Here is a 115,343-nt window from a genome sequence, read left to right as displayed (position 1 = left end):
TTGGGATTGCGCTTAATTAGACAAGCGGGATTTCTATTCCTTAATTCCATCTACAAGGGAGAATCCGCGCCCTCGTGATCGCCTCAGTTTCTCGAGAAATAAAACCGGCCGTTTCGATCGTGAAATCAGCGTCTACCCTAAAGGAGTGGCAATTGCCATCTCCTTGGGCGAGTGTGCAGGGGCTTGCCTAATCGATGTGCTAATGCGTTTGCCAGAAAGCACTTTTAAGAAATCGCAGATTTTGAAGATGGCAAGCGATTGGAGGCTAAGCCGGCAATTGAATGAGATCTTTAGATATCTGGAGAAGGTCTGGTTTGTTGATCTCAGGCGTCTCGGCCAAGGGGAAGAGTTGAGCCCCTGGTCGAGAAATAAACGCGGCTCGCCAACCGGCCCAAAGGGCTCCCGCAACGTCCCAGCCGTGGGCGGCGACCAGCATGCACTGTGAAGGATCGACCTCCATCTTTCGCGCTGCCCATTTGTAGGCATGGGTATGTGGCTTGAACATCTGAATGTCTTCGATGCTCAAACGCTTCTCAAAGAAGTGCGTGAGTCCGGCGTTCTCCATCTGCGCAGTGACACCACTGTTGGAAGAGTTCGTCAGCGTGACCATTCGGAAACCGGCCTCTTTCAGCGCTTTCAACGCAGGCGCGACATCAGGATGGGGAGGTAGCGAACGAATGGGCGCGATCGCCGCTTTGGCGTCTGCTTCACTCAGTTCGATGCCGTTGTTCTTCGCGACCATTTGCAGAGCCGCGGCACCAATCACACCGAAATCTTGATACTGATCGGCGACCGTTGAAACCAGCGAGTAATGAAGCATCGTCGAGAACCAAAGTGGCAGGAGCTCGGTGCGACCCTGAAGCGCATCGCCAACCGACTTCTTCATCGCCGTAAGATCGAGCAGTGATTCGTTCACGTCAAAAAAGAGTATTTCAGGGCGTTTCATGGTTTCACCTGGGGTGGTGGGTTGAGCGGCAGTCGACGTGTGGGTAGCCATTAAAGTGGCTGCGGCACCACCAGCGGCAAGACCGAAGAATTGTCGACGAGCATGGGTTTCGGGCTTCGCGTTCTGACTGTTTGGTTCCAGATTGGACATCATTGATTACTTCAGGATTAAACATCGAAACTAAGGATCACTACAATCTTTCGATGCGCGGAGAGGTCTACGGTTTCGTTAATTTGACATTATTTGGCTGTCCAGAGTGCCGATGGCTATTCTGGCCAAAGGGTAGCATTGGCTTCCGGCAGACGATTAGAATAGGCAAGCCTCGCCGGACGGCGAGCTGCCGAGTGCCTTATCTGGTAAGGGTTTGCCACGAATGTATCTTCTCGAGAATCCGGTCCTTCAGCGCGAACTGTTAGTGAACTTGCGTACGGCAAGAGCATTCTTGTTGTTGCTTGCTTACCAGATGTTGTTGGCCGCGATTGTCTACTTTGCGTGGCCTCAGGTCGAACGACTCGATCTTTCGACCGATCAGGAAGCAGCACGGCGATTGTTCGATTTGTTTTTTCTCGGACAATTTGTATTGGCATCGCTGATGGCGCCGAGCTTCGCCTCCGGAACGCTCACCGGCGAGAAAGAACGAAAAACCTATGAAATGCTCTTGGCGAGTCCACTCAAGCCTGGGGCGATTGTCATCGGCAAACTTCTCGCATCGCTCGCTCACTTGGCATTGCTGATTTTCACATCGCTTCCGATCGTGATGTTGTGTTTGCCGCTGGGTGGTGTTTCGCTGTACGAATTGCTCGCAGCGTATGCTATTTTGATGGTGGCTGTGGCGACGTTCGGCATGATCAGCGTGGCGTGCAGCAGCTTTTTTGCGAGGACATCCTCTTCGCTCGTTGTTTCCTACTTGCTGATTCTTCCCATCGCCCTGGCTGGTGCGTTTGTCTGGCAGATGCTCGGCGAGAACGGCGGACTGCGTCTGATCGTTCTGTTGATGACTGTGCCTGCGGCAGCTGCGGCAACGATCTTATTGCTGTCTCTCTATACTGCTCGCACGCTCCTTTATCCGCACGACGTCGGTAGTGAAGGGAAGGATGTCGTCGACTTAGAGAAAGAGGCTCGAGAAGCGGTCGGCTTGGTGATTCAGCGCGATCAGTTTCCTGATCGTCTCTTCGCTCCGCCGAAACGCACCCAGCTGCTCGACGACAACAAGAACCCGGTTTATGACAAGGAAATCCACAGCGAGATTTTCGCTCAAGGAACGTTGATGCTGCGGCTGGTGATCCAGATCAGCATGTTCCTGGCAATTCCTTTGATGGCCGTTTGCCTGTATTTCAAGCCACAGTACGCGCCGCTTTACATGGCGTATGTGATTCTGTTCAACATCTTGGTTGGCCCCGTGTTCTCGGCCGGTAGTATCACATCGGAACGTGAACGCGAAACGCTCGACCTGCTTTTGACGACCGAGATTTCGCCTTGGCAGATTCTATCCGGGAAGCTGGTCGCAGGGTTTCGTGTCTCCAGCGTATTGACCGGTTTTCTGCTATGGCCGCTGCTGTTGGCTTGCGTGATGGTGCCGTATTACTGGACCAACTGGATATCGGTGTTAGCTTATCTCTCGGTGATCTTGATCACTTGCATCACTACGTCGATGTTGGCACTGTTTTGCTCGGTGTTGTTCCGAAAAACATCGCACAGCCTGATGTGTACCTACTTGGTGATTATCGCACTGTTTTGCGGCACATTGGCGTTCGATTACTTTGCTCAACTGGCATTTACGCCAGCGGCTGAGACTGCCGTGGTAGATTATACATCGGCTTCTACGGCCGATCCGGAGCCACCTCCGATTACCGTCGTGGCCGAGTTCTCGCGTCAGTTAACCCTGATCAGTCCCTTTTCTGCATTGTGGGACGTTCCGCTGAAAGTTGATTTGGACGGTGCGACTGACAACCCCGGCGATTGGTTCCGCTTCGGTATCTTTATGGGGTTAGCGGTCGGTCTTAACGCTATTATGTTCGGCGTGATGGTGTGGCTCTTCCGAACGCGTTGGCGCGTCTCGTACTAAATAAAAAAAGCGTGCTGCAATTCGTTGATTGCGGCACGCTCGATGTCTTCAGAGATTCTCTACTGTCTTAGAAGGGCGACTTGTTCAAAGGCTCTCGTCCGGCCGCCATTCGCAGCGGACCGACGATGCTGCCGAGCAGGTCATCCATCGTATCGGTTGGATCTTTTACGATAACGACACGGTCGCCTGGGCGTAATTGGTAGTCGTACTCGAAGGGTATCTGCTCGCTTCGGTGATCATATTGCGAGACCAACTTCTGCGGCTGAGCACCGGGATGTTGGGGAAGTCGTGAGATCGCAATATGAAAGCGATCATACTTCTCATTGGCTTGGGTCTGCTGAACAGCTGCTTGTAGCGTTGGAGCAGACGACAGCGGAATACGCTGCGTTGTCGACGCTTCGCCTGGGGCCTGGAATTCGACCAAGATCATCGGTTGATTCGGAGGACCTGCGGCTTGGTTTGGTGTCGCTACGGCGTCAGTTTTCGGCACCATGCTGCAGCCGCTGCCGAGCAAAATGATGGCCAGGACCGGAAGCGTAAACAGGGGAAGTTGTTGGTTCATCCTCACCATCCGTTGTGAAGTGAGTGAGCGGGGGAGTGATTGAGCGGCGATTTCTTGCGCACGGTCTCATTCAGCGATATCGGTTGAAGAGATCCCCGGGGTTGAGTTGATCTGCGCGAAAATTCCGATTAGTTAAGTTGGGCAGCTTATTTCAAGCTAGCAGCGAGACTTCTCCTCAATCGCCTGCCCCGTCTGGGGGCAAAACAGTTGCAATCCATGCAACAGATGCTGTCGTTACTATCGTCAAGATTAACGATTGAGTGACCCGTATGTCCGGCAAAGTTCATCTGCAACTTGACATGATTATTCCACCGATAACGTTTCTGGCGGTTATCTCCTTGGGAGGTGAACTATCTCAAAGTAAAAGGTTAGCTTGCGAATGGTTATTCGAAAATCACGATCGAAAAGCAAGATCCCAGTTATCATTGGCAAGCTGGTGATTGGCGCAGTAGCGACAGCCACAATCGGGCTCACAGGGTGCTTGGTCGGACCAGACCATATCGATCCAGGGGCTCCATTTCAGTGCGAATGGATTCCACCACTACCGCCCGGGGTAAGTCAGTCGCCTAACGACTCGATCGCCTGGTGGACGAAGTTCGACGATCCTGTGCTGACAAGCATGATTGTTCGTACTGCCCAACAGAACCTGACATTGGGACAAGCGGCCGAACGAATTGCCGAAGCCCGAGCGTTACGAGGGATCGTCCGTGGTGACTTGTTCCCCGATATCGATGGCATCGGTAGCTACACTCGGCGTAAGACCTCGGGAAGTGGTAATAGCTTCGGTCTCTCGAACTTCAATCCGCCTCCGTTCAATTTCTGGTCGGCTGGTTTCGATGCGACGTGGGAAGTCGACATCTTCGGTGGCGTACGTCGTCGATTGCAAGCTGCCGATGCCGATGTTGACGTGGCGATCGAAGACCACAACGACTTGCTCGTCAGTTTGCAAGGTGAAGTCGGGGCCAACTATATCCAAGTCCGAACTTTGCAGCGTCGAATCGAATTCGTCGAACGCAATATTCAGCTCCAACGGCAATCGCTCAAGATTACCGAAGATCGCTTTGCGGCAGGTACGGTAAGTCAGCTCGACGTCGAACAGGCCAAGTCCAACTTGTACAGCACGGAAGCGGGACTTCCCCTCTTGCGACAAGAGATGGAATTGGCGTATCACCGACTGTCGGTGCTGATGGGCGAACCACCATCCGATTTGTCGAAAGAGATCACCCCGCAACAGCGATTCCCTTCGCTGCCCCAAGATATTGCTGTGGGGCTGCCGATCGAATTGATTCGTCAGCGGCCTGATATCCGCTCGGCCGAACGACAACTCGCCGCCCAGGCCGCACGCATCGGCGTGGCAGTTTCCGAGCTTTATCCTCGGTTCACGATTACGGGTACGTTCACCGTTGACACCACCAAATTCAATCGCTGGTTTACAACGGAAAGTATCGCCTATGCTGCAGGTCCGGCGATGCGTTGGCGTTTGCTCGACTTCGGTCGCGTTAGAAGCGATATCGAAGTTCAGCGTGCTCGCTGGCGAGGGTTGGTCTACAACTATCAGAACGAAGTGGTGACTGCCGCTCAGGAAGTGGAAGACGCCCTTTCGCAGTATCGCTACAGCATTCGTCGTGCGGAAAGCCTGCGAGAAGCCGCTTTGGCGGCTCGAGCAGCGGCTGAGATCTCCGAAGAGCAATACAAGGGTGGGATCATCCCGTTCCAGACGCTCTTGGACGCTCAGCGATTCCAGGCCGAACTCGACGACCAGGCAGCCAACGCCGAAGGGGATATTTACCTGGCCGTGGTTTCGCTATACAAGGCCCTCGGCGGTGGTTGGATCGATCCGTTTGCGGTCGCTCCTGACCCCACAGCGGTTCCTCCTGGCGAAGTGATTGAGCAACCCAATCCGGCGAATCCCAATGGGAACGGAGAAGACATCCCACTGGATGACAACTTAATTCCGAATATTCCCATTCCGGAAAATGCCCTAAGACCTGCCGACGCATTACCACCACCAACGGTTGATTAGTGCCAAGGTAGATTCGAGAAAGCAGCGATAAATCGAGAACGGGCGGTTAGGTGATTTTCACCGAACCGTCCGTTTTTGCGTTTCCCCAGGTTGTGAGTTGATGCCGGAATCCGTAGAATTTGCCCAACGTAAAACCAGCCAAATTCGCTAACTTTTTCTGGGATTCCATGGAGACGCCTGGTTTTCTCGAGCCCTTCAAGGGCCGCTGGACAAAGCGGCATTTGCTCGATTTGGAAAGTTTATCGTCGGACGAAATTACACTTCTTCTCGACGTTGCTCAAGCGTTCAAAGAATCCACCCAAGACTGCCGCAAAAAGCTTTCGGTCCTCGCCGGAAGAACGAGCGTCAATCTATTCTTTGAAGACTCAACGCGGACGCGAACCAGTTTTTCCTTAGCGGCGCGTCGCCTCGGGGCCGATGTTATCGAGTTCTCTGCGTCTAGCAGTAGTCTGTCCAAGGGCGAAACACTGCTCGACACCGCGAAGACGATTCAGTCGATGTGTATCGACACGCTGGTCTGCCGGCATAAAGCGCCTGGCACACCGCAAATGTTGGCTGAAAACCTCGATGTTGCAGTGATCAATGCCGGGGACGGCCCTCACGAACACCCCACGCAGGGCTTGTTAGACATCTTGACGATCCGTCAGCATCGCGGCGATCTGAACGGCAAGACGGTCGCGATGGTAGGCGACATTGCCCACAGCCGTACGGCACGCTCGAACATCTGGGGCCTGCAGAAACTTGGCGCTCACGTGATTGTTTGCGGCCCTTCCACATTGGTTTCACGCCGATGGGAAGAGTACGGCGTCGAGGTCTCGCACGATTTAGATGCGATACTGCCTCGCTGCGACGTGTTGAATTTGCTGCGAATCCAATTCGAGCGGCAGTACACTCGACCATTTCCCTCCGTTCGTGAATATGCGCTGTTGTATGCGATGGATCGCAAGCGAATGGAACGAGCCAAGTCTGACATTTTGATCATGGCGCCAGGACCGATCAATCGTGGCGTTGAGATCACGCCAGAGGTTGCCGACGGTGAGCACTCGGTGATTCTGCATCAAGTGAACAACGGGCTGGCTGTTCGGATGGCGGCGATGTGGCTCCTCAATGAAGGTCGAGCCCAGTAAGTCGGACTCGTTGATTGAATCTTACCCCTCGTTTCCGTCGGAAATCGACACGGGACCGGACGAATTAAAATGCTACGAACGTTGATTCAAAACGGTCGGGTAATCGACCCAAGCCAAAACATCGATCGCGTTACGAATCTGTTGATTGAAGAGGGGCGGATCGCCGGCATCGATGTGGCCCCAACCGACGAGATGAAGGTAATCGATGCTTCCGGCAAACTGGTCGTGCCGGGGTTGATTGATTTGCACGTACAAATCCGTGAGCCTGGATTCGAAGAAGACGAAACCATTGAATCGGCGGCATACGCGGCGCTTGCCGGCGGCTTCACCTCGATTGCGGCAATCAGCGAAACGAATCCACCTGTCGACAGCGCAGCAGCGGTGACTTATCTCGGCCGGCAGGCTTCCGAAGCGGATCACTGCAATGTCTATCCTGTCGCATGCGTCAGTAGTGAGCGACAAGGGGAAGAGATGGCGGAGATCGGCATCTTGCACAACGCAGGTGCGATCGCCTTCAGCGACGGTCAACGTCCAGTTTCAAATCCAGAACTGCTTCGTCGGGCCTTGGAGTACACACTAATGTTTGGCCGCCCGGTGCTAAATCGCCCGGAAATGGTCGAGCTTTCTCGCGATGGCGTGATGCATGATGGTAAAGTGAGCACCGTACTAGGGCTTGCTCCGATGCCTGCCGAAGCCGAAGACGTGATGGCGGCTCGTGATATTCGTATTTGTGAAGCGACCGGGGGAAAGCTGCATCTCTTGGCGATCTCGTGTAGCGGAACTGTCGAGATCCTTCGTCGTGCCAAGGTACGAAACGTTAGTGTGACGGCAAGTATTTGCGCATATCAGTTCGCCATGACCGATGATGCGATGCGCGGGTTTCATACCAGTTTGAAATTGAATCCGCCCCTGCGTTCGCAAGATCATATGGACGCGTGCATTGCCGGACTTCGGGATGGAACGATTGACGTTATTGCCAGTGGACACGCCCCGCGTTCTTCTGAAAAGAAGATGTGTGCGATTACGGAAGCTCCCTTCGGAATGGTTGGGCTTGAGACGGCCCTTGGGCTAGTAAGTACGCATTTGGTTCACACCGGCAAAGTCGAATGGCCGACGATCATTCGGGCGATGTCGACCAATGCCGCGAAGGTTCTAGGCGTCGAAAAGGGAACTCTCAAGTCAGGCGCGGATGCGGACATCACCATCATTGATCCGGAGCATGCCTGGACAGTCGATACCTCTTCGTACCGCTCGAAGAGCTTCAATTGCCCGCTGAATGGTGTAGCACTGAAGGGGCGGGCCGTCGAAACGATCGTAGGCGGGATCACGAAGTTTCGTTACGATGAGGCGTAACGCACCGAGTCGTGCTCGCAACTACGTTCCTTCAGCAGCTGAGAATTTTCTGCTGCCATGCCGCTGATCATTGATGGATACAATCTGCTTTTCGCGGCCGGGCTCGTCGGTTCTGTCGATGGCGAGGGCTCCTTTGAAGGGGAACGCCGTGCATTACTGGATGCCTTACTCTCAGTAATCGATCCAAAAGAATTGACGCAGACCGTCGTGGTGTTCGATTCGGCCAAAGCACCGCCAGGATTGCCGCGAATCTATAACCACCAACAGATCACGGTTCGATTCGCAACCGGCTACGCCGACGCGGACGAGATGATCGAAGAGTTAGTCCGCGATCATCATGCCCCCAAGCGATTGACGGTCGTTTCCAGTGATCATCGCGTTCAACGCGCCGCGAAGCGAAGAAAAGCCAAGGCGATCGATAGCGACAGCTGGTATCGCCTGATGAGGCAAACACGTCAGCGGCGTCAGCAACTCGAGGCCAAAAAACCTCCGCCTCCTAAGCAGCCGAAGATGCCTTCTTTGCCTGACACGGAAGTGAATCAGTGGATGGAATTCTTCGGGGACATTGATTTCGATGAATTGACTCCGCCGGAGTTCATTGCTCCTAAATCATCGCCACCATCTGGTAACTCCGTTGAAGAACCTGAGTCGGCCCCTCCTAAGAAAAAGTCGTCGAAGCCTCAACCTACAGAGCCGACGCCTCGGGTTTTCACCGACGACTATTTGAAGAAGATCGCCGAAGAGTTTTTCGGGCCAGATCCGTAACGCGGGCCAAGTAATTCTCGCTCCGCTTCCTCGACGAGGCGATCTTGGTTGCTTGCTGCGGATACGCAGTTTTGGCGTTGCACAAATTGGGCAATCGCGTCGCGTTAATTCTATGCATTCTTCGCGATTCACCGGCGATTGGCATCCCGGCTTCTTAGGCGAATTGCCGGCGACCTGCGGAACTTCCGCATTGCTCCGGAAGACGTGACAGCATGGTGAAATCACGAGTAGGAAATTTAATCTTGGTGACGATTGAAATACCACGATGGTGCAATTAGGCTTTCCCCCGTAGGTGGATTGCTGCCGCAATGATGAGGCGGCCCCTTTTAGGCAGGATTTTGGAAACGATTTGTTGAGCAAGTCGGCGTCTTTTTCTGTGGATCGTGATTGGCGGGAAGCGTGATCAGGATCGTTCATTAGGTAGGACGCGTCACGCTCTCTCAAAGATACATTCCCATCTTCAACCGCATCATCGAGGTGCTATTCATGTTTGTTCGCACGTTCGGCGTGGCAGCGATTCTCGCAGCCGTACTTTGTTTGTTGGTGCCGGAAAATTCATTCGCTCAAGGGCGTCGGCTGATCACCGGTGTCGTTACTGCCGGAGACATGCCACTGGAAAATGTTCACGTCGAACTCTTTTCGGCCGGTTGGGGGCGAGCCCATCTGCTGGATGCAGGGACTACCGATGAGGACGGTATCTTTAGCGTCAACTATCGTCGAGCGAGTTACAAAGACTTGTTGTATGTCGTTGTTTCGGATGGTGCACCGGGGCAAAGCGAATTGGTTTTCGCGGCCACGCTAGGACAAGTGGGCAAAGATCTTTCTCAGGCAGTCGTCGTCAACGAGCTTACCACTGTGGCGACCGCGTTCGCCTGTGCCCAGTTTATTGATGGACATCAAATCTACGGATTCTCTCCTGGCTTAGACAATGCGTTTGCCACGACAACGAACCTGGTTGACGTGCAATCTGGGGAAGCAGGAGCAGTCGTTTCTAATCAGAACAACGGGAGTACGCTTCGGCAGTATCCACGAAGTACCCAAGCTCGTCAGCGAATGTATTCGCTGGCCAATATGCTTGTCGCATGTGCGACCGATGGTTCCGGTGCCGCTTGTGACGCCTTGTTCGCGCTGACCACTCCTGTCGGAGCCCCGGCGCCGACAAACACATTTGAGGCGATTCATAACATCGCCCGAAACCCGGCAACGTTCGATAACGATTCGCTGTTGCTGTTGGCTCAAACCGCTCCGCTTTATCGACCGATGCTGTTGCGGGCACCGGAAGCATGGATTCTGATGCTCCACTTCACCGAAGGTGGCTTCAACGCTCCGGGACGAACGGCGTTTGACTCTAAAGGGAACGTGTGGGTCAACAATAACTTCAACAACTCGCCACCCGATGTCGATCCAGGAGAGCAACTCACTGTCCTGAGCCCGACAGGCGAACCAATTCTCGGCAGCCCCATTATCAACCCGCTTCTTAGTGGATCGGGCTACGGCATTTCGATCGATCAATCGGACAATTGCTGGATCTCGAACTTTGGGAACGGCGATATCGTTTCGTTCAATTCGCGGGGGCGTTTCCGCAGCTACATTCCATCCACGGTCTACGACGAAGATCCTCCTGTAAAAGCAATGGGGACGGCAATCGATCAGGATGGCAATCTGTGGGTTACGAACATGGGCGACTCGAGTGATCCGCTTTCCAACGGTTCGATCACTGTCTTTATTAAAGGGAATCGCCGAAATTCGATTACCTTTCCCGAAGGCAAAAATGATGGGCTGATTGTTCGCAAGCCGTTTAGTGTGGCAATCGACGCTCGCGGTAGAGCGTGGGTTGCCAACTCGGGCTTTGCCCCGATCGGTGTCGGCAACGTGGCCGTCTTGAAGCTGAATAACCGAGGCAAGATCAAAGTCGTCGCCCAGATCGATTCGCCAGGTCTTGGACAAGCTCCTGATACCAATTTGCTTCGTAAGTATGGCGATTTCTCATCACCGAAGACGATTGCGATCGATCAGAAGGGAAATGGGTGGATCAGCAATTTCGAGTCGAATAAAGTCACCTTCATCGATCGTCGCACTTTTGAGGCAACCGACTTTGAAGCCGATCCGAGCACGCATGGTTGGGGACTTGCGGTTGATGGAAGCAATCAAATTTGGGTCGCCAGTTTCACCAACGACCCGAGCTCCAGTCCAAACGCCGCGATGGCTCCTCCTAGGATTTCGGTCATGCAGGGCAAGGGGCGAGATCGAGGTGAGTTGCTGTTTAGCTTCTCCAATCCTTCGTTCCAGCACATCACAGGTTTGCAGATCGACGCTTCGGGTAATGTTTGGATTTGTAACAACTGGACGCTCGACTCGACGAAACAGGACGTCATCGGTGGCGATGGTCTCGTGCAATTTATCGGAGTTGCGACGCCTGTTAAAACGCCACTTATCGGTCCCCCAGAAAACCCAGAGTTCTATCACCCACGCTTTGGCTTCGACGAGTTTGGCCCAAGCAAGTGGTTCCCGTTTGATCCATGGTGGTTCTTCTGGTAACTAATAAAAAAAGGGCAACGCCTTTTGGTGTTGCCCTTTTTTATTTCGAAGTGTCGCGGCGTACATTTACGAATGTCGTAGCGCTTTGTCGGAAATATCCTTGCGGCACCAGGCACCATCCCAGCGGATACATTTGACGGCCGTATAGGCCTTCAGCTTGGCGGCCGAAATGGTATCGCCGATTGCGGTCACGCCCAGCACGCGACCACCATTGGTAACCACCTGATCGCCTTCCATTTTGGTGCCTGCGTGGAATACTTTTACGTCTTCTAGCTTTGCTGCTTCCTCCAAGCCACGGATAGGCTTGCCTTTTTCGTAGCTGCCGGGGTAGCCCTCGGAGGCCATCACGACACAAACGGAGGGACGTGTATCCCATTCCGGAGGATCGATCGAATCGAGTCGCCCTTCGGCACAAGCTTCCAGGATGTCGACCAAGTCCGACTTCAGACGCATCAAGATCGGTTGGCATTCCGGGTCGCCAAAGCGAACGTTGTACTCCAGGACCTTCGGGCCCTGGTTGGTCATCATCAGTCCGGCGTAGAGGACACCTTGGAATGGGTTTCGGGCCCGCTTCATACCGTGGACGGTCGGAACGAGTACCTTCTCCTGGACCATCTGCATGACCTGAGGCGTGACTAGCGGGGTAGGGGAGTAGGCTCCCATGCCGCCGGTGTTTGGTCCTTGGTCGTCGTCGTAGGCAGGCTTATGATCTTGAGCCGGTGGAAGTGTCAGGATGGTTTTTCCATCGGTGATTGCCAGCACACTGGCCTCTTCGCCATCGAGACGTTCTTCGATGATGATTTGTGCGCCGGCGTCACCGAAGACGCGTTGACGACCAATTTGATCGATCGCTTCCAAAGCCTCTTCCGCGGTATCGCAAACGGTAACCCCTTTGCCGGCAGCAAGTCCATCTGCTTTAACGACCACGTTGACATCTTCCCCTTCGTGTGGGAAGCGGTCCTTGATGTACCGTGCCGCCGCATCTGCTTCACGGAAGACGCGATAGTCGGCTGTCGGAACGTCAGCGCTACGGAGGGTCTGCTTGCAGAAAGATTTACTGCCTTCCAGTTGGGCGGCGGCTTTGTTGGGGCCGAAGATCGTGAGTCCTTGTTCCTTGAAGTAGTCGACGGCACCAGCAACAAGAGGTGCTTCAGGGCCAACTACCGTTAAGCCAACGTCATTCCGTTTGGCGAAGGAAACGAGTTCCGCAAAGTCGGTTTCCGGAATGGGGACGTTTTCCGCATCGATTTGGGTGCCAGCGTTTCCTGGAGCGACAAAAACGTTTCGCACGCGGGAACTCTGTGACAACTTCCAAGCTAACGCGTGCTCGCGTCCACCAGAACCAAGGACCAATACGTTCATAACATCGCTGCCGGGATGAAGGCGCTAAAACAATCAAAAAGGACAATCACGCAGTGTAGCAAATTCGGAGTGTTTCGCTCACCACCTGGGTGAAATCAGACATCTTGGTTGAAATCGGACAATTGCCGAATAATTTGCGGCAAGTTTGGCCAAAAAGTGACGGTATATGGAAGATCTTTAGGCTTGTTCCAGGCGATGCGTCTGGTAAAACAGGCAAACTGCGAAGAAGTCCCACCTATCCGCCGTTTTGCGGTGCCTGCCACTGTTGGCTGTTAGCAGATCTCCCTGCTTTTGAGAACTTTTACACACGTTTGAAACCATCTCCAAGGGGGTGGAATTGATGTCGTAAGAGTCGTAAATTAAACAGATTGCGCTCCCCTCATTCGGGTGCGACAGAAAACTCAGGCACACGAGCAGTAGATGTTTATAATGTGGAGTGGAATAAGACGTCCCCCCGGGCGTTGGACTCCCTATGCTCTTCGTGGCCTTCCTAAACAAATCTCCCACCTGAGAGAAGAGTCCGACTAAGGAGTTACTAATGAAGAAGACACAACTTGGATTGATGATCTTGGCTGTACTGGGTGTATGCGTTCAAAACGCTGTCGCTCAGGAATGGGGCACCGTTACCGGTCGCTTTGTTGTCGATGGCGACGTCAAGGCTTTGCCTCCGATGAACGTGACCAAGGATGCAGAGTTCTGCGGCCCTAACTTGCCAGACCCTTCGATCGAAGTCGGTGCTGATAACGGCTTGAAGAATGTTGCGATCTGGCTTTATCTCGATCGCGGCGCTAAGGCCCCTGAGGTTCATCCTGAATACGAAGCTGCTGCGAAAAAGCCTGTGGTGATCGACAACAAGGCTTGTCTTTACGCACCTCACATTGCCACGGTAATGGTCGGACAGCCTGTTGAATTTAAGAATTCGGATCCGATCCCCCACAACTTCAAAGTTGAAGGTTTCGCCAACGCTGGCATGAATAATCTTGTTCCTGTTGGTGGTGTTTACGAGCACAAGTTTGACAGCGAAGAGCGTTACCCGATGAACGCCAGCTGCTCGATCCATCCTTGGATGTCAGCCAAGATTGTCGTTCGCGAATTGCCTTACATGGCAGTGACTGCAGAAGATGGTTCGTTCGAGATCAAGAACCTGCCGGTTGGCGAACACAAGCTGCAAATCTGGCACGAAGTTCCTGGCACCATCAAGGAAATGACCGTTGGTGGTAAGAAGGTCAAGGATCGTAAAGGCTTGCTCGAAATCACCGTGAAAGCAGGCGACAACGACCTGGGTGATATCGCTGTCGACGGTGGCGACTTGAAGTAACGCGACCCGTCTGGGGTGCCTTGCAATGAAGACGGTGTACGCCGCACTGCTAACGCTGATCGTCCTGGGCTTTGTTGCCCAGGACGCTTTTGCGCAGCAGTGGGGAACCATTACCGGTCGCTTTGTTGTGAAAGGGCAGCCAGCCGCATTGCCAGCGTTAGCCGTACCACGTCGTGTCGCCGCAATTTGCGCTGATCCGCTGGTCGATCCACGCTTACGTATTGGGAAAAATGACGGTTTAAAAGATGTCGCGGTTTGGCTCTACGTCGATCGTGGTCAGGCAACTCCTAAACCGCATTCGATGTATGACACGCTGAATAAAACGCCTGTCGAGATAGCGAGCGAAGGCTGTTTGTTCAAACCGCAAATCAGCATGGTGCAGACTGGCCAAGCGGTCGGATTTGTGAATGCTGACCCGGTTTTGCACAACTTCAACATCGCAGGATTTGCGAATGCGGCATTCAACTTTTTGTTGAAGCCTGGCGAAAAGCGAAGTCGGGTTTTTACCGTGGAAGAGCGTTATCCGATGGATGTCATGAATGGGATTTTTCCCTGGATGACGGCCAGCATCATTGTCCGTGAATCACCTTACATGGCAGTTTCCGGCGAAGAGGGTAATTTCACCATCGAAAACCTGCCGGTGGGGACGCACAAGTTCCAAGTCTGGCACAAACTCCCAGGAACTATTGACCGAATGGAGATTGGGGGAGAAGTTTCCAAAGATCGCAAGGGAATCGTAGAGGTTACCGTTCGCCCAGGGAAAAACGATTTGGGCGAGATCATCATCGATGCAGATCTTTTGAAGTAGAAGTCGTACATTTTTTTGAACGCGGCGTTTCGGTTGGTCCGCGTTTGTTTATTTCGAGACCGAGTGATCGGTTCTCCTAGTGGAAGAGCACGGGACAAGACCGTTCAATTTCCTGTTAATTTCAAATGGCAGCAGGCAGTCGCGAGACCGCGGCGGCAAACTGGAACACACAATGCGAATTAGCCAAGCCCCTGAGTTTGGCGGGCATCACTGGGCGGGAGGCCTGGTATTGGCCGCACTGGTTGGGGTGATCGTCGGATGCTCTTCGGAGCCAGCACAATTCGAGCTAAATCGGATCGCGATGCGCAAGACGGAAGTCTCGCTTGGAGCAACGCTCGATCAGAAATACCAAATTGATCCGATTGCCAAAATCTTAGACGAATCGTTCGGCACGCCTGACGAGCCTATCGTGCCTGAAGTGCCGGATGTGGAAGAGGTGATGGATCTCGACCATCTGAAGATGGCAGCTGGCCCATATGGCAGCGATGAAGATGGAACACCTCGCGGTCTCTACCGCCAACACTGTGTTCATTGCCACGGTATCTCTGGCGATGGTGCTGGTCCAACGGCCGCCTTTTTGAATCCTTATCCACGAAACTTCCGCAATGGAAAATACAAGTGGAAGTCGACGAAGACCGGCTCGCCTCCGACCCATGACGATTTGAAGCGAGTCTTGGTCAACGGTGTTCCTGGGACGGCGATGCCTAGTTTTGCCTTGCTGCCGGAAGAGGAAATCGAAGCCCTCGTTCAGTACGTGAAGTATCTCTCGATTCGAGGCGAACTCGAGCGAAATCTGCTGCTCGAATTTTCTGATCTCGATACGTCTGTCGTGAAGCCAACTGACAGACGGAGCCAGGAAGAGCAAGAGTATGTCGACAGTCTGACTCCGGAAGATATTCAGGAGGAAAAAGAAGATCTCGACGCGGCGATTGAAGAATTGACCGATCCTGTGGTCGTTCAAGAAGATTTCCTGGCTCCGATCGTCGAAAGCTGGGCTTTTGCTTACGAGAACGTGACCGAAGTGCCAGCGAAGCCAGAAACCGAGTTGCAGGAATCGTTGGCCGCAGGTCGCGATCTCTTTTTCAACAAAGGGGGCTGTGCGACATGCCATGGGCAATCGGCTGTCGGCGACGGACAAACGGCGGAAATGTTCTACGACGACTGGACGGAAGAATATTTCGATCCGAAAGCTCCTGAGAACTTGGATCAGTTTATGGCGTTAGGGGCACTACCGCCCCGGAAGCTCGATCCGCGTAACTTGCGACTCGGCAACTTCCGTGGTGGTCGACGTCCGGTAGACGTGTACTGGCGAATCCGAAACGGGATTGAAGGGGCGAAGATGCCGGCTGCTCAGCAGCTTTCCGAAGAGGAAATCTGGCACGTTGTCGACTACGTCCGCAAGGGATTGCCGTATGACAGCTTGAGCCAACCGCCGGAGCACGAACAAGAGAACGTCCGGGTACGAAACTAACAACGCGAACATCGATGGATGCCAGGTGATTTTTGATCGCCCCTGGCAAATGACAGCCACGGCTGGAAGTAGGAGAGTCCCTGGTGGGAAGATTCTGGAGTCTGATATTTCTCAGCATCCCAATCTTGGGCGTCGCACTTTTTGTGTGGTCCGCCATGGGTTGGTATCCGCTGCAAGGGCACTGGTTCCCAGAGTTGGTTGTTGCTGATCACAGCATCGATCATCTCTTCTATTTCATCCTGTGGCTTACCGGGATTGTGTTCGTTGGGACGGGGCTTTTGTTGTTTTGGTTTTTGTGGAAGTACGACGAAAAACAGAACGATGGTCCGGTGGTCTACTCGCACGGAAGTCACTTTTTGGAAGTGATTTGGTCGGTCATTCCAGCCGTCATCCTGCTTTTTCTGGCCATCTATCAAATGGATGCCTGGGCAGGGGCACGTATGCGACGTCCGACGTTGGAAAACGGTCAGCCGAAGCCACCGATCGCTCGTGTGACCGGGCGTCAATTTGAATGGAAGATTCAATATCCCGGCGACGATCAGAAGTTTGATACTCCGGACGACATTTACCTGACGAACGACTTGCATGTTCCACGCGACGAGGAAGTCGTTCTGGAGATCACAAGCGAAGATGTTCTGCACAGTTTCTTTCTACCGAACTTCCGAGAGAAACAGGATGTCGTGCCTGGCATGAAGCAGTTTGTTTGGTTCAAGCCAGTAAAAGATGGAAAGTACGATATCGTTTGTGCAGAACTTTGTGGCTGGGGGCACTACAAGATGAAGGGCCAAGTCACTGTCGAGTCGGCAAGCGATTTCAAGGCATGGCTGAAGAAAGCCTACGAAGAACAAGAGTTGTCCGAGTATTCGCTGGCTGAGGCAGAGTAAGAAACGATGAGCAGCATCACTGCGGATGGGCACGCAACTTCAGCCCAATCAAGAAGCGAATTTGGTGTCGGCGAGTTTCTGTCGACCTATGTATTCTCGCGCGATCATAAAGTGATCGGTTTGCAGTTTTTGTTTTCTACCCTGCTGTGGTTCCTCGTCGGCGGATTGCTGGCGATCGGCATCCGCTGGCAACTGGCGTGGCCGTGGAGCGATATGCCGGTGATCGGCAAGATGCTCTTTTCCGCCGAGGGAGGACAGATCTCGCCTGAGTTCTACACAATGCTTTTCACCATGCATGCCACGGTGATGATCTTCCTGGTGATCATTCCGATCCTGGCTGGCGCGTTCGGGAACTTTCTGATACCGCTGATGATCGGTGCGGATGACATGGCTTTTCCGACGCTCAATATGTTGAGCTACTGGATCATGTGGCCGGCGTTTTTCCTGTTCGGCGGAAGCTTCTTTGCCGCAGGGAATGGTGCATCTAGCGGTTGGACGAGTTATCCAACGCTTTCCGCGATTCCGGAGTCCGCACCAGGTAGTGGCGACGCGCAAACGTTATGGCTGCTTGGGGTGACTTGCGTTGGTATCAGTTCGATGATGGGCTCGGTCAATTACATGACCACGATCATTCAGATGCGTGCCCCAGGTATGACAATGTTCCGCTTGCCCATGACGATCTGGGGCATGTTCATCACGGCACTGCTGCAAGCTTTTGCATTGCCGGTGCTGACTGCCGCCGGGTTCATGCAATTGTTGGATCGAACCGCCGGAACTGGCTTCTTCATTCCGGAAGGCCTGGTGGTGAACAACTCGGAGATGGCCGCCGGGGGTGGGCAGCCGCTGTTATGGCAGCACTTGTTCTGGTTTTATTCGCATCCCGCTGTGTACATCATGATTTTACCGGCAATGGGGATGGTCTCCGATATTCTGGCCTGCTTCGCACGTAAGCCGCTGTTTGGTTACAAGCCGATGGTTTACTCCGTTTGCGGTATCGCCGGACTCGGCTTCATTGTTTGGGGCCATCATATGTTTGTCTCCGGAATGAACGCCGGGCTGGGCATGACATTTATGGTTGCCACCATGATGATTGCGTTGCCGAGTGCCGTGAAAACATTCAACTGGCTTGGGACGATCTACGGTGGAAAGATCCAGTTCACGACGCCAATGTTGTTTGCCCTTTCGTTTGTCTCGATGTTTGTCATCGGTGGCCTTTCCGGCATCTTCATGGCGGCAACACCGGTCGATATTTTCATCCACGATACCTACTTCATCGTGGCTCACTTCCACTATGTGTTGTTCGGTGGAACAGCGATGGCTGTGTTCGGGGCGATCTACTTCTGGTTCCCCAAAATGTTTGGCCGCATGATGAACGAACCACTCGGGAAGATCCACTTCCTGCTCACGTTCCTGTTTATGAACGGTACCTTCTTCACGATGCACATTCTCGGGGCAGTTGGTTTTCCCCGACGCCTGGCCGATCCTTACCATTACGAGACGTTCCGGCACTTGTTGCCGATGAATCAGTTCATGACGATTTGTGCCATCTTGATGGTCGCGTCTCAGATCTTCTTCGTTGTCAACTTCTTCTACAGTATTTTCTTCGGTCCCAAGGCTGGCCGAAATCCTTGGCACTGTAACGGTCTGGAGTGGCAAGCTCCCAGTCCACCGGGGCACGGCAATTTCGACTTCCAGCCGATCGTTTACCGCGGACCGTACGAATATGGTTCGCCGGAAGTTGATGAAGACTATTATCCTCAGACACAACCGCCCAACGAACGTGGCGATACGGACGAGCCACCCACCCTCGTCAATCATTAAGATTTATGCCTAGCCACCCACAGAACGAGTCTCTTTGGCCACATCGCCTGGCGATGCTGCTTGTGTGTGCCACCTTCCCGCTGATCTGGATCGGCGGCTTGGTGACCACGACGAAAAGCGGCATGGCGGTGCCGGATTGGCCGTCGACTTATGGATACAACATGTTTTTGTATCCATGGCAAACTTGGGTGTTTGGCCCTTACGATTTGTTTCTCGAACATGGACATCGCCTGCTGGCATCAACAGTCGGCTTGTTCTGTATTGTGTTCCTTGTGTTGGCCATTTGGCGAAAAGATAAAACGTTAATCACGCTCGGCGCAGTTGCGTTGGCGTTGGTCCTTTTTCAAGGCGTGTTGGGTGGCCTTCGCGTTGTCTGGGACAAGACGACGATTGCTCGTGTGCATGGCTGTGTCGGTCCATTGTTCTTCGGATATTTGATCTACTTGGAATGCTCTACTTCCAAGCGGTTTCGCTCTATGACGCGAATCGACTCGCCTCTCAGCGGTAGTTATCTGCGACTATCCATCGGTTTTGTTATTGTCGCGTTTCTGCAAATTGTGCTCGGTTCCCTGATACGCCACGTTCCTGTTGAAATGACACATGGGGCCTTTCGAGCATCGCTTTTGTTTCATGTCATCACGGCATTTCTGGTGATGCTCAGTTCTATCGCATTTTTTGTATTGGCGTTTCGAGACCGACAGGCGAACCGCAGTATTCGCTTCACTTCGGCCTTCGCTGTTTGGTTGATCGTGGCTCAGATCGCCTTGGGCATTGCTGCTTACACCGTGAAATATGGTTGGCCGACTTTCCTGCCAGGCGGGGTTTACTTCGCAGACTTTGTGGTGAAATGGGAAAGCGGATTGCAGTCAGTTATTGTGACTGGTCATGTGGCCGTTGGGTCCTTGATATTGGCCTGCAGCGTGATGCTTTTGGCCTATTGCATGCGATGCTATCCCATCGCGTTTGCTCGAACTAATTCTTCCTCCGCCGGGCTCAAGAATTCCCCGGGGCATGAGGTGATGGCATGAGTAGTGGCCCCGCCGCTTTAACCGAACGAAAGTCTCGTGTACGCCAGCAATTGAGCGACTACCTTGAGCTTACAAAACCCAAAATTGCGGTCTTGTTGCTGGTCTGTGTCGCGATTGCTGCCTATTGCGGAAGCAATGGCCAGCCGGACGTGGCGAAGCTTGTGCACGTAATCTTGGGAACAGCCCTTGTTGCGGCAAGCAGTTGCGTTTGGAATCAGTGTCTGGAAGCTCAAGTCGATCGCCGGATGAACCGGACTTCGCAGCGTCCGATTCCTAGCGGAAGAATGTCGCGGTACTCGAGTGCCATGTTCGGCACGTTGTTGGGATCGATCGGCGTTTCATATCTCCTGGCAACTGTCGGCGTGATGCCGGCGTTAATCGGCGCACTGACTTGGATCCTGTATGTGTTCATATACACTCCCATGAAACAGGTCACTCCCTGGAACACGACCGTCGGGGCGATTGCCGGAGCACTTCCCATGCTCATGGGTTGGCTCGCCGTCCGGCCGACGCTTGACCTTCAAGCGATCGCTCTGTTTTCGATTCTGTTCTTTTGGCAGTTTCCGCACTTTATGGCCATTGCTTGGCTTTATCGCGAAGACTACGCCCAAGGCGGAATGAAAATGTGGTCTGTCGTTGATCGAAGCGGCACCAAAGCTGGTATTCAGGCGGTCTCTGGAGCCATGGCGCTTTTGTTGGTAAGTATCGTTCCGGGGATTGGAGCGATCGCGTTGCCGAATGCTTGCTATATGTTGCTGTCGCTTTTAGGTGGCGTTTTTATGTTGGTTGCCTCGTGGCGATTCTTCATTAAGAGAGACGAAAAAACGGCTCGGCAGTTGTTGTTCGCTTCGTTGATTTACTTGCCGGTCCAGTTGGCACTGTTGGTTATTTTGCCGACCTCCGCTTAACGGAACTGTTTCCTCAAAGCCTAGACTGACATCGAATGTCCGATTCCCACAACGAACATCACGATCACATCCAGCTGGAATATCACCCGGCGTTGCCATTGTCGCTCGGTAAGCTGTGTCTGTGGTTGTTTCTTTCAACGGAAATCATGTTCTTCGCCGGTTTGATCGGCGCATACGTGGTGCTGAGGTTTGGTGCACCAACAGGTACATGGCCGACACCGCACGATGTTTATTTGAGTGAGCCGATCGGCGCATTTAACACCTTTGTGCTGATCTGTAGCAGCCTGTCGATTGTGCTCAGTCTTGAAGCGGCTCGACAAAATCAAAGTGCAACCGCCAAAAAGTGGTTGGTGCTGACGTTTGTGCTGGGAACTGTATTTCTAGGGGTGAAAGCTTACGAGTACAAAGAGAAGTTTTCCCACGGGATTTTCCCCACGAAGGAGAATCGTCGGCTGTATGATCAGCCTGACGTTTACTACGTCTCGGCGTTGAAGGTACGTCTGGAAGAACTCAAGACCGACTTGTCTGACGAACAGAAGCAGCAAGAGGTACTCGAAGGTGTGACTCAGGAAGAGTTCATCGACACCATGCTGACCGGTGGAGTCGCTCATGCCGCTCGCGCAGCTACGATGAGTGATAACCCGATCGAAGCCCAGGCAATTCTTGATTCGCTTGCCTATGCGGTGCAGCATCATGCTGTTTCGGATTATCAAGTCACTCGTCTTCGCACGGAACGAGAGTCCCTCCAAGGTCCCTTGGCTGATCTAGAGGAACAACTGTCTACCAAAGAGACTCGCAAAAATGAAATCCAAGAACAACTAAAGCCGCCTGCGGAAGGGGAAGAAGGCCCTTCCGATGAAGAGCTCCGCGAGCTTCGTGTCGAACTCGGGGCTTTGATGCAGGAAGTTGCCAAGATTGAAGTCGATGCGAAGCCAAAGCGAGAGCGAATCGCCTTTCTGAATTTGCTACTTGCCGATGACGCCCATCTCTTGAACCATGGAATTGGGCACGAAGTTCCCGAAATGAAGCTTCCATTTGTATTGCCCAGCGGAAACATGTGGGCAAGTACTTACTTCCTGCTGACTGGCTTCCATGCTTTGCACGTCATCGTTGGGCTCATCATTTTTGCGTGCGTGTTATTCAGTACGCTCGACGTCCGCAAAGCCCACTACTTGGAGAACGCGGGGCTGTATTGGCACTTTGTCGACCTGGTTTGGATTTTCCTCTTCCCGATGCTGTACCTGTTTTAAATGAAGTAAATCCGTGAGCGATCCTAATACCCATCCTCCGACGCACGACCAGCATCTGGAAAACGACGAAGAACTGCACGCTTCTACCGGAAACGGCAAATATTGGGCCGTATTCGTGGCGCTTTGTGCGTTGACTCTTTGTTCGTTTCTCACCTACTTCGACTGGTGGGATACAAGTATTCCGCCGAACGTAAGCATGGCATTCATGATGGCCGTGTCTTGCGGAAAAGCCTTGTTAGTCATGCTGTTTTTCATGCATCTGTTGTGGGAAGCCAATTGGAAATGGGTGCTGACGGTGCCTGCGGCGATGATGTCCGTATTTCTGGTTTGCATGCTGATTCCTGACATTGGTATGCGAACGGAGACTTACTCGGAAAGTCGATGGCTACATGCTCCTGTTCCTCATGCTGAAACGAGCGAAGCCGCTGCCGCGGATTCGACTCCTGCTGCTCATTAAGTTGACCCGCGAATGATTGCCCCGCGCGCTGTAACTATCGAGAACGTTTCCCATTTTTATGGAAAGCGGAAAGCGCTGGATGATGTCAGCTTGTCCATCGACCCAGGTGAGATCTTTGTCTTCCTGGGGCCCAATGGCGGTGGGAAGTCGACACTGTTTCGACTGCTCTCAACCCTCATGCCGCTTCGAGAAGGCGATATCAGCGTTCTTGGTCGCTCGGTTCGGACACATGAACACGAGGTCCGCCAGCAAATCGGCGTTGTGTTTCAGATGCCAAGTCTCGATAAGAAGCTCACCGTCGCAGAGAACATTCAGCAGCAGGCGGCTTTGTATGGTATTTCTGGACAGCCGCTAAGGGAGCGAATGTCGCTTCTGCTGGAAAAGCTGGAGCTACAAGATCGCCGAAATGATTACACGGAGGATCTGTCTGGTGGTCTCCGCAGGCGAGTAGAACTAGCCAAAGGGATGCTGCATTCGCCTAAGGTGCTTTTGTTGGACGAACCCAGTACAGGTCTCGATCCAGCGGCACGTCAGGCGATGTGGCGCTACCTCGAATTTCTGCGAGCGGACCAAGGGGTGACTGTCATTCTGACTTCGCACCTCCTGGAGGAAGCAGAGAAAGCCGACCGCATTGCGATTCTGGATCAGGGAAAGCTGGTTGCAATCGATTCGCCGGACGCCCTCAAGGATCGAATTGGAGGCGATACGATTACGATTCGTACGCGTCAGCCTGAAACGCTGATCGATACACTTCAGGCGGAGTTAGGTCTATCGGCAACCGAAGTAAGTGATACGGTTCGCCTGGAAACGGAAGATGGGCCTGCCACGATCCGTGCGATCATGCATGCCGCCAGCGAGCTTGTAGACGCCATCACGTTGGCGAAGCCGTCCTTGGAAGATGTATTTATCGCGATGACCGGTCGGCAGTTCGCCGAGGAGGTTGCACCGTGACACCGGAAGCAACCGCACAGCCCCGTCCACTCCGCGCAGCCTGGTCGCTATGCAAACGCGAGATCATTCGATTTCTTCGTCAACGCAACCGCATTGTCGGGGCGATCGGTCAGCCAATTATTTTCTGGTTGCTCTTTGGAACAGGGCTCACCGGCGTCTTCCGAACATCGGAGCAGGGGGGAAGTGGCGAAAGTTTTACGGTCTACTTCTTTCCAGGAACGCTACTGCTGATTGTCTTGTTCACAGCGATCTTCGCGACAATTTCGATTATTGAAGATCGAAACGAAGGCTTTCTCCAGTCGGTACTCGTGTCGCCGATTCCACGCTGGGCGATGGTACTTGGAAAAGTGCTCGGCGGAACGATTCTCGCAGTGGGTCAGGCGTTGATCTTTCTCTTACTGGGCTATTTTGTAGGAATCACACTGGACTTCGTACAGTTTCTGTCGGTGTTCGGTCTTTTGATTGTCGTTGGAATTGGCTTAACGTCGCTTGGGTTTTGGCTTGCTTGGCGAATGGAATCGACGCAAGGCTTTCACGCGATCATGAACTTGTTGCTGATGCCGATGTGGCTTCTCTCCGGAGCATTTTTTCCGATTCCCACAAGCGGCGAATCATCCTCTACCGGACAGTGGCTTCTCGGTTGGGTAATGACATTGAATCCTGTGACGTATGCTCTCGCAGCGATTCGAAGAATTTTGCACGCCGAAGCCGCTCCAAGTTTCTTAGCGAACGAATCGGCCGGGCAGTTTTGGTTGCCTAGCGTTCCCTTGGGCGTAACGATTACTTTGTTGTTCGCCGTCGTTATGTTCGCCTTGGCTTGTCGTTCGGCCATGAAAACCAGGCGAGGAGATTGGATATGAAACCTACCACAGGCATCTTTGTTTCAGCTGTGCTGCTGATTTTGTTGGGGATCACGATGGTGTGGTCGGCCATGAACCGAAAACCGAGTCACGGCTCGGCGCCTGCGGATGGACACGATGCCACCGACATGATCGTAAAACTAGACCGCGAAATTCCTCCTTTCGAGTTGACGTCGGCCGAAGAAGAGTCGTTCGACACCGCAACGCTGGAAGGAGATGTCTGGATCGCTAGTTTCTTCTTCACGTCGTGCCCGTCGATTTGCAAAATGCAGAACCAGCAGATCGCGATCTTGCAAGAAGAATTCGCTGACGAAGGCGTCAAGTTTGTCAGCATTACATGCGATCCCGACACCGATACGCCTGCTGTACTTCGCCAATATGCTGAGTCATTCCAGGCCAAGCCGGGCGTTTGGACCTTCTTGACTGGGGACATGGAAAAGCTCAAAGAGATCACTGAGAACTCCTTTCAGGTGATGTTCGAGACGCAAACCCATAGCGATCGCCTGATGGTGATCGATAAGCACGGAAAGCTGCGAGGCACGTTTCGAGCCACAGACGATACCGATTTTCGTCGTGCCAAGAAAATGCTGAAAGAACTATTGGCAGAGTCTTTCGAGCCCAGCAGCGATGCAGAGGTTGCTAAAAAATCGGAAGAGCCCAAGCAGACCATGGAGAGCTTTCAGCTGACAGACAGTCTTGATCAACCGTTTGATAGCAAGTCGCTAGAAGGCGATATCTGGTTAGGCAGCTTTTTCTATACGTCGTGCCCCGGTAGTTGCGTCATGCAGAATATGGAGAAAGCGAAACTTCGGAACGAGTTCAAAGATCGCGACTTGAAGCTTGTCAGCATCACGTGCGATCCAGAAAACGATACGCCTGCCGCATTAGCCGGGTATGCCGAGCGTTTTCAGGCAGATCCAGATCGATGGTACTTCTGTACCGGCAAATTTGATTACATCAAGCAGATCGGTGACGAGTTTTTCAACATCGAAGTTGCTGAGCAGTATCACAGCGATCGAGTATTCCTAGTTGGCAGAGATGGCAAAGTCATCGACTCCTTTCGCACGAGTCAAGCTGATCAGATGAAATCGCTGAATGAGAAGCTGGATGAACTGCTACCACCTGGCGAAGAACCGACTTCTAATGCGGTAACGGAAGAGAAGGAATAACGCGTGGACTTGGTAACGATCTTGCCGCACGTCAATGCTTCGCTCAATGGTTTGGCGACTTTGCTCTTGGTGATCGGTTTTGTCCTGATCAAGCAGGGCAAAGTCGAGGCGCACAAATGGACGATGCTGGGGTGCTTTGGCGTCTCGGTCATCTTTTTAGTTTGTTATCTCCTTTATCATGGATTGATGGAGGGGCATAGCAAAACCTTTCCGGCGTACCCGCCCGATGTGGTTCGTTACGCCTACTATTTGATGCTGCTGACGCACGTGGTTTTGGCTGCGGTTGTTCCGTTTCTCGCCGTCATTACGATTTACCTGGGCCTGAAAGACCGTCGTGAGGCGCACCGGAAGTTTGCGAAGTGGACGTTCCCAATTTGGCTTTACGTTTCCATTACCGGCGTCTTGGTGTATCTTTGCTTGTATCAGTTTTTTCCAGCCGAAGTTCCGGCCTAGCATCATGCGTAAGATTCAATCCATCACTGCGATATTTTTGCTCACGGGCTATTTGCTTCTCGCGGTCCCTTCGTGGGCTTGGGCATGCCCGACGTGCAAAGATGGCTTGAGTGAAAACTACGTCAGTGCGTACGCGTTCAGCATCATGTTCATGATGACGGTTCCTTATATCCTCTTAGCGGGCTTTTTTGCTTACATCGTTGTTTGCTATTTGCGTAAGCCTAAAAGCGAGCGAAAAGAACTGTCCGCCGATGAATTAACGGAAATTGCATTGAAAAAAGCGGAACAGGGCATTCCTACTCAACCGCCGGCCTGGGACTGATTTCGGCCCGATTCTCTACGCATTGCCTGATAGTTTTGGTCACGCTAATCGCTACGCCTCCCCCGTTAGATGGTGGATTCCGTGGCGTACTGCAATCGCTTTGCTTTTCTGGGGGGAAGAGGCCTTCTATACTGTAATTTGGAAGGCAGTCACACCGTCAGGAATAGCGAGTGCATGATTCTTAGGCCAATGCTTACATCGCGGTCCGCAGGACTTGTTTGGGTCCTTTCCCTCTTGCTCCTGGGCGCATCGCCAGTGAAGGGCCAAGTCGGGGATATCTTTGCCCGAGCTGAATTTTCGTTAACGGTCGACCTGCCGGAAACGAAGAACGATACCAAGAATCTTCTCGCTCAAGTCGATCAGCAGCTTCAGCAGAAAAAGTGGCAAGATGCAATCGACACGCTCGAACGCTTGATTGCCAGCCATGGGAGCGAACTGATCGCCCAAGGACGTGATCAAGTCGATCTAGGTAGCGAGTACGTCTATTATGTCGAACTGAAGACCTACCTGCAGCGACGCATCTCGGAGTATGCACGAAAGTCCCCCGAGTTTTTAGACGTTTATCGATCGCGGATCGACGCACTCGCTCAGGAAGAGTTCGAGAGAGCCACACAATCGAGGAATCCAGCTTTACTGGCTGCGGTCATCGATAACTATTTCTTAAGCCAATATGCTGACGACGCTTTGCTCAGCTTGGGAGATCTACTTCTAGAGCAAGGAAGATTGAACGAGGCTCGAACTGCATGGGAGAGAATCGCCCCTCGTTTTCGTACCCCCGAGGATCCCAATGGAATTCTCTTAGCGATGCCAGGGCAATCGCTTTGGGTTGCCGTGGATGGAATCGACTGGGAGGAACATCGCGATTACGTTCGTCAGCTTCTAAATGACAGCGATAGTTCAAGCTCGCTCGAAACAGCAGCCGATAGCGACGTCGACCCGGCCGCGGTCTGGGTACGTCTTTGCTTGGCATCGTGGTTAGAAGGAAGTTCAGAAAGAGCACGTGTCGAGCTCAAGTTGCTTCAGCAGTTGTATCCCCAAGAGCGAGGTTACTTGGGCGGCCGCGAAGTGAATTATTCCGACTATCTAGCGACTTTATTGAAGTCTTCTCCCGGTGAGCTAGAGGCGGCAACTAAAAAGAACTGGCCCACATTCGCCGGAGCGTATGCTCGGACCGCCGATGCGTCGCTACCGAAAGGTGCCGAGACTTATGAACCTAATTGGAGCATCTCGCTCGAGCCTCATTCTCTTTCCCGAGGTGTGCCTCGTAATGGCTTCGCCGATGAAGGGCGAAGTCGTACGGCGGCAGATTTAACGACGGAATCGTTTGACGCGCTGAACAGCACATTTCCTATTGTGATCGGTGAGAATGTCGTCGTTGCCGACGAGCAAAGGGTTCGCGCATTTGAGTTAGCGAGCGGTCTGCCGGCATTTCCTTCCGGAGGAAGTCAAGTATTCGAGCGAGCCGATCTCGACTATGGAATGTTCCATACAACCAACCGATCTGGCGACTTCAGCTTTAGCATGGGAAGTGGTCGCCGTCGAGGTTCGCCACTTTCTGCCATGCAGTTGAAATTGATTCATGCGCTCGGCCCGGCACGTTTCACGCTGGCGTCTAAAGACACAAAGTTGGTTGCTCGAGTTGGAACCACTGCGATTGGCGTTCCTTACGCTCAAGCTCAGTTCCAAGACCCAGCCGATATGGTCGTCTTCGATATGCGGAAAGAAGGGAAAATGGAGGCGAAAATTCCTCCTGTGACCGAGCTTTCTGGGCCATGGTCCTTCGAGGGCACGGCCATCCTGCAAGGCGAGCGTCTTTATTGCGGCATGACAAAGTCCGGTGTGCGCGATGAGTCAGCCGTTGCCTGCTTCGACTGGACCACGTCGCAGATGCTATGGCGAAGAACGGTCTGCCTCACTCAGCCGTACGGCAGTGGGTTGGTAACGGAAGGGGAATACGGATTCCGCTCCCACAACTTGCTGACGCTAAAAGATGGCGTGTTGTACTACAACTCGAATCACGGCGTTATCGCGGCATTGGAAGCCGATCGAGGGAGCCTGCTTTGGTTGACCCATTATCCTCGTCGAGACTTGATTCCCAGCTCATTAGAGCAATCGCATCAGCAAGTGCAGCGCAACGCTAATCCATGCCTGGTCACTCGTGGTTTAGTGATTTCCATGCCGCTCGATAGCGAGAGACTGTTCGCGCTGGATGCTGCCACGGGGCAGCTTGTGTGGCAAACGGTTCCTGGCGGGATCGATCCCGTTCATTTGATCGGCGCAACCGAAGAAGATGTGCTGGTCAGCGGTGAGCAACTGTTTTGGGTCCAGCTACATTCCGGCAAGATTCGTGCAGAGTTTCCGGCCGAAGAGAACTCGTATCGCGATAGAGGGTACGGCCGCGGAGCATTGGTCGGAGACCAGGTTTACTGGCCAACTCGGGAAACCATTTTTCGACTCAATATCAAATTATCCGGCGATGGCTCTGTCGTCGAGGCAGCGAAGCCAATTGATTTATCTCAATTCGGTGAAGAAGGTGGTAACGTCGTTGTCGCTGGCGGGCAAATGATCGTTGCCTCGCCAAGTCGAATGACGGTTTACACCCCAACTCAATTGATCGCTCCACCGGACAAAACACCTGAGTAATGGGCCTCACCCAATATTATCCAATGATCCACTCCTCACGGAGATCAAAAATATGAGTAGCGAGAATGATGCCGCCGCAGCAGCACGGTTGGCTGAAGCTTACGAACTTCTTCAGCGTGAGATTGGCCGCGTGATCGTGGGCCAGGAAGAGGTGGTCGAGCAGTTGTTGATTGCCTTGTTCGCCGGAGGGCACTGCTTGCTGGAAGGGGTCCCAGGACTCGCTAAAACGTTAATGGTGCGATCGTTGGCCAGTGCGTTGCATTTGGAGTTCAACCGAATCCAGTTCACGCCAGATCTGATGCCGTCAGATATTACAGGGACAGAAATCATTCAAGAGAATCGTTCGACTGGCGAACGAGCTTACCGATTCATCCCTGGGCCCATTTTCAGCAATGTGATCCTAGCGGACGAAATCAATCGTACTCCACCCAAGACCCAAGCGGCGCTGCTTGAGTCGATGCAGGAAAAGCAAGTCACTGCCGGTGGATCGAAGCATGCGTTGCCCTCTCCGTTTTTCGTTTTAGCAACACAGAACCCGATTGAACAAGAAGGTACCTATCCACTTCCTGAGGCTCAGTTGGACCGCTTTATGTTCAACGTGCGGATTGATTACCCTACGGAAATGGAAGAGCTGGAAATCGTCAAACGCACGACTGCCGATGTGCGTACAGAGATCTCGCCGTTGTTGTCCGGAGATGAGATCTTGCAGCTTTCGCAGGTAGTGCGACGTGTTCCGGTGGCCGATCCTGTGGCTCAGTACGCTATTCGCTTGGTGCGTATGACGCGTCGAGGCAATGATATTCCATCGCAGATGGAGCCATACATCCAGTGGGGAGCAGGCCCTCGGGCCAGTCAGTTCCTCATCTTAGGGGCCAAGGCTCGAGCCATTTTGCATGGCCGCGAGTTTGCGACTACCGACGACGTAAAAGCAGTGGCACTTCCTGTTTTGCGCCATCGAATTCGAACTAGCTTTAATGCCGATGCCGAGGGCATTACAACCGATCACGTTGTTCAGCAGCTTTTAGATAACGTTTCCACCACGGTAGAGGATACGCAATTTGTCGACGCTTTTAGATCCTCAGACGCTGGCTAACGTTCAGGGGTTACGCCTCCGAGCCAAGCACATCGTAGAAGGGCTGATCGCCGGTTCGCATCGTAGTCCGCATCGTGGTTTCTCGATCGAATTCGCCGAGCATCGCGATTATGCCCCAGGGGATGATCTGCGCTATCTCGACTGGAAAGTGCTCGGGCGAACTGACAAATACTACATCAAGCAGTTCGAAGACGAGACCAACCTGATCTGTAATTTGGTCGTCGATGTCAGCGAAAGTATGCAATACAAGGGACCTGAGTCGGCCCTTTCCAAGTTGGAATACGCTCAATGTATTTCAGCGACGCTGGCCTGGTTGGTGTTGCAGCAACAAGATGCCGTAGGCCTGGTGACTTTTGACGAGCAAGTACGCTCGCTGGTTCCTCCCAGCGGCAGCCCTGTTCAATTGCAACAGGTGATTGATGTATTGCAATCGGCCGAATCGAAGGAGAAAACCCAGATTGGACCTCTTTTGCACGAACTATCTGGCCGGCTCAGTCGTCGTGGCTTAGTGATCGTGCTTAGCGACTTCTTTGACGATGTCGACTCGATCATGGCCGGCTTGAAGCATCTGCGTTTTCGCAAGCACGATATCATTTTGATGCACGTGCTCGATCCTGCCGAACTCGACTTTCCGTTTGATCGGCCGACGATGTTCCATGGCTTGGAAGCTTTTCCAGAACTATTGGCGGATCCAACGTCAGTGAGGAAAGCATATCGAGAAGAGGTGGAATCGTTTGTCACCGATTTGCGAAGTCAGGCATTGGCCAATCAGATGGACTATGTACAAGTCCGCACAGATCAGCCGCTGGATGCTGTCCTGAGAAACTTTTTTAATCACCGAAATGCCCGCCTCGTTTAGCAAGGCCAACAAAGGAAGCTTAATACGCTCGTGAACCCTTTCGCGTTTTCTAGTGCGACGATGCTCTTGTGGGGATTGGCAGCCGCTGCGCCGATTCTCATTCATCTATGGAATCGTCGTCGCTACCGCGAAACCGATTGGGCTGCAATGAAGTTTCTTTTGGCGGCGATGAAGAAAAATCGACGACGCATCCAAGTCGAGCAGCTTCTGTTGTTGATCGTTCGATGTGCGATCCTGTTGTTCTTTGCGATTGCTTTAGCGGACATCTCCTGTGTCGGCGGTTCTGGACTGGCAAACTTTGGCGGCCCCGGTTCATCGACGCATACTGTTTTAGTTATTGATCACTCTTTTAGCATGGCCTATGGAGAAGAGGGGCAGACTCGCCTAGATAAAGCGAAGGAAATGGCGAGACGCATTATCAGTGAAGCAGCCGAAGGAGATGGGTTCACGCTGCTGACGATGGGAAGAATTACAAAGGGCGTGATTTCCGAACCTGCGTTCGATCCTGACGATGTGTTGCGAGAACTCGATCAGATAACCATTGATCCTGGCGTTGCCGTTTTAGATCTCGCGTTGGCAGAAATCGAGGGAACGCTACGAATTGCATCACGCGATTTTCCTCGTCTGCGACGTGCTCAAGTTTGTGTCCTGACAGACTACGGTGACGTTACCTGGAAAGATGCCGCTTCGCAAACCAGTGAACAACTTCTCTCCAAGATCGAAGAGCAGGCAGTCGTCCGTATGTTTGATTTTGGACAGACACAAACAACCAACAGTGCGATTATAGGTGCTAAACAACTGACGCCTTATGTGACGCCCGACGAAGGCGTGCGATTCCGAGTTGATGTGTCTTGCGACAACGCTTCGGAGTTGCCAAGTCAGGTTCTACAGATGATCGTCGACGGACGACTGGTGTCCCAAAAGGTAGTACCGTTTGTAGATGATCAAGTCGTGTCTGTAGAAATGACTTCGGTCTTCAATGAGCCAGGCACGCACCAAGTCGAGTTTCGCCTGGATGACGATCTGCTGGAGGTGGACAATCGCTGGTATGTCGTCGTGGAAGTAAAGCAGCAGATTCGCGTGCTTTGCCTTGCGGACGATGTGCCGTCGCTTAAGTTCTTGCAGTTCGCCCTTGATCCGTCCGATTCGATTCAATCGTCGATCAAAGTCGATACGATGAATGCTTCCGCGATGATGGATATCGATTTGCTCGCATACGATGCCGTCTACGTTTCCAATGTTGCTCAGATTTCCCCGGAGGAATCGAAGGTACTGCGGAGCTTCGCACAGCGCGGTGGAGGATTGGTCTTTTTTCTCGGCGATCGGGTCCAAGCAGCAAGCTACAACGCCAACGTGGCAGGTAGCAGCAATGATGCTGCAGAAACGTTGCTTCCCTGCAAGTTTGCTGGACCCTCGGCCCGAGGAGAATACTTCTTTGATCCGCGGCAATATGAAAGTGACTTGCTCGAACCATTTCGAGGTCAGCAAGCAGGTGGTCTTCTGACGACTCCCATTTGGAATTACTACCAAGTATCTGTTCCAGAGGATTCACCGATTCAAACCGACTTGTGGTTTGGCAGTGGTGATCCTGCGATCCTCTCGTGGCGTTATCAACCGCCAGCAGATGCCGAGGAGGAAACTTCAGCTCGACTAGGCGGGAACGTCATTCTATTTAGTTTGCCAGCAAGCACGGACTCTGTGGACCGATCACTCGATCCGCCAGAGGCATGGACCGTATTTCCAACTTGGCCTAGTTTTCCTCCATTGGTCCAAGAGTCGCTCGCGATGGCGATGTCCTCTCAGGTCGATCGACGTAATCGGAAGCTCGGCGAGGCATTCGAGGGCGTAATTGAGGGGAACGCTGGAGCAAGTCTGATCGAAATCATTCTTCCTGATGGGCAGACAAGTCGCGTCGAGCCTATCGCGAGAGATGATCGCTTGTTTTGGGCGTTTGATTCAACTGATCAGGTGGGCATCTATCAGTCGAAGTCTCTTACGGATGGATCGGAAGAAGTGGTCGAATTTGCGGTCAATGTTGATCCGCGTGAAAGTGATCTTACGCGAGTAGCGTTCGACGATTTACCAGCGGCATTACAGCCAGGGGATCGCGGATTAGGGCCTGACGGGCGAGGGCAGATCGCGTCGATGCCGTTTTCGATCGAGCTGTTTCGTTACGCGTTAGTCCTTGTCTTAGGTTTATTGTTTTTGGAGAGTTTCCTGGCCTTTCGATTTGGGGCCGGTGCACGATGAGCGAAACGTGGAAACAATTCGTTCGCTGGACGTTGGCCGATGAAAATCCTGCCACTGATTCGACCATGGAAGTCACGCTTCAATGGGCACCTCCGTGGGCTGCATGGGTGACGTTGGTCATCGTGATTGCTTCGGTTTGCTTCTTTGGTTGGATTTATCGTCGTGAAAATTTCCAACGGGCAATCCCCAAATGGGCATTTCTACTGGGTGCCCGGTTGGTCCTTGTGGGGATTGTGCTGTTCATGCTGTACGGCCTCCAGCAGCAACCGTTTCAGACAGATGCTCCCGACTTGGTCATCGCTGTTGACGATACTCAAAGTATGTCGCACGTCGATTCCTTTTCGCCTGGAGACGAATCGTTAACTCGTGCTCGCGTCGAAGCGGCAGGCTTGGGGGAAGTGAGTCGTTGGAATCAGGCTCGCACTTTGCTGCTGGAAAATAACGCGGAACTGCTCACTAAGCTTCGTGAACGTTACAACGTACGAGCCTATTGGATGGGGGAATCAGGCCGCTCGTTAACCGTGCCTGACGAACAGTTCGCTGATCTTCTTCGAGAAACAAATCCCGAAGGGAGTGTCAGCCGTTTAGGCACAAGCCTTTCACAGATTCTGGAACAACAACGTGGCCGACCTACGGCCGCAATCGTCATGTTGTCGGATGGCGTGACGATTGAAGGGCCGGGGCTATCCGAAAGTGCTCAACAAGCATCGCTGCGTGGGGTGCCGATTTTTCCTATTGGCATTGGAAGTCAGCAGCTGACACGCGATCTGCGAATCGAAGAAGTTACTGTCGATCCTATTGCATTCGTGGGGGATACCCTGACGTTTGTTGTGCGGCTCTCTGCCCAAGGGATGACCGGAGAGGCTGTTCGTCTATCCGTTGCTGATCAGGAAAATGAGAGCGTTGTACTCGATCAACAAGAGATCGTCTTGCCAACCGAGCGAGCAACAAGAGAGATTCGTTTGCAGTTTCGTCCGGACAAAGTCGGTGAATTCAACTACGTGGTCAAAGCGGAAACCGATGCGGAAGATCTGGCAGGCGATAATAACGCCGTCAGCCGGAAGGTCAAAGTGCTCGACGCGACCATTCGTGTTCTCTATGTGCAAGCCTATCCACGCTTTCAATTTCGTTTCCTGAAAATGCTTCTGGAACGTCAGCTGAAACGAAGCCCTACCAGTGGTCAGGACGAAAGAGCATTCGAGTTGACGACGATCCTACAGGATGCTGATCAGTCGTACGCCGACCAAGACGAGACTGCGGAGATTGCTTTTCCTGCAACTCGGGAAGAATTGTTCGATTACGATGTCGTGATCCTGGGCGATGTGAATTCTGCATTTCTAAGCCGCGAGCAACTTCAAAACCTGCAGGACTTCGTGCAGGTGAAAGGAGGCGGTTTGGTCTTCATCGGCGGACAGTTCTATTTGCCGTGGGACTACCGCTCCACGCCCTTGGATACTCTTTTGCCGTTCTCGCTGGACGACGCTCGTCGAGCCGATCCAGATCAATCGTACATCAACCCTGTTCCTGTCGAGCTAACTGATTTAGGACTCAATACCGTACCTTTGCAGGTAACGGAGATGCCGGCTGACGCGATTGCGGCCTGGCGAGGTCTGGATCAAGTCTATTGGCATGTTCCAATTGAACGGCTTCGCCCCGGAGCTCAGGTACTTGCCAATGCAACGCGGCCGGACGGTACGAAACAGCCCTTTCTGACGCAGCAGTTTATCGGTCGCGGTAAAGTCATGTTCCTCGGAAGCGACGATCTATGGCGATGGGACTATCACGATGAATTCTGGATGCAAATGATTCGCTACCTCGCGCGTTCGAGCTTGCTCGATTCAGACGGATCGGTCGAAATCACCGTTGATCGCGCCACCTATCGAACCGGCGAATCGGCGACTGCCAGGGTTCGTTTTTTTGACGAAGGGGAAGCTCCTCCGGAAGATGACGGTGTCCAACTGACGCTTGAAAAGCCTGATGGTCGAACGAGAACGATTACGATGTCGCGCGTCGCTGGGAATCGCGATTTATTTGAGGCGACGCTGCCAGGTTTGACCGCCGGAGAACATCGATTGTGGGTTGTTCAGCCCCTCCTGAGAGGCGACTCCGGAGAATCCGAGCCTCCCTCTACACAGTTCATGGTAGAGCCTGTCGCAGGTGAAATGACTCGTTTGGATATGGATATTGACGAACTTCGCCAAACGGCGACTACGACGCGGGGGCAGTATTTTTCGTTTTTGGAGGCGGATTCGCTCTTAGAAGCATTGCCACGCGGCAGACAGGTAAGGATTCAGACGTTACCTCCCGAACCGCTTTGGAATTCCTGGAAACTTGCCTTATTGTTCGTCACACTATTAATTGGTGAATGGGTACTTCGGAAACGAATGGGCCTGGTCTAATTTTCCTGAGTAAAGATCGAAACGGATGACCTCAGATCCTCAAAACTCGAATCCCGCACCTATCCATCACGTGGTCGTCAAGCGTGTGGAAGAAGCTCGCCATGGGGCGATGCGTCGGGTTCGTATGCGCGGAACCGCCTGGGGAATCGTAACGATCCTCTCGATTTTGCTTGGGATGGCCCTGTTCGATTTCTTGCTTCGCCAAAACGATATCGGTACGCGTTGGTTTCTTTCGCTGGTAACTATCGGTGGAATCATCTTTTCGATCCTTTGGTGGATCGTGCCGGCGTGGAAGTGGTCACCGTCGCTTCTGCAGATTGCTAAACGGATCGAGCAGTTCTTTCCAGAACTGAAAGACAAGATTTCGAGCGCCTTGTTTTTCTTGGAGCAAGACGAAGAAGATGCCAACGGAAGTTCGCCTTACTTCCGTCGAAAACATATCAACGAAATGGCCGACACGTTAACGTATACCGACTTGTCGGTGGCTCTCAATCGACAACTGGCAACGCGTGCGATCTATGCGTTGCTCGGCATTGCGTTCGTACTTGCCTCGGTACTGTTATTCTCTCCTCAGCAGTTTGGCACCGCGGTCAGTCGCTTGGCCATGCCTTGGAAGTCGGTCGAGTGGCCTCGGCAAAATAACTTAGCGTTGGTCGATCCTCCGGAGGTTGTCCCCCTGGGAGGTCGCGCGACGATCGAAGTGGAGGACCTCAATCAACGCCTGCCAGAGATGGTAGAACTCCAGGTGCGTTACGAATCTGGTGTTCGTCCGATGACGCATCCGATGCAGTTAGATCGAGAAGCGAATCGGATGGTGTATCAGCTGGACGGAATTCAGCAGCCGTTCGAGTTTCGCGTCCAAGGGGGGGATGACGACACGATGACCTGGCATGCGGTCAATGTAGTTCGTCCGCCGAAGTTCTCGGACGTACAAGTTACATTGGCTCCGCCTGCCTATACACGCTGGTTACCAAGTCAATCGCCTCGGTCAATTATCGCGATCGAAGGAACCAGCATTCAGCTATTCGGCAAAGTCGACCAGAAAATTACCCAGGCCAACTTGGTGCTGGAAGCAGGCGGCAAGTCGAATTCCTATCCATTAAACATCGCTGAAGACGGATACCAGTTTTCAACGCCTCAGCCAGATGAATTGGACGAGGGCACGCCACTCCCTACGCTTGCCAAAAGTGGCAACTATTGGATTGAAGTGACCGTCGAGTCAGGGCTAAAGAAGGCCGAGGGGCAGCGTTACCCGGTGCGAGTCATCCCAGACAAGGCTCCCGTTGTTTCTTGGATTCAACCAGATAGAAATCGTTCGTTGACCTCGTCGGCATTGCTCGAGCTTTCTGCTGGTGTACGGGACGATCTTCAAACACAAAACGTAAAGTTGTTGGTTAAGAAGTCGGCGGATGATTCCGTTCTCTTGGAGGAACTTCTCTACGAAGGCCCGGAAGATCGGCCGTTCGAGTCCGCCCCCAGCAACCTGGTGATGGGGGCCAGTCAGGATTTGGAGATCAGCTATGCCCTTGATCTGGCAAAGCTCGAAAATCTTGTGCCAGGCGACGTGTTGGAACTGACGATTTTGGCGGACGATTACCGGCCGCAGCAAGGAAAGAGCTTGCCACGAGTAATTACGATTATCTCCGAAGAACAGTTGGATCAACGTGTCAATCGTCAACAGCGAGAGATCATTACCAAGATCGCCGAAGCTCGTCGGCTTCAACAAGATGCCCGGCAGCAGACGCGTAGTGTTGAGATAAAGTTGGAAGAAGGATCGGAGCTTGGTCCAGCTGAACTCGCCAATCTTCAAAATGGCGAGCAAAACCAGAAGAGCGTCCGTGAAAAGCTTACCGGAGGTCGCGACAGCGCTGCTCAGCAAATTGACGAACTGCTCGAGGAACTAAAGCAGAATCGGCAAGCCGATCATGACGCCTCGGAAATTTTACAAGACCTCAAAGAGAAGATCGAAGCCGTTGCCAATTCCGAGTTGTCGCCGATCGAATCCGAAATAACGGAACTGCGACGCCAGGCACCAAAGTCAGGGGAAGCTTCGTCAGGCGAATCTGAGACAAGTGAGTCCTCCCAGGCAAACACGCCCAGTGGTGATTCACGCTCTGGGGAAGAACAGTCAAATGGCGATGAGCCTTCAGAAAGTAGCGACTCGCCTGATTCGGAAGCATCTGAGAATCCGATGAGTCCTTCGGAGGAGAAGGAAGAGCCAGGTAAACGTACGAAAGATCAGCTGGAAGAAATCGGCAAGCGGCAGGAAAAAGTCGCTGGCGAGTTGCAAGACTGGCAGAACGATCTCAACAAGTGGGATACGTTCCGCCGATTCGCCATGGATGTCCGAGAGCTGGCGAACCGACAACAAGATCTCAGCAAAAACGTCGAAGCGAAACAGGCCGAAACATTGGGGCAAGATGTCGAGCGGATGACGCCGGAGGAACGCGCCGATCTCAAGCAAATGGCCGAACAGCAAGCGAACCTGGCCGGTGAACTGGATCGTATTCAATCGCGGATGCGTGACATGCTGGAAAACAATCCGGAAAGCGAAGAGGTGGCCGACACGCTTAAGGATGCGGTAAGTGAAAATCGTGACTCAGCCGTATCTCAAAGAATGCGTCAGGCCAGCCAACGGATTGAAGAGAACCAGCTTTCGTCTGCCAAAGAGTCGCAAGAGCAAGTAGCCAAATCTTTGGAGGATGTGCTCGATACGTTGCAAAATCGTCGCGAGACCGACAAAAAAGAGTTACTTCGCAAGCTAGCAGAAACGTCGCAAGAGCTCGAGGAACTGCAGAATCAGCAAAAAGAACTAAAGCGGAAAGCGGAGGATGCTCAATCGCAATCGGCGAATGATTCCCAATCGCAGCAGTCTCAACAGCGGCAGTCTCAACAGCGGCAGATGGAGAAACTCTCGCAACAGGCCAAGCAGCTTCAGGAACAAGCCGAGCAACTTGCACGAAAGTTAGAGCGTCTGTCTGCCAACAAAGCCGCCGAAAAAGTTCGCGACGCTGCCCAGCGACTGGAGGATGCGGCGCAAAACGCCCAGAACATGGACGCTCAGCAGCTACAAGATGAAATCGATCAAGCTCAGCAGGACTTAGAAGATGCCCAACAGGAGCTTCAAAAGCAGCAAGAGCAAGTTCAACAAGATCTAGCCCAGGAACAAGCGGCGAAGTTGAAGCAATCGATCGAACAGCTCATTATTCGTCAAACACGCATTCGCGACGAACTGGTTCGCTTGGATGAATTCAACACTGCTAACGGGCAGCTCACTGCCGGGCAACAGCAGACGCTCGCCGGGACGGCGCTTGAGCAAGCAATGTTAACCGACGAAATCCGGTTGTTTGCCGATTCGATTGCGAAAGCAGAGGTCTATTACTTGTCGTTGCAGTTGACGGCGGAAGTCACGACCGATTTGTCGCGTTTGCTCGATACCGGAAAAGTCGACGCCCAAATGCTTTCCCTCGCAAACGAAGCGGTCGATCGGCTTGAGCAGTTGATTGCTGCGATGGAAGAAGAGCAGAAGCAATCGCCAACGCAAAATCAAGAGCAACAGGAAAACCAGGAACAACAAGAGCAAGGGCAACAACAAGCGTCCGGCAGCCAAGATGGAATCAGCCAAACAGCTCAGCTCCGTCTACTGAAGATGATGCAGCAGTCGCTCAAGGCTCGGACGGAATCGATCGGCAAGCGTCTTGAGGCTGCAGCCGAAGAAATCGACCAAGCGGAACTCGCTCGCCTCTCGGCAGAGCAGGGGCGGTTGTCCGAGATGACGTTGAACTTGATTAAGAATACCGAGGAAGAGATGTTCGATCCTGACAATCTTCCCGACATCGAACCAGCCGAGCCAGAACCGGCCGAGCCATCGCAGGAGGATGACAATGAAGTTTAACGGCTTCGTAGCCCCTGTTTTTCTGGGGATGATCTTTTCCCTGTTGGTGCTCGCAATGCCGGTGTCGGCACAAGAGCCTGCCGACGATGGCGCTGGCATGTCTTCGTTAGACGAAGAACTGTTTAACGATTTGGGAAGCGATCTATTCGACGATATCGATTTGCCGGAAGACGCGAAAACGGCTCCCGACGACTCGAAGCCACCCACCGAGCAAGGCCTACAGCCTGATCTTTCGGCTGACTCCGACGGAGGGCCGCGAGGGTTTGGGGCAGACCAAACGGAGCAGATGCAGAGCGAAGACCCGCTATCAAAAATTGGTGGACTGATGCGACAAGTTCAACAGCGTATCGCTGACGGGCAAGCCGAATCGAGAACGGTCGCTATGCAGCAAGAGATCATTGAAGAGATTGAGAAGCTGCTGGAACAGCAAAGCCAGCAAAACAACCAAAGTCAGTCCAATAGCAATTCGCAGCAACAGAACCAACAGCAAAACCAACAACAGCAGAATCAAAACCAGAGCCAACAGCAAGGTCAGCAAAAAGGTTCGCAGCAGCAGAAGCAGCCTGGCAGTCAGCAACAGCAGGAACAATCGCAAAGTCAACAGCAAGGGCAAAATCAGCCGATGCCTGAAGGCCAGCAAGGCAGCGATACACAGCCATCGGAAGCGGAGATGCAGCAAGGCGAATCAAGTCAAGACTCCCAAGAGAGTTCGGACGAGTTACGCGACGGTAAAGTGCTTGCCATCTCGCCGGAAGAACAAGACGCGTTGATCAAAAAAGCTTGGGGGAACTTGCCGCCTCACCTTCGCAAACAAATTTCCAACAGTTCTATGGAACGGTTTCTGCCAAAGTACGAACGTCTAACGCAGGAGTACTTCCGTAAGTTGGCCGAACTGGAAGACGAATAAACTGAATCGAAGCATGTACGAACTACCCCGTCGAACCATCTTGAAATCGGCCGTTGCTGCCGCCGCTACTGGCGGCCTCGGTTCGCTGCTGGCCGCGCAAGAGTGGCGTGGCACATCACGTCGTGGTTCCAAGGGATTGATCACTCGCGATGTCCAAGCCAGTATCGACCGTGGACTTCAGTACCTTGTTCAGCGGCAAACGATGGATGGCGCCCAACGAGGAGCGTTTGGCAACGATGGGTATCGAGCGAATACGGCAGTCGTTGGGCTCGCTGGACTCGCGTTCATGGCCGCCGGAAGTTCGCCGAATCGTGGACCGTACGGCAACAACATTTCTGCTTGTTTAGACTATCTGCTCGCGAATACGCAAAGCGGTGGCTTCGTGGCAGTCCCGAATGCCCGAACTCATGGGCCGATGTACGGTCATGGTTTTGCCACGCTCTTTCTCGCCGAAGTTTATGGCATGACCCAATCGGCAGAACTTCGCGATACCGTACGAGCTGCGGTAAAGCTGATCGTCGATACTCAGAATGCCGATGGGGGATGGCGTTATCAACCGGTTCGTAGCGAAGCCGATATCTCTGTTACAGTTTGCCAGATGATGGCCCTTCGCGCGGCACGCAACGCAGGTATCTTCGTGCCAAACGAAACCGTCGACCGCTGCATCAATTACGTCACACGAAGTCAAAATGCGGACGGTGGATTTAGTTACATGCTTAGCGGGGGCCCAAGTGCGTTTCCTCGTTCGGCTGCAGGCGTGGTGGCTCTTTACAGTGCCGGGATTTATGAAGGGGAAGTGGTTGATCGGGCCCTGCAATACCTCGACGACAACTTGCCGCAGGAAAGCACCTTCCGCGGAAACAATCACTTCTTCTACGGTCAGTACTATGCGGCCCAGGCATTCTGGCATGTTGGAACTCAGCGATGGGAACGGTATTACCGGATGATTCGCGAAGTCTTACAGGAACGTCAGACGGCCCAAGGTTTCTGGACCGATTTCGTCTGCCCCGAGTATGGCACCGCGATGGCATGCATCGTGCTTCAGTTACCTAACAACTATCTACCGATCTTCCAAAAATAATGCAGTTTGTTGCTCGCACGATTTCGTTTGCCTGGGTTGCTCTTGCGGTCTCGTTTGCTTGCGGTCAATCGACCGTTCGTGGTGTTGTGACGTCCATCGGTCAGCCTGATAAAAACGTCGCTCTCTTGCAGATTGAATCGCTCGATCAATGGACGACCGTGGAAGGTCCCCTCGATGCAAAAAACGTCGTTCGCTTTGGAAACCCGAAACTGATTCGTGACGACAGCGTTATATTGCTCGAAGATGGTAGCCAGATTGTGTCGAAGGAACTCCGAAGTGAAGGGACAACGCTGCACGCGTTCAATCCGATTTGGGACGACATGACATTCCCCTTGCGTTCCGTGCGGGGGCTTTTGCTTAGGGCCTATCTCGATTCCGACAAGACGCAACATTCGCTGGACCGCATTGCACAATACGACGGCAATCGCGATCGTCTGGTTCTTATCAACGGCGACTACATCGACGGAACGTTCCGCCGATTGACCCCGTTACAAATCGAATTTCAACTTGGCGAGAACGCGTTGAAGCTGGATCGGAATCGAGTCTCTGAAATTTTGTTCGCGCAAACAGTGGGGCGTCGTTCCAAGCCTGACCGAGGTGTCTGGCTAGGGCTTAGTGATGGTTCGATGCTGTTGTCGGAAGAATTACACTTGGACGACGATCACCTTAAATTGCGTATGGCAAGTGGGCAACGGCTAACGTCTTCCTCCTTAGAAAATGCTTACGACTACGTCACTTATTTGCGACCTGTCGGCACCAGCGTACGGTACCTCAGCGATTTGAAGGCGATTGGTTTCAAGAGTCTCGGCTTTTTAAGTACGAACTGGGACTATCGGAAGGACCGAAATGTCCTCGGCGGTACGCTCAAGTCCGATGGCTTTGTCAGTCAGAAAGGGCTTGGCTTGCACGCGACTTCCCGGCTTGCTTATCGCGTCGAGGAAAGTGACAAACGTTTTCGGGCGAAAGTCGGTATCGACGACGACACCGATGGCGGTGGGAGCGTGATCTTCAAAGTCTTCGCTACTGAAGATGGCAAAGCATGGAAGAATCTCTACGAAAGCCCGATCGTTCGTGGGGGACAAGCTCCCTTAGATGTCGATGTCTATGTCGACGGAATGAAGGGAATCGCGTTGGTCGTTGAATTTGCCGACGGCGCAGACGTGCTTGACCATGCCAACTGGTTCGATGCTCGCTTCGAGTCGGAATAGACTTCGCGTGATTCAGCTAATCGACCTATCGATGCACGACGGCTCGCGGCACTTTGGTTCGCTACCAGAGTGTTTCCCCTTCGAGGAACTCCGGGATCACCTAACAAAGTTACCTGGTACAAAGATCACCAGCTTTGTTTCCGATGGAGTCACCGAGGCCTGGATTCATTTCAAATATCAACAGCACACGTTTGCTGGCAACACGCAACTGGGCGAGTGGTGGTTCTTCGTGGATGATCCCACTTGTTCAGATGAAGTCTTGTTGGCGGTTCTAAACCACTGCGCAAAAAAATTGGGACGAGGTTAACCCGCGTCCCAATTTGTGTTTTGCTCGTGCTCTCAGCGACTAAGCGCCGTACTTCTGCAAGCGACCGGCGTTGGCCATGGCCAGCGTCATCAAGTACTGAGCTTCAAACAAGCCCAGTCCACCTCGACAGGCAGTCGCTTCGCCGAAGGTGGTATGTCCATCCGGTCGACAGCAGTTCGAGTGTAGCAACGTAGGAACCGGGTGCCAGCTGTGGCTTGCCAGGAACGATGGCGTGCTGTGGTCGCCGGTGACGATCAGTACGTCTGGCTTCAAGTCAAGGATCTTCGGAATCTGGGCATCGAACTCTTCGGTTCGCTTGACCTTGGCGTCGAAATCGCCATCTTCGCCACTCGAGTCGGTGTACTTAAAGTGGATAAAGAAGAAGTCGTAGTCGTCCCAGTGCTGCTTGAGTACTTCCAGTTCTTCGTCCAACGACTGAGCGTTTCCGAGAATGTCCATGCCGACCAGGCTCGCGAGACCCTTGTACATTGGGTATACGGCAATCGCACCAGCCTTCAAACCGTATACTTCTTCGTACGATGGAATCGACGGTTTAGCCGAGAAGCCTCGCATCGTCAGACAGTTGGCTTTCTTTTCGTCCTTCAGCATCTTCTTTGCTTCTTCGACGAACTGCTTGGCGATCGCGGCAGTCTTGTTGCTCGCGTCGTCGGCTCCGACAGGATCGAGTGGCTGAACGCCGGTTGCTTGAGGATCGGTATCGGCAACGTTACCGCCGAGACCATCACCACCACGGAAGATCACCACGAAGCGATGTTCCTTGACGGGCTTAACAATGACTTCCACGCCAGGAATCTTGATCGCGTTGAGGCTTTCCGCCAGCGGGCCGCTCTCTTCGGTAGGAATACGGCCGGCGCGACGATCGGTGATATTGCCATCAGCGTCGATCGTGCAGAAGTTACAACGGACGGCAACGTCACCTTCTTGTAGCGGAAGGCCAATCCCCGTTGCTTCCAACGCGCCACGACCGATCAGAAACTTCAGCGGGTCGTAGCCAAACAGACCCAAGTGACCGGGGCCACTTCCTGGGCTGATGCCTGGCTTGACGGGAATACTTCCGCCCTGAACGCTTTGGGCTGCAAGTGCATCGAGGTTTGGCGTCTTAGCCGCTTCCAGTTCGGTCTTTCCGCCTGGCTCGTGCGGCAGTCCACCCAGGCCGTCGCCAACGAACATGACGATCTTGGTATCGTTCTTGGTTTTCAGGCTGCGCACCAGGTCGATTTGGTCCATGGCGTTGCTCTCTCTACGATCTTTCAAGTTGGTGGGTGGGTAATTGCATGATGCATTCAGCGCTCAATTATCGGCTTTTTCGCACGCTTCACAACCATGGTGGATGGTTGGAGAAAACACCCTAAAGCTTCATCTACGCGGGACTTGGCAGCGATTATTGCCGTCCGTTATGGTGGGTGTATTCAATCGGCTGAAACAGAATCACTCGCCGCACACGAACCGACGGAGCTACCTCGATGGCACTCAAGCTTATTTGGCACGGACATGGAACTTGGTCTCTTCATACCGAAGACCATAAGATCCTTATCGATCCTTTCTTTTCCGGGAATCCGGCTGCGGATGTTTCGGCCGATGAAGTTGAAGCCGATACTATCCTGCTGACCCACGGGCATGGCGATCATGTCGGAGCAAAGGGAGATGGCACCTACGATATTGTCGACATTGCCAAACGTACGAAAGCCCATGTCGTCACCATTTATGAAACGGCCAACTGGCTTTCGGCTCACGGGGTGGAGGAAGTCACCGGGATGAACTTGGGAGGCACACTCAAGTTGCCGTTCGGTTCCGTTAAGATGACCCTGGCTTTGCATAGCAACGGCCTGCCGGATGGAACCTACGGTGGTATGCCAACTGGGTTTGTTGTCGAAGCGGCGGGGCGAAAGATCTACTTCGCAGGCGATACGGCTTTGTTCAGCGACATGAAGCTGATCGGCGATATAGTCTTGGATGCTGCCGTGTTGCCGATCGGCGACTTGTTCACGATGGGCATTGAAGACTCGATCCGCGCGGTGAAGCTACTTCAGCCAAAGCATGTCGTGCCGGGCCACTTCAACACGTGGCCTCCTATCGAACAAGATGCTACGGCGTGGGCAAGTAAAGTTCGCCACGAGACCAACGCTACCCCGCACGTTCTGACGCCGGGGCAGACGTTCGATCTGCATTAGAGTTGGCCTACGCCGCTTTGGTTTGACCTGGAGCGGCGTTGGCTTTTGGCAGATGCGAAAGGATATAGTCGGCACCTCGGCTGGAAGCGCCTTGGCCCACGACACGCTGCTTCAATTCGCGAAGCTGTGCTACGGTGTGCTTGGTGGAATCAGGCTCGTTCAACCAAGCAGCAATTCGCTTGGCCATGTCGTCGCTACGATTCCGGAATGTCAGGTACTCAGGGAAGACCACTTCCTCGGCACCTTCGGCTTCAGGGTCGTAGGTGTAATAGCCGTTCTCGTAAAACAAATCTTTCCGCGAGAGAAGATTCACTAACGTGATGTACTTCACTTTGCGGAATTGGCTTTGCACCCAGTGGGCGAACCGGCTGATCTTATAGTGAATGACCGATGGCTTTTCGTGGTACAGAAGCTCTAGGGATACCGAGCCACTGCAAGCCAGACAGCAAGTCGCACTGTGGATCAATTCCGGCGTCAAGTCGACATGAACTTCTGCTTCTACGCCGGAAGCAAGGACATGCTCGAAGGCCAACGCGGCATGCTTGTCGTTGAACGCGGCAATCGCAAAGCGAACGTCCGGAACGTGCTCTTTGATCTTCTTGGCCGTTTCCAAGAAGACCGGCAAGTTCGAACTGACTTCCTGGCTTCGCGACCCCGGCAACAATGTCACTAGGGGAGCGTTGTTTTCGTTTTGCTGACGGACGAAGTCTGAGTCGAGCACCTGGTTTTCGAGTTCATCGAAGTAAGGGTGGCCGACGTAGGTCGCATTACAGTCGCGTGCTTGGTACCAATCTTCCTCGAAGGGAAGCTTGCACAGTGCGTGATCGACCAGGCGGCGCATTTTGTTCACACGCCATTCGGCCCACGCCCACAGCTGAGGCGTTCCGTAATAAAAGACCGGAATCCCATGTGCTTTGGCTCTTCCGGCGATCCACCAGTTGAAGCCTGGATAGTCAATGAGCACGACCGCGTCAGGTTTGTGATCGCGGAAGTAGCGATTGGCCCGCAGCATCAGGCCAATGAAGTTGTGCAAATTCAAGATCGCACGCAAGAACCACATGATGGCCCAACGCGTAAGATCTTCATGGAGTTGGCAACCAGCTTCGGCCATCTTCGGCCCGCCGTAGCCAACACACTGTATGTCTGGTCGGCGCGACTTGAGCGCGCGAATTAAATTCGCACCGTGCAAGTCGCCGCTCGGTTCGCCGACGCTGAAAAATATTTCCATCGGTTCCGTCAACCTCTTTAGCCCGCCTTGCGTCGTGATTCGTCTTCGAAGAACGCGACACGCAGATTCGGATGAATGTCTGCGGGCCCGTTTGCTTCGCTGAAATCGACTTGGGTCCATCGCTGGGAAAGCCAGCGGTGCCCGGCCCAATCTTTCCAGGACCAACAATCGGGAAGTGGGGAGGATTCGATCGGCTGGCCACCGATCAAGTGCGAGGGACAGACGGCCACGCGATAACCTTGCATGCCGACCAGTAAGGGTAAGCCTCGGCTAAGCCCTTGAATCTGCGGCAAGCGAACCATGGCTTCGCGGCGAGCTCCCCAAACCAGCCGTGAAACGTCCATTCGTGTCGTACCTCCCATGTGTCGAGCAAGCCATTCCGGCACGATCCGCATGCCAGGTGCATAATGCTGACTTGTCGTTACAAGGACTAAATCTTGCTGGATCAACTGCTGTAACAAACCATGAAGCATGCCTCGTGGAATGCTTTGCTCGGCCGGTAAATGCACAATCAATTCTCCTTCAGCGACCTGAGTCCCGCAAAACAGGGCTGAAGAATAAGTGCGCGGCCGGTGTATCTCTACGCGACGAATGCCCTCCCGATGGTCGAAAACCTTCGGGGTGTCCTGGCTATCGGCAGATAGAGAAAGCAGAATCACTTCACTACGAATGTCCATCGCGCATAGCACGTCCGCCATCGTTTCCACCTGCTGACGGATCGATTCGTTCCAATCGGCGTACGGAATAAACAGGGACAACTGGCGCATGGAACTGCTCGTGAAGAAGCGAATCCAGGGAAATAATCGGGCGAGAGTATGTCAAAACTGCCCAATCACCGACAGGTCAGTTTCTAAAGACCAGTCGAGAGTGCTAGCAGGCACCCCTCGAATCGACGTAACTCGTCAAGAAACGCCAACTTCGCGTCACCTAGGAAAGATTTTCTTCCCTGATATCATCGAATCATGACGATAGTAAAACTGTGCGAGCCACCATTGAATTTCCACCAATCGGCTCGCAATGGGGCGAATGGATGAACGCTTTACCACTACTTGCTCAGAACGCTGGTTTTTTACCGACGCGCGGCTCGATCATGATCGACTTCGTCTTCGTGGCGATGTTCGGCATTATTCTCGTGCTCGGAGCGAGCATTTACCTCGTGCGTTACCGTCGTCTCTACGAATTGCACAAGTGGATCCAGATAATCACCGGCATCGTGCTGCTTGTCGCGGTGACGGCGTTCGAGATCGACGTCCGCTTCTTCACCGACTGGGAAGCGTTAGCGGAACCATCCAGCTTTGGCTCGGCGACCGTGCATGGTCTGCTTTACTTTCACTTGCTGTTTGCCATCCCCACGCCATTTCTGTGGATCTTCGTCATTTGGCATGGCCTGGTGAAGTTTCCGAATCCGGCCCAGCCAAGCCCTTACAGCCTGACGCATATTTTCTGGGCGCGACTCGCGGCGATTGGCATGCTGCTGACCGCGGTCACTGGGTGGGTTTTCTACTACGCGGCATTCGTAGCCTAGCGGTGACTTTCTAGCTTGGATTAGTCACCAGATAAAACGCGATCAAGCCACCTACTGTTGCGCCTCCAATCAAGGATTGGAAAACGCAAATCAGCAACGCTTTCGGGTATGTGGTATCCAGGAAGTGCGTCACCATGATCGCCAGCAGAAAGGTGTTGGTGAACAGCATCAGCAACACTATCTTCCAGTTGAACATCGCATTATTCGGGTCGATCCCCAGGTTGAATACCGCGTTTGGGCCAACGACTCGCCAGAAGATCACGAACACCATGCTCACTCCGGCCAGGAACAAGTAGGTCGCGAAAAAGGAAGGCTCACCGATCGGTGCATTGGGGTTTTTCTGCTTATCGGCGTTCACCTTGGCTGGTGACGCCTCTTTCTCTGCGAACAAGCGATTAAACAGCGCAATCGCCGCGCGAAAGAAGATCACATGGAAAAATGTGACAAACAAAATTCCAACTAAATTAAGTGCGAGAAGGCGGTCTTCAAACGTCATGCCAAGCTCTGGGGAGGGGCCGTGTGGTAGGTGCCGCACATTCTATCGATCCCCCAGACGCGATCAAAGCAGAAATCAACAAATTGATAGAGCCATAATATCAATCGCAATTCATGGAGTATTCAATTAGCTCTCATGGAAATAGCTATCTACAATAAGGCTCTTTGCTCCTTTAAGAGACGCTTCGGATATGGAGAGCTTTTCATGAAAACCTCACTGCTGGTCGTTCTCCTTGTGCTCGTTGCCAGCCCTTCGATTGCGGCGGATCGCCCGAACATCTTGCTCTTCACCGCCGATGATCTTCACGCAGAGTCACTTGGGGCCTATGGCGGTAAGCCTGAAGGTTTGACGCCCCACTTAGATGCTTTCGCGGCCGAAAGCATCAAGTTCAATCGGGCCCATGTGAACGCCGCCATTTGTGCTCCATGCCGAGCGATCATCGCAACGGGACGTTACGGGCACCGATCTGGGGCAATGGGGTTTATGCCGGCTCGCGAGAACGTGCCTGACATCGTCACGACGTTGAAAGCAGGCGGCTATCATACCGGCATTCTAGGTAAAGTCTCGCATTCCACACCGAAGAAGTCGATGGTATGGGACTACAGCTTCGATCAAAACGATCTCGGTAACGGTCGCAACCCTGAGATCTATTACCAGCGAACGAAAACGTTCTTGAAGCAGTGCCGCGACGCCGGTAAGCCGTTCTACTTCATGGTCAATTCGCACGATCCGCATCGTCCTTATTGCAACCCAAAGCGATTGACGAAGGGAGCCGCGATGCCGTCCAAGGTTTACTCCGCGGAGGAAGTCGACGTGCCTGGTTTCCTGCCCGATCTACCAGGGATCCGCGAGGAACTGGCCACCTATCTGAATTCGACTCGCCGCCTGGACGATACCTTCGGCAAAGTGATGCAAGCCCTGAAGGAATCAGGGGAAGCTGACAATACGCTCGTGCTGTTCATCACGGATAACGGAATCGCGGTACCGTTCGCTAAGTGCAATGCGTGGTTCCATAGCACACGAACACCGCTTCTGGTTCGGTGGCCTGGCAAGATCAAAGCGGGGAGTGTTGATGACGAACATTTCGTTTCGGTGGTCGACTTCTTTCCTACCTTCTTGGATGTCACCCAGGTCGCAGGGCCAGATGGCTTGGACGGGCGGTCTTTTCTGCCGCTACTCAAGGGGCAAAACCAAGAGGGACGCGAATTCGTCTTCACGCAGATCGATTCCAAAGCAGGCGGGGCCGCCGTTCCAATGCGCTGCGTGCAGAACGAAAAGTTCGGCTACATCTATAATCCCTTCAGCGATGGTAAGTATTGGTATCGTAACAACAATGAAGGCAAGACGATGGTCGCCATGAATCGTGCCGCCCAAGACGACCCTGCCATTCAGGCCCGCGTCGATCTGTTTCGGCATCGCGTGCCGGAAGAATTTTACGATTTACAGAGCGATCCGAACTGTCTTCATAATCTCATCGAGAATGAAAAATACGCCGATACCATCAAGCAACTACAAGATGAGCTTGTCGCTCAGATGAAATCGTCGGACGACCCCATGTTGGCAGCTTTTCTCCATCGCGAAGATCGCTCGAAGGTGGACCAGGTGTTGACCGATACCTACGGCAATTGGAAAGCCAAGGGAGAGCGGCGAAAGAAAAAGAAATAAAACGTGACGACGCTTTCCTGGCGAATGATACGATTGAAGGTTCTGCGTGACATTCCTTGTTCCCAAGGGCTTGGTCGTTTAAGTTTCGAAATTCGTTCGGCAAAGGACGCCTGGGAATGGGCCGCAATCTTCGATAGTCTTGAGGGAGCGTGGGAGTTTATCACTCAAAAGCTCAAGCAGGACGAAGAAGACTTCAAATGAAAATCACCATCGTCGGCACCGGTCGAGTCGGGGCGGCAATTGCGTTTGCTGCAACTATTAACCCGATGGCCAACGAACTGCTGCTCCTCAACCGGACACGCGATACGGCTGAGGGAGAAGCGATCGACCTCATGCATGCCACGGCCACGCAAAACAGCAGCATGCGAATCCGTGCCGGCGACATTCCCGATTCGGCCGGTTCCGATGTAATCATCTTCACCGCATCGGTACCGTATGGCGATCCTAACCGAAAACGCTCGGAGCTTGCCGGCGATAACCTAGCCATACTCAAGCATTGGATCCCACCGCTGGCCGAAGCAAGTCCCAACGCCATCATTATTATGGTGAGCAACCCGGTCGATGCGTTGACCTATGCCGCGTGGAAGCTTTCCCAGTTTCCTGCCAATCGCGTCATCGGTACCGGCACGCTACTGGATAGCGTTCGTTATCGAGCAATGCTTTCGACCGAATTGGAGATCCATGCCGACGATATCCGCGCGTATATTCTCGGCGAACATGGCGATACGCAGTTTGCGGCGCATTCCATTTCCGTGACCGGAGGTGAGCGGTTTTATCCGAGTGACACGTCGCGTCAGCTGTTTGAACGGACGGTGAACGTTGGCTACGAAGTCTCGCGTCTCAAAGGGCATACCAGCTATGGTATTGCGCTGGGAACGATGATGATCTTGGATAGCATCGTATACGACCTTCGCCACACCATGCCGGTCAGCGTGCTGATCGACGGACAATTTGGGGTGAACGATGTCTGTTTAAGCTTGCCAGCGGTGATCGGCCGACAGGGGATCACACGGGTCTTGCAGCCACCACTTTCGGAAGAAGAACAAGCGGCGTTTCACCGTTCTGCCGATGCGGTGAAGCGGTGCATCAGCTCGATGGGATTGATTACGGAAGATCAAAAATAAACGACGTTTGCAAACGATTCGCCGCTCCGGTATCGCCGTTCACGTTTTCGCGAATACCGTAGAGGTATTCTGTACCGACGCGGAATCGTTCGGTCGGTTGCCAAATGATGTTGGCGGCCAAGTAGGTCGTTCGATGCACATCGTCGGGGGCCTGGCCGGGCGTGTTGTCGAGGCTGTTTTCCGCATAGGTAAAGTTAGAACTCCAACGGTCGTTCCAGTCGTGAGTCACACCAACCATCCAGCCCATCAGGCCCAATAAATCGCTTTGCGTTGCCGAGACAGGCGCCGCATCGGGCAGACCACGATAACTGCCGATCCCTTCGCCAAAGACAATCTGATAATACGCTTTGGTATTGGGACGCACTTTGGCAACTCCGGTGAAGTTGAAGCCCCATGCGTACTTGGTCAGCACCTCTTGCCCATCCGGTTGGAAACCACCAATCCGGTGCAAGCTTGCCACTTGAAATTGACACCAGTCTTTGTCCAAACGAAGGTGCCCCACGAAGTCTGGCGAAGGGGAACGCGATTCGCCAACGATGCCTGGCGGGGCGACCACAATAAACCGGGTATCTTCTACGGCTAACGCCAGTTCCCATTCATCGTGCAGAATCGGTGTCGTCCAGCGTGCTTGAGCTTGTCGACGATTCACGGACGAAACCGACCCTTCAAAGTCGAGTGTTGCTGGAGCGGCTGACGTATCGGTAAATGTCGTAAATGTTCGTCCAACCAGAAGCGAACCTGACTCGCCGTAAGCATGCCGAAGGCGAAACTGGTCGTCGTCGCTGAAGAAGTCACCTTCCACATAGATCCGCACTGTTTGATCGAAACTAGTCAACCAACGGGTATCAAAACTCATACGTGTCTGCCGCGCATGGAAGCGAGAGTTCGTTCTCGGTGGTGCCCCAACCGGAATGGTCGTTGTGACAAACGAATCGGTCGAATCGATCGGATTAAAGTCGTAAATGAAGTCGGCTTTCACATACCCGCCAATCTTCATTGCAACGTTGTCCCCATAGATGATCAAACCATCATCAAATGATGGGGCAGAGTAAAAGTCGAAGCCGACGTTCAAACTGTTGGACTCACTGAGAAACCGGCTGGAGTCGAAATTCTGCAGTACCGGATCTACCGAATCAGGCACCTCCGGAAGTGTCTCAGCACTCGGTTGGCGATAGGCGATTCCGATCGAACGCAACGTCGGCGGGGCAGGGGGCGTCAGCTGGGCTGGCTGCAAGTCAGGCGTTTCGTCTAGCAAGACCGGTTCGACGTAAGCGACCGGGCGAACATTACCGTTCCACGTTCGAGACCTAGCCGAGGCACTCGCCGGTTGCCCAAACTCTGAGAGAAAGTCTTCGTAGACCGGTGGGGTGTCATGAAACCAAGTTTCGGCTACCGCTCCGCGCATACTGGCAGAACACGCCAGCAGGGCGAGATAGCAGATCGCAGTGCTTCTGTTCATCCATGAAAGAGGCATACAGCATCAACTTCAACGGTAAGTCCACAGGGAATTGGCCCACGCCGCGGAGGCGCTCCTTACTGGAAAACTCCGCTAGCAACTGCCTGGCCGCAGTCCGCGCGCAATGGCCTACTACGCGGTATCGTGGCCCAGCGGTGGCTAACTTTAATGCCTTTGCCGATTGCGAAAGATTGTCAGGCGACTCACCTCTCAAGGAAAAGGGAATCGCCTGACTGGTATATGCAATAAAAATTCTAATGATATTGGGAATAAAAAAACTTGGTTGATGCGAACATTGAGTCAAGCGTGATTCCCGCACTCATAACCCCATTCCATGAACGGATCACGAAATTGCTATTCCGGGGCTTCGGAATAGAAGTCTTATCTCCTATCTCATCATCATGCACTTGAAGGAGTTTCTATGGCATTGCGCCGAGGTTTTACACTCGTCGAACTTCTAGTCGTCATTGCGATTATCGGAGTTCTAATTGCCTTATTGCTTCCTGCCGTGCAGCAGGCTCGTGAAGCTGCTCGAAGAATGGAATGCACCAACAAGATCAAGCAGTTGCTGATCGCTTCGCATAACGTTCACGATACGTACCGTGTCTTTCCGCCGGCTGGTGGTAAGTCTGGTGCGCACAATGCTCGAGTCGAACGTAAGGGTCCTTTCAACAACCTGGCTGGATCGTTCTTCTTTCATTTGCTGCCATACATCGAAGAAAACGCCCTCTACGACAAAGCGATTGACGCCGGCGGCAACATGGATAGCACCGTTAATAGCCGACGTGTGAACAACTATATCATCGAAGCGTATCGTTGCCCTTCGGAACGCAGCCCGGCGGGGGCAAGTGGGTATGGTTACCCGACAGGGCCTGATGGAACGCACGCAGTATGTAACTACGGCGTGAACTTCATGGCGTTTTGCGACCAGTCGAACAACAACCAGGAAGGGGCGTCGAACATTGCTTCGATCACCGATGGTCTTTCCAATACAGTTTTCTTTGGAGAACGATACGGCCAGTGCACTTCAAGCAAGTCGAGCTTGTGGGCGAACTCGTCAGGAACATGGGCTCCGCAGATCTGTCGCGGACGCAATCCAAATGGCGGAGCATGTCCTGTTCCCCAGATCACGCCGGTTTATACCAGTGCCGGCGATTCGAGCAGCGGTGGAAGTTCGCCTCACCCTGGCACGATGAACATCGGCCTGGGCGACGGAAGCGTGCGCGGCGTCGCCGGCACCGTGGAAGCTGCTGTCTGGCAAAACCTGACCAACCCAATCGATGGAAACGTGGTTGGCGAATACTAATGCTCGGCTGATTCTTAATCCAATTTGCCCATCGCGGTGAGCCATTTCATCGCGGCGGGACTTTCACCTCCCAACAGGATGGAACCATGAAGTCCTCAATCCTCTCCGGTTCGCTGTGCGCGCTGCTCGTAGCTTTGCTTTGTGTCGGTTGTACTAGCGAAGCAAAAGTTTATTCTGGCACCGTCAGCCTCGACGGCAATCCCCTCGAGAACGCCGGCGTTCAGCTCATTGCGAATAGTAGTTCGGCTCGCGGCGAACACTACAGCACGACCGATTCCAGTGGAAAGTTCACCATTGCCAGCGATCCCAACAATCCCATCACCGCTGGCGAGTACTCGGTGGTCGTCGATAAAGTGCCTGCCGAAATGGGCGGCCAAAGCATCGTGCCGAATCAGTACCGTAGTCAAGAGAAAACTCCGCTAAAGGTGTCGATCTCTGCGGACCAAACGACCATTCCGGCCATCGAATTGAAGAGCAAGTCGTAAACGCGGTCGCTTGCGGTGCGCAGATGGCGAAGAGACGTGGGGTGGCTTCGTTATGATACGAATAAAATGCTAGTAATAGCTTCCTCCATCTGCTAAAAATCACCCCCATACGGGGCGAACGTAGTATACGCTTGCCATAGTACTTCTTGGCATTAAGAGAAAAGTTCCATGACAAGCAATTTGCCCTTGGCAATCATCGCCGGGACCATCGCCGCGGTGATTGGTGCCGCTATCTGGGCCACCGTTACGTTGGTGACTGGTTATCAACTTGGCATCATCGCCGTCGGTATCGGTTTTCTCGTGGGGATTGCCGTGCGTCTGGGCGGCAACGGTGGATCGCCGGTGTTCGGGATTGTCGGAGCCGGGCTTTCCTTGTTTGGCTGTGTTCTGGGGAACTTCCTGGCCATCATCGGCATGGTGGCTGACAGTGCCGACGTCAGCTACGTCTCGGCGCTGTTCGGTTTCGACTACAGCTACACCTTCCAACTGATGTACGATACCTTCTCGCCGATGGACTTGGTCTTCTACGGGATCGCGATCTACGAAGGCTTTAAGTTTGGAACCGTGGAAGAGTAAAGCTTCCATGGATTCCAGCGGTTGAAACCGGTGTTATCTGGTGCGCTCGTTTGCGGTTTTGGATTTTCAGAACCGCAATTTAGGCCACCAGATAAGGAATCGGACGATGAAGACCGCGCTCATAGCTGGATTATGCTCGCTAGGAATCTTATTGGTTTCTTCGGCAGTGGCATCGGCCGACGATGCGCCTGGGCATGCCAAGCCCGCCGAAGTCGACGCGCCGCTTCCTGAAGGCTGGCCGGAACCAACCGCGCCTGGCGAGATCGCCGTGAAGGAGTATCCCGCCTATCGCAGTGCGGTCGCCCAAAGCGGCATGAAGATGGATCGGGCTGACAATCTTCTCTTCTGGCAGTTGTTCGCTCATATCAAAGCGAACGACATCGCCATGACTGCCCCCGTCGTCAACACCTACAGCGGCGAATCAAAAGACGACCGCAAAGTGGAGATGGAGTTTCTCTACCGCACCACGAAGCAGGGCAGCACCGGTGACGGACTCGGTCAGGTCGACGTCTTGGATCATCCCGGTCGAACATTCGTCACCATCGGCGTCCAGGGAAAAATGAATGAGAAGGTCTACCAAGCCTCGCTCGAGAAACTAGAAAACTGGCTCGCCGATCATCCTAAGTGGAAACGCAACGGCGACCCACGTCGGCTCGGTTATCACGGCCCCATGACCGATCAAGAAAAGCGTCTCTGGGAAGTTCAAATTCCAGTCGAAGCTAAGTAACCTGGTCACGCATCCACCGGCTCGTCCAATCGCTTAATCCAAGGATAGCCAACGCCACGGGTTCCGTACGTCATGGGATAGAGCAGCAGGACAAAGATCGGAACCAATGTTATCACCCCGATCGGTACGTCGGCATCACCATAGCCGGTAAACAACCAATGTAGTACGGCATAGGCAAGGGGAATGGTGATCACGGCACCGAATGCTCTCCAGTAAATCTTACGACGTGTCCGCTTCTCTCCATAAAGAAGCGGACTGGCAACGACCGCAACGGTCACGGCAACTGTAAGCAGTGTGCAAACGTCGGCAGCATAGCCGGGCCAGTACTTTTCGTCCGGTGAGATTTCTGCCAAAGCAAAACGCCACATCTGGCAAACGAACGCGACCGCTCCGATTCCAAGCAGCATACGTCCGATCGAAAACTGTGGCACACTCCATTTTCTGCCAGGGCCAAGGACTCTCGGTACGATGTAACTGTTAATCGCGACGAATGCCACCAGCAAGCCGATTTCCAGCGTTGAATAGTGCAGTCTTGTGTGAAGGTTTCTAAAGAGAATTGGATCAGGATCGTCCAACAGCCGGCAATAGATTGCCAGAAAACCTAAGCTTGCCCAACGAAGCCAAAACGGACCACGGCCGACGCCGATCCAAAAACCGAGCATGATGCCATGAAGCATTATCGCCAAGCGATATTCATGGACCGCGTTGCGCGCCCAATCGATGAGCCCAATATGGGCGACTGCCAGAAGACATAGCGTTACAATCGCGAAAGGCTTCGGAGCAGCAGTTTTCGGCGTCGGAGGCTCCTCTTCGCCACGTTCGGCGCGACGTTGAGCGTTCAATTGATCGAGCCAGTCCACGTTTGCCTCTTCTAAGGGGAAACCCGCTGTCGATGGGCAAGCTCTGGATAGCATCGCCGATGTCACCGCCAGTGTAAGAGCGAAATTCACGCCGCTCAACGTTTCATGCTCGATATTTTCTTCGGCTTGCTATTTGCCACCAGGTAGGTATGCGGATCTCCGACTTTCCTTAAAATGATGTCACGATCTATTTCCTGGCTTAAAATGGAATAAATCGAGTTGGTTTGACGGTTTCAGGGCTCGACTTTGTTGGCCTGGCGTGGCTATGCTGGGAAGCTAATGGCCAATTAAACGTCTCCGGTTCTCTCTCCTCGCAGTGACTTTCCTATGCAGTTGTTGACGCGAAAAATGTTCGTTTGTTCGTTGTTGTCGGTCGTGGTTGCGGCTGTCAGTTTTCAAGTGGCGGTCGCTCAACAGGCCTCAGCTCAATCCACCACCGATGGTACCCATCGGCAGGATGATAAGAAGCTGCGGATCATTTGTTTCGGGGCTCATCCGGACGATGCCGAATACAAGTGTGGCGGCACGGCCATCAAGTGGGCCCAGCAGGGGCATCACGTGAAGTTGGTTTCCGTTACCAATGGCGATATTGGACATTGGCAGATGGCCGGCGGAGAACTGGCCCAACGGCGTGCTAAGGAGTCGGCCGAAGCGGCCAAGCGAATGGGCGTGGTGTCGGAGGTGCTCGATATTCATGACGGCGAGCTGATGCCAACGCTCGAAAACCGCCGTACGATCACACGCCTGATTCGGGATTGGAAAGCGGACATTGTGATCAGTCACCGTCCTTGGGACTATCATCCCGACCACCGTAGCGTCGGCGAATTGGTCCAAGATGCTGCGTTCATGGTGATGGTTCCTTACTTCTGTCCCGATAGCCCGGCTTTGAAAGAGAATCCGGTCTTTCTTTATTCGAGCGACCGATTCCTGAAGCCTTATCCGTTTCGACCCGACGTCGCCGTCGCTCTAGACGATGTGTTCGACGCCAAGATTGATGCCCTGTCGGCGCTCGAATCACAAGCGTACGAAGGGGGCGCGCTCGGCAGTCCAGAGTTCGTCGCTCAAGTTCCTCCAGCTTCGAAGCCAGAGCTGCGGCGCAAATGGCTGCACGACCGCTGGGTCGAACGCCAAGGCGCGGAAGCCAAGCGATTCCGCGGCGTATTGCAGCAGTGGTACGGAGAAGAAGCAGGCAGTCAAATCGACTTTGCCGAAACGTTCGAGGTATGCGAATACGGCCGTCAGGTCACGCCGGAAGAATTGCGAGAACTGTTTCCGTTCTTCCCTGAAGACTAGGCTCGCCGTTCCAACGGCGCCTCAAGCTCAGGTATCTTGCCAATAAAGCTTGCCGTCGCTCATCCTGCAGACGACTGCGGCGTGCGGATCGAGTCCGGACATTACCCAGATACGAAATGCTCGGCCTTGCGCGGCGGATTCGAACTCAGCGGACTGCTCAACTAGGAAGTCGTACATCGCTTGAGCATGGTCGGTGATGACTTTCGCTTCGGTTTCTCCAAGTTCTTCGAACCGGGTAAAGATGCCAGCGTTAAGCTCTCCGCTTGGCTGAATTCCAAACGCGACGCCATCGTAAACAAGCGTCGCGCCATTGAGGAACTGCTGCATGACGTGGCGGTAGTACGGTTCCCGGGTCTTCAGCAATCGACTATCGAGCACTGCATACGCTTCCGGCGGGTTACCGGCCAGCTTCGGCAGAAGATACGAGCCGCCCCAAGCGACAGCGATCATACCAACGGCAATCCCGCCGGCAAGCTCGGTCAATGCTCCGAACCAATAGAGCACCAGCATCAGCGTGCCCAGGTATTGGGCCGGGTATACGATCTGATAGAACCACAGATACCACCACGGCGCCGGCGTCATTTCGTGGGGGAGATCGGACGGGGACTGAAATGGATTGTTCATGCTCAGTTTCAATTCCCAGGAAGAAGATCATGGCTTGATGGGGTGGTCGTGCTCATCCAGTTTTTCGGTGAGCGATTCGCCTTTGACGCCAGCATAAAAGACAACGATCTCGGCGTCGACACGTCCGTTGTTCTGACCCCAGTGCGGCTTGTCGACCACTTCGATCAGGGAGTCGCCTGCGTTCATCTTCAAGTGCTTGCCGTTCTCCATGTGGACATCCAGTTCTCCACGTAGCAGCACGCCAGCGTTGATGACCGGATGAATATGCAGCGGCGTTCTTTCCCCTGCGGGAATGATGATCCTCAAGATCGTGATCTCTGGCTGCCCTTTCGGATAGCTCGGCAGCGGCTTGCCATCCCACGCGTCGGTTGACTTCACCAGCGTGGTGACCTTCAAAGGCCCTTCGTTATCGTGTGCCATCGCGATGCCGAGTCCCGCGAGCACGAGAAACGAACACGAAACTACCAAGCACTGTAGAAACCGAATCATGAGAACCCCTTTTCATGCGGAAGCGATGGTTATTAACCGGAAATAACGCGTGTCTGCACGGTCGCTCTGGGCTGAAAATAACCCACCTAATATAGGACGAAATCGACGTCCGTTCCGAGGAATTCTCCGTTTTCGTTCTGGGCATACCATTTGCGGCCTTCAGCGAGTGAGTCGTTGCACGAATTTTTGAGACGAGGAGAACCCTTCATGAATCCGTTTCAGGCCATGGCCGTTTTAAATATTGTTGTAGGAAGTGGGCGTATCGCCCTGGGCTATCTGATGTTGGAACAAGGGGCGTCGTACGTCAGCCAACTGATTGATAGCCCTTGGACCTACATCGTGAGTGGTTGCCTATCTATCTTGTTCGGCATAGGTAACTGGCTGCGTTGGCAGTTGGCAACGCTGGGGTCTATCTTGATGATCGCTTTGTCGATTTATGACAGCCAGTATGGTGCTGCCAATCAAGACTGGCGTTTCTGGGCTTTGAGCGTCAATGCCTCGATTTTGACGACGCTCGTGCTGTGGTCGTACGTCGATACGGCCAAGGAAGTGAAAGCTGAGAGCTCCGCCGGCTAATCGTCGGCACATCGGAAGTGGAGAAACCTTTGGTTCGCTTGCGTTCCTGCCGGTTATTCGGCACGCAGTCGAATGTCGGAACAAATCGATGGCTGGTATTGTCTGGCAAAAACGATGACGCCCAGGCCTGCGGCGATACAATAGAGTTATGGATGACTCGACGGAAGATCCTGAACACCTTGCTCAGATCCATTCGCAGTGGCGGTGGATTGCAGATGTTTTGTGGCTTGGCTTTGCGATGTTGCTCGCAGTGGTGGGGCTCGTCGTTTGGCTGATAACGGGGAATGTAAACCATTTTTATGGTTTCCTGTTCTATGCAATATTTCCCGTTATTGGCTTGTTGCACAATCACTTCATTCTTTTCCGGAGAAGCAAAGACCCTGTTCAAACGCAGAGGCGTCTCGAAAAGCAGTACCACAAGCAGCAAGTCAACGCGCGTAAAACCTCTCGCTTCAATGGCTGGATAATGTTGATTGCCGCGCCGGTAATCGCTTTGGTTTCTGTCGGTGAAGGGGCGAAAGAAGGCGTTCTGCAAGCTGTTCTCGGAGCAGCCTTCAGCGCGGCTTGGGCTGTCGCCGCATGGTACAGCATCCGCTGGGGATGCCGTGGGAAATGATCTGCGTTGCGGCTTTCAATTCGTTGCCATTGTGTAAGGTCTGCCATGGAATTCTTTCCAAAGCAGTTTCGTATCCGGCACGCGATCTATGGATTGGTCGGGCTGATGATGATCGGTTGTACGGCCGATTATTATGCGTGGAAAGCGCGCAAAACCGACGCGATGGAGGTCGTATCCGATCTCGGTGGTAAGGCGTTCGGCCTAGGAGGCTGGCCGCTGCGGCAAGAGTTTAATATCAAGTTTACCCGCCCGCTGACGCCGGAAGAACTCGACCGGCTGACCGTTCTCAACTTGCTGCCACCGCGCGGAATTGTGGCGGTGGCATTCGATTGCGAGATTACGCCGCAACAGTTGGAGGCGGCGAAAGGGAAGCTTTCCGAATGCCTCGTGTTTCAGCCGAAGGATGTCCAGCCGAACGTCGAAGCCTGCGACGCGGAAGAACATTCCTCCCCGGAAGCGGCTCAGGCCGAATCAACCTGATTGGTGATCTCGCGTTCGTTGACGAAGTATTCAGAAAGCGTCGTCGCCGTCCACTCCATTGCCGGATTCCATGACGCCCAGGTACCAAAGCAAAGCTTCAAGTCATCTTCCTTGGCGAAGGGGTCGTACAGCATGCTGGCGTCGTCACCACGTGTGTTGAGCAGCAACGAGCGGCAAACTTTGGTCCCTTGTTCGTGCCCATAGTCGTCGTCATCTTCGATCGCGAACTCATCGCTCTGGCAAAGCTCCCACAAGTCGGAATCGCCCTCGCGAAGCCAGCACCAATCTTCCAGCGGTCGAAGGTCGTAGATGCTGTTGTCGCAAAGCATCCATCCGTTCGAGACGCGATAGAACGCGCGGACATCTTCCGGCAGCGTAATTCCCAGGCGCGATTCGGTTGCCTCGATTTGATCGTCGGTGGCCGGCGGGTAACCGAGCCAGCGTTTGTCGCGTGCTTCTTGAGGCACTTCGGCCCAGTTCAAACGCTCTTCACGCGAAGCCAGTTCGGCCGAATACGACTGTAAGAATGCCGTCCAATCCGTTTCGTTCATGCTCATCAATCACGTCCCCTGTACCATGTCTGCCATTGACGCATCCCTGGTATACCACATTCATCGGGGGAGTTCACGCAATAAAAAAAGGTGACATGCCAGGCCCACGGCAATGCCACCCCGTTTCGACTTATGTAATGCTTGGAGATTACACTACGGCATCGTGAAAACTTCGCCGCCGGAACGTGTATGCATCGCGACAACCGTTTCCAGGTCGGTAGTTTCCGAAAGGAATCGCACGCTGCCATCCCCCAACGAAACCATCGCGCCCGCAGGATGAAAGCTGTACAGCCCTTGCTGATTGCAAACGTTGATCACCTGTTGATAGGTCGTCGTTCCGTCCGACTCGGCCGAGCAATCGTCGTTGTAACTGCGAAGTCGCAATGCTTGAGGACCTGCCCAGGCCGACCAGCCAGGCTGCGTGGTCATCGGCGTCGTTTGAGCTTTGCCATTGATATACAGCACCGGTCGAGCACTCACTTCGCCCAGCAGTACTGTGTTCGATAGCCCGTCGGTGAACTTGGCCATCGGAGTCGCCGCGTTCGAGTCGAGTCCCACGTCCAGCGTGTCGCCCCCAGGCCAGACCCACGTTTGCAGGCGCACGTAATAGTCGCCTGGTCCGCCGTAACGATCTGCGATCAATGTCGATTCAGTCGGCCCTGTCGAAAGCTGAACCTGGCGGTCACCGTTGGGTGTCGAAGGGCAGACGAACAAGTCGACCTGCGTTCGCACTAAGTCTTGGTTGTCTTCATGAAAGTGGGGCAGGTTCTCGTTGTATAACTCGGCCAGGTTGCCTTGTTCGATGTAGGGCAAAATGGCGGTCGGCCAGCCAGAGAAAACAGAGTTCGCGCCGTCGTACACGCCAGTGATTCGTGCTTGAGGAAACCCTTTGTGGACGTCGGCATAGTTGTGAAAAGCGAGGCAGATTTGCTTGAGGTTGTTCGAGCATTGCATCCGCCGCGCCGCTTCGCGAGCCGACTGAACGGCCGGCAACAACAAAGCAATCAGAATCCCAATAATGGCAATCACAACGAGCAACTCAACCAGCGTAAAACCGTGACGGCGAATGGTCATAAATCTCTAAAACAGGAAAAACAATGTGACAGACTGCGAGGCGATTTTCGTTAGCGAAACACTCGCTTGGGCCTCGCCTTCCTCGCTTCGTAGGCATGCGAAACGTTCGTCCGCAAGCACGACGCAGGAAGGGGATCTCCAGAAAGCAAATGCAGTACCATGCTGTATTCCCCAGCAAGAATCGTCGATTTCAGCCAGCTTCGTCCCCATCGCCCATGCCGCACGCGTATCATCTGTCGAGTGAAATTACGTGGGTGTCGGTTGAACTAACATCGACGCGCCGACATGTTTGATCGGCTTGAGTATGGTTGCCATAGGAAGGTGGTCTCGGCTCGCGTCAGAAATGCACAAAACGAAATCTTTCTCGTTGAGTGTTTCCCGCTGGCAGCCGGCCTGATCGACCCAGTAAGATAGAGCCACTATTGCCCGGCCGCCTACGACGAACGGTTTATGCCGGACTCATTGAGCACGCAACGAAGACTACCTAGCCGAAAGTAATGGCATGTCGAATCCTTACTCCAGTCCCAGCTCGAACAACCCGTCGCACAACTCGACTGCCAAGGGAGCCGTATCGGCCCCGGCCATTGCTCTGATGGTGGTTTCGATCATTGCCATCGTGCTCGGCCTGCTTGGATTGGTCGGCGATGTCTTTTTGATACTCTCCGGCGCGATCGAACGTCTGGAAGAGAACGATGCCCGCGCGGTTTCGCGTTACACATCTATCTTGGTCCGCACCGTCTGGGGCATCTTGCTTCTGGTCGCCGCCACCTTCGTGCTGTATGGCGCCGTGCAGATGAAGTCGCTGACCAACTACTCCATCGCCAAAGCGGCCGCGATCGTCGCCATGATCCCCTTGCTCGGCCCTTGCTGTGTGCTAGGCATCCCCTTCGGCATCTGGGCCATCATCGTCCTAGGAAAACCAGAAGTCCGCGACGCGTTTCGATAAGGGGAAAGGGCAACTCGCAAGTGATCCGGTCCTACGATCGAATCTCTTTCAAACGCCTGGGTGCCATGCCGCCGTCCGCGTCGGCATGCTGTTCCGAGTTGAAAGCAATCCGAGGTATGTGTCCGGTAATGGTCTGGGACAAACCTCGTTCGGTTAGTTAGGTCGAGTGTGATTCACATGCCGACGAAGACGACGGCATGGCACCCAGGGTGGGTGAGGGTATATAAAAAAAGCCCGGCGAGTTATCGCCAGGCTTCTTTTCTTTGGGATTGATTTCGCAGGTCGGTTTCTAACCGCAGATTCGGTTTACTGCGTCCAGGATGGCGTGGACGGTTGCTTCGACGGTGTCGGTCGAACTGCCTCGTCCGCGTGCTGTCTTTTTGTCAGACTCGATTTCGACGGTCACTTCGCCCAACGCGTCTCGGCCGAGCGTCGCGCTGTGGACTTGGAAATCTTTACAGGTAATCGGCACGCCGGTGATCCGTTCGATCGCCCAAAAGGCAGCGTCGATCGGGCCATCGCCTTCGGAAACCTCGGCGGTCTTCGATTCGTCGCCACGCTTGAGGGTCATGGTGACTTGCGGTTCTTTGCCGGTGCCGTGGCTGACGTCCAGGTAATCGAGGACCCAGCCGTGACGAACTTCGCCGCGGATCTGTTGATCGCAGAGCGACGCGATGTCGCCGTCGTAGATGTCTTTCTTCTTATCGGCCAACTTCTTGAACTCGTCGAACACCTCTTGCAATTGTTCGGCGGTGAGATGGTAACCGAGCGCTTTCGCACGATCGGACAACGCCGCGCGGCCGCTGTGCTTGCCGAGAACGAGATCGGTCTTTTCGAGCCCGACATCTTCCGGACGCATGATTTCGTAAGTGGTCGGCTCTTTGAGCATCCCATCCTGGTGAATGCCGGACTCGTGCGCGAACGCGTTGCGACCGACGATCGCTTTGTTGCGCTGGACTTGAAGCCCGGTAATGTTGGACAACAAACGGCTGGTCGGAACAAGTCGCTTGGTGTTGATCTTGGTCTCGACGTTGTAGTAGTCGTGCCGCGTGCGAAGAGCCATCACGACTTCTTCCAACGAAGCATTGCCGGCACGTTCGCCGATGCCGTTGATGGTGCACTCGATCTGACCGGCGCCTGCTTCGACGCCTGCCAAGCTGTTGGCGACCGCCATGCCGAGATCGTCGTGGCAGTGAACGCTGATCACCGCTTTGTCGATGTTAGGGACGCGGTTCTTAAGATCGGAGATGACCTTAAACATATGATTCGGCGTGGCGTAGCCGACCGTATCGGGAATGTTGACGGTGGTCGCCCCGGCATCGATCGCCGCTTCAACCACTCGGCAAAGGAAGTCGGGCTCGGTACGCGAAGCATCTTCCGGCGAGAACTCGACGTCGTCGCAGAACGAAGCGGCAAGCTTCACGCCATCGACCCCGCGGGTAATGATCTCGTCCGGCGTCATGCGAAGTTTGAATTCGCGATGAATGGCACTCGTGGCGAGAAAGACATGGATGCGAGGCTGCTCGGAATGCTTGAGGGCTTCCCAAGCTCGCTCGATATCTTTGGGATTGCAGCGAGCCAAACCGCAGATCGAAGCGCCCCGAATGTTGGTGGCGATTTCTTTGACCGACTCGAAGTCGCCCGGCGAAGCGATCGGGAAGCCCGCTTCGATGATGTCGACACCGAGGTCGACAAGCGCTTGAGCGATCTCCATTTTCTCTGCGCGATTCATGCTGGCGCCAGGCGACTGTTCGCCGTCGCGGAGAGTGGTATCGAAGATTTTGATGTGTGAGTTATTCATAAGTGTTCAGGTATTATACAGGAGTGTACAGGCAAAATGCTCGAAACGTGCATCGGAATTGCGCGGGCTGTACGTGAACAGGCCGCAACCAATCTCAAAGCCGGCCGCAAGCCGGCCCGGCTAGGAGGAGGCACGGCACGCTGACCACTCCTGGTTGAACGATCGGATGAGTCATCGGACGTTGGTTTAGGTTTGAGGGTAACTTACGTCAACGAAAAAAGCCCTAAGGTGTTGGGCCTTAGGGCTTTTGGTGATCTCGTTTTGTGCGAACGTGAAACCTTCCCTAACACCCGGGGGTGATCAGCAGCAGTGGCAGCAGTAGGAGGTTTTGATTCATAGTTAAATCTTGCTCGCAGGCATTTGGTTTTGCTATGAATGACTCTACTCCCAGGGCTGGGTTCGGTCAACCCGGCGTATTTTCGCAAGATTAGGTTTCGTCAGACCTTAACGGCAATTTGAGGAAAACCTGGGGGCCGAATTGCCGATTAGTTCCAGCAGTGGGACTTCTTTCGCACGTCCTTTTTCCGCATAAACCACGAGTATACCGGACCATGTCCGAACGCTTGGACATCACCAACGAACCTGAATTCGGCAAGTCTCAGCCGAGCGAGGACCCAGCGCGTAAACCCCGCCCGTATCTAGGGGTTAAGTTCGATTGCTGCGGGATCTATTCGCGGATCTATCAGAATAAAGCCGGTACACACTACGTTGGTAATTGCCCCAAATGTGCCAAGCAAATCCGCATCCGGATCGGCTACGGCGGCAGCAGCAATCGCTTCTTTACGGCGTATTAGAAGTCGCCGGCCGTTGATGCTATCGTGGGTGATAGCACCCCATTCGACGTCCATCTTGAGTCGTCGAACCAATTTACGTACGATCTGCCGCCCCAACTTTTTGGAATTTGGCTGCCATGATCGACTTCGACATCCAACGCTGTACCAAGAAATGCCACGCAACCGAGCGCGAGCTGCGACCTGGCGACGAGTACTTCTCGGTCCTTGTGCCCGAAGGAGCGGAAGTCGTTCGGCGAGATTTCAGTAAAGAGGCATGGGAAGGCCCGCCTGAGGACGTCATCTGCTGGTGGAAAGCCACCGTCCCAGATCCGCAGTCGACCAAGGTCAATTGGGCTCCGCACGATATCATGCTCGATCATTTCGAGCGTCTCCTGCAAGATCCGCAGCAGCAAGATGCCGCCTACGTGGTGGCGTTGTTGATGGTCCGCCGCAAGATTGTCCGACTGGAAGATTCGGAAAAAGGAGACGACGGGATCGAACGTCTCGTGCTTGTCGGCCTCAAGCGGGAAGGCAACTACAAGATTCCGGTCGTCGAACCAACCGCCCAGCGGATCGTGCAGATTCAGGACGAACTGACATCGCTGTTGCAAACCGGGGACGAACCCGCCGACGAGTAACTCACGTAACGCAAGGATGCGACTGTGACACAATTCAAATTGAAGTGGATTGCCGCGATCTTGCTGGTCGGATTGGCCTGTGGGGCAGGGTGTCCGCAGTTCACGCAGCCGGTCGATCCCATGTATCAGGCCCCGGTCGTGTTCAATGCTCCGCCCACCATGGAGCAGTTGATGGCGCAAGTCAACTTGAACACCCAGAAAGTCCAGTCGCTCGAATCGACAGGGGCGACGCTCGGCTTAAAGGGCTTTCCTTCGATTCGTGCTCAGATCTTTATGATGCCGCCGATGAAGTTTCGCATGATCGGCGAGACCGCACTGACTGGGCAGCTTCTCGACATTGGTAGTAACGAACAAGAATTTTGGGTCTGGGGCCGCGGATTCAACTCGCCTGGGCTGATGTATGCTCGGCATGATGAATTCAATCGCTCGATGGCAAAGACAATGCTTCCGGTCGAACCGAGCTGGGTTGCCCAGGCGATGGGCTTGGCTCACTTCGACCCGAACGACTTCCATCAAGGGCCATTCCCGACGGCATCAGGCAACTACGAAATTCGCACGACGATGAATTCGTCCGCTGGTCAAATCACCAAAGTGACCGTGATCGACAAGCAGTACGGCTACGTGCTGGAGCAGCATATGTACGACTCCGCGGGGCAACCGATCGCTTCGGCGTTGGCCTCGAATTATCGGTACGATCCAAGCTATGGCGTTTCGCTTCCCTACAAAGTCGATATTCGCCTACCGAAGTCTGGCATCGACTTCTCGGTTTCGGTTATTGGATATCGTATCAATCAGCTGACCGAAGGAACGGGAACGTTCACCCGACCGCGTCGACCTGATGTGCCGGAGATCAACCTGGTGGGTAACGCCGGGCAATCGATGCCGACGAGTCAGGCTTACGGCAGTGGGCAACCGTTGCCAAGCGGTCAGCCACTTCCCAGCGGCCAGCCAGATTACTCAACGGGTCAGTACCCAAATGGGCAGTACCCAGGAAATCAGTACCCGGCCAATCCGCAGCCGATTCAAAGCAATGGTCAGATGCTGCCCTCAGGTCAGCCAGTGCCAGGAGGGAACTTTGCTCCTGTCCAGCAGACGCCGCCGAGCGGTTATCCGCAAGCGACGCCAAACTATCCCACTTCCGGTGGTGTTCCTCTGGGAAGCAACATCCCGGCAGGGAACACGAGCGCCGTGCGACCGGTCTATGAAACGGCCGCGCAGCAAGACTTTAATTCGCCACCGATTCGCGGGCTGCGATGAGCGTCTATCGCTTCTTAAGACATGCCGGGAATCTGAAGCCGTTCGGCCGAAGCATCTTGCAAGGCCGTTTGCAGCCGCTGTTCGGCACCGCGGTCTTGGAGTTCCTGCAGAACAATTCGGCGGGCAGCGACCGTTAGAAATGTCGTGAAGCGGGAAGAGCCATCAAAACGACGGAGTATCTCCAGGTCGTTCTCTGCGAGACGCTCAAACGTTGCGACGACCACCGCGTCAGCCTCTTTGGGGGTAAGCGTCCACTTCTGAGTTTGCCGGGCGTGCTGAACTACTTGAACCACCGTGCTGGCATAGCGGTCGATAAAACGCCGCCAGTGGAGGGCAGGGGAATCGAAGAGATCTTCGAGCAGTTGCCGGTCGGTGGAGTCGGTTTTCATAGGGATACACTTTAGGGGCAAAAGCAGGGAAATTGAGACTGGAGGAAACTAAACAACTTGAGACTTAAGCTCAATACAGGTTTTAGGTTCCGATATCAGGGCAAATGAGCCCTAGCTGCCTTGACACCTTATTGAGACAGGAATAAAAAACGAAAGGACGGTCGGATTCACGCTTCCATTCATAGTCGTGACTTGCGATCCGGGGCAAGACCAAGTGCGTGTCGACCCGAAACGAGAATTGAGTTTTCAACACTGCCTTTACTGGCTAGGAGATAGATAGGATGACTCACGTCGTCTGCGAACCGTGCTTCAACTGCAAGTATACGGACTGCGTTGTGGTGTGCCCCGTCGAGTGTTTCTACGAAGGGGACAAGATTCTCTACATCCATCCTGAAGAATGCATCGACTGCGAAGCGTGTGTTCCGGAATGCCCTGTCGAGGCGATCTTCCACGAAGACAACGTTCCGGAAGAATGGAACGGCTTCGTCGAATTGAATGCCGAAATGGCACCGCAGTGTGAATCGATCACCGAAAAGAAAGAGCCGCTGGCGGAAGACTAATCGCCACTCGGGCCACTTGCACTATACGAAAGAAGCCACGACCGAGCGTTGTGGCTTCTTTCGTTTCTTGGCATCCCTTCTGGAAATGCGGTCCGCGACTGGGCGTGAGCGCATAAGTCTCGCGGCGCAAAGAAGTCAAGCCGAATTAGGTCTTATTTTCGCGAGACATCATGTCTTGTGGTTTATTCGCCAGACTCGTATTGCTTCGCATTGTTGGCCAAGGTTAGGATGAAAAACTGCTTACTCGCCGCGACCGTTGCGGCCTTATCCAGTGAAAAAGGAAGGACCTATCTGATGAGTCAATTTACTTGCCAGTGCTGCCAGCAAGTTTTTGACAAAAGCAGTGATCCGTGCTTTGTAGTTCGTGTCACTGCGTTTCTCGAGATTGAGCCTTACTTCGATGAAGTCGACTACGACGATACCGACCGAGACAACCTGTCGGTGCTCGCCGATACGCTCGAACAGGTTTATCCGATCGAAGACCCGACGCTACACGAAGATCAGTCGCCCCGCGACTTTCGTCTTTGTCGCGAATGCTACCAACAGTTCATGCGAGATCCCGTAGGTCGCGAAGCATCCGCGGCATCGATCTCTTTCAGCGAGAACTAAGCACGTTCGTCAGCGCGCATTAGAAAACGCACCCTGATTGTCAGGATGCGTTTGCATTTCAGAGCACCGAGGCAGGTTTTCTGGAATTCTTGCCGCTACGCAAAGGGTTCGAGAAGCTTGCCATCCTGGCTGTCGGTCATATCGACATAGCTGTTGATCAACGTCCCGTCTCGGTTCAAATCGATCGTTGCGAAACCCATCGGTGTTCCGGAAACGCTGTTGTTTCCTTCGTAGTGGCCTGGCTTGACGAGTTCGTACTGCCACCACGCGCCGCTGAACGCGCCATTGCACAGGAAGCTTACGTTGGCGTACGAAAGCGTATCGATCACGTGCTCGTGACCTGAAAGAAAATAAACCGGTCGGGCACTCAATCGCTTGTCGACCAACGGATCGACGATCTGATGTTGCCGTTGAGACATCCCGCTGCCGATCCATTGCTGAGCCATGCAAATCGGCTGATGACTCATGATCAACATCGGCAGTTCGGAGTGCTGGTTGGCTTGGACATGCAGCCAGGCGAGTTGCTTTTCATCGAGAAGGCCTGAGTTGTTGCAATCGAGTACGACAATCAACCAGCCACCTTCGACAATGCTTAAGTAACGCGACTCTTGATGGAGCCGTTTCAGGACGTAGTCCTTGCCGTACATCGGATCTTGCTTGTCGGGTGCTGCCCACCACATGTCGTGATTGCCTAGTGCGGAGAGCATTCGCCATGGGCTCAACGGTTTTGCGACTACCTCGTCCCAGAGCTTCCACTGTTCAAGCACGCGTTCCCGGCTGATGTCGCCGTAATCGGCCGCATAAATCGAATCGCCGCCATTGAGCACCAAGTCGATCTCACCAGACTGAGCAATCGCAGCGGCGAGCAATCTTTCGCAGCGCTGCGGTGCTACCACTTCCGGGCGAATGTGGATATCGGTCAGGTGCAATATCCGCAGTGCTTCGTGCGGTTTCTCGAGCGGGGTGGCAGCAAACGGTCGTGCTTCTGCCGTCGTTGCGGCGGCCCCGAGCGTGAGTCCTAACGAAGTGCCAAGAAAGTGGCGTCGAGTGGTGGAATGCCCCATGGCTTGATTTCTTCTTCTACGTGTTGGTCGTTATCGCGATGAACGAGGGCTTGCTAGTTTTTCAAGTCCCACGCCAAGTCGCCATTGCCTACTTCGTCGATTTTGATCTTCAGCTCCGACTGCTGGTTGTAACGTTTGGGAATGAACTGCACCGGAATCGTTTGCGTCATGCCCACTTCCATGGAGGTCTTCGCCTTCTTGGAAAGCCCTTGAGGTGCTTCGTAGCGTGTCGATGTGATCCGAACGACCTTCTGTCCAGGCGACACATACATCTGGAAATGTCCATCATGAATCGATCCCGCGTAAGGACGTCCGCCAGGTTCCGTTGGCTCGAGGATGATCTTACCGCTCGACAATGGCTGTCCGTCGAAGGTGATATTACCGGAGACAGCAACGGTACCGTCGGCGCTTCCATTCGAGCAACCACCGATCAACGAAACGGCTAACGCCAAAGAAAACATCACCGCGGTGCAGGAACGATTTGGGAGAAGTCGGTTCATGGTAAGTCTCGTGTTAGAAGGTGTAACGTTTGCCTGGCTATGAAACCAAGCCTTGCCGAGACAGGAACTCCAAATCTCGGCAAAGCTGGTTGTCCATTCACATACCGCGTGCCATTAGAAGCTGCCTAAGACCTGACCGTCGCTGGTCGAGCCCAGGTTTCGCCACGTTTCCAAGTTGATCGTTTCCGGAATGAAACGAACCGATGCGTCGCCCAGCACAACATTCACGCCGCCTGGATGGTAGCTGCGTGCCGAGTTGCGGTAGCCGCCACTAGAGTTGTTGTCGTCGTAGCCAACGTCTTCGCACGGAGCGATTTGATCCCACTGACCGTTGGTGCATTCGTTGTCGTTGGTGTCGCTACGTACGATCAAGTCTGGCAGCGTTGTATTCGGGGCTTGCTGTGTCGAGAAGAAACCTTCGCCATGATTGGCGCCTTGCCAGTAACCGCCGGCATCGTAGATATGTCCAGCGCGGTTCGCTCCACGGATGATTGCTTCGCTACCCATTGCCGTGTTCGAGCTACCGTCGGTCAGGTTGTTAAAACCGGTGCTGGATTCGTAGTAGAACATCCCCTTGGTGTTGTTTGGAGGATTCGCCGTTCGCTTGAAGAAATCGCTTCCGTTACACAGCACGTAGTTACCGACCTGATTGCCGCGGCAGTAGGCAGGATTGTTCGGCTCGGAAGGGCAATTGAACATGTCGATCACCGCACCGCCGAGCAGGCTGCCTTGGAACTTTGACGGAATCGTATAAACGTACGAAACACCGCCGCTCAAGTTACCACCATCGGCTGACGGCGTGCGGATACATTCTTCGTAAACATCCTGCAGGGCCGTCTGTTCCACAAAAGGAAGCAGACGCTGGAACCAGCAGTCGCGATTGCCAATGTTTCCCAGGCGAAAACCATACGGAAAATTACCGTGGGTATCGTGATAGTTGTGCAGAGCCAAGCCAATTTGTTTGAAGTTGTTGGTGCACTGCATGCGTCGTGCGGCTTCACGAGCTTGTTGAACCGCAGGCAACAAAAGAGCAATGAGAATGCCGATAATGGCGATGACCACCAGCAGCTCGACGAGCGTGAAACCGGTCTTCCGAAGATGAAACGTCATGAGACTCTCCAAGCGATGAATAATTGAGAACGATTCGAGAAAAACGTGTGAAATACAGGCTTTTTCTGCCCTATAATCAGTTCCGTTCGTATCCGCGTACCGCTTCCTGGGACTACAAACAGAGCATGTCATCGTGACTCGGCTGCTGACTTGTTTCAGTGTAAGGGGGCCTCGTTATGGAATCCAACAAAGTTGACTTACAGGAAACATTTAAATCATACTTTCTTCACACCCTCTTCATGGGCTGGTGGGGGCCTGGTCGGTGGAACGAGTTCTGTTTGAGCGTGGCCGAGAAACCGCTTTGACTTCCGATGTAAGAAATCGCCATTCAAGAGGCCAGAGAAAGCGGGGGAATGGCACATTGAGGGCAAGTTGCGCTCGGCTGAGGACGATTCTGGTCCCGTTGTTCCTCCGTGAATTCATGGATAAACTGGAAGTTTGATCGAGCCCAGGCTTAATCGACTAAGCAAGCGGCGATCGGTCAGAATCTGGTCAACTCGAACAGCACCCTACCTTCCGAAAAGATGTCGAACATGAAAATTGCCGTTATTGGTGGAGATGGAACCGGGCCCGAAGTTACCGCAGAAGCCCTGAAAGTGATGGACGCGGCTGCGAAGCTGGAAGGTTTCAGCATTGAAAAGACCGAATTTGGATTCGGTGGTGACCACTATCTGAAGACCGGCGAAATTCTGCCTGAGGGTGCCGTCGACGAGTTGCGTAAGTTCGACGCCATCTTCCTCGGTGCGATCGGTCATCCTGACGTCGCCCCTGGTATTTTGGAAAAGGGTTTGCTGCTGCAACTTCGTTTCCAATTGGATCAGTACATCAATTTGCGTCCGGTGAAGCTCTACCCCGGCGTCGACACGCCGCTGAAGGACAAAGGTCCCGAAGAGATCGATTTCGTCGTTGTGCGTGAAAACACCGAAGACCTTTATGCCGGTGTGGGTGGTTTCCTGAAGAAGGGAACCGCGGACGAAGTCGCCACGCAGACCGCTATGTATACCCGTAAGGGATGCGAACGATGGCTACGCTGGGCGTTTGAATACACCCAAAAGCGAAACAACCCTAAAGGCAAGAAGCTGACGCTCGTCGCTAAAACCAACGTGCTGACTTACGGTCACGATTTGGTTTGGCGTACATTCCAGGAAGTTGCCAAAGATTACCCAGACGTCGAACCAGATTACAATCACGTCGATGCATGCTGCATGTGGATGGTCAAGAATCCGGAATACTACGACGTGATCGCGACGACGAACATGTTCGGCGACATCATCACCGACCTCGCAGGCATCCTGCAAGGTGGCATGGGGGTTGCAGCAGGTGGTAACATCAACCCAGACGCCGGTGGTACCAGCATGTACGAACCGATGGGTGGTAGTGCTCCGAAGTACACCGGTCAAAACGTGATCAACCCGATTGCGGCGATCAGTGCTGCGGCGATGCTGCTGGAACACAGCGGTCAGCCAGCGGCTGGGGCTCGCGTGTTGAAGGCGATTCAAACTGTCACCGGTACGAAGATGAAGAGCCAAAGCGCCGGCAAGATGGGCTACGGCACTTCCGAAGTGGGCGATTTGGTCGTCGACGCGCTCGGCTCCTAGTCGCCTGGCGTTTAATTGAAATCATGCGAGATGGCTACCGGCGCGAGCGCCGGCTAGCCATCTTTCGTGTCCGGACCGCCGTTGTGGCGTAAGCGTTTTCCACCGATTCCTATTTCGCCAGGAGTGAACGACGATGTCCGTGAAAAGTCTATTCAGCCTGACCGATCGTACCGCGCTGATTACCGGGGGAAGTAAGGGAATCGGCAAAGCGATTGCCAGAGCCTTCGCTGAAAGCGGAGCCAATGTCTGCATTACCGCGCGGCATGAAGATGAGCTCAAAGGAGCCGCCGACGAGATTGCCCAGGGACTGAGTGTCCAAGTCGAGTACCGTGTTTGTGACATGTCCGATCGGGCTGCGGTCGATGCCATGGCGATCGACGTGATGCAGGCCTTCCAGGGCGTCGACATTCTGATCAACAACGCAGGCACCAACAAACCCGAAAACTTAACGGAAACTACCGACGAAGTTTGGGATGAGGTGTTAGAACTTAACTTCACTGCATGCATGCGTTTGGCTCGACATGTCGTCCCTGGAATGAAGGAAAAGAACTGGGGACGAATCATCCATCTTTCGAGTGTCATGGCACTGGCTTCCAATCCTGGACGCGGACTGTATTCCGGGACGAAGGCAGCACTGATCGGGATGGCTCGGGCTCATGCGTTGGAGTTGGGCCCTTTCGGGATTACCGTCAACTGCATTTGCCCTGGCCCGATTGCCACCGACCTGCCGATGAGCTTGTTAAACGACGAGCAAAAACAGCGTTTCGCCGAGCGGACCGCCGTAAAAAGGTGGGGCGAAACAATCGATATGGTAGGGCCTGCGTTGTTGCTTGGTAGTGATGCGGGCGCCTACATTACAGGTAGTACCATCCTTGCCGATGGTGGACTGATTTGCCGAACGTTTGATTAACATGCTCTGCTGACATCGTTCCCATTCTGGAACATGAAGCGAGTCTCGTCCTGCACTCGAGCAAATCGAACAACAAGATGTGACCACTTAAAGACGCACGGCTTTGCTAACGCGGGGCCTGACGATTTGGCTTGCTCATGAATCTACAGATCATCTCGACGAAAGACAGCCACGTACACATCGCCATCTCTGGCAAAGTGAGCCAGGACGGCATTCCCCGAGATAAAGAGCCGATTGCCGGGCTGCTGGGGCCAGATGCTTACACGTTGACGGTGCTGTTGGATCTGAAAGATGCCGAAGTTATCGATTCCAGTGGAATTGGGTGGCTGTTGGTGTGTCACAAACGATTTGCCGAACATGGCGGACGCATGATCTGCTACTCGGCACCCCCGGCCGTAGCCAACGTTTTCAAGTTGATGCGGATGGATTTGGTCTTTGATAACGCGGCGAATGCCTCGGAAGCGGAGAAATTAGCTGGTGTCAACGTACAAGAATAACTCGCACGGAATTGACTTCTCTCACGTCGATCTGGCCAGCCTCGACCCGGAAGCCCAAATGCGGCTTCTGATCGAGCACGCTTCCATGACCGGCGCAAGCGACTTGTTTATCTTCGCCGGAGAGCCGGAATATCAAGTGGCAATGCGTTTGTGGGGGCGGATGCGGAACATCACCCGGCTTCCTGCTTCCGAAGGCAAACAGCTGCTGAACTATGTGAAGGCGCTCGCCGGCATCGATATCACCGAGCGTCGCCGTCCGCAGGATGGTCGTTGGATCTACCGCGACGACGAAAAGGTGATCGATCTTCGCTTGAATCTGATCCCGACGCGCGAAGGAGAAGACCTGACGATTCGCTTGCTCGATCGTAAGAATAACTTGCTCTCGATCGATCAGATTGGTCTCGGCCGGCACGACCGCAACGCGTTGATGGAAATGCTGCAGTCGGAATCTGGTTTGGTGTTAGTCACCGGACCAACTGGCACCGGGAAAACGACGACGCTCTATGCGTGTCTGCAGCATCTTAACGATGGCAACCGCAAGATTAACACGCTGGAAGATCCGATCGAATTCTCGTTGCCAGGTATTCGGCAATCGCAAGTGAACACCAAAGTCGGACTCGACTTTCCCGAACTGCTTCGCGGTGTGATTCGTCAGCAGCCCGACATTATCATGGTGGGCGAAATTCGCGACAAAGAAACCGCCGTAACCGCCGTTCGTGCGGCCAACAGTGGCCACCTGGTCTTCGCCACGCTGCATGCTCCTGTCGCAACTGGGGCCGTGCAAAGCATGTTGTCGTTCGACATTCATCCTTACTTTCTCGCCAGCTGCCTGCGGGGTGTGATCGCTCAGCGTTTAGTGCGTGTGCTCGATCCCGAATCACGGATGAAGTACGAGCTCGGCGCGACTGGCAACACGTTTGCCGATATCGAGCCGCTGTTGGAAGAGGGGCAAGGGACCTACTTCTATGGACCAGATCCATCCGCCGAAAACGAAGGCTACTGCGGACGAACGGCGATCTTCGAGATGGTCACGATCAATCGCACATTGCGCGATGCGATCATCAATCGCAAGCCGACTCTCGAACTTGAGCAGCTCGCCGAAGAGATGGGCATGATCACGTTCCGCAAAGCGGCCATGCTGAAAGTCGCCCAAGGCGAAACGAGCATGGAAGAAGTGTTCAAGAGCATTCCGGTCGAATATCTCGATCTGGAAACGACCGGGTAACTTCCCGCCGGCGTGTTCCGTTGCCAATCGAAAGCTGGAACCCAGTGGCAACGCGACTCGAACTCAGCTCGGTACAGGGTGGTCCCGGTTTTTAAACCGGGATGGCCGAAGGCCACAAGAAGCCATTGTATCGAGCTTGTCCCTGGTAGAGACATTGCCATCGCGTCTTCTCCTTGCAATGGCTTCCTGTCGGCTACGCCGATCCCGGTTTAAAAACCGGGACCACCCTGGCCGAAAGCTTTGCTCGCTTTAATCGTCGGTAAGTTCGATCGTTACCGGCGAGTTGGCGATGGCGTGTTCGTCGGTTACGCGTTTGCTGAGCAGTGGACGCGTGCCGCTGCATTTGTCCATTAGCGACTTCGCTTCCTGAAATCGGTAATAGGCATCGACGACCGGGGGCGGCAGTTGATTGGCGGCTTCTTTGGGCGAAGTGGCCAACCATTGATCGACGTTCCCGGTCGGGCGACTCGGACGGACGATCGACGTCAGGTAATCGAGCGGCGAATCTTTTCGGCGATGCTGAATCTCGTCGGCATACTTCCGCTTGGTACTTTGCCAGCGTGACTCTTCCTGAATGTAGCGATCGGCCACGCTTGCCGCATAGCGGTCGCCGGTTTGATAGATCGCCACCGTGTAACGCGTTTCCGGCAAGTCAGTTTCTTTGGAAGGACCGCCTGGAACGACCGGCTGACGAATCTTGGCCTGGCAGCGAACGGTCATGGTGTCGGCTGACCAGCTTTCAGGAACGGCCAGCACAATGCCCAGGATGGTCGTTCCTTCCAGGCTCGTTTGTTTGGTGCGATTGAAGCGGAAGTAAACCCCTCGGCCGCGATGGATCGTACCGCTGGCCGCCACCAGTTTCAGTTCGGGCAGAATGTCCATTTTTTCGACGGTGGCATGCTTACGATTAAAACCAACCGTCGCGTCGGCACCGAGGCTCTTGTCGAACCGCTCGTTCGCCGAAAGCTTGCCGTTGATATCGAGTTCGGTGCGATTCTCCTTCGAAATGTTCCCCGCGTAGGGACTTTGCAGCGTTGTTTGCGGCGAGAAGTCTTCGATTTGAATGCGTGGGTTGTGCGGTTCAATGAAGAACGTCGTCTCGATCAGGTCTTCCGAGATCCGCGAGTCGACCATCGTCGAGATCATCACGTCCATCTGCAAGAGACGATAACCAGGCCGCGCGTTTTGAAACTCCGGCGTGGTAACATCGTTGGCCGGTGTCAGATAGCCGACATCAAACTGAACGGGAGAAGCAGCCCAAGTCAGGGCAGGGGAGGTGGCAAGAATACTGACTGCCATCAGCGTGTAAAGAATGCGTACCATGTTTGCTAGCCTTTTCGATGCGAGTCCGTTGGGTCATCGCGGCGTCAAAGCAGGTCGCATTCCATGCGAAAGTGAGAGTCCCGTCCTTCCGTGCTTGCCGAATCCAATTCGATCAGTGGTCATGGTACGGTACGCATCGGCAGCGACAAGTGTTGGCTCCAAGAGGGCCAAAACATGGCAAGATTTGCGGATTTCTCCGCCTGCTGGCGATGCACCGCTAGCCCGAGGAAACCTGGGCAAAGCTTGTGATCGCTTCGTGCATGTGGCCATCTTCCACCGGTTTGTTGCCGGGGCGGATGCTCAGCCGCGTGTCCATGCCGACTGCTTTCGCTGCTTCCAGCTCTGCAACGATATCGCTGATGAAGAGCACCTTCTCCGCGGCTTCGCCTACTTCGGCGGCAATCGTGTCGTAGCTCTTCGCTTCCTTCTTCGGGCCAGTCGTCGTGTCGAAATGGCCAGAGAAGTACTTCAGCAAGTTGCCAGCTTCGCAGTGTCCGAAGAACAATTTCTGCGCAGCGATGCTGCCTGAGGAATAGATATAAACGCGAAGCCCTGCCGACGTCCATGCTTCCAGCGCTTCCGGGACATCGTCGAAGACTTGAGCGACCATTTCGCCGCGCTCGAAGCCATCCTTCCAGATCATCCCTTGTAAGGCTTTCAAGCCGGTCGCTTTAACGTCGTTGTCCATCAAGCGGCGAATCTCGGTGGCAACTTGCGCTCGCCGTTCCGCTTCGTCGCTGCGGTCGGCTGTCCAAGTGGCGAAGTCTTCGCTGCCGGCATCTTTCGCGATTTGATCGAGCACCGGAGCGAGGCTCGGATCATTCCATGCCGCATCGAGATAGGCATCCAGTTCCCGCAGCACGTACGGGAACATCACGTCGTACACAAAGGAAACGCTGGAGGTCGTTCCTTCGATGTCCAGCAAAATAACATTCCAAGGATACGCCATTAGACGTTCACCACAGGATCGATGTCGTCTGCTTTGGGCAGATAGTCAGGGCCCCAGCAAAGTGGCGAGTACTTGGTGTGTACGCCTTGGTCGATGTAGTGAGGCGTCCAGCCGGAAGGATCCTCGAACAAGCGAATGCAACGGATGTGGCGATCGCTGCACAAGTTGAACCAGTGCTGCATGTCGCGCGGCACGTTGATCAGGTCGCCTGATTCGACGAGCACGGCGAAGACCGGGCCATTTTCCGGATGAATATGAAAGACGCCTCGTCCTTCGACGGTGAAGCGAACTTCGTCCTCGTCGTGGGTGTGCTCTTTGTTGAACTTCTCGAGCATAGCGTCAAGGTTCGGCGTTTCTGGCGAAACGTTAATGACGTCGGCGGTAACGAAACCACCCTTTTCTTTCAGGCGATCGATCTCTGGCTGGTAGGCATCCAGGATCTCTTCGTTGGTTGCGGTCTCGCCGATGCGTCCGGCGACTTCCCACTTTTCGTACCAAATGCCGAACGGTTGGAGGAAGTCGCTGATTTCCTGGACATCGGTGATGGTACGGTTTTCGTCAGGTACGGAAATACTGGCCATGGTGCCGATTTCTCCCTTCGCCGTGGCGGCGATGCTGTTGCGAGGTGACGTGTGCGAAAAGTAGGTGCGGTAGGTTAAGTTGCTGGGCAAAGCTTGCCTTGGGCGGCGAGCTTGCGTCCGAGAACTTCAAACAGGAACTCGTAGATCTCGATATGGCGTCGTGCTTCGGCCAGATCTTCGCCCCACGTGTACAAGCCATGGTTCCGAATCAGAAAACCATGGATCGGCGGAAGCGATTCGTCTTGCAGGCGTTTCTCGACTTTCTCGGCCAGCTTTGGAATATCCTGGGTGTTCTCGAAAATCGGAACATGTTCGGTGTGCTGGTGGGTCTTCACGCCGGCGAGGCCTTTGAGCATCTCGTAGCCTTCGATGTCGAAGCCGCCGTCGTCGCCGAACGTGTCGGACAACAGCGTTCCCCAGACCGAGTGCGTATGCAGCACCGAGCCGACATCTTCCATGCGTGCGAGAATCACGTGCAGTTGCGTCTCGGCCGACGAGCGTGGCTGATCGGTGGTCGGCATGTTTTCGGCGTCGACCTGGTTGCCGTCGTAATTGCAACGAACGAAGTCCCCAGCGGCCAGGTTCCCTTTGTCCATACCGCTGGCGGTGACCAGCAACTGAAGCGGACTTCGATTGACGACGACGCTGTAATTGCTGCTCGTGCCGACCGACCAACCACGTTGGAAGAAGTATTGGCCCGTTTCCCGTAGCCCCTTAATGGCTTTATCCGCGCCGGAGAGGGCAGGGTGGGAAGGAGAACTCTTGAGTTCAGTATCGGTGCTCATGGCGTGTGTGGATTCTTTCGCGAGGACCAAGCATTGCGGCAGCTTTGCCGGTCGACGTCCGTGAGTGGGGCCAAAAAGGTTGAGTGTAGCAAATCGGTATGCGGCATCAACTCGCCAGCTGGCAGGGCATGGCCTCTAGCTATGCATCCTAGCGATTTCGTCCCCCGCGGCAATGATCGCCGCTTCGGCGTCGGCCAACTCATCGAGCCGCTTCAGGACTTCTTTTTCCGGAGCGTAATGCTTCGCCAGACGGACATACACGGCATGATGCCGGGCTTCCGACTCGAATAAGCTGTCGTAGAAGTCGCGTAGTTCTTCGTCCGGCAGGTGGGTTCGTAGCTTGCCGAAACGTTCGCAGCTGCGCGCCTCGATCAGTCCAGCGACCAGCAGCCGATCAACGGCTCGCCGCGGTTCCTCGTTGCGAATCAGATCGTGTAGCTTGTTGCCGTAGCTGCTCGGTTTAATTCGGCGAAACTCGATCCCGCGACGCTTCAGCAGATCGCGCACCATGTGGAAGTGTTCCAGCTCTTCGTTGACGATCGACGTCATTTCGCGGCATAGTTCGTCGTTCTCGACGTAAGCGAACATTAAGTTCAGCGCGGTGCCGGCTGCTTTCTTTTCGCAGTGGGCATGGTCGATCAGGATTAAGTCGGTTTGCTTGTCGACTTGATCCAGCCACCGTTGGCTTGTTTCCGATTTCAGGTGCAACATTTGTCCAGCTTTCCTCGTTTATGGGTCTCTCCCAATTTAGTGCTCTTTGAGCTGAAAAACGAGGGGTGAAGGGAATCGCCGGCGCAACGAAAAACCCCTCAGTCCCGAGGGACCAAGGGGCCTTGCGATGTGGATGTTACGCGCGGTCAGCTTCGTTTAGAAGCGGATACCGAACGAGAATCCGGGGCTACCGTAATAGATCCCGTTGCCGCGGTAGTAAGCCGGACGTGGGGCGTAACGATACGAACGGTAGCGATACGGGCTGCGGTAGTAGTGGTTGTGATAACCGCGGTGTTGGTAGTAGCCATGGTGGCGGTGGTGGTGATGATGATGATGGCCATGGCCGCCACGATAGTGTGGCCCGCCTGCTTCAGCGGTGCCTGCGGCACCAAACATCAAACCCACGGCAACAACGGCAGCAAGCATTAGTGACTTCAACATTGCTCTTTCTCCTGGACTTCTGAACTATTTCTGATCGCCAGCGAAAACCCTTTGTTCTCGGTGGCGGCCCCAACTTTCGTCTGCATTAATAAAAAGCAGACCCTATGCCAAAGAGTACTGAAATCGCGTAAGTGTTTATGCTATAAATGCTTGCAGCGATATTGGCGATGAGAGAAGAAGGGCAAGCAAGTTGTCGAAATGATAACTTTCGTCTCAATTCTTCGGTCTAACCCATCTATCAGATAGCAATTCATGCGACGAATCGCGCATGTGGTCGCTTGTGGCCATGGGGCGTATTTATTGGGAAGAGAGTTTCCCGCGGACGTAGCCTTGGTCCTCAAGAGAAAGCTGCGACATCGGCACGATCATCTTGGAATCGTCTGGCCGGCGGAGCTCGACGCGGTCGTTTGTTTTGTCGTACGAAACTAACGTCGCTTCCGATGTGAACGATCCGTCATGGCTCGTCCACGTACGCTGCGTCATGTTCTGCAACGTTGTGATCTGGGGCTCTTCTTTCTTCGGCGGCACGAACGGTTGGGCTGGCCGAGTTTCAGTCACATCTGCGGAAGGTTGCTCCTCAGGTACGTCCTCGGTCCCTTCCTCGTATTCCCAATAGTCATCGAACGATTCTTCTTGGATCTCATCGATGTAATAGATAAGCGTATCGTCGACGTCGTAGTCCTTCGAGACATCGTCGTCGGTATCGAAAACCCCGTCTTCGCCGGCGCTCGTCAGGCGATACACCTCCCTGCCTAGCATCTCGTATCGTTGAGGTGGGTCGATCGTGGGATCTTCCTCGATTAGTTTGTCTCCCTCGACATCGTCAGGGACTTGCCCGTTTTCGTAGTAGTGCTTCACGATCTTGCGGTTCGCGTCCTCGAACACCAGACGGGTCTCGTACTCTTCGTTAAAGCCGTGGAAGGCTTCGGAGAATTTGCTGTAGATGGACCAGACCATGGCGATCACTAGGATGGTAGAGATCCCGCTAATCACCGTGCCGACGATTGCCAGCTTCTTGGGTTGGTACAGCAAACCGACCAGGCATAGGATCAATGCGATCGGCGAGAAGATACCGCAAACCACCAGCGAAAACAGCGATAAAGCAAACCCAGCTGCAGCAAATGCGTTGCTCGGCTTCTCTGGCTCTTGATCGAAACGAGGGTAATTCATCGCGGCAACTCATCAATCGATTTGAATAGATTAGGGCGATTCTATCCCACCCCGTCGAGTGATGCGACTAGAACTTTTGCAGGAACTCTAGAGGAGATTCATCGCGAAGAAGATGGCTCCCAGCAGCGCACCGTTGGTTCGATGTGAGCAATCGGTGACCACTGCCCTGGTCAAATGAGCTGTCCCGGTCCATCCCCAGGAGGTAAATATTTATTCTTTCGACAAAGTTCTGGAATCAGGGGGCAACGCGTGGATACGTTGGCGAAACCGTGAAAGAATGTCGAATGTCATGAAGGTCCAAGATTCACTTCTTGGCCGATAGAAAGAGCAAACCCATGAAAAGGAGGCTGGCCACATTGCTGTGGCCAGCCCGGCCAACTTCAAGGCGTTCGAGGGACAGCAGCGAACAACCTTTTCAGAAGGCCTAACGCATCCAACTGTCTTGCGTCCTGTCCGAATTCGGTTTAACCGCTTAAAAGGACATGGTAATCACAGATGGTTGCGTTTTTCGATTTTTCATGGGATAGCTGGCCCTCCATTGCAGATGTCATTCAATGGGGGGCCTTTTCGATTCATTTAGGTCCTAGATCCGGATCGGAACCGCGAGCCGCTTAGGCCGCCGCTTCAATCGGTCCACGACGTCACAATGCATCGGCCAAGGCGTTGCCCCAATGGCATAAGGCTTGGGTCCAGGGCATTGATTTCTAGAACGCGCAGTCAGGGACTTGCTTTTCCGTGACAGCGAACAGCGTGGCTTCTTCTTCCCGCGGCAACAACTGCTTGGCAAGCGTGCTGATCGCGCTGGAAGCGGTGACCAATTCGTTGAATGTCAGCGGACGTTGGATCGTCAGCAGGCTTTCGATCTTCACCAAGATGAGCTGAACAAACTGCTCGTTCTTATCGCCCACAAGTTCCGACGGTTCCATAGGAAGCCGATCAGACTCACGCTGGTGATGGAGAGCACTCCGAAGAGAGCGAATCGATTGAATGGGACAGGCATCATTTGCCTCGGGAAAATCTCTGGTACCGAGGGCATTGGATAATGCCTTCAGCGATAACAGGATCGACTGCTTTTGCATTGCGCATCACGACTTCCACTGTCCCTAGAATTCGCGAAATAGTTAGTGCGTTATGGAATGAAGATCGGTTACGCCCCACGGTAAGTCAAACCACAAATGCCCGTTTCAACACTGTTTATGGCAAATTTTAGATGGCCGGGGGGTAAGAAGGGCCCAGTCGAACGGTTCGAGTGCTCAAGCTGGAAAAAAAATCAATTCCCACAAACGAGCGACCACGCGTGTGGGGTGCATGCAGGCAATGGCAGCGCTTGCTTGTCGTGACGTAAAAGAGCCGTCCAGATCCCTACTGCGCATAAAAAAAGGCAGTCACCAGAAGATCTGATAACTGCCATTTCGCTTTAAAAAGCGAGGCCGACGGGGATCGAACCCGCAACCACCGGATCGACAGTCCGGTATGGCTGTAACTGAACGCTTAATTCGACCTCAATTGACCAGAATGTAGCTAGATTATCGTGCTGTGATGCTTAAACCCAAGATCCAATTCGATTGTGCCGATTATGTAGAATGCGTGGGTTGGACAAAAAAGTATTAGGGACATGTTGAGCTATGAAGAGTTACGATACATTTGTTCATCAGCTCGAATCACTGTTGGCCTCCTCACATGCCAATCCACAGAGCTTCCGTAAGGAAATAGAAATTGCCACCAATGGGCTGGCAAAAAGTGAACTCTATCGACTTGTCCCTACTTCATTACGCAGAAAACACGGCGCTTTCTTTACTGACGAATCGCTTGCAAAAACTGCTGCCAAGTTTTTGGAGCCTGTGATCAAGCGAGGAGAAAGGATCTGTGATCCTGCCTGCGGTGCTGGCGATCTACTACTAGCTTGCACGCAATACCTGCCCAGGGGCGGAAGCATAAAACAGAAAATCGAAACTTGGAACTCATCCCTGATGGGGTGGGATCTGCAGCCGTCGTTTGTCCGAGCGTGCCAGATAAGGCTGTTGCTTAGGGCAATTGCTCAGAGGCAAGATGGAGTTCAGGTTTGCCCATCTCCATCTGAACTTTTCTCAAACATTCAACAGGCCGACGGGCTCGCACAATCTGTACACCTAGGTTCGCTTGGGGGAGTGATTATGAATCCCCCGTTTACTTCAGTGAAGTCACCGGAACACATAGGGTGGGGTAACGGCAAGATAAATGCGAGTGCGCTTTTCACTCATCATGTTTTGGCTCAAATGCGCTCCGATGCAAAAATGGTTGCGATTCTTCCCGATGTACTCCGCAGTGGTTCTCGATACAGAAAGTGGCGAATAGAGATAGAGCGATTGGCAAATATCAGCCGTGTTATTCCGCTTAAAAAATTCGATCCAACCACTGACGTACATGTATTTATGCTCGTCGCTGTGAAGAGGGCGAAGAATACGATCGTAACTATTCAACCTCGAATCGCCCACGAAAAACGTATTACTAAAGCGTCGTGGCAGGATTCTTGTCGTAACCAGGCATACATCGATCAGCAGTCCCCAAAAGAACTCTCGGTAAGCGATTTCTTTGTCGCCTCGGTTGGACCTGTTGTTGAATATCGAGAGCCTAGGTTGGGCCAGTGGTTGCCGTATCTCCAAGCAAGAAATCTACCTCGTTGGTCATCGGTTGAGAGCTGTGATCTCCCCAAACGGCGTTTTCGTGGACGCCGAATCGCAGGCCCTTTTGTCGTAGTTCGAAGAACCTCTCGTCCAGAGGACACTTATCGAGTAGTGGGAACCATCGTATCTGGACAGGAAGAATACGCTGTAGAAAATCACCTTATTGTTCTTAAGCCAAGAGATGGAAAGCTAAGTAGTTGCAGACGCTTACTTAAACTATTTAAAAATACTGCTACAACAGACTACGTCAATAAAGTGATGCGTTGTCGTCATCTCACCATTTCTACTATCAATTCTATCCCCTGGGCTAACCTTCCGTGAGTGAGCAAAGCACCAATTCGACCGCAACATTCCGGTTTGCAACCGATATTCTGCAACGCTTGGGAGAGGAATTAAATCCGTCACCTGATCAGGGGCTTTTGGAACTCGTCAAGAACTCATTTGATGCGAATGCAAGCGAATGCGTTGTGGAGTTAATCGATACGGATACTCCTGGCGGTACCGTACGAATCCGGGACGATGGTGACGGAATGGCTCGTGACGATATCGTTGATGGATGGCTGGTTCTCGGAAAGTCGTCAAAGAACACACGGCGATTGACTCGATTGAAAAGAATCCCGGCCGGTAACAAAGGCCTTGGACGACTCGCTGCTCTCCGTATGGGGAAAACTGCTCGGCTACTAACTAGACCACGATCAGATCGAAGCCGGGAACACCTTTTGGAGATCGACTGGAATAGCTTTCAGAATGCAGATCTAATTGAAAACGTCCCCCTTTCTGTCCGTTCACAAAATCGTGAGGCTTCAGTTCCGCATGGCACTGAGATCGAGATTGGTCAGCTCAAACAGCGTATTGGACGATGGGATGTAAAACGCCTCGCACGAGCAATGATTCTGCTCGCAGACCCATTTTTGGATGACCCTACAGCTTTTAAGCCGCGATTGATCGCGACGGCATACTCCGATCTTGAGAAGCTAGTACGGCAACGTTACTTCTCCGAAGCCGATTATCACCTTGTAGCTAAGGTTCGGAATGGAAAAGCAACGGCAAGCGTTCTCGACTCGAAAGGAGAACCCCTCTTCGAAGCGGAACACGAAGATATCATTGAGGATGCAGAAAAGCCGAACTATGCCTGTCCTGATGCTAGATTCGAGTTTTGGGTCTTCCTTCTGAGTCATACGTCTTTTCAAACTCGACCAGTCTCTCTTGCCCAAGTGAAAGAGTGGCTGGGAGCATTCGGCGGTGTTCACTTATATAGCAACGGATTACGAGTAAGCCCTTACGGAAATCCTGGTCATGACTGGTTAGATATAAATCTATTGCGAAACAGGAATCCAGAGGAAAGACCTGGTACACATACTTCGATTGGAAAAGTTGAAGTAATCGATCGAAATGCAGTGCTCGTTCAGAAAACGGATCGTTCCGGTTTCATCGAGACAGAGGCTTTTACCGATCTGCGGCGATTTGCAATGGATGCCCTCGAATGGATGGCCCGACGGCGAATGGAAGTTGCCGAAAAAAGAAGGGCAAGCGAGCGTACCCAAGCCCAACGCAAGACTAGAAGATCGAAGAAAAAGCTGGATGAAGTTATTCAGACAACTCCGGAGCCTGTTCGTGAAGAACTTACTGAAGCGGCCAAGGCATATGACCGAAGTCGCGAAAAGGAAGTCGACCGACTAAAAAAGGAAATACAGCTGTACCGTACGTTGGCGACTGCGGGCATCATGGCAGCGACGTTTGCGCACGAAAGCAGTGCGAGTCCGATCAAGGTTATTCGCGGAAGCATCAGGGCGATTAGAAGACGTGGCATGAGACTTTTTAGAGATGTCTTCGACGAAAAGTTTGAAGAACCAGTATCTAATGTCGAAAATGCAACGGAGAGTCTGGGAGTGCTTGGGGCGGCAACACTTGAACTCTTGGATCACGAGAAGCGAAGATTGGGACGCGTAAACCCTCATACTCTGATTCAAAAGATCTTAAACACGTTTCAGCCATTTTTGAATGGGCGTGGAGTGGAAGTTCAACTTATCCTTTGTTCGGGTGAGCCATATTTTCGCGGCAGTGATGCTGCTTTCGAGTCGATCATCACAAACCTCATTAATAACAGCCTTGCGTTTTTTGAAAAGGCAGGTACCCAGAACCGAAGAATTGCAATCAATACACAAGTTGTGAAGGATGTACTTGTACTTTCGGTTTCTGATAACGGACCGGGACTTGTCGACATAAGGCCGCGGGACATTTGGCTGCCAGGTCAATCGACTCGCGACGGAGGAACTGGTTTAGGACTGACGATAGTTCGTGATACTGTAGTGGATGTTGGAGGAAAAGTTAACGCTAGTGAATCGTCTGAATTAGGTGGAGTTGAAATCATCATTGAAATCCCAATTATCGGAAGGTGAGTAATGTCGGACATGGCCTTGTCCAAAAAAATATTCTCGAGAGTTGCCGTCATTGATGATGATCTCGGTGGGCGGAATACCTACAAGCTTGCCATTGAAGATATGGACTGCACACCGGTTGTTGAAGATGGTCCATTGGATGTTCTAGACAGTTACGTGGCGAACCTGCGGCCCCGAGTCGATGCGGCGTTTTGCGACTATCATCTTAAAAAACATGGGAACTATGCCGTGTTTGATGGGGATGAACTTGCTTCTTCTCTTTATTTAGCGAAGGTACCTGTAGTCCTATGCACAAAGTATACGGACTGGGAAGCGAGTCTATTGCGACGGCGCAGGCGGTACATTCCTCGTGTTATCTCCTACGATGAGGCAGAGCCAGAGAATATTCTCGAAGCGTTCAACTTATGCGTTCGTGAGTTTCGAGGAGAGTTTATCGTGCCTCGGCGGCCTTGGAGAGCGCTAGTTCGAATTGAAGATTTCGAGGACGGCTGCAGCTATGCATATGCTGTCGTTCCAGCTTGGGATACAAAGAAACGAATAAGACTTCAAATTAGTGACTGTCCCTCAGAAGTTGTCAACAAAGTCAAACAGGGAGAGCAACGGTTTCACGCGCAAGTAAATTTGGGCGCGGAATCAGACGAAGACCTTTATTTTTCAGATTGGGAGATTTAGAAGCCGTGACGGGAGTCAAACGGTTGAAAGACGCTTTCGTTGTTCTTGACGTTGGGCACGGAAATTCTGCCGTACTAATAAACGGTGGTGTGACCGTCGTTATTGACACAGGGCAGGGAGCAATACTGCTTGAGTTTCTAAGAGAGCAAGAAATCAAACATATTGACACAATTCTATTATCCCACGCTGATACTGATCACATTGGCGGATTAATTGGACTGTTAGCGAGCGACACAGTTTCGGTTGGCGTCGTTCGAGCGAACACTGACTCCGCAAAGACGAGCAGCACTTGGGATGATCTCGTTTTCGAGTTGTCACAAAATCCAGGAATCGACTTTCAGCCAATATTGACAACAGAATCAACCGGTGATTTCAATACAACGGACGTCGAAATCGAGATTGTCGCACCCAGCACATATCTTGCATCGAAAGGCCCAGGTAGCGTTGACCGCAAGGGTAGAACTCTCGGTACTAATAGCAACAGTGGCGTTATACGACTGCTATACGGTGGCAATCCGTTTGCTTTGCTGCCTGGGGATGTTGATATAGTCGGCCTTCAAAATATCGTGGAGCAGGAAAAGGAACTAAATGCAAAGATTGTAGTTTTTCCTCACCATGGAGGCCGGGCGGGCGCTGGTGATTTGGCAAGTTTTGTGAACGATTTTATGAGGGCGGCGAGTCCTGAGATTGTCTTCTTCTCAATTGGTAGGGGACGACACTCTACTCCGCGGCCTGAAGTCGTCAACGCCGTTCGCGAACTCGGCCCGAGAGTTCAAATTGCATGTACTCAAATCTCCGAGAATTGTCTTGCGTCGATTACGCGAGAACTCGACCAATCTCACCTGACTGACAGCGCTGCTGCTGGAAAGAAGAATGGCCATTGCTGCGCAGGCACGTTGATCTTCGACTTTATCAACAATGAATGCTTTCCAAGTTTGCCGAGACATCGCGAGTTTGTTCGTGAAGAAGCGGATACACCACTATGTATTCCAACAGAACTGTAGGCACACTTTGAGCGATTCCGACCTGTCACCGGAAATGATGTGTCGTCATTCTCAGCTTGGTGTTCTGGGTAAGTCAATTTCTGTTGCCTGATTCGATTTGTCCGGCCGGACACGGAAAGAAACAAAGTCCCCTTTTTCGACTTTTCCCGTCGGGGGCGACTCCGTCCACCCCCAGGGAAGAACCTAGCCCAGGGGCAGTACGAATTGCGAGCAAATTACCGAAGGGTTCGAGACTCAGGTCGGCTCGTCCTTTGCGTGCATGAAGTTCGAGGGCTCAGCTCATTGCGAGGCGGGCTATGATATCCGTACGGTACAGGAACTGCTTGGTCAAAGTGACTTTAGGACGACGATGATTTATACTCATATTTTGAACCAGGGAGGCGGTGGCGTCCGCAGCCCGGCTGATTTCGACTGCCTGGATTCCGAATAACGTGCGAACGTTATTCGGAAAGGTTCTGAATAAATACTAGTTATGCCCAAAACTGCAATGTCTGACATTCGACTAAATCCTGACGCTGCAGACGAAGTCCGAAAGGAATTGGCGTCTGCGCGCAACGTTGTTTGGTGGCTCGAGCTTGTGGCGTTATTTGTAATGCCAGTCTTTTTGGGCCTACTCGGGAACGCGCTCGTCACTCAATTGTATGCGTCAACTCCCGACCGACTGAATATCACAATCACGATTGTTCTGCTTGTGGTCTGCACGGGACTACAACTTGTGTTTGGTATCGCGGCACTTCGGCGTGGAAACACACACTCAACAATTGATGATGCCACATTACGAACGGATATCGCCGAACTTCGCAAAGGGATTAGACGAAAGTCCGAAGTCCACCAGACTCTTCGCGCGTCATTCGACGAATACAACGCGCAAGTATGCAACGTTAGCGGGTGGTGCGAAAATGAATTTCAACAATTGCTGGATCACGTCTTTGCCCCAACACGCTCCACAATTGATCGCGTATTGGGCATTACGGATCGCGTTTACACCATCGAGGTTTACTTGGATGTCAACCAAATCGACGACATTACGATTGACTGGACGCAACTTGAAGAGGGCCAGGTGGATCGTCCCACGCTTGGGAACACATCTCTTGGCCTTTGGTATTTCTATGCTTCGGAACGCGTAAATGAAGAATTAGCGCTACGCATGGGTGATCGCCATCCTGCGGTTATGGCTTGGTCTAATCACGTTCCCGACGAATACTCGCTTGACAAACATCACCAACTTTATGGAACAATACAGTCCCCTGCAAACGATGTCTATTTTCGCCGAGTGATTACGGTGCCGATACGTGTCGTTTGTACGCCGAACGACTTCTGGGGCACGCTGGTGATGACGACGATGCAACGAGAGCCAATCGCGGATGACGCGATTGACAATGTGCAATGGCTGTCCTCGCTCACGACGAACTTCATTGCCGCATACAACAAATGCAAGTCGGAGCAGCGTCAACGCCTCGAGTCAGAACGAAGGAGCCGCGGGCAGCGACTGCGCCGTGAGCGCGAGGCTACCGTGACTACCAATGACACCAATCCCGAGGACGAAATGGCATAACCAAGCGGTGAACGGGAGCCGCCGATCACGCGGGATTTTAAATCATGGTTTTTTGGCGGCGGCCCCGTTATCGCCGTCGTTAGCCCGCTATGTCGCACTCATCCGCAACGCAGGTCATGGAGGAACTCATCACCGAGCTTTCCGATGGTTCTGGTGTTCGGGAGCGTGTGATTCAGGAGCATGTCGGTAGCATTGAGCATCCAGCACCTGATGGCGGCATTCATGACCGAGCGGACGCTGCGGTTCAGGAGTTGCAGCGCAGTTGGGGGCCGACCGCCGTCCACATTGGGTCGATGGCATCGTGCCAGGTCGCGGACAGCAGGCGAGCGAGTCAGAGTTCGATGGTTACTTCGCGCTCTTTCATCGCGACGGATTCTGGGGCTACGTGCGTGTGCGCGTGCCGGAGACCGATACACCGCAGCGAGCTTACAAGCGGCTTGTCTTCGGAGTTGCGAGAGATACGACATGACAACGCGGCCTAACCATGGGCTGCAGCGAACCCGGCCATCTCGCTCCGGTTGCAATCCAACGCGCTCGTGGGCCGGGTCGCTGAGCTTGGGTCGTTCTCTTGCCAGGTACTTGGCTGATCGCTGTAAAGCCCGCATTTAAAAATGCCCAAGGAGGGCGTGTCATTTGTGAGCGAGATTAGCTGTCTGGAAGTTTGACACACGAAAATAGGCAGGTCGAATATTGAATTCGACCCGCCAGTTTCGTGTCTGTCGAGATTTAAGCAGCAACTGCGATCGAATCACCCTTAAGGCGGTCTCGGGCAATTTTCGCGATCTCTTGGCTTTTCTCGATGCCGACTGCTTTCATGCTCATCTGCCGTGCGGCAACAAGCGTAGACCCGCTTCCGGCGAACGGATCCAAGACCGTCGCGTCTTCCCGCCATGCGATAAGCTTCAACAATTCCGCCATCAGTTCGACCGGCTTCTCGGCACAATGAACGCGACGCGAAGAGGGGACGAGACCATGGCGTAGCGAACCAGCCAGCGATGGCCCTTTTCGCTCGAGCTTGCCTTTCGATCCCCATACCACGAATTCACATCGCTGAGAGATCCCACCGATCCGTGGTCGCGCGTTGCCTTTGTCCCACGGCGCTACGCCTTGCCACAAGAGGCCGGCACCTTGAAAGATGTCGGTCATGGTTGGCAACTGCCGCCAATCGGTGAACAAACAAACGATTCCGCCTGGCTTTAGCATGTCGATGGCTTCTCCCAACCACATCATCGCCCAGGCTCGATAGGATCGCTGGTCCATGTTGTCGCCTAGGAAGTCGGGAAACTTCTTCTTGGCGTCGCTGCTTTGGTACTTGGCACTCGTTGCCGCCTGGCGAGATCCCGTATGCAAACCGCCGCTCGAGTATGGTGGATCGGAGATCAGGCCATCGAACTGATAGCCTTTCTTTTTCATTTCCGATAAAACTGCCAGACAATCGCCCTGATAAAGAGTTTGCCCCTGCGCATGGTACATGCGTTTCATAATTTGCCCCTGGTGTTAAATCAATGTTGTTTAGCGGATTCGTAGAAGGAACTCCGCGTCCCTTCGTTGTCCGCCGCTTGTTTCGAAAGGGATCGTGATCTTGTAGCGTTTCTCGGACGATGTACCGCCGGAAACGAAGCCCACAATCCCGCGGCCGATAGGAATAGGTTCGAAGCCAGGCTCGCAGATCTTCGACGCGTTGGCGGCGGCCCCTTGAATGGCGACCTTGTCAACGGCCGCGATCTCGCTGCCATCTTCGTAGGTTTGCGCGATGTCTGCCGAAATGATCGAAGTAACCGTTTCGTCGGTCATCATCACCGGCCCGCAATTGATCGCGAAGCTAGGAACCTCGGTCGGGTTCTTCTCGTAGTCGCGTTGTTTGGCTAGGGTCATCGGTGCTATTCCTCGATTCGATAGATTGGCAAATTGTCGCGCAGGTCGAATTGATACCAGCCGGGCGCCAGGTCGTAGCCCAACCGATGATCGACCAGATCGAAGGCCAGCCGCTGATCGTCCAAGTCCAGTGCCAGCCGGTTATCGGCAAGGGCATAGTATGGCCACGCCGACGGCAACGTATAGACCAATTCAGGCGGCGCGATCAGCACCGGACCGAAACCACGCCAGGCGATCGGCTGCAATTGTGCCTCGAGTACTCCGGCCGGGATCGTCCGCGAACCGTTCGCCACGCCGCCCAGCTGCCCCGCGAAGATCTCGACCGCTGCCAGGTCGATCGACCCGCCGGCCGTTACCTGGTCGACCAGGTTGTACGCCTGCAGCTCGACAGCCGGCAAACGGATCGAAACCGACGGCACCAGGCCGCCGGCCGTTTTCTCGAGATCGACTTCCAGCGGATCCGCGGCCATGAACTGCCAGGCCTGCAGCTGCCCCGCCACCAGGTCGCCGGCTGCGTGAAGTATTCCGGCCGCGATCGCCCCGCCGGCCGCTGCCTTGTCGGCCAGGTGGAACGCCTGCAGCTCGAGCCCGCCTTGATCGATACCGGCCGAAGTCAGCACCCCGGCGGTGGCTAGCTCGAGATAGCCTTCCAATGGATCCGCGGCCATGAATTGCCAGGCCTGCAGCTGCCCCGCCACCAGGTCGCCGGCGGCGTGAAGTACTCCGGCCGCGATCGCCCCGCTGGCCTGGCTTTCTGCCTGGCTCGGCTTCGCCATCAGGTCGAAACTGAAGAACTGAATCAGCAGTTCAGTTTCAAAGGTTCGCTTTTCGGTACCGGCCAGCAGCTCGACCCCACCGGCCGCCAGCGCGATCGACCCGTTGGCCAGGTGTACCGCTTGCCCCGCCAGCAGCTCGATCGCACCAGGTGCCAGGCCAGCTGCAGCTATTGGATCGATAGAGTTAGGGCCCAGAATTGCCTCAAACGGAAACGCTTGCCAGTTCGCCGACTGTTCCAGGAACTCACCAGCCGCGACCAGGTCCGCCCCAATGAGGCCGGCTGCCGTTGTCGCCACACCGCTTGCCACGCCGCCCAGTTGCCCCGCTGATAGCTCGACCGCTGCCAGGTCGACCGATCCGCCGGCCGTCGCCTGGCGTGGCATCTGGAACGCCTGCAGCTCGATTCCTCCGCTTAGGATGATCATCGTATAAACCAGGTCGGCCGTAGCCATGCCTAATTCCGCCTCGAGTACTCCGGCCGGGATCGTTCGCGGAATGACCACCAGGTCGGGCAGCTCGATCGCTTCCAGCTCGACCGCTGCCAGGTCGATCGACCCGCCGGCCGTCGCCTGGTCGGCCAGGTGGAACGCCTGCAGCTCGACGCCCGGCAAACTGATCGAAACCGACGGCACCAGGCCGCCGGCCGTTTTCTCGAGATCGACTTCCAGCGGATCCGTCGGAATCGTTCGCCAGGCCTGCAGCTGCCCCACGTCGGCGATGCCTTCCAGACTGATCGCACCAGGTGCCAGGGTGGTCGCGGCTGCCGGATACGTGGCCGAAGTCGTCTCGAGTACTTCAACGCCCCGCGGCTGCAGTTGGCTTGTCTGTTCCAGGAACAGCGACACCGCCACCAGGTCGGCCGCGATAGGATCCGCGGACGTGGTCGCCGTTCCCGCTGCCAGGTTATCCAGCTTGATCGCTTCCAGCTCGATCGCTGCCAGGTCGATCGACCCGCCGGCCGTCGCCTGGTCGGCCAGGTGGAACGCCTGCAGCTCGACGCCCAATCCTTGAACTGAAACCGACGGCACCAGGCCGCCGGTAGCCAGCTCGAGCTCGCTTTGGATGGGATCCGTTGATACCGTCGAAGTGATCGAAGCCGCGGCAGCCGGTTGGTTGCAATTTGCGGAAGTACTTCCGCCCTGAATGATCACGCGGCGGATCTCTTTAGCCAGCGGCGTCGAACCTAGTGGCGAATAGCCTAGCACGTCGTTACTCCGGTAGCGGATCGCCAACGGTAAACGAAGTGTTGCCCGCGTCGATCTCTTGGAAGTAGGCCTCGCGTAAATCCATCAAGCTTTGATAGTACGCGCCGCCCGCGTCGATCAAGGCCAGGAAAACGTCGACCGTCACCAGGTGCCCGGCATCGTTTCCGCTCGAGCTCGTTTCGTCCATGCCGTAGATCTTCGTAGATACCAACGCAGGCGATAGGCCGCTAAGAATCGCGATCGTCCACTTGGTCGCCAGCTGGTCGAATTCGTTCCGGGCGTCGTCGTCGATCCGCAGCGTGAAACCAGGCTCATAAACCACCACGTCGAATTCATCGCGAAGTTGGGCATACCATCCCGCCGCGATTTGTTCCCGGTACCAGTTCCAGACCTCTTCGCGTTTCGTTCTTCGATCGGCCAGATTCGTTCCGTTTTGGGCATCGTAAACGGTTAAGGCATCCTCGCGAGAATCCGCCGCAACGTAACCAGGTGGAAGCGGGTCCGGTATTGGATCCGTGCCGAAAAACGTCACGCAATAATTGCCTTCGTGAATGAAAGCCCACGCCACGCTCTCGTTTTCAATGAATGCAATCCCGTTAGACATTGGCAGCGTTCCCGATGGGGTAGCGAAAGGCCCGGCCCGTAAACGAAAAAATATCGAAGTTGGAAGACGCAGTATTAGCGAAATAGAAATTACCCAAGGAGTCGGTCACCATATCGAACTCGACATTGACGTAGCGTCCGGTTATCACGTGCGGGGCAAGCCACCAAGCACCCGCCGGAACTTGCCTTATCAGGCAGTAGAAGCCTGCCGTCGAATTGCTTGCTCGAAGGAAGTTCTTAACGCGATACGAACCGGCCGGGCACCAGCACCGAACGGCCGTTTCACCGGTGCCTTGAGTGGTAACCGAATATTGCTGAATTTCGAGCGGCTGAAAAAACCAATCCCCATCTTGAACGAATAGATCCCAGTCGCCACTCCCTACGCCATTGGTTCGCATCGCTCCAACCATTTGCCAGTCATCCCAGCCGCTCGGTTTCGCCAGCGTGGTCGAAAGGCCTGCCACAACGTCGCCGGTTGCGGTCTCGTGCCCAATCAAAAAGTGGTACCACGTGTTGAGAGACCTTGCGGCGCCATTCACGAAGGAACCAGCAACCGAAAGATCCACCGTGATCGGTGATTCGACTCGTAACCAATTGGAATAGTCGTTGTTGTGCGCGTAACCGGGCTGGATCGCAATTTGATGTCCCGAAGTTCGGGAAAGTCTTAGGCCGTCATATCCAACGCGTGGCCGATCCTCTAGATCATACAACCGGGTGTTGATGCCCAATAGCGTTAGGTTCGTAACCGGGGCGATCGTCTGCCCATTGATGCTTACGTGTTGGAAATAACCGCGCCGCCATTGTTTCGCCAGGCTTCCGCAATCGGTCGCGTTGTTGGTTTTCGGTCCAAAGGTAGAAGGCGATTCTTCCACCAGGTCAAAGTCGGGACCGGCCAGCAGTTCGTCGACCAGCTGCTCGGTAACACTCAGAAAGACATAGGCGGGGCCGCCGGTCAGATTCAACTTCGACCCCGTCGAGCTATGCTTGAGCGTGGCACGCGTTAGCGAGTTGCTGCCCAGCGTGTACACGCCTTCTCCCGTCTCGTAGTCGTCCCCTTGCTCGATCGTGTAACGAACCGTCGCGCCGTCACCACAAACAGAAAACGGGCGGCAGCTCGGCAGCGCACCGCCAAGCGTTAGCGTTCCCGTTCCCGCCGTCGTCGTGACTTCCATCACGCGATCTTTGTAAATCACGGCCATCTCTGCCCCGCCTCCCTTCGTGGTCTAACCTGGCAGCGGCTTAACGCTGTTTGAAGTAGACCAGGCCGTCGGGATCGAAGGCGATATTAACCGGCCCGTTTTGCGGTACCGCGATACAGTCCAAACCAGGGATGATCGCGACCGTATCGACATCGCTGGCAACTTCCCAGCGGGCCGCGGCCGACGTGGCCAACGCAGAAACGGAAAGCGTGTCGTCTCCCTTGGAGTGATCGCCGTCCAGCGTACACGTACCGCCGCCGCTGAATTCGATTGTGGTGCCGTCGCGAAGATCCGCGGCGATCGGTTCGACATAAAGCGTGGTATCGCTTAGCGACGCGGCCGCGGTCAGCTTGATATCAATCTTGCCATCGTCACGCATCCACAAAACATCATCGGCCGGCGTCGAATCGTCGCCGCCTACTTCGATGTAGTACATTGCCGAAATGATCCGTTGGCTTGAGATCTCAAGGGTACCGAAGGCGACGTCGTTGGCGTCTAGCTCGAATTGATGCTTGACCACGTCGGCCGCGGCCGTTTTTCCGGTTAGCGTCTGCCGCGCGTAGCTGGCAGGCTCGGACAACTCCACGCCGCCGTTGGCGAAGAACTGAGAAAGATATTGGTGCGATCGATCTGGCAAATAGGTCGACGTGTGGGCTTCCAGCAGCACGCGAATCACGCCGCTATTGAATTGGGCCAACTGCAGACCATGGTCGAAAATCATCCTTGACATTTTGAACCGCCCTCCCTGGCGTTTGTTTCTAAATCTGAAAGCGATCGGCCGAAGTTACGGCACGTAGGTTGTGACCTCTGGAAAGTCGTTATTAAAAGGGCCTTCTATTTGTATCTGAACACGAACGTTGGCCGACTGGATGTCTGCCGCGACAATTTCCGCGTACAGTTCATCGAACGAATTCACGTTCCACAACTGAGAACCGGAAGCGAAAATCGTACTATGCCCAATCGAAGGGCCGTCGGGTAAATCGTTCGTCCAATGCCCCGCTATATTAACCGCGTTTGTAGGTGGCGAAGGGCCGGTTTTCGTCACGCGGGCCTTGATCAAACCGTTGTGACCACTACCGAGAACGCCGCCGAACTCACACCACAGGTTGGCCGTGATCTTGTAGACCCCAGCACGTAGAAAGCACGGACGTTGCGAAACGGTGCCGTTGATGCCGAAATAAGGCGTGGTCAAAGTCTGATATTGGTACCCATCGCATGTGAATGAGGAAGACGAGGAAGAGGTGTTATCGAACAAGGCGACAATCTGCAGCATCCGCGGGGAACGCGGAACAGCTGGCCAGCGCACCGTAGCGTCTTGCAGTTCCACGCCTGCCGGTTCATCGTGCCATAAAACATCAAGCAGACCGTTATCATTTACCGTGGCAATGGGCACGCCGTCGGCCGTGCTGAAGTGCGCCGTTCGATAGGCTTGTCGGTAAAGTGACCATTGCGGCGGAACACTTGCCAAGTAGGGAAATTTGACTTTTGTACGTGCAACGCCGGCGACCTGAAAACGCCCAACGTCCCCATCCTTTAACGACTCGGTCGCCATCGCGGGAATAAGCCCTTCGTTGCGTCCGCCTGGCCCATACCCTACCGTTCCTTGGGTTGTGGCCCAATAGAACTCGGCACCAAGCCCCCAGTTTTCGCCCACGTCGTCGGGATGAAATAGGGGCGGCGATATGTACTGCCATTCGCCCGCGGCAATGTCGCGGTGTGCTTCGGCATCTACGAAGATGCCGTGCTGCTGGATCTCCGGCCGTCGGTTGCCTGGCTTATTCAAGCGCGTCAGATCGTCACGTTCTACCAGGCCGTTAATCGCATTGATCGCGGCAGCCGATAAGTTGCCGCCGATCTTCTGGCCGCCTCTGACTCGTTTCTGTTTCATGGTCGGGGGGAACTCCTAAGCGTTGGCTTCTCGGATCGCCTTTAATTGGCCATTGGCTTCGGTCCGACGGCCGCCGGCAAACTTGCACAGCTTCGCGGCTTCCTCCAAGGCCAACGCGTGAAACTCGGGCGCGTTGTCCATGTATTGGTGATCGTATCGAAGCAGCTGCCGCGGATGGATGAACGCACCCCCGCAACGCCCCGCGCTGATCAGCTTGTGGCCGCCTGGTCGGTTCTGCGTTTGGTGAAAACTATAGACCTCTTTCACGTTATCCGGAACGCGGATTACTGGCTCGCCTAAGATCGGCAGGCACCACGATCGCATCGCCCGCCAAGGGGCAAAGGGGTGATGATAAACGGGATCCGCTAACACCATCACGCGGACCATCATCCCGCGCCGCTGCAGCTGCTTGGCCAACGCCATCGCCCCGCGGCCAGCTCCCCAGCTGTAAGCATAGACGCCCAATATCGGCCTCACGCCGTACTTTTCACCCAAGGCCCAATAGTATTCGGCCACGTGGGCAAAGTTCGCGTGCCAGGGGTAGTAATGCACACGACTTCGGACGCCGTCGCAGAACTGTTCGCGTAGCTTCTCGGTCAGGTCCAGGATCCCGTTCCATTGGCCGACGTTTTGGGTAAATCCGCTAATCGCGGTATGAATCAGAAGGTTAGGCCGTTCCATGGCATTAGGTCCCTATTCCAATCAGGGCAAAGTTTTCTTTTTCATAAACGCGTTCCACATAGGCCGCGATTGGTCGGTGAACAACTTTCGACGCGGACGCGTCTATCGCCTTTTTGAAGTAGAACCAAAGATGATCATGGGCACCCTTGGTAAGCGTTGCCCATTCGCCGCTTGGCTGTTCCACAAGTCGATACTTTTCGCAATCGACCTCGATATTCTTGCCGGCCGCAAAGATAAAACGGGCAGAGATATCGCCATCGGATGATTGGCGGCCGTTAGATCCCATGAACAGCAGCTCGCCGGCCGCCCAGCCCTTGAACTCTTCGTGGTTGGTGGTGCCGGTCAGGTCTCGCAGCTGGCGAATATATTCGTCGGTCACCGAAGCGTTGGGGAATTTATATTCCAGCTCCAAGCGAAGCAGAGGCACGACAACGTCGGTGCCATTAACGCCGCTTTCGGTAACTTCGATCGCGTTCCGGAAATCGGGCGGCGGCTCGGAAGCAGAGTCTCCCGCCTTGTCGACTGTTTCCAGGCTTGTTGTGATATGCTGCGTTCCGCCGGTGGTGTCCCAGCTGGCGACCAGTGTTCCCGTCGGCCGCTTCTTTTTGTCCTCTTGCTTTTCGGGGTCGATGTAGTTGACTTCTGCCGCCCAGAATTCCGGGCCGATTTGTGTCTTGCTGACATCGTCAAGATTAAGCGTTCCACCTGGCGTCACGAAACTAGGCGGCGAAGTCGCCAGGACGGTAGCCATGATCGTCGCGTCGTCATCCGTGCCCAGGACGTGATAAAGCAGCTTTCGCTTTGAGTTGCGGCCGGTTCCATCCTTGCCGCTTTGTGATTGAACAACTTCGTAGATCTCTGGCATCCTTGCCTATTCCGCGAACGTGTCCGCGTCCTCCCCTTGTTCGACCAATTCGGCCAGTTTGTTGTTGACTTCTCGCAGCTCGTTTTCGACCCGTTCCATCGGTCGCGCTTGTAAGCCAATGCGATCGACCGCAAAGCTATTAGACGTACCGACGGCCATCTCCCAGGCCTTCGCCACTTGATCGCCGACGCCTTCCAAGTCCGGCAATTCAATCTGCGGTTTGGCGTCGGCAATATCGGCGACCGCATCCAGTTTTTCGCTACCTTCCAAGTCCTCCAATCCATAGGCCGAAACACCTGGCAGGCCGTCTAAGATGCTCTGGAGTTTGCCCGCTTCGTTGGCCTCTTTCTGCAGTTGCTCCAAAATGTTTCGGGCACGTTTGCCTTCTATTTCGATGCCTTCGGAAGTTGCCCCAACCATATCGGCCGCGGTGTCGATCTGGTCATGCCAAAAACCTTCAAGCAGAGGCCCGCCGGCAATCATCGAATTAAAAGAGGCCACGTCTTTCAGTACCGACGTTAGGCCTTCTTTCCAGATCTCGACCTCTTTCGAGATCTCTGCCATCGAATCCAGGAAGACAACCTTCACGCCTTGCCATAAGATCTTCGCGGCCAATTCCCAGTCGCTTGATCGCAGGGCATTTAAAAGCGATTCCAGAATCGGGTTGACCGTGTCTTCTACATATTTGAAGGCGTCGGCAATCATTCCCGATGCCGCGTTTGCGGCCGAACCAAAATCGGTGAAGGCAATCACCAAGGCGGCCAAGATCGCGATGCCAGCCCCAAGTGGCGTGAACAATAAACCAATGATCGACGATAGGACGCCCACGACAGTCACCACGCCCGTTATGGCGCCGACGACGATATTTAGAACAAACGCCAGGCCTAGAAAACCAACGCCAGCCGCGCCCGCGATCGCGATAATTGCCGCGATCGATGTCACGAGTTGAGGATTGGCTGATATGAAGGCCTCAATCGATCCCAATGCCTCGCCGCCCCAGTTGATCCAATCCTGCAGCGGACCGTCCAACGCTTTGCCGATGGAGATTTGCATGCCCTCGAATGCCGACATAAACCGACGGAACGCACCGCCCAAGTTGTCGTCCATCATTGCGGCCATCTCTGCCGCGGATCCTTCGGCGCCGTCGATCTTCTTCCGTAGGTCATCCATTGCGTCGCCGGAATCAGCCAAGATCAAAGCCGACTTGGCAGCGCGGCCGAAGCTCGCTTCAAAGAACGCCAGGCGTTCGGCTTGTCCCATTTCCGCGGTCGCCGCGCCGATATCCTTCATCACGTCTAACAGATTGCGAATGTTCCCTTCCGCGTCGCTAGTCTTAACGCCGATCGCCTCGATCCCTTTAACCGACTTGCTGCCGATCGACTTCATGATTTCGGCCATGTCGGTACCGGCCATGCTCGCCTTGATACCGTTGTTGCCCAGCACGCCGATCGCCGCGGCCGTGTCCTCGATCGACTGGCCAGCTGCCTTCGCCAGCGGCGCGGCATACTTGAGGGTCTCGCCCATCATTTCGATAGAGGTGTTGGCGCTCGATGCCGTCGTCGCCATCACGTCGGCCACGTGCCCCAGCTCGTCAGCGGTTAGCCCGAAGGCAGATCCAACGTCGGAAGCGATATCCGCCGCCGTGGCCAGGTCGGTCGATCCCGCTCGAGCCAGGTTCAAGACGGCAGGAATCCCGGCCGTGATCTGGTCAGGATTGAAGCCGGCCATCCCTAAGAACTTCATTGCTTCGGCGACTTGACTGGCCGAATAGCTGGTGGTTGCCCCCAGCTCTCGCGCCTTCGCCTCCAGCTGGCCGAACTGCCGCTCGGTTGCCCCGGTAACGGCTCGAACTTCGGCCATCTTGTCGGCGAAATTCGCATAAGTCGTGGCCGCAATCGCTAGAGGGGCAGCGCCCACCGCGGCAACGCTAGTCAGATTGCGCCCAATATTTTGGACGCTATTCGAAAACGTCTGCAGCTTCGCGCGTGCTTTTCGTAGTCCCTTATCCAAGCCGTTTTTAACGTACAGCTCGATAAAGGCCGCGCCCGCTCGTACTCCCCCCGTTGCCATTGCCCCCGCGTTCCTTCCTTGGTTCGCGTCTCTTCGTTAGGCGGTTTCCCGCCTGGTTGCCGCCGTATCGTTCCCTAACGGATTCGACGCGGCAGCGTTGCGCTAAACTTGCTGAATGTCAGCCCATGCCGCCTCGAATTCCGGCCGCATCTCTTCTTCTGCCGGTCCCATAAACGGCCTCGCTCGTATGTAGACCGTTTTGATTAGCTTTCGTTTTCGTCGCCGCCCCATGTAAATCGGGACGCTGCCGCCATGCTCCAACGTCTCGACCGCGTTGTGTCGTGAATTGGTCCGAATCGGTCCGACGACGACGCTATCCGTGTTGGTGTCGTAGCCGAACAAAATACGCTTCGGGTTGAAGTCCCCCTCGGTGTGGATCTTGGGCGGTTGGCCTGGCTTGCTAACCGTCGGATCTCGAAACGTGCGGTCGCCTCGCTGAATCGCTTCGGCCCTTAACCGGGCGGCCTTTTTCTTCGCTGCCTTCGACACGCGTTTCATCGAACGCCGCGCCGTCTTTCGGATCGATCCCGCGTGCGTGCGAAGAACTCGCAGCTTGCCCGGTTCAATTGATCGAATCACAGCCGGCCGATCGAAAAACATCTGCTTCATTCGCATGTTTACGTTGAAGCTAAGTTTTGCCGATGACATTGCCGCCCCGTTTGCTACATAGTTTTTTGATAATGTCCCGGTTAGCTTTGCAAACGCGAACGCCTTCGCTTCTGCGCGGCTTCTCTTCGATGTAGGGATTGAGTTGCGCCGGATCGATCGGCTGCCGCTGCTTCTTGGAATCGCGGTTGGCGTTAATCAGGATCGAAGCCAGCAAGGCCGTTTGGTGCCACTCATGCTTGCCGCGTTGGTGGCTCATCCAAACCAGCTCGCGAAGCGTTCTCCCGCGTCGGTCCGGTTCCAATTGGCAAACGGCCGCTAACTCGTAGAGGATTTTCCACCAGTTCCGAGGTTGTCCATTCGGGTCAGCCACTGTTCGACCGCCTGGTCGCTTTCGCGATCGACTGCCGCCATCACTCTCGGATCCTCCAAGGCCGCCAACGCTTTCGCCATCACGCGGTCCAGCGATTCGTTCATTTTCCGAATCACGCCCAGCACGATCTCGCGACGGCCTTTCGGGAAAAAATAGGCAAGGCCCACCAGGAACGCATCGACCGCGTTGTCGATCCCTTCGCCGTACAGACCGCGGCCGAATTCGTTGTCGTCGATACCGGCGTCGTTGCACTGGTCGCGGCATACCAGATACAGCGCGTCGACCAGCATAATCGGATCCTCGATCAGTTGCCGCAAAGATTGATCTTTGCCGTTTAACAGCTCAAGCAGATCGATGTTCAACGCGTTGCGGATCGCTTTCACGGTTGGCACGTCGACCGTAGCCGACCACTTGCGACCCTTGCTATCGACAAAGGTAGTGGTTTGCGGTTGGGTGTTTGCTTCCTGCATGGTTACCGAACGCCTAGGCATTCCCTCGTTGGTTTGGTGGATGGTTTGCGTGCAATGGGGAAGGCCTGCCGCGGGCCGCATTGGCCGGCGGCCAGGCCTCCTTTATTGGACTACTTGCTGCCTTCTGGCTTGGAAGGCGTCGCCGGTACCGACTTCGCGGCCAGGCGGCAGATCGTGGCCACGTCGCCGGCTTGGACGTGAACCAGCTGCTTCGGTTTCAGATCCTTCGTGGCTTGGGTCAGGATCTCCAAGGTTTGCTTTTCTTCAGGTGTCACGGCTTCAATTCCTCAAAGGTTAGAGATTCAAAAAAACGGGTTGTTGTGCGGTAAGGTTCCGCCAGGTCAAACGCCTGGCGTTACGCTTCGATTTCGTACCATTCCGGTTCGACCAGGCTGCCCCCTTCGGTAACACGCGTGATCTCCGCGGCGATATCGAACTTGCCGGCTTCTTCCAGCTTTTGACCCATGGGGCATTCGAAGACTTCGCAGACCATACGCATGCCGCCGGATCCGACCGTGGCCGCCGGTCCATCAGGTGCCCAGAACTCGATCGGCGTATTGTTCAGCATCGAATCGAGCAAAGCCGCGAAGACAGTGTCGCCGCCACCTGGTTCGTAGTCGTAGCCGAACGAAACGCCTAGCTCGACGAACGTGCCACGCTTGAAATTCCACTTCGACGCGCGGCTTTTTTGTTCGGCCTTGCCTTTGCTAAAAGGCGTGATGTCGACGTCCATGGCGCGTTCGATTTCGACCCAGACGGGCGTCGCGTTCGTGCCGGTGTTGTAATAAAGAAAACAGTCTTTACCGAGGACGCTATCGCGTTCAAAAGTCATCGGGTTGCCCTCCCTGGCTACCTGGTTCCGTAATAGGTCAACTGGATGATGCTCACCAGCTGGTTGTGTTCATAAAGTCGATTCTGATCGAATAGGGCGTCGCTATTGATGCCCTTCCATGCCAGGCCGGCGATCGGATCGCGTCGTAGTGCCCCGGCGTTGTCGCCTAGCGTGTCGGTCAGTGTCGGGTTTTCCCACAGCCGCTTGATCGCTTCGATCGTCTGCGCGACGCCGTCGAATTCGCTGGCGTCTTCCTGATCCTTCAAGTTCTTAACCACCATGATCGACGCCACGACTTCGTGCGCGTTGGTGGTGCGTGACTTGATCGTTGTCTTGTTGCCACCAGGTATCGCGAAGATCTTCACGCTTTCGACATCGTCGGACCGGATGATCGGGTAATGCGATCGCACCGCTGGGAATCCCAGGTCGGAAAGTTTGCACGCCAGGCCGTCGGCCAGGTCGATCGCAGCTCCTTTGTCACTCATCGCCGATTTGCCTCGAATGGATCCGCATCATTGCCCGCGATTGACCAGACCAGGTCCAAGGCGGAACGCCTGGCAATGCGGTGACGCGATACTTGGCGACCAGGTTGCCCCCTTCGCCGTCTAGTTCGTGGATCTCATGCCCTGCCTTCGGCTTAAACGGCGTCCCGGCCGCGACCAGCTTTGTCGGATCGATCAGGAAGTCGATCGTATGGTCTTCGGCCGCGAAGTCGTCCCCCGCTTCGGCTTGGAATTCCGACGCCCCCTTGGTCGCTTTCAGTGCCAGGCTATCGCTATCGGTTTGATAGACGATGAACGAAGGCGCGGCGTCGTGAATCTGTCCACGTGCCCAAGCGATTGCGTCGTCGAAAAATCCCATTGATTCGTTCCCCAGGTATCAACGCGCCGCGCCGGCCATCCCCCCAAACCGACGCGGACGCGTTGCCCCTCGATTGCTTTGGCTTACGCTTCGGCCGGTCCAGGTGCGTGTTCAATCACCTGGCTGGTGTCGGCGTCCAGCGAAGCGCCTACGGCGTAGCCGATACGCTTGTGGGTCGACGCGGTCGCCGTGACTCGGTTGTTGGCGTCGTCCCAATAAACCTTCTTGCCGTCGGCGATCGCGGTGGATCCACCGGCAGCCTTGGGAACGACATACGTTCCACCGCAGGCAGCCAACGCGCCTTTTTCGCCGGCCGCGATGGCACGGTGGGCAATTCGGACCGTATCGGCCAGGACGACGACTTCGCCGGCGGCAACGGCCGCGGCTGGTACGTGGTCGACCATCAACGGGTCGCCGCTGTCAAACTTTGCTTCGAAGCTCATTGCTCTATCTCGCTAAATGGTTTGGCTTGGTTGATTCGTGAAAGGAACGCCGCGGCGGCCTGGCCGCGGCGTCAGATTTGAACGGTTAGCCGTTCGGCTTAGTCGGTGCCGTCGACTTCCAAGGCGGCTTCTGGCTCGCCTTCACCGAAGCCGAAGTCATGCACGCCGCGCCATTGCATGCCCAGCGTGTTGAACGCCGATTCGTCGGATTCAATCGTGGGCAAGTTGTTGCCGTTGAGCGTGGCACACACGAAGGCGGCGCGGTTCTTCGGATCGGCAAACAAGATGTACTTCGAAGCCGATTGATTCGGAATCGCTTTCCCTTCTCGATCGCGGATGTCCTCGTTGTCGAGATAAGGCGACGCGACCGGCATGTACTTCCCGCGGTGGCGGTTCGACGCGATCGACTTCTTGCTGGCCGTGCCGGTAACTTGAACGTCTTTTTCGACGTAGAGGTCGTTGGCCGTGTCTTCCAGCAAGGTGCCGACGGCGATCTTCTTTGGCGAAAGTAGGATCGGCGAACCGTCCTTTTTCACTCGCTTGTTAAACGCCGAGACCGCCTTCTGCAGGCCTTCGATTCCCAAGGAGTATTGCGCGCCGGAAAGCTTGTTTTTGTTGGCGACGCTAAAGAAGTTGTTGAAGTTGCCCAGGACCAACTTCCAGAAGACTTCTTCCATCACGGTACCGGCCATGATGCCCAACTGGGTCGCGATCTGCGCGAACGCGTCCAGGTCGTCGTTGATCATGTCCTGGCGCGTCAGCGTCAGCATGGTACCGTAGGTGTCCACCTTCGCGGTGAATCCGGTTTCCGACATTTCGGAATGCTTCAACAGACCATCAGGGCCAACCAGCTTATAACCACCATCGATATCAAGGCGGTAAGTCGACCGCGGCTTGAAGTCGGAATGGCTGGCCATGCGGCACAGTTGTTGATAAACCGTCTCGACCGATTCAAACGCGGCCAGCATGGCCTTGTTGCCGACGTTGCCCAAGATCCCGGTCAAACTGATCGTGGTGTTGCCGGAAGCGTTCAAGCTCGAAGAGAACCCAGCGGCGGCCAGCTGACGATCAGCGCGGCCGACGGCACGCACGAAGTCAGGCGACTTGCGGTTGCCGCTGTATTGATAGCCGTTGGCTTTCAGGAAGATCACGTCCATCAGGGCGTGAAGGGTCAAGCCGCGGTTTTCGGCTTCGGCCGCAATGTTCATATCCTTCTCGGACACGCCGCGGGCCGCGATCTCTTCCGGTACGCCGATCGTCTGCGCGACCGATGCCGACAACGCGCCGGCGGTCAGGTTCTTATTGCGGGAGTGAATTGCAACCTGGCCGCCGTTGCCAACGTCGCCTCGGCCAGCTCGTAGGATCTCCAGCTCGGCGCGGTCGTTGTTCCAGTTTTCGCTAATCGCTTGGGCAAGCAATTCGCCGCGTCGATCTTCTGGCAACTGAGCACCCGCGAACAGCCCGCGCAGCTTGCTTTGGCGTTCCACTTCGGCAGCCCCTTCGGCTCGCAGCTGGTCAGCAAGCGAAGGAAGCTCGTTTTCGGGTTGCTGATTGGTTTGGGTGTTTCCGCCGGCGTTCAATTCGCGGCGCGTGTTGCCAGGTTCCGCGTCGGAATCGTTTCCGCCATCGTCGCCGCTGGCTTTCAATTCAGCCTTCCAAGCCGCGCGTAGTGGCTTGAGCTGCTTTTCGGTCAGCGTTTCGATGTCGTAGCCGTTGGCCTCGAGAAATTGTTCAAAAGTCATCGTGTGAGATCCCTCCATGGATCGGTTGGCTTTCACGGCCGCGCTAGACGTGTCATCGCCGGCGATCGTGACAAAAGAAACTTCGTGGACTTGGGCGGCCTTCACATAGGTAAATGGGCCGCGTTGTACTTTTCCGTTGACGCGTCGCGAATCACCCGCGTCGACGAACTCGATCTTCGACCAATCGGGCGCGGCACCGATCGAAGACTTCCAGGGGAAGCCGGCGCGGCTCGATTGAATGATTTTGCGTTGCTCGTCAGACTCGACCGAAAGAACGCCTTCGGCCTTGATCTGCTTTCCGTTGTTCTGGATCCCGCCGTCCTCGAAATGACCGACCGGCGTTTGGGAATTGTGGTTGTAGAGCGCGGGCCGTTTGCCTTTCGCGATCGTGGTACCGGCCAGGTCAAGCACGACATCGCCGCCCCAGCCTGCCGGCCGCATCTTGCCGCCGCGATAAGCCACCATCGAAAACTTGGGCGTCGCCGCGCCTTCGTCGCCATCCTCTTCGCCGTTGGCCTTGATCCATTCCACGTCGCCTTCGGCTTCCAGCGTCAGAACTTCGGGAAGCTCGGTCGGTGCATTAGGCAGACCAGCCGCGGCCGTTCCGCCGGCGTGCAATATTGGCAGCAAACCAAACAGGTTGGAAAATTTACGCGTTGTCATCGGCGGCCGCCTCTTCTTCGTTGGTTTCGTTGTCGTTGTTTGGATCTTGGCCGGCTCCTTGTTGGAAGCCAGGCAGAGGGGCACCGATCGCCGATCGGCGTTTGTACATTCGTTCCAGGCTCGCATAGTACTCTTCTGGATCGTTGCCAGATTTGAGCTGATATTCTTCATCCGTCAGAAGGCCCGCGTTCCACAGAATCAGGTCGGCCGCGGCCTGCTTTTGCGGATCGATGTGCTGATGGCTTGGCCATCGCCAGCTATAGTCCAGCTGATCAATCGGGCCGATACCGGGCGGGATCTCGCCAGGAATGAAAACGGCCTCGTCAATCCACCAGCGGAAGACGCGATCTAAGAAACGCGTTTCCAGATTGCTTCGCTCGATGTCGACGAATTCAAAATAGGTTTGATGATCAAGGCGGCCGCTGGCGAAGTTGTAGCCGCTCGAATTCCCCGAGGCCTTGTTGAAAGGCATGTTGAGGCATCGCGAGATCTCGCAAAGCAAAGCATCGCGAAACATCTGGTACGTCGTCGTTGGCTGTTCCGCTTTCAGCTGTCCCAGCTTCCAGCCCATCGGCAACGTCAACATGGAATTCATCTCGAATTCGATCGAATCCATCGGGTCGACATCTTCGTCGGGCACCACCTGGTTGCCGTCGGCGTACATGACGCCGGAATAGCGGGCGGCCGTCTCAGCGCACAGCGTGACGGCCAGCGTATAGCGACGCATCAGGGCGAACAGCGGAAGCGCGGGCGTAACCCATGGAATACCGCGGCGTTGGCCTGGTCGATCTTGGCGGAAGTAATGTACCACCTTGTCCGCCAAGACGCGTTTGGTTTCCCAATGGCTTACGCCGGCGAAGTTGTCGCCGGGGTGATCTTTCAGAAAGTTGTAGGCGACCGGGTAACCGTTTTTGTCGTACTCGATCCCGTCGTCATAATCGACCGTTTGAATGCCGCCGAAGTCGCTGCAGTAATCCGCCTCAAGAAGCCTCACGTCCAATTGGACGCCATTCCGGATATTGGGGTTGTTGACCGCAACGGCGAAGATCTCGCCGTCGGAAACCTCGCTAGTGATCCCCGTTCGTAGCGTAGGTGCCAAGCCGATTCGATTCATCCAGCGGCGGAAGTTCCGCTCGAGCTGCTTCGCTGCCGCTTCCTGGCCTGCGTTGTGGATCTGCAGATTCGGACCGCGGCCGACGATATCGTTGGCCAGCGTGTCGATCATTCCCTTGGCGAAGCTATTGTTTTCGCGGCACTCGTAACGGGCACGCGATCGCAGCCGACGCCGCACGTCTGGGTTGGCTGCAGACGACGCGGAAAGATTGTCCGCATTCGCCCAGTGTTTCATGTTGTCGAAGTTGGTAACCGCCGCGTCATATTTCGCGCGTAGGCTCTGGATCTTTTCCCGCTGCCGTGCAATCACACCCGCCGACGGCTCGCGCACCATCGGCTTTCCGTTGCTTCCTAGAATCGGGCTATATGACTTATTGGCTTGTACCACGTCGGCAGCTCCTACGCGGTACCAGGCGGGACGATCTTCTGAATCCGCATCCCGCCACGTTGGGCCGCCTTCTTGGCGGCAATGTGTTTATCTAACGCGATTAGATCCGCGATCGAATGCCCTTGAACCGTCACGCCGTCGACGGTGACTTGCTTCGGCTTGGTTGCTGCCGCTTCCAGCTGCTCGATCGCTTCTTGGTTCGTCTTGGCCATCCTTGCCCCTTGGATCGCTACGCGTGAATAAAAGAACGCGCGGCTTCGGCGATCTCGCAAGATTGCCCCCCTTTGCCGCGCTGGGTAGATGGTCGTCTTACGACTTCGCGGCGGCGTTGGTTAGATCGAATCGGCCCCTTCGCGGCCGTTTTCCTATTTGCGTTCCATATCTGGAACGATTGAAAGTAAAGCTCGTTTCAGATTCGATGAATCGTGATTATTCGGGCTATTAAAAACCTAAGTTGCAACGGCTCTCAATTGGAGACATACTATTCGGCGATGCCAGCCACCCCCTACGCGAAGGATTTGAAAATGTCTGCGGCTTCGGGCGGACGATATGTCGCCGTGATTGTAAACGTCGTATTGTTCGGTGTTCTAACAATGGTATTTGGATTGTGGAACTTAAAGCTCGAGCGACTACAAAATGAACAATCTGAGCGTTTAACTCGAATCGAGGAAAATCAGAAGAAGATTGCCGATGCAGTAAATGCCGGCTCAAATACCAGCAAAAAAGTACAGTCTAAAGTCGAAGCAGTTATGCAAGACTTCGATCAAATCAAGACAGGCCAGGAAAGGTTCTCCGTAGAAACCACGAATCTGCAAAAAGTAGCTTCCGAATCTTCTTCTATCGCAAATGAAGCTAAACAGATTGCAGAAGCCCTTCAGGAAGATCGTAAAGCCTTGAAAAGCGAATTGGTCCAACTAATCCGGGCAGAATTAAATTCTAATTCTGGGCCGACTGTGTCGACCTCAACAGCTCCGCCTACCGGAAAGCAAACTTCAGCCGCTGACGATGACGCCGAATTTATAGCCAAGGCAATTCGGCGAGTTGCCAAGAATCCCTTTCGAGAAGTCTATGGACTACCTAACTCCAAAGTTCGCTCGAAAGGGTTTTATCTGGCCGATAGTGGTGAAGCGTTTTATGTCGACCGAAATAGTGACACTGTACTGCCAGCGTATACGGGAGAAGCCCGTAAAGAATACCTCAATGAAATAACTGAAATGATGTCAAACGCGTTTCGGCACAACAAGAGCGAATTGGAAGAAGCAATAATCGGCTCCCTTCGGCAAAGTGAACTGGAAGCCTTCAAAGCAACTAACATCTCTTCTAAAGAGCCAGTCAAACTAGAAGTCGTAGAAGGAAAACCAAGCTATTTTGAGAGCCAGTGCACCGTCAACGCACGCTTAAGCATTGGAAGTGTCACAAAGAAGTTCTTTATTAGCGTCCCATACACCAAAATCCCGGGCATGAAATCTCTAGGATTGTCCACTGCGTCGCCCTCAAATAGCAATTCGAATCAAGCTACAACTCTCAGCGATGATGACATTCTCAGTGCAATTTCTCGTCAAGCAACTGGCCAGGCAGGAGTCCAAAAGGCGTACGTGTTTCCACAAGGAAAACGAAAGCATTTGATCTTTGTTCAGTCTGAGTCAAATCAAATTTACGTTATCGACACACAAAAAGATCTAGTGTTGCCAGTCAGAGGATACGTCTCCTCAAAAGACCCATTGAGCGACTACCAATATGACTTTAAGGAGGTAGTTCAAAACACAATTGAGGTGGCAATTGATCAGCATGAGAAAGAACTCTTTGAGTTTCTCCTACGGAAAAATCACACCGCTGCTACAACACTCGAGAATCGCAGTCTTTCCGGTACTGCCTCGACAACCGTCGAGTCGGCAAACGTAAACTACGCGAACCTTTTCCGCTCAATTGCTTTCCCGAACACTTTTCCCATCTCCGTGGAATTGAAAGCAGGCAATTTAACGGAAACCCTTCGAAACGATTTAACGTACAAGGAACTTCCTAACATGAGAGAGATTTCGCAATAACTTGCGGTCAATCATCCTGAAACGCGTTCGGTAGTGGAAAACTTGCGATTGCAATTCCGGCAGATCCGGACGCGGACCGTCTTCTTTAGTCGCCGGCGTGTGTAATAAACCGGCGCGTGACCGCATCCGCACGACGGACATTGCACGCCGGAAGCATCCGACGGTTCTGCTTGAACTTTCACGGCCTGGCCATTGGTCGACATCGATTAGCCCCCCATCTGCTTCTGCCGGCGTAGATCGCTTAGCTTCGTTCGGCTGCCGCTCTTTTTCTTTTTCGGCTTCGCTTTCATCAGGTCGGCCGACGGCACGGCGCAGCCCTTACGGCTTGCGGCCACATGCAAACCAGAAACGCAGTCGAGAAGGTGGTTGTCGCGGTTCGGCTTGAGCCCCCATTCGTCGACCGTGTTGCCCTTCGCTTTGACGCGAGTGGCGAATTCGGCCGAACAATGTTCCGAGATCATCCGGTGTTCTAATGGCTTAGCATTGAACAGCGTTAGACAACCAGGCTGGCCGATTGGCGACTTCCAACGGTTCTGCAGGGCGCTTTTCCAGTGGTTGGTGTCGTGGATGATATGCCGCAACGCGTTCCGACCTCGGGCGCGTGGAATGATCCATTCCTCGCCAATCTCTTCGCCTGGCTTCTTAACCGTTTCGCTGATCTTCTTCTCTTTGGCTAGGACGCCTTTCCCCTTGTTCGGCATCAGTCGCGCCCGGTGCGGTGACTCGGCGATAAACTGCTTAACGATATTCGTCCAGTTGCCCATATCGATCAGCAGTAGATCAATCTGAAATTCTGCGCCGTCGCCTTCACGCTTCCAGGTTCGCAGCATCAGATCTTGGTTGATCAGGATCTCGAGCGCTTGGCGAATTTGGGCTTCTTCCGATAGGTCGCCTAGCACAATCCCTTCCTCGGTTCGGTGCCCTTGAATTGGCTTGGCGACCTTCGGCCCATAAACGAAGTACTTCGTTGGCTGTTTCGGCCAGGTCCCGTAATCGTGAATGTGGCCAGTGAAGTCGGAACGCATCGCGCCCAAGGCGTAATAGAGAAGCCGCAACTGCAAGTCGACGTAGCCGACCACCTTCTCGGCATCTAATGGGATTTGATCGCGGCGGTAGCTATGAACCTTGGCCGCGATTTGGTCCGCGGTCACCAGAATCAGGTCGACCGTTTCCGCGCTGATCGGGTCGTTCTGATATTCCGCGGCGAACGTAGCGGGGTCGCGGTCGCGTAGGTGCATCGCGTGTTGAATTGCGGAGATCTCGCCAGGATCGTACCGGCTTTCCCAGTAGGCGACCGCGCCGCGGTCCAATTCTTCGCGGTGATTGATATAGAACGCGTTGGCACGTTCGACGCCGAGGCCCGCTTCCAGGTCGGCCCGTCGGATCTCGAAGTACTCCTCCCACTTCGCCTCATTGGTCGGCATCGACTTGAGCATTTGGACGCGGATCCCTTGCCATTCGGGGTTCCGCTTGCGGTCCAGGAATCGCGCCGCCAGGTCCTCGGGTTCGATGATCGTACAAGGCATAATCGCAGTAAGCGATTTACCAGGCCCCGCCATGCCAAGAATCGTGCCGTTGATCACCTTCTCGCGTTTGCGAACTTGCGCGGGGTTGGCGGCCGCTTCATCGTCTTGCGGGTCGTCCAGCAGCACCAGGTCAGGCCGGAACGTGTCGCCGTTGGCGTTGGTGTACTTCTGGCCGCGGATGCCCTTCGATGTGATGCCGAACGTCCGGATTATCGCGCCGCTGCATTCGCTGCCTTCGATCGTTGGAAAAACGAGCTCGTCTTCATGCCAACTTATTTGGGTGCGTTCGCCTTTGCACAGCTGGCCGCGGCAGCGATTGGGTTGGCCTTCCAGCTTAACGATCGGGAAGCAGGCCTCGGGAAAGTCTTCGACCAGCAGCTCCTTCGCTACTAGGTACGTCTTGATCGTCTCGAGAAGGGCTTCGGCTTTCTCGCTGGTTGCTCCGATGATCACGCAGAACTTGACGTGGCCAAACAGCATCGCCCATAGGGCAGCGGCTTCGGTAATCGTGGTCTTGCCAGATCCGCGGGGCATCGCCAACGCGAAATTGCCGCCGGTTAAAATCGCGTTTTGTGCGGTTTCAAAGCAGGCCAGATGATCTTCGGACCAGGCGAAGAACCCCTCGGGCTTAATGTAGGTATCGAAGAACAAACGCAGATCGTATCGGCACGCTTCGCGGCGTTCCGGATCCACGACTTCGGGCAGCGGTCCAATATCGCGGCCCTTCTTGGAGGCCTCCGCGCTGCGATCGCGTGCGCGGTCCTTCTTGGCTTCGTAGTTGGTCGACTGGGTTTGCTTGGCCTGGTACCGTTCGACCAGGTGCCCTACGTAGGTTCCCAGGTCGATCGACTTGCCAAGCTCCCATTCTTCGCGGTGCCGTCGCAGCGTCCGCGCGTCGATCACTTTGCCCAGGCCGGCATCGTTGACTCTTGCCAACAATTCGGCCGCGTCGATATTCAAGCTAACCAATCGGTCCCCCCTTGGTGCGCAGCAATAGCCAGGCGGCCAGCTGATAGACGTTGATCGTCCCGTCCTTATTGCGTGGGCATCCTTGCGCCACCAATTCGACCACAACGGACCGATCGACTTTCAGCAGCTCCGCGGCCTTCTTCATGGACATCCGTGTCGCTTCGGCCGGTTTCAAAGAGTTTTCCTGAGCATCGAGAAATAGAAAAAACGGCCGCCGCGAATCTTGCGAATGACCTGGCCAGCGGATGGATGAAACCGTTAGCCGCGGCGGCCGCTTGTATGAATGCCGCGTGCCGGTCCATTGGTCCAGCACGCGGCCGCCTCTTAGGTTTGCGAGTTACTGCGCTTTGAGATCTTCGTTCGCGGTGATCCGTTTGGCGTTGTCCTCGATATCCTTCTTGCGGTTGTTCACGTCCGCGGCGATCGCTGTAAACTCGCCAGGGTCATTCGCGGCCGATTCGGCGATCCAGCTGCGGACCGCTTTCCCCATCAGGTAGCGGCGTCCTTCGGACGTGGACAATTGCTCGACCAGGTTTTCCGCGATCGTGCCCAACGCGACGCCGTCGCCTCGATCGACCGCGGCCAGCAATTCCGCGGTCACTGGCAGACCATAGCGAGCCGCGGCGGCTTGTGCCTTCTGCAGTACTTTTGATTCCACACGATCGACCAGGCGGCCGGCCAGCGTCATTTCCTTCGGCTTCGTGGTCGCGGCTGCCTGGTCGGCTTCCGCTTCGTCCTTTGGCTTGTGAACGAACATGATGTAGCCGGCGGCGATGATGCCCCAGAATAGCGGCTGGGTTAAAATTTCCATGGCAACGATTCCCTTCGTTGTGCGTTGTGATTGGATCCGAAAAACTACGACTTCGGCGTCTTGCGATTCTTCCGGCGTTTCCACCAGAACGCGGCGCCAACTAGTCCGCCGGCGATAACCGTTTCCGCTGGGTTAAATCCATTCACCCAAGGTTTGGCACGTTCGCCGAAGATAGAGATCGCCAGGTCGGCCCAAGGCGTTGAAGACTTGGCCGGCGGTGTTTCCTTTGCCGGTTCGTCTTCCGGTGGTGCGTTGTTCTCGCCTTCGATCGGCGCGGGCGGAAGATCTGGATTGCAATTAGGACCGGGGCAGACGTTCGGATTTGGCCGCGGCCGTCGATTGAATAACCAACCGCCGACACGGTGTTCGCGAACTTTCTGCTCTTCTATCGGCCGTAACGTCTGCGCTGCCAGGTCCAACGCCCCGACCAGCTGCTCAGCGTTCTCGATCGACTTTAAAACGGTTCCCGTCAGTTGGGCACGCATCGCGCCCGTTTGGTCTTGGATCGTCAGAATCGGATAGTCGTTTCCATAGGCCGATTTGAGTTGATGAACGAAAGTCGGGCTATCGCTTTCATACTGCCGCCATTCCGTTCGCCGCTGCAGCTCCGCAAGACGTGGATCCGATTGAAACCATCCAGTGATCGGCGTGGCCTTTCCCTTGGCGGTTACCAGAACCGTATACCATCGCTGGTTCTTGGGCAGATCAATTCGATCGATCTCTTCAACGAATTCCATCTTGTCGGCCTCCGGTGGCGTGGACTCAGCGAAGCCGCTGGCCAA

General features: G+C 54.3%; 111 protein-coding genes, 1 tRNA gene and 1 pseudogene (1 of these 113 running past the window's edge). 61 read left to right on the top strand and 52 right to left on the bottom strand.

Features of this window, described 5'->3' with window-relative positions:
- Positions 1-265: 265 nt before the first annotated feature.
- Complete coding sequence (locus LA756_RS11610; RefSeq protein WP_224440043.1) at positions 266-1,099, bottom strand: haloacid dehalogenase type II; 834 nt, start codon at positions 1,097-1,099, stop codon at positions 266-268.
- Positions 1,100-1,319: 220 nt separating this feature from the next.
- On the opposite strand from LA756_RS11610, the gene LA756_RS11605 reads away from it, so the two are divergent.
- Positions 1,320-3,011: an ABC transporter permease gene (locus LA756_RS11605; RefSeq protein ID WP_224440042.1), complete on the top strand. Its 1,692-nt coding sequence runs from the start codon at positions 1,320-1,322 to the stop codon at positions 3,009-3,011.
- Between the two features lie 67 nt (positions 3,012-3,078).
- Here LA756_RS11605 and LA756_RS11600 read toward each other — a convergent pair whose 3' ends face one another.
- On the bottom strand, positions 3,079-3,573 hold the full coding sequence (locus LA756_RS11600) for a hypothetical protein (protein WP_224440041.1): 495 nt from the start codon (positions 3,571-3,573) through the stop codon (positions 3,079-3,081).
- Between the two features lie 379 nt (positions 3,574-3,952).
- Here LA756_RS11600 and LA756_RS11595 point away from each other — a divergent pair, with 379 nt between their 5' ends.
- From LA756_RS11595 to LA756_RS11575, 5 genes are all read left to right on the top strand, one after another.
- Positions 3,953-5,596: an efflux transporter outer membrane subunit gene (locus LA756_RS11595; RefSeq protein ID WP_224440040.1), complete on the top strand. Its 1,644-nt coding sequence runs from the start codon at positions 3,953-3,955 to the stop codon at positions 5,594-5,596.
- Positions 5,597-5,763: 167 nt separating this feature from the next.
- Positions 5,764-6,723 (top strand): aspartate carbamoyltransferase catalytic subunit, encoded by a 960-nt coding sequence (locus LA756_RS11590; protein ID WP_224440039.1) that lies wholly within the window; start codon positions 5,764-5,766, stop codon positions 6,721-6,723.
- 69 nt (positions 6,724-6,792) lie between these two features.
- Positions 6,793-8,076: a dihydroorotase family protein gene (locus LA756_RS11585; RefSeq protein ID WP_224440038.1), complete on the top strand. Its 1,284-nt coding sequence runs from the start codon at positions 6,793-6,795 to the stop codon at positions 8,074-8,076.
- A 57-nt stretch (positions 8,077-8,133) separates the two neighbouring features.
- A complete protein-coding gene (locus tag LA756_RS11580; RefSeq protein ID WP_224440037.1) occupies positions 8,134-8,841 on the top strand; it encodes an NYN domain-containing protein in 708 nt (235 codons plus the stop codon).
- A gap of 486 nt (positions 8,842-9,327) precedes the next feature.
- Positions 9,328-11,379, top strand: a complete 2,052-nt coding sequence (locus LA756_RS11575; protein ID WP_224440036.1) for a hypothetical protein — start codon at positions 9,328-9,330, stop codon at positions 11,377-11,379.
- Positions 11,380-11,445: 66 nt separating this feature from the next.
- On the opposite strand, the gene purD is transcribed toward LA756_RS11575, so the two are convergent.
- On the bottom strand, positions 11,446-12,741 hold the full coding sequence (purD, locus tag LA756_RS11570) for a phosphoribosylamine--glycine ligase (protein WP_224440035.1): 1,296 nt from the start codon (positions 12,739-12,741) through the stop codon (positions 11,446-11,448).
- A gap of 538 nt (positions 12,742-13,279) precedes the next feature.
- Between purD and LA756_RS11565 the strand changes: the two genes are divergently transcribed.
- The 24 genes from LA756_RS11565 to LA756_RS11450 all read left to right on the top strand — a co-directional run bounded on the left by LA756_RS11565 (position 13,280) and on the right by LA756_RS11450 (position 43,083).
- Positions 13,280-14,059, top strand: coding sequence for a hypothetical protein (locus tag LA756_RS11565; protein ID WP_224440034.1), 780 nt, complete (start codon positions 13,280-13,282; stop codon positions 14,057-14,059).
- Between the two features lie 25 nt (positions 14,060-14,084).
- Positions 14,085-14,867 carry a hypothetical protein gene (locus LA756_RS11560; protein WP_224440033.1) on the top strand — a complete coding sequence of 261 codons (783 nt, stop codon included), beginning with the start codon at positions 14,085-14,087 and terminating at the stop codon, positions 14,865-14,867.
- Between the two features lie 172 nt (positions 14,868-15,039).
- Positions 15,040-16,338, top strand: a complete 1,299-nt coding sequence (locus LA756_RS11555) for a c-type cytochrome (RefSeq protein WP_224440032.1) — start codon at positions 15,040-15,042, stop codon at positions 16,336-16,338.
- An 83-nt stretch (positions 16,339-16,421) separates the two neighbouring features.
- Positions 16,422-17,222: a cytochrome c oxidase subunit II gene (coxB, locus tag LA756_RS11550; RefSeq protein ID WP_224440031.1), complete on the top strand. Its 801-nt coding sequence runs from the start codon at positions 16,422-16,424 to the stop codon at positions 17,220-17,222.
- Positions 17,223-17,228: 6 nt separating this feature from the next.
- The gene (locus LA756_RS11545; protein WP_224440030.1) at positions 17,229-19,043 is read left to right on the top strand and encodes a cbb3-type cytochrome c oxidase subunit I; all 1,815 of its coding nucleotides are present in this window, start codon (positions 17,229-17,231) and stop codon (positions 19,041-19,043) included.
- 5 nt (positions 19,044-19,048) lie between these two features.
- Complete coding sequence (locus tag LA756_RS11540; RefSeq protein ID WP_224440029.1) at positions 19,049-20,071, top strand: heme A synthase; 1,023 nt, start codon at positions 19,049-19,051, stop codon at positions 20,069-20,071.
- Positions 20,068-20,979: a heme o synthase gene (cyoE, locus tag LA756_RS11535; RefSeq protein WP_224440028.1), complete on the top strand. Its 912-nt coding sequence runs from the start codon at positions 20,068-20,070 to the stop codon at positions 20,977-20,979. The genes LA756_RS11540 and cyoE overlap by 4 nt, the downstream gene beginning before the upstream one ends.
- Before the next feature lie 35 nt (positions 20,980-21,014).
- Positions 21,015-22,229, top strand: coding sequence for a cytochrome c oxidase subunit 3 (locus LA756_RS11530; RefSeq protein WP_224440027.1), 1,215 nt, complete (start codon positions 21,015-21,017; stop codon positions 22,227-22,229).
- 13 nt (positions 22,230-22,242) lie between these two features.
- On the top strand, positions 22,243-22,686 hold the full coding sequence (locus LA756_RS11525; RefSeq protein ID WP_224440026.1) for a cytochrome C oxidase subunit IV family protein: 444 nt from the start codon (positions 22,243-22,245) through the stop codon (positions 22,684-22,686).
- Between the two features lie 90 nt (positions 22,687-22,776).
- The gene (locus LA756_RS11520) at positions 22,777-23,637 is read left to right on the top strand and encodes an ATP-binding cassette domain-containing protein (RefSeq protein ID WP_261362103.1); all 861 of its coding nucleotides are present in this window, start codon (positions 22,777-22,779) and stop codon (positions 23,635-23,637) included.
- Entirely contained in the window at positions 23,634-24,497 is an 864-nt protein-coding gene (locus tag LA756_RS11515; protein ID WP_224440024.1) for an ABC transporter permease, read from the top strand. The genes LA756_RS11520 and LA756_RS11515 overlap by 4 nt, the downstream gene beginning before the upstream one ends.
- Positions 24,494-25,666, top strand: coding sequence for an SCO family protein (locus LA756_RS11510; protein WP_224440023.1), 1,173 nt, complete (start codon positions 24,494-24,496; stop codon positions 25,664-25,666). Before LA756_RS11515 ends, LA756_RS11510 begins: the two co-directional genes overlap by 4 nt.
- 3 nt (positions 25,667-25,669) lie before the next feature.
- Positions 25,670-26,119, top strand: coding sequence for a DUF420 domain-containing protein (locus LA756_RS11505; protein ID WP_224440022.1), 450 nt, complete (start codon positions 25,670-25,672; stop codon positions 26,117-26,119).
- Positions 26,120-26,123: 4 nt separating this feature from the next.
- The gene (locus LA756_RS11500) at positions 26,124-26,441 is read left to right on the top strand and encodes a hypothetical protein (protein ID WP_224440021.1); all 318 of its coding nucleotides are present in this window, start codon (positions 26,124-26,126) and stop codon (positions 26,439-26,441) included.
- Positions 26,442-26,615: 174 nt separating this feature from the next.
- Positions 26,616-29,084, top strand: a complete 2,469-nt coding sequence (locus tag LA756_RS11495) for a PQQ-binding-like beta-propeller repeat protein (protein WP_224440020.1) — start codon at positions 26,616-26,618, stop codon at positions 29,082-29,084.
- 52 nt (positions 29,085-29,136) lie between these two features.
- Complete coding sequence (locus tag LA756_RS11490; protein WP_224440019.1) at positions 29,137-30,177, top strand: MoxR family ATPase; 1,041 nt, start codon at positions 29,137-29,139, stop codon at positions 30,175-30,177.
- Positions 30,143-31,036 carry a DUF58 domain-containing protein gene (locus LA756_RS11485; protein ID WP_224440018.1) on the top strand — a complete coding sequence of 298 codons (894 nt, stop codon included), beginning with the start codon at positions 30,143-30,145 and terminating at the stop codon, positions 31,034-31,036. The genes LA756_RS11490 and LA756_RS11485 overlap by 35 nt, the downstream gene beginning before the upstream one ends.
- A gap of 30 nt (positions 31,037-31,066) precedes the next feature.
- Positions 31,067-33,286 carry a BatA domain-containing protein gene (locus LA756_RS11480; protein WP_224440017.1) on the top strand — a complete coding sequence of 740 codons (2,220 nt, stop codon included), beginning with the start codon at positions 31,067-31,069 and terminating at the stop codon, positions 33,284-33,286.
- Complete coding sequence (locus LA756_RS11475) at positions 33,283-35,685, top strand: hypothetical protein (protein ID WP_224440016.1); 2,403 nt, start codon at positions 33,283-33,285, stop codon at positions 35,683-35,685. Before LA756_RS11480 ends, LA756_RS11475 begins: the two co-directional genes overlap by 4 nt.
- Positions 35,686-35,710: 25 nt before the next feature.
- Complete coding sequence (locus LA756_RS11470) at positions 35,711-39,580, top strand: DUF4175 family protein (RefSeq protein WP_224440015.1); 3,870 nt, start codon at positions 35,711-35,713, stop codon at positions 39,578-39,580.
- Positions 39,570-40,487, top strand: coding sequence for a hypothetical protein (locus LA756_RS11465; protein WP_224440014.1), 918 nt, complete (start codon positions 39,570-39,572; stop codon positions 40,485-40,487). Before LA756_RS11470 ends, LA756_RS11465 begins: the two co-directional genes overlap by 11 nt.
- Positions 40,488-40,500: 13 nt before the next feature.
- The gene (locus tag LA756_RS11460) at positions 40,501-41,568 is read left to right on the top strand and encodes a prenyltransferase/squalene oxidase repeat-containing protein (protein ID WP_224440013.1); all 1,068 of its coding nucleotides are present in this window, start codon (positions 40,501-40,503) and stop codon (positions 41,566-41,568) included.
- On the top strand, positions 41,568-42,776 hold the full coding sequence (locus tag LA756_RS11455; RefSeq protein WP_224440012.1) for an NPCBM/NEW2 domain-containing protein: 1,209 nt from the start codon (positions 41,568-41,570) through the stop codon (positions 42,774-42,776). Before LA756_RS11460 ends, LA756_RS11455 begins: the two co-directional genes overlap by 1 nt.
- Positions 42,777-42,783: 7 nt before the next feature.
- Positions 42,784-43,083, top strand: a complete 300-nt coding sequence (locus LA756_RS11450) for a hypothetical protein (RefSeq protein WP_224440011.1) — start codon at positions 42,784-42,786, stop codon at positions 43,081-43,083.
- A 39-nt stretch (positions 43,084-43,122) separates the two neighbouring features.
- Here LA756_RS11450 and LA756_RS11445 read toward each other — a convergent pair whose 3' ends face one another.
- Positions 43,123-44,331 carry a 2,3-bisphosphoglycerate-independent phosphoglycerate mutase gene (locus LA756_RS11445; protein WP_224440010.1) on the bottom strand — a complete coding sequence of 403 codons (1,209 nt, stop codon included), beginning with the start codon at positions 44,329-44,331 and terminating at the stop codon, positions 43,123-43,125.
- Between the two features lie 236 nt (positions 44,332-44,567).
- Here LA756_RS11445 and LA756_RS11440 point away from each other — a divergent pair, with 236 nt between their 5' ends.
- The gene (locus LA756_RS11440; protein WP_224440009.1) at positions 44,568-45,275 is read left to right on the top strand and encodes a metal-dependent hydrolase; all 708 of its coding nucleotides are present in this window, start codon (positions 44,568-44,570) and stop codon (positions 45,273-45,275) included.
- A gap of 7 nt (positions 45,276-45,282) precedes the next feature.
- On the opposite strand, the gene lpxB is transcribed toward LA756_RS11440, so the two are convergent.
- Both lpxB and LA756_RS11430 read right to left on the bottom strand, forming a co-directional pair.
- Positions 45,283-46,503, bottom strand: coding sequence for a lipid-A-disaccharide synthase (gene lpxB, locus LA756_RS11435; RefSeq protein WP_224440008.1), 1,221 nt, complete (start codon positions 46,501-46,503; stop codon positions 45,283-45,285).
- A gap of 17 nt (positions 46,504-46,520) precedes the next feature.
- A complete protein-coding gene (locus tag LA756_RS11430) occupies positions 46,521-47,270 on the bottom strand; it encodes a hypothetical protein (protein WP_224440007.1) in 750 nt (249 codons plus the stop codon).
- A gap of 212 nt (positions 47,271-47,482) precedes the next feature.
- On the opposite strand from LA756_RS11430, the gene LA756_RS11425 reads away from it, so the two are divergent.
- Positions 47,483-48,028: a DUF420 domain-containing protein gene (locus LA756_RS11425; RefSeq protein ID WP_224440006.1), complete on the top strand. Its 546-nt coding sequence runs from the start codon at positions 47,483-47,485 to the stop codon at positions 48,026-48,028.
- A gap of 10 nt (positions 48,029-48,038) precedes the next feature.
- On the opposite strand, the gene LA756_RS11420 is transcribed toward LA756_RS11425, so the two are convergent.
- Complete coding sequence (locus LA756_RS11420) at positions 48,039-48,524, bottom strand: hypothetical protein (RefSeq protein ID WP_224440005.1); 486 nt, start codon at positions 48,522-48,524, stop codon at positions 48,039-48,041.
- A gap of 204 nt (positions 48,525-48,728) precedes the next feature.
- On the opposite strand from LA756_RS11420, the gene LA756_RS11415 reads away from it, so the two are divergent.
- The 3 genes from LA756_RS11415 to LA756_RS11405 are packed head-to-tail and all read left to right on the top strand — an operon-like array spanning position 48,729 to position 51,313.
- The gene (locus LA756_RS11415; protein WP_224440004.1) at positions 48,729-50,189 is read left to right on the top strand and encodes a sulfatase; all 1,461 of its coding nucleotides are present in this window, start codon (positions 48,729-48,731) and stop codon (positions 50,187-50,189) included.
- Between the two features lie 3 nt (positions 50,190-50,192).
- Positions 50,193-50,390, top strand: a complete 198-nt coding sequence (locus tag LA756_RS11410) for a hypothetical protein (RefSeq protein ID WP_224440003.1) — start codon at positions 50,193-50,195, stop codon at positions 50,388-50,390.
- Entirely contained in the window at positions 50,387-51,313 is a 927-nt protein-coding gene (locus LA756_RS11405; RefSeq protein WP_224440002.1) for a lactate/malate dehydrogenase family protein, read from the top strand. Before LA756_RS11410 ends, LA756_RS11405 begins: the two co-directional genes overlap by 4 nt.
- Here the strand turns inward: LA756_RS11405 and LA756_RS11400 are convergent.
- Entirely contained in the window at positions 51,294-52,772 is a 1,479-nt protein-coding gene (locus LA756_RS11400; protein ID WP_224440001.1) for a DcaP family trimeric outer membrane transporter, read from the bottom strand. The genes LA756_RS11405 and LA756_RS11400 overlap by 20 nt on opposite strands.
- Positions 52,773-53,190: 418 nt before the next feature.
- On the opposite strand from LA756_RS11400, the gene LA756_RS11395 reads away from it, so the two are divergent.
- The 4 genes from LA756_RS11395 to LA756_RS11380 all read left to right on the top strand — a co-directional run bounded on the left by LA756_RS11395 (position 53,191) and on the right by LA756_RS11380 (position 55,863).
- On the top strand, positions 53,191-54,075 hold the full coding sequence (locus tag LA756_RS11395; protein ID WP_224440000.1) for a DUF1559 domain-containing protein: 885 nt from the start codon (positions 53,191-53,193) through the stop codon (positions 54,073-54,075).
- A gap of 86 nt (positions 54,076-54,161) precedes the next feature.
- Positions 54,162-54,560: a carboxypeptidase-like regulatory domain-containing protein gene (locus LA756_RS11390; RefSeq protein ID WP_224439999.1), complete on the top strand. Its 399-nt coding sequence runs from the start codon at positions 54,162-54,164 to the stop codon at positions 54,558-54,560.
- 168 nt (positions 54,561-54,728) lie between these two features.
- On the top strand, positions 54,729-55,136 hold the full coding sequence (locus LA756_RS11385) for a hypothetical protein (RefSeq protein ID WP_224439998.1): 408 nt from the start codon (positions 54,729-54,731) through the stop codon (positions 55,134-55,136).
- A 106-nt stretch (positions 55,137-55,242) separates the two neighbouring features.
- Positions 55,243-55,863: a heme-binding protein gene (locus LA756_RS11380; RefSeq protein WP_224439997.1), complete on the top strand. Its 621-nt coding sequence runs from the start codon at positions 55,243-55,245 to the stop codon at positions 55,861-55,863.
- Between the two features lie 5 nt (positions 55,864-55,868).
- Here LA756_RS11380 and LA756_RS11375 read toward each other — a convergent pair whose 3' ends face one another.
- Entirely contained in the window at positions 55,869-56,723 is an 855-nt protein-coding gene (locus LA756_RS11375; RefSeq protein ID WP_224439996.1) for a hypothetical protein, read from the bottom strand.
- Between the two features lie 327 nt (positions 56,724-57,050).
- Here LA756_RS11375 and LA756_RS11370 point away from each other — a divergent pair, with 327 nt between their 5' ends.
- Positions 57,051-58,016, top strand: a complete 966-nt coding sequence (locus LA756_RS11370) for a PIG-L deacetylase family protein (protein WP_224439995.1) — start codon at positions 57,051-57,053, stop codon at positions 58,014-58,016.
- Positions 58,017-58,043: 27 nt separating this feature from the next.
- Here the strand turns inward: LA756_RS11370 and LA756_RS11365 are convergent, their stop codons facing one another.
- Complete coding sequence (locus tag LA756_RS11365; RefSeq protein ID WP_224439994.1) at positions 58,044-58,640, bottom strand: hypothetical protein; 597 nt, start codon at positions 58,638-58,640, stop codon at positions 58,044-58,046.
- 27 nt (positions 58,641-58,667) lie between these two features.
- A complete protein-coding gene (locus tag LA756_RS11360; RefSeq protein ID WP_224439993.1) occupies positions 58,668-59,129 on the bottom strand; it encodes a cupin domain-containing protein in 462 nt (153 codons plus the stop codon).
- A 207-nt stretch (positions 59,130-59,336) separates the two neighbouring features.
- Here LA756_RS11360 and LA756_RS11355 point away from each other — a divergent pair, with 207 nt between their 5' ends.
- The 3 genes from LA756_RS11355 (at position 59,337) to LA756_RS11345 (ending at position 60,801) form a co-directional block, all read left to right on the top strand.
- Positions 59,337-59,705 (top strand): hypothetical protein, encoded by a 369-nt coding sequence (locus tag LA756_RS11355; RefSeq protein ID WP_224439992.1) that lies wholly within the window; start codon positions 59,337-59,339, stop codon positions 59,703-59,705.
- A gap of 148 nt (positions 59,706-59,853) precedes the next feature.
- Positions 59,854-60,321, top strand: coding sequence for a hypothetical protein (locus tag LA756_RS11350; protein WP_224439991.1), 468 nt, complete (start codon positions 59,854-59,856; stop codon positions 60,319-60,321).
- A gap of 45 nt (positions 60,322-60,366) precedes the next feature.
- Entirely contained in the window at positions 60,367-60,801 is a 435-nt protein-coding gene (locus tag LA756_RS11345) for a hypothetical protein (protein ID WP_224439990.1), read from the top strand.
- Here LA756_RS11345 and LA756_RS11340 read toward each other — a convergent pair.
- Together LA756_RS11340 and LA756_RS11335 are read right to left on the bottom strand one after the other, a co-directional pair.
- The gene (locus LA756_RS11340; protein ID WP_224439989.1) at positions 60,783-61,358 is read right to left on the bottom strand and encodes an SMI1/KNR4 family protein; all 576 of its coding nucleotides are present in this window, start codon (positions 61,356-61,358) and stop codon (positions 60,783-60,785) included. The genes LA756_RS11345 and LA756_RS11340 overlap by 19 nt on opposite strands.
- Before the next feature lie 147 nt (positions 61,359-61,505).
- The gene (locus tag LA756_RS11335) at positions 61,506-62,426 is read right to left on the bottom strand and encodes a DUF1559 domain-containing protein (protein ID WP_224439988.1); all 921 of its coding nucleotides are present in this window, start codon (positions 62,424-62,426) and stop codon (positions 61,506-61,508) included.
- A 502-nt stretch (positions 62,427-62,928) separates the two neighbouring features.
- Between LA756_RS11335 and LA756_RS11330 the strand changes: the two genes are divergently transcribed.
- Positions 62,929-63,372 (top strand): hypothetical protein, encoded by a 444-nt coding sequence (locus LA756_RS11330; RefSeq protein WP_224439987.1) that lies wholly within the window; start codon positions 62,929-62,931, stop codon positions 63,370-63,372.
- 289 nt (positions 63,373-63,661) lie between these two features.
- Here the strand turns inward: LA756_RS11330 and LA756_RS11325 are convergent, their stop codons facing one another.
- Positions 63,662-65,173: a 2-isopropylmalate synthase gene (locus LA756_RS11325; RefSeq protein ID WP_224439986.1), complete on the bottom strand. Its 1,512-nt coding sequence runs from the start codon at positions 65,171-65,173 to the stop codon at positions 63,662-63,664.
- Positions 65,174-65,724: 551 nt separating this feature from the next.
- Here LA756_RS11325 and LA756_RS11320 point away from each other — a divergent pair.
- From LA756_RS11320 to LA756_RS11310, 3 genes are all read left to right on the top strand, one after another.
- Positions 65,725-65,967, top strand: a complete 243-nt coding sequence (locus LA756_RS11320; RefSeq protein WP_224439985.1) for a hypothetical protein — start codon at positions 65,725-65,727, stop codon at positions 65,965-65,967.
- A gap of 116 nt (positions 65,968-66,083) precedes the next feature.
- Positions 66,084-66,584 (top strand): hypothetical protein, encoded by a 501-nt coding sequence (locus LA756_RS11315; protein ID WP_224439984.1) that lies wholly within the window; start codon positions 66,084-66,086, stop codon positions 66,582-66,584.
- A gap of 24 nt (positions 66,585-66,608) precedes the next feature.
- Entirely contained in the window at positions 66,609-67,841 is a 1,233-nt protein-coding gene (locus LA756_RS11310) for a hypothetical protein (RefSeq protein WP_224439983.1), read from the top strand.
- 14 nt (positions 67,842-67,855) lie between these two features.
- Here LA756_RS11310 and LA756_RS11305 read toward each other — a convergent pair whose 3' ends face one another.
- Complete coding sequence (locus LA756_RS11305) at positions 67,856-68,230, bottom strand: hypothetical protein (RefSeq protein WP_224439982.1); 375 nt, start codon at positions 68,228-68,230, stop codon at positions 67,856-67,858.
- A 281-nt stretch (positions 68,231-68,511) separates the two neighbouring features.
- Here LA756_RS11305 and LA756_RS11300 point away from each other — a divergent pair, with 281 nt between their 5' ends.
- A complete protein-coding gene (locus LA756_RS11300; protein ID WP_224439981.1) occupies positions 68,512-68,790 on the top strand; it encodes a ferredoxin family protein in 279 nt (92 codons plus the stop codon).
- Positions 68,791-69,084: 294 nt separating this feature from the next.
- Entirely contained in the window at positions 69,085-69,399 is a 315-nt protein-coding gene (locus tag LA756_RS11295; RefSeq protein WP_224439980.1) for a hypothetical protein, read from the top strand.
- A 95-nt stretch (positions 69,400-69,494) separates the two neighbouring features.
- On the opposite strand, the gene LA756_RS11290 is transcribed toward LA756_RS11295, so the two are convergent.
- From LA756_RS11290 to LA756_RS11280, 3 genes are all read right to left on the bottom strand, one after another.
- Positions 69,495-70,463: a metallophosphoesterase gene (locus LA756_RS11290; RefSeq protein WP_224439979.1), complete on the bottom strand. Its 969-nt coding sequence runs from the start codon at positions 70,461-70,463 to the stop codon at positions 69,495-69,497.
- Positions 70,464-70,516: 53 nt separating this feature from the next.
- The gene (locus LA756_RS11285; protein WP_224439978.1) at positions 70,517-70,963 is read right to left on the bottom strand and encodes a hypothetical protein; all 447 of its coding nucleotides are present in this window, start codon (positions 70,961-70,963) and stop codon (positions 70,517-70,519) included.
- A 114-nt stretch (positions 70,964-71,077) separates the two neighbouring features.
- Positions 71,078-72,073, bottom strand: a complete 996-nt coding sequence (locus LA756_RS11280; protein ID WP_224439977.1) for a DUF1559 domain-containing protein — start codon at positions 72,071-72,073, stop codon at positions 71,078-71,080.
- A 533-nt stretch (positions 72,074-72,606) separates the two neighbouring features.
- On the opposite strand from LA756_RS11280, the gene LA756_RS11275 reads away from it, so the two are divergent.
- The 4 genes from LA756_RS11275 (at position 72,607) to LA756_RS11260 (ending at position 76,303) form a co-directional block, all read left to right on the top strand.
- A complete protein-coding gene (locus LA756_RS11275) occupies positions 72,607-73,671 on the top strand; it encodes a 3-isopropylmalate dehydrogenase (RefSeq protein ID WP_261362102.1) in 1,065 nt (354 codons plus the stop codon).
- Positions 73,672-73,804: 133 nt separating this feature from the next.
- Complete coding sequence (locus LA756_RS11270; protein ID WP_224439975.1) at positions 73,805-74,581, top strand: SDR family NAD(P)-dependent oxidoreductase; 777 nt, start codon at positions 73,805-73,807, stop codon at positions 74,579-74,581.
- Positions 74,582-74,718: 137 nt separating this feature from the next.
- The gene (locus tag LA756_RS11265; RefSeq protein ID WP_224439974.1) at positions 74,719-75,078 is read left to right on the top strand and encodes an STAS domain-containing protein; all 360 of its coding nucleotides are present in this window, start codon (positions 74,719-74,721) and stop codon (positions 75,076-75,078) included.
- Positions 75,059-76,303 carry a GspE/PulE family protein gene (locus LA756_RS11260; protein ID WP_224439973.1) on the top strand — a complete coding sequence of 415 codons (1,245 nt, stop codon included), beginning with the start codon at positions 75,059-75,061 and terminating at the stop codon, positions 76,301-76,303. The genes LA756_RS11265 and LA756_RS11260 overlap by 20 nt, the downstream gene beginning before the upstream one ends.
- Positions 76,304-76,552: 249 nt before the next feature.
- Here LA756_RS11260 and LA756_RS11255 read toward each other — a convergent pair whose 3' ends face one another.
- The 9 genes from LA756_RS11255 to LA756_RS11215 form a co-directional block, all read right to left on the bottom strand.
- Positions 76,553-77,626, bottom strand: coding sequence for a hypothetical protein (locus LA756_RS11255; RefSeq protein ID WP_224439972.1), 1,074 nt, complete (start codon positions 77,624-77,626; stop codon positions 76,553-76,555).
- Positions 77,627-77,843: 217 nt separating this feature from the next.
- Entirely contained in the window at positions 77,844-78,575 is a 732-nt protein-coding gene (mtnC, locus tag LA756_RS11250; protein ID WP_224439971.1) for an acireductone synthase, read from the bottom strand.
- The gene (locus tag LA756_RS11245) at positions 78,575-79,246 is read right to left on the bottom strand and encodes an acireductone dioxygenase (RefSeq protein WP_224439970.1); all 672 of its coding nucleotides are present in this window, start codon (positions 79,244-79,246) and stop codon (positions 78,575-78,577) included. Before LA756_RS11245 ends, mtnC begins: the two co-directional genes overlap by 1 nt.
- Entirely contained in the window at positions 79,231-79,941 is a 711-nt protein-coding gene (gene mtnB, locus LA756_RS11240) for a methylthioribulose 1-phosphate dehydratase (protein ID WP_224439969.1), read from the bottom strand. The genes LA756_RS11245 and mtnB overlap by 16 nt, the downstream gene beginning before the upstream one ends.
- A 135-nt stretch (positions 79,942-80,076) precedes the next feature.
- Positions 80,077-80,652: a tRNA-(ms[2]io[6]A)-hydroxylase gene (locus tag LA756_RS11235; RefSeq protein ID WP_224439968.1), complete on the bottom strand. Its 576-nt coding sequence runs from the start codon at positions 80,650-80,652 to the stop codon at positions 80,077-80,079.
- A gap of 156 nt (positions 80,653-80,808) precedes the next feature.
- On the bottom strand, positions 80,809-81,093 hold the full coding sequence (locus LA756_RS11230; RefSeq protein ID WP_224439967.1) for a hypothetical protein: 285 nt from the start codon (positions 81,091-81,093) through the stop codon (positions 80,809-80,811).
- Between the two features lie 297 nt (positions 81,094-81,390).
- A complete protein-coding gene (locus LA756_RS11225; RefSeq protein ID WP_224439966.1) occupies positions 81,391-82,263 on the bottom strand; it encodes an SHD1 domain-containing protein in 873 nt (290 codons plus the stop codon).
- Positions 82,264-82,967: 704 nt separating this feature from the next.
- The gene (locus LA756_RS11220) at positions 82,968-83,342 is read right to left on the bottom strand and encodes a hypothetical protein (RefSeq protein WP_224439965.1); all 375 of its coding nucleotides are present in this window, start codon (positions 83,340-83,342) and stop codon (positions 82,968-82,970) included.
- Between the two features lie 346 nt (positions 83,343-83,688).
- A tRNA-Asp gene (locus LA756_RS11215) sits at positions 83,689-83,767 on the bottom strand.
- Positions 83,768-83,888: 121 nt separating this feature from the next.
- On the opposite strand from LA756_RS11215, the gene LA756_RS11210 reads away from it, so the two are divergent.
- From LA756_RS11210 to LA756_RS11180, 7 genes and pseudogenes are all read left to right on the top strand, one after another.
- Complete coding sequence (locus LA756_RS11210) at positions 83,889-85,247, top strand: N-6 DNA methylase (protein ID WP_224439964.1); 1,359 nt, start codon at positions 83,889-83,891, stop codon at positions 85,245-85,247.
- Positions 85,244-87,325 carry a sensor histidine kinase gene (locus LA756_RS11205; RefSeq protein ID WP_224439963.1) on the top strand — a complete coding sequence of 694 codons (2,082 nt, stop codon included), beginning with the start codon at positions 85,244-85,246 and terminating at the stop codon, positions 87,323-87,325. Before LA756_RS11210 ends, LA756_RS11205 begins: the two co-directional genes overlap by 4 nt.
- A gap of 3 nt (positions 87,326-87,328) precedes the next feature.
- Complete coding sequence (locus LA756_RS11200; protein WP_224439962.1) at positions 87,329-87,997, top strand: hypothetical protein; 669 nt, start codon at positions 87,329-87,331, stop codon at positions 87,995-87,997.
- Positions 87,998-88,020: 23 nt separating this feature from the next.
- Positions 88,021-89,001, top strand: coding sequence for a ComEC/Rec2 family competence protein (locus LA756_RS11195; RefSeq protein WP_224439961.1), 981 nt, complete (start codon positions 88,021-88,023; stop codon positions 88,999-89,001).
- A gap of 289 nt (positions 89,002-89,290) precedes the next feature.
- Positions 89,291-89,431, top strand: a pseudogene (locus tag LA756_RS11190) (integrase); the annotation flags it as partial.
- Positions 89,432-89,914: 483 nt separating this feature from the next.
- Entirely contained in the window at positions 89,915-90,556 is a 642-nt protein-coding gene (locus tag LA756_RS11185; RefSeq protein WP_224439960.1) for a hypothetical protein, read from the top strand.
- 262 nt (positions 90,557-90,818) lie between these two features.
- Complete coding sequence (locus LA756_RS11180) at positions 90,819-91,025, top strand: hypothetical protein (protein ID WP_224439959.1); 207 nt, start codon at positions 90,819-90,821, stop codon at positions 91,023-91,025.
- A gap of 257 nt (positions 91,026-91,282) precedes the next feature.
- Here LA756_RS11180 and LA756_RS11175 read toward each other — a convergent pair whose 3' ends face one another.
- The 21 genes from LA756_RS11175 to LA756_RS11075 form a co-directional block, all read right to left on the bottom strand.
- The gene (locus LA756_RS11175; protein WP_224439958.1) at positions 91,283-92,038 is read right to left on the bottom strand and encodes a DNA methyltransferase; all 756 of its coding nucleotides are present in this window, start codon (positions 92,036-92,038) and stop codon (positions 91,283-91,285) included.
- A 30-nt stretch (positions 92,039-92,068) separates the two neighbouring features.
- A complete protein-coding gene (locus LA756_RS11170) occupies positions 92,069-92,431 on the bottom strand; it encodes a hypothetical protein (protein WP_224439957.1) in 363 nt (120 codons plus the stop codon).
- Between the two features lie 5 nt (positions 92,432-92,436).
- Positions 92,437-94,413 carry a hypothetical protein gene (locus tag LA756_RS11165; RefSeq protein ID WP_224439956.1) on the bottom strand — a complete coding sequence of 659 codons (1,977 nt, stop codon included), beginning with the start codon at positions 94,411-94,413 and terminating at the stop codon, positions 92,437-92,439.
- Between the two features lie 4 nt (positions 94,414-94,417).
- The gene (locus LA756_RS11160) at positions 94,418-95,017 is read right to left on the bottom strand and encodes a hypothetical protein (protein ID WP_224439955.1); all 600 of its coding nucleotides are present in this window, start codon (positions 95,015-95,017) and stop codon (positions 94,418-94,420) included.
- Positions 95,010-96,215 (bottom strand): hypothetical protein, encoded by a 1,206-nt coding sequence (locus LA756_RS11155; protein WP_224439954.1) that lies wholly within the window; start codon positions 96,213-96,215, stop codon positions 95,010-95,012. Before LA756_RS11155 ends, LA756_RS11160 begins: the two co-directional genes overlap by 8 nt.
- 40 nt (positions 96,216-96,255) lie before the next feature.
- Complete coding sequence (locus LA756_RS11150; RefSeq protein ID WP_224439953.1) at positions 96,256-96,945, bottom strand: hypothetical protein; 690 nt, start codon at positions 96,943-96,945, stop codon at positions 96,256-96,258.
- A gap of 54 nt (positions 96,946-96,999) precedes the next feature.
- Positions 97,000-98,103 (bottom strand): hypothetical protein, encoded by a 1,104-nt coding sequence (locus tag LA756_RS11145; protein ID WP_224439952.1) that lies wholly within the window; start codon positions 98,101-98,103, stop codon positions 97,000-97,002.
- A 15-nt stretch (positions 98,104-98,118) separates the two neighbouring features.
- On the bottom strand, positions 98,119-98,784 hold the full coding sequence (locus tag LA756_RS11140; RefSeq protein WP_224439951.1) for a hypothetical protein: 666 nt from the start codon (positions 98,782-98,784) through the stop codon (positions 98,119-98,121).
- A 4-nt stretch (positions 98,785-98,788) separates the two neighbouring features.
- Positions 98,789-99,649, bottom strand: coding sequence for a hypothetical protein (locus LA756_RS11135; RefSeq protein WP_224439950.1), 861 nt, complete (start codon positions 99,647-99,649; stop codon positions 98,789-98,791).
- A gap of 6 nt (positions 99,650-99,655) precedes the next feature.
- Positions 99,656-101,719 carry a phage tail tape measure protein gene (locus tag LA756_RS11130; RefSeq protein ID WP_224439949.1) on the bottom strand — a complete coding sequence of 688 codons (2,064 nt, stop codon included), beginning with the start codon at positions 101,717-101,719 and terminating at the stop codon, positions 99,656-99,658.
- Positions 101,720-101,821: 102 nt separating this feature from the next.
- Positions 101,822-102,328 (bottom strand): hypothetical protein, encoded by a 507-nt coding sequence (locus tag LA756_RS11125; RefSeq protein ID WP_224439948.1) that lies wholly within the window; start codon positions 102,326-102,328, stop codon positions 101,822-101,824.
- A gap of 19 nt (positions 102,329-102,347) precedes the next feature.
- Entirely contained in the window at positions 102,348-102,584 is a 237-nt protein-coding gene (locus tag LA756_RS11120; protein ID WP_224439947.1) for a hypothetical protein, read from the bottom strand.
- A gap of 59 nt (positions 102,585-102,643) precedes the next feature.
- A complete protein-coding gene (locus LA756_RS11115) occupies positions 102,644-103,189 on the bottom strand; it encodes a hypothetical protein (RefSeq protein WP_224439946.1) in 546 nt (181 codons plus the stop codon).
- Between the two features lie 89 nt (positions 103,190-103,278).
- On the bottom strand, positions 103,279-103,443 hold the full coding sequence (locus tag LA756_RS11110; RefSeq protein ID WP_224439945.1) for a hypothetical protein: 165 nt from the start codon (positions 103,441-103,443) through the stop codon (positions 103,279-103,281).
- Between the two features lie 80 nt (positions 103,444-103,523).
- Positions 103,524-104,000: a hypothetical protein gene (locus LA756_RS11105; protein ID WP_224439944.1), complete on the bottom strand. Its 477-nt coding sequence runs from the start codon at positions 103,998-104,000 to the stop codon at positions 103,524-103,526.
- A gap of 17 nt (positions 104,001-104,017) precedes the next feature.
- Entirely contained in the window at positions 104,018-104,485 is a 468-nt protein-coding gene (locus LA756_RS11100) for a hypothetical protein (RefSeq protein ID WP_224439943.1), read from the bottom strand.
- Positions 104,478-104,861, bottom strand: a complete 384-nt coding sequence (locus LA756_RS11095) for a hypothetical protein (RefSeq protein ID WP_224439942.1) — start codon at positions 104,859-104,861, stop codon at positions 104,478-104,480. Before LA756_RS11095 ends, LA756_RS11100 begins: the two co-directional genes overlap by 8 nt.
- A gap of 83 nt (positions 104,862-104,944) precedes the next feature.
- Positions 104,945-105,304: a DUF2190 family protein gene (locus LA756_RS11090; RefSeq protein WP_224439941.1), complete on the bottom strand. Its 360-nt coding sequence runs from the start codon at positions 105,302-105,304 to the stop codon at positions 104,945-104,947.
- 98 nt (positions 105,305-105,402) lie between these two features.
- Positions 105,403-107,709 (bottom strand): hypothetical protein, encoded by a 2,307-nt coding sequence (locus LA756_RS11085; protein WP_224439940.1) that lies wholly within the window; start codon positions 107,707-107,709, stop codon positions 105,403-105,405.
- A complete protein-coding gene (locus LA756_RS11080; RefSeq protein ID WP_224439939.1) occupies positions 107,696-109,210 on the bottom strand; it encodes a phage portal protein in 1,515 nt (504 codons plus the stop codon). The genes LA756_RS11085 and LA756_RS11080 overlap by 14 nt, the downstream gene beginning before the upstream one ends.
- 11 nt (positions 109,211-109,221) lie before the next feature.
- Positions 109,222-109,422, bottom strand: coding sequence for a hypothetical protein (locus LA756_RS11075; protein WP_224439938.1), 201 nt, complete (start codon positions 109,420-109,422; stop codon positions 109,222-109,224).
- A gap of 312 nt (positions 109,423-109,734) precedes the next feature.
- Here LA756_RS11075 and LA756_RS11070 point away from each other — a divergent pair, with 312 nt between their 5' ends.
- Positions 109,735-111,255 (top strand): hypothetical protein, encoded by a 1,521-nt coding sequence (locus tag LA756_RS11070; RefSeq protein WP_224439937.1) that lies wholly within the window; start codon positions 109,735-109,737, stop codon positions 111,253-111,255.
- 206 nt (positions 111,256-111,461) lie between these two features.
- Here the strand turns inward: LA756_RS11070 and LA756_RS11065 are convergent, their stop codons facing one another.
- The 4 genes in view from LA756_RS11065 to LA756_RS11050 are tightly spaced (at most 44 nt apart) and all read right to left on the bottom strand, a layout consistent with a single transcriptional unit that may run on beyond the window.
- Positions 111,462-113,750 carry a terminase gpA endonuclease subunit gene (locus LA756_RS11065; protein ID WP_224439936.1) on the bottom strand — a complete coding sequence of 763 codons (2,289 nt, stop codon included), beginning with the start codon at positions 113,748-113,750 and terminating at the stop codon, positions 111,462-111,464.
- Positions 113,743-114,063: a hypothetical protein gene (locus LA756_RS11060; protein WP_224439935.1), complete on the bottom strand. Its 321-nt coding sequence runs from the start codon at positions 114,061-114,063 to the stop codon at positions 113,743-113,745. Before LA756_RS11060 ends, LA756_RS11065 begins: the two co-directional genes overlap by 8 nt.
- A 24-nt stretch (positions 114,064-114,087) precedes the next feature.
- A complete protein-coding gene (locus tag LA756_RS11055; RefSeq protein WP_224439934.1) occupies positions 114,088-114,561 on the bottom strand; it encodes a hypothetical protein in 474 nt (157 codons plus the stop codon).
- A 44-nt stretch (positions 114,562-114,605) separates the two neighbouring features.
- Positions 114,606-115,343: the 3' portion of a hypothetical protein gene (locus LA756_RS11050; RefSeq protein ID WP_224439933.1), read on the bottom strand. The gene runs 45 nt beyond the window's last position; the window shows 738 of its 783 coding nt (coding positions 46-783); the start codon falls outside the window, past its right edge — the gene reads right to left on this strand; it ends in the stop codon at positions 114,606-114,608.

It is taken from the genome of Bremerella sp. TYQ1 (assembly GCF_020150455.1).
Classification (GTDB): domain Bacteria; phylum Planctomycetota; class Planctomycetia; order Pirellulales; family Pirellulaceae; genus Bremerella; species Bremerella volcania_A.
The sequence above is the reverse complement of the archived record's forward strand: the minus strand, read 5'-3'. Positions and strand labels throughout refer to the sequence as shown.

What these genes read in the sequence shown, in the direction of transcription:
- LA756_RS11610 (WP_224440043.1), bottom strand. Translation starts at nt 1,099, where the DNA reads ATGATGTCCAATCTGGAACCAAACAGTCAGAACGCGAAGCCCGAAACC.
- LA756_RS11605 (WP_224440042.1), top strand. Translation starts at nt 1,320, where the DNA reads ATGTATCTTCTCGAGAATCCGGTCCTTCAGCGCGAACTGTTAGTGAAC.
- LA756_RS11600 (WP_224440041.1), bottom strand. Translation starts at nt 3,573, where the DNA reads ATGAACCAACAACTTCCCCTGTTTACGCTTCCGGTCCTGGCCATCATT.
- LA756_RS11595 (WP_224440040.1), top strand. Translation starts at nt 3,953, where the DNA reads ATGGTTATTCGAAAATCACGATCGAAAAGCAAGATCCCAGTTATCATT.
- LA756_RS11590 (WP_224440039.1), top strand. Translation starts at nt 5,764, where the DNA reads ATGGAGACGCCTGGTTTTCTCGAGCCCTTCAAGGGCCGCTGGACAAAG.
- LA756_RS11585 (WP_224440038.1), top strand. Translation starts at nt 6,793, where the DNA reads ATGCTACGAACGTTGATTCAAAACGGTCGGGTAATCGACCCAAGCCAA.
- LA756_RS11580 (WP_224440037.1), top strand. Translation starts at nt 8,134, where the DNA reads ATGCCGCTGATCATTGATGGATACAATCTGCTTTTCGCGGCCGGGCTC.
- LA756_RS11575 (WP_224440036.1), top strand. Translation starts at nt 9,328, where the DNA reads ATGTTTGTTCGCACGTTCGGCGTGGCAGCGATTCTCGCAGCCGTACTT.
- purD (WP_224440035.1), bottom strand. Translation starts at nt 12,741, where the DNA reads ATGAACGTATTGGTCCTTGGTTCTGGTGGACGCGAGCACGCGTTAGCT.
- LA756_RS11565 (WP_224440034.1), top strand. Translation starts at nt 13,280, where the DNA reads ATGAAGAAGACACAACTTGGATTGATGATCTTGGCTGTACTGGGTGTA.
- LA756_RS11560 (WP_224440033.1), top strand. Translation starts at nt 14,085, where the DNA reads ATGAAGACGGTGTACGCCGCACTGCTAACGCTGATCGTCCTGGGCTTT.
- LA756_RS11555 (WP_224440032.1), top strand. Translation starts at nt 15,040, where the DNA reads ATGCGAATTAGCCAAGCCCCTGAGTTTGGCGGGCATCACTGGGCGGGA.
- LA756_RS11545 (WP_224440030.1), top strand. Translation starts at nt 17,229, where the DNA reads ATGAGCAGCATCACTGCGGATGGGCACGCAACTTCAGCCCAATCAAGA.
- LA756_RS11540 (WP_224440029.1), top strand. Translation starts at nt 19,049, where the DNA reads ATGCCTAGCCACCCACAGAACGAGTCTCTTTGGCCACATCGCCTGGCG.
- cyoE (WP_224440028.1), top strand. Translation starts at nt 20,068, where the DNA reads ATGAGTAGTGGCCCCGCCGCTTTAACCGAACGAAAGTCTCGTGTACGC.
- LA756_RS11530 (WP_224440027.1), top strand. Translation starts at nt 21,015, where the DNA reads ATGTCCGATTCCCACAACGAACATCACGATCACATCCAGCTGGAATAT.
- LA756_RS11510 (WP_224440023.1), top strand. Translation starts at nt 24,494, where the DNA reads ATGAAACCTACCACAGGCATCTTTGTTTCAGCTGTGCTGCTGATTTTG.
- LA756_RS11500 (WP_224440021.1), top strand. Translation starts at nt 26,124, where the DNA reads ATGCGTAAGATTCAATCCATCACTGCGATATTTTTGCTCACGGGCTAT.
- LA756_RS11495 (WP_224440020.1), top strand. Translation starts at nt 26,616, where the DNA reads ATGATTCTTAGGCCAATGCTTACATCGCGGTCCGCAGGACTTGTTTGG.
- LA756_RS11490 (WP_224440019.1), top strand. Translation starts at nt 29,137, where the DNA reads ATGAGTAGCGAGAATGATGCCGCCGCAGCAGCACGGTTGGCTGAAGCT.
- LA756_RS11475 (WP_224440016.1), top strand. Translation starts at nt 33,283, where the DNA reads ATGAGCGAAACGTGGAAACAATTCGTTCGCTGGACGTTGGCCGATGAA.
- LA756_RS11470 (WP_224440015.1), top strand. Translation starts at nt 35,711, where the DNA reads ATGACCTCAGATCCTCAAAACTCGAATCCCGCACCTATCCATCACGTG.
- LA756_RS11465 (WP_224440014.1), top strand. Translation starts at nt 39,570, where the DNA reads ATGAAGTTTAACGGCTTCGTAGCCCCTGTTTTTCTGGGGATGATCTTT.
- LA756_RS11460 (WP_224440013.1), top strand. Translation starts at nt 40,501, where the DNA reads ATGTACGAACTACCCCGTCGAACCATCTTGAAATCGGCCGTTGCTGCC.
- LA756_RS11455 (WP_224440012.1), top strand. Translation starts at nt 41,568, where the DNA reads ATGCAGTTTGTTGCTCGCACGATTTCGTTTGCCTGGGTTGCTCTTGCG.
- LA756_RS11445 (WP_224440010.1), bottom strand. Translation starts at nt 44,331, where the DNA reads ATGGACCAAATCGACCTGGTGCGCAGCCTGAAAACCAAGAACGATACC.
- LA756_RS11440 (WP_224440009.1), top strand. Translation starts at nt 44,568, where the DNA reads ATGGCACTCAAGCTTATTTGGCACGGACATGGAACTTGGTCTCTTCAT.
- lpxB (WP_224440008.1), bottom strand. Translation starts at nt 46,503, where the DNA reads ATGGAAATATTTTTCAGCGTCGGCGAACCGAGCGGCGACTTGCACGGT.
- LA756_RS11430 (WP_224440007.1), bottom strand. Translation starts at nt 47,270, where the DNA reads ATGCGCCAGTTGTCCCTGTTTATTCCGTACGCCGATTGGAACGAATCG.
- LA756_RS11420 (WP_224440005.1), bottom strand. Translation starts at nt 48,524, where the DNA reads ATGACGTTTGAAGACCGCCTTCTCGCACTTAATTTAGTTGGAATTTTG.
- LA756_RS11415 (WP_224440004.1), top strand. Translation starts at nt 48,729, where the DNA reads ATGAAAACCTCACTGCTGGTCGTTCTCCTTGTGCTCGTTGCCAGCCCT.
- LA756_RS11405 (WP_224440002.1), top strand. Translation starts at nt 50,387, where the DNA reads ATGAAAATCACCATCGTCGGCACCGGTCGAGTCGGGGCGGCAATTGCG.
- LA756_RS11400 (WP_224440001.1), bottom strand. Translation starts at nt 52,772, where the DNA reads ATGAACAGAAGCACTGCGATCTGCTATCTCGCCCTGCTGGCGTGTTCT.
- LA756_RS11395 (WP_224440000.1), top strand. Translation starts at nt 53,191, where the DNA reads ATGGCATTGCGCCGAGGTTTTACACTCGTCGAACTTCTAGTCGTCATT.
- LA756_RS11390 (WP_224439999.1), top strand. Translation starts at nt 54,162, where the DNA reads ATGAAGTCCTCAATCCTCTCCGGTTCGCTGTGCGCGCTGCTCGTAGCT.
- LA756_RS11385 (WP_224439998.1), top strand. Translation starts at nt 54,729, where the DNA reads ATGACAAGCAATTTGCCCTTGGCAATCATCGCCGGGACCATCGCCGCG.
- LA756_RS11380 (WP_224439997.1), top strand. Translation starts at nt 55,243, where the DNA reads ATGAAGACCGCGCTCATAGCTGGATTATGCTCGCTAGGAATCTTATTG.
- LA756_RS11370 (WP_224439995.1), top strand. Translation starts at nt 57,051, where the DNA reads ATGCAGTTGTTGACGCGAAAAATGTTCGTTTGTTCGTTGTTGTCGGTC.
- LA756_RS11365 (WP_224439994.1), bottom strand. Translation starts at nt 58,640, where the DNA reads ATGAACAATCCATTTCAGTCCCCGTCCGATCTCCCCCACGAAATGACG.
- LA756_RS11360 (WP_224439993.1), bottom strand. Translation starts at nt 59,129, where the DNA reads ATGATTCGGTTTCTACAGTGCTTGGTAGTTTCGTGTTCGTTTCTCGTG.
- LA756_RS11355 (WP_224439992.1), top strand. Translation starts at nt 59,337, where the DNA reads ATGAATCCGTTTCAGGCCATGGCCGTTTTAAATATTGTTGTAGGAAGT.
- LA756_RS11350 (WP_224439991.1), top strand. Translation starts at nt 59,854, where the DNA reads ATGGATGACTCGACGGAAGATCCTGAACACCTTGCTCAGATCCATTCG.
- LA756_RS11345 (WP_224439990.1), top strand. Translation starts at nt 60,367, where the DNA reads ATGGAATTCTTTCCAAAGCAGTTTCGTATCCGGCACGCGATCTATGGA.
- LA756_RS11340 (WP_224439989.1), bottom strand. Translation starts at nt 61,358, where the DNA reads ATGAGCATGAACGAAACGGATTGGACGGCATTCTTACAGTCGTATTCG.
- LA756_RS11335 (WP_224439988.1), bottom strand. Translation starts at nt 62,426, where the DNA reads ATGACCATTCGCCGTCACGGTTTTACGCTGGTTGAGTTGCTCGTTGTG.
- LA756_RS11330 (WP_224439987.1), top strand. Translation starts at nt 62,929, where the DNA reads ATGTCGAATCCTTACTCCAGTCCCAGCTCGAACAACCCGTCGCACAAC.
- LA756_RS11325 (WP_224439986.1), bottom strand. Translation starts at nt 65,173, where the DNA reads ATGAATAACTCACACATCAAAATCTTCGATACCACTCTCCGCGACGGC.
- LA756_RS11320 (WP_224439985.1), top strand. Translation starts at nt 65,725, where the DNA reads ATGTCCGAACGCTTGGACATCACCAACGAACCTGAATTCGGCAAGTCT.
- LA756_RS11315 (WP_224439984.1), top strand. Translation starts at nt 66,084, where the DNA reads ATGATCGACTTCGACATCCAACGCTGTACCAAGAAATGCCACGCAACC.
- LA756_RS11305 (WP_224439982.1), bottom strand. Translation starts at nt 68,230, where the DNA reads ATGAAAACCGACTCCACCGACCGGCAACTGCTCGAAGATCTCTTCGAT.
- LA756_RS11300 (WP_224439981.1), top strand. Translation starts at nt 68,512, where the DNA reads ATGACTCACGTCGTCTGCGAACCGTGCTTCAACTGCAAGTATACGGAC.
- LA756_RS11295 (WP_224439980.1), top strand. Translation starts at nt 69,085, where the DNA reads ATGAGTCAATTTACTTGCCAGTGCTGCCAGCAAGTTTTTGACAAAAGC.
- LA756_RS11290 (WP_224439979.1), bottom strand. Translation starts at nt 70,463, where the DNA reads ATGGGGCATTCCACCACTCGACGCCACTTTCTTGGCACTTCGTTAGGA.
- LA756_RS11285 (WP_224439978.1), bottom strand. Translation starts at nt 70,963, where the DNA reads ATGAACCGACTTCTCCCAAATCGTTCCTGCACCGCGGTGATGTTTTCT.
- LA756_RS11280 (WP_224439977.1), bottom strand. Translation starts at nt 72,073, where the DNA reads ATGACGTTTCATCTTCGGAAGACCGGTTTCACGCTCGTCGAGCTGCTG.
- LA756_RS11275 (WP_261362102.1), top strand. Translation starts at nt 72,607, where the DNA reads ATGAAAATTGCCGTTATTGGTGGAGATGGAACCGGGCCCGAAGTTACC.
- LA756_RS11270 (WP_224439975.1), top strand. Translation starts at nt 73,805, where the DNA reads ATGTCCGTGAAAAGTCTATTCAGCCTGACCGATCGTACCGCGCTGATT.
- LA756_RS11265 (WP_224439974.1), top strand. Translation starts at nt 74,719, where the DNA reads ATGAATCTACAGATCATCTCGACGAAAGACAGCCACGTACACATCGCC.
- LA756_RS11255 (WP_224439972.1), bottom strand. Translation starts at nt 77,626, where the DNA reads ATGGTACGCATTCTTTACACGCTGATGGCAGTCAGTATTCTTGCCACC.
- mtnC (WP_224439971.1), bottom strand. Translation starts at nt 78,575, where the DNA reads ATGGCGTATCCTTGGAATGTTATTTTGCTGGACATCGAAGGAACGACC.
- mtnB (WP_224439969.1), bottom strand. Translation starts at nt 79,941, where the DNA reads ATGAGCACCGATACTGAACTCAAGAGTTCTCCTTCCCACCCTGCCCTC.
- LA756_RS11235 (WP_224439968.1), bottom strand. Translation starts at nt 80,652, where the DNA reads ATGTTGCACCTGAAATCGGAAACAAGCCAACGGTGGCTGGATCAAGTC.
- LA756_RS11230 (WP_224439967.1), bottom strand. Translation starts at nt 81,093, where the DNA reads ATGTTGAAGTCACTAATGCTTGCTGCCGTTGTTGCCGTGGGTTTGATG.
- LA756_RS11225 (WP_224439966.1), bottom strand. Translation starts at nt 82,263, where the DNA reads ATGAATTACCCTCGTTTCGATCAAGAGCCAGAGAAGCCGAGCAACGCA.
- LA756_RS11220 (WP_224439965.1), bottom strand. Translation starts at nt 83,342, where the DNA reads ATGCAAAAGCAGTCGATCCTGTTATCGCTGAAGGCATTATCCAATGCC.
- LA756_RS11210 (WP_224439964.1), top strand. Translation starts at nt 83,889, where the DNA reads ATGAAGAGTTACGATACATTTGTTCATCAGCTCGAATCACTGTTGGCC.
- LA756_RS11200 (WP_224439962.1), top strand. Translation starts at nt 87,329, where the DNA reads ATGTCGGACATGGCCTTGTCCAAAAAAATATTCTCGAGAGTTGCCGTC.
- LA756_RS11175 (WP_224439958.1), bottom strand. Translation starts at nt 92,038, where the DNA reads ATGAAACGCATGTACCATGCGCAGGGGCAAACTCTTTATCAGGGCGAT.
- LA756_RS11170 (WP_224439957.1), bottom strand. Translation starts at nt 92,431, where the DNA reads ATGACCCTAGCCAAACAACGCGACTACGAGAAGAACCCGACCGAGGTT.
- LA756_RS11160 (WP_224439955.1), bottom strand. Translation starts at nt 95,017, where the DNA reads ATGTCTAACGGGATTGCATTCATTGAAAACGAGAGCGTGGCGTGGGCT.
- LA756_RS11155 (WP_224439954.1), bottom strand. Translation starts at nt 96,215, where the DNA reads ATGGCCGTGATTTACAAAGATCGCGTGATGGAAGTCACGACGACGGCG.
- LA756_RS11150 (WP_224439953.1), bottom strand. Translation starts at nt 96,945, where the DNA reads ATGTCAAGGATGATTTTCGACCATGGTCTGCAGTTGGCCCAATTCAAT.
- LA756_RS11145 (WP_224439952.1), bottom strand. Translation starts at nt 98,103, where the DNA reads ATGAAACAGAAACGAGTCAGAGGCGGCCAGAAGATCGGCGGCAACTTA.
- LA756_RS11140 (WP_224439951.1), bottom strand. Translation starts at nt 98,784, where the DNA reads ATGGAACGGCCTAACCTTCTGATTCATACCGCGATTAGCGGATTTACC.
- LA756_RS11135 (WP_224439950.1), bottom strand. Translation starts at nt 99,649, where the DNA reads ATGCCAGAGATCTACGAAGTTGTTCAATCACAAAGCGGCAAGGATGGA.
- LA756_RS11130 (WP_224439949.1), bottom strand. Translation starts at nt 101,719, where the DNA reads ATGGCAACGGGGGGAGTACGAGCGGGCGCGGCCTTTATCGAGCTGTAC.
- LA756_RS11125 (WP_224439948.1), bottom strand. Translation starts at nt 102,328, where the DNA reads ATGAAGCAGATGTTTTTCGATCGGCCGGCTGTGATTCGATCAATTGAA.
- LA756_RS11120 (WP_224439947.1), bottom strand. Translation starts at nt 102,584, where the DNA reads ATGAGCCACCAACGCGGCAAGCATGAGTGGCACCAAACGGCCTTGCTG.
- LA756_RS11115 (WP_224439946.1), bottom strand. Translation starts at nt 103,189, where the DNA reads ATGCCTAGGCGTTCGGTAACCATGCAGGAAGCAAACACCCAACCGCAA.
- LA756_RS11105 (WP_224439944.1), bottom strand. Translation starts at nt 104,000, where the DNA reads ATGACTTTTGAACGCGATAGCGTCCTCGGTAAAGACTGTTTTCTTTAT.
- LA756_RS11100 (WP_224439943.1), bottom strand. Translation starts at nt 104,485, where the DNA reads ATGAGTGACAAAGGAGCTGCGATCGACCTGGCCGACGGCCTGGCGTGC.
- LA756_RS11095 (WP_224439942.1), bottom strand. Translation starts at nt 104,861, where the DNA reads ATGGGATTTTTCGACGACGCAATCGCTTGGGCACGTGGACAGATTCAC.
- LA756_RS11090 (WP_224439941.1), bottom strand. Translation starts at nt 105,304, where the DNA reads ATGAGCTTCGAAGCAAAGTTTGACAGCGGCGACCCGTTGATGGTCGAC.
- LA756_RS11085 (WP_224439940.1), bottom strand. Translation starts at nt 107,709, where the DNA reads ATGACAACGCGTAAATTTTCCAACCTGTTTGGTTTGCTGCCAATATTG.
- LA756_RS11075 (WP_224439938.1), bottom strand. Translation starts at nt 109,422, where the DNA reads ATGGCCAAGACGAACCAAGAAGCGATCGAGCAGCTGGAAGCGGCAGCA.
- LA756_RS11070 (WP_224439937.1), top strand. Translation starts at nt 109,735, where the DNA reads ATGTCTGCGGCTTCGGGCGGACGATATGTCGCCGTGATTGTAAACGTC.
- LA756_RS11055 (WP_224439934.1), bottom strand. Translation starts at nt 114,561, where the DNA reads ATGGAAATTTTAACCCAGCCGCTATTCTGGGGCATCATCGCCGCCGGC.